We start from the raw sequence: 115,343 nt of genomic DNA on the forward strand, positions 1-115,343 counted from the left end.
CCACCATGTAGAAGTAACTTGTCTCGTCCAGCACCTTGCCGAACATCTCGGGCTTGGACAGGGTGATGCCCATCGCGCCGTTGGTCAGGTCCGTCATCTCGTTGATGAGGATCTGGATGATGGTGCCAAAGGCCAGCGTCACCATGGCCAGGTAAGGGCCGGTCACGCGCAACGCAGGCAGGGCCAGGACCACGCCGAACAGCGCGGTGCCGCCGATGCTGGCCGGGACGGCGAGGTACCACGCCAGGTTGTACTTCATGATCAGCACGCCCGTGATGTACGAGCCCACGCCGAACAGGCCGGCATGGCCAAGCGACACCTGGCCGGTGTAGCCGACCACGATGTCCAGACCGAACAGCAGGATCGCGTAGATCAGGATGGTCTCGACCAGGTGGACGTAGTACGGGTTGGTGACGAACTGCGGGAAGGCCGCGAGCGCGGCGACGGCCGCCAGGCCGATGAAAAATGTCTTCTTCATGCTCACACCTTCTTGATCGCGGCCTTGCCGAACAGGCCAGAGGGCTTCACGGCCAGCACCAGCAGCAGGAGCACCAGGCCCGGCACGTCCTTGTAGCCGGTCGAAATGTAGAAACCCGCCGCGGTCTCGGCGATGCCGAGGATGATGCCGCCGACGATCGCGCCCATGCCCGAGGTCAGGCCGCCGATGATCGCCACCGCGAACGCTTTCAGCCCGAGCGATGCGCCCATGTTCGCGCTGGTGAGCGTGAGCGGCGCAACCAGCACGCCGGCAAACGCCGCCGTGGCCGAGGACAGCGCGTACGAAAACGTGATGACCAGGCGCGTGTTGATGCCCATGAGGCCCGCCGCGTCACGGTCATTGGAGGTGGCGACCACGGCCTTGCCGTAGATCGACTTGCGGTTGAAGATCTCGACGGCCGCCATGATGGCAAGCGCCCCGACGATGACCAACAGCTGCATCGGCTGCACGTTCGCGCCCATCACGTGAATCGGCTCGGACGAGAGCGGCGAAGGGAAGGGCAGCACGTCCTTGCCCCAGATGTTTTCGGCCACGTTCTTGAAGATGATCGCCAGCGCGATGGTGGACATGATCCAGCCGAATTCGGACTTGATGCGGATCGCGGGCCGCACGCCGATCCATTCGACGAACACGCCCTGCAGGGCGCCGAACAGCACCACTAGCGGGATCATCAGCCAGTAGCTCATGTAAGGGCCGCCGTGGATCGTGCCAACCACGGACAGGCCGACCAGCGCGCCGAGCATCAGCGCCTCGCCCTGGCCGAAGTTAAGAGTGCCGGAAGTAGCGAAAGTGAGTTGGTAACCGAACGCGATGACGGCGTAAATCATGCCGAGCGCGATCCCCGAAAAGACCAGCTGCAAAAGGATATCCATCGTTTTCCACCAAAGGGAAGGGCGCGCGTGCGCCTTCCGTCAACAGAAAAATGGCCAGCCTTGGAATCAAGACCGGCCACTGCACAGCATTGCTACGGATGCTTTACTTGGCCAGCACGACGCGGCCGCCGCGCACTTCGCCGAACTTGGTGTTCTCGAAGTTGATGGCCTCGTGGTCGGTGTGGCTGTATGGCTTGTTGTAGGTGGTGACGACGCCTTCCAGCTTGTCGTGCAGGTTCTCGAGCGCGGCGGCGATCTTCGGGCCTTCGGTGGAGCCGGCCTGCTTGATGGCCGCGGCCAGCAGGTAGACCGAGTCGTAGCCCTGGGCTGCCGACACGGCCGACGGCATGCGCCCGCCCTGCGGGTTGTAGGTCTTAAGGTAAGTGTCGATGAAGGCCTTGCGCTTGGGCGTGTCGCCGTCCTGGATGAAGGTCTGCGGCATGCGGGTGCCTTCGCCGTTTTTGCCGGCGTTGTCGATGAAGTTGGCCATCGCCAGCGTCCAGCTGCCGATGATGGGCACGTGCCAGCCGATCTTCTCCATGCCGTTGGCGATCTGCGCCAGCTCGGGCCCGATGCCGTAGGTGAGCACGACCTCGGCGCCGGCCTGCTTGGCCTTGAGCAGCTGCGCGGTCATGTCCACGTCGCCGATGTTGTACTTCTCTTCGGTGACCGGCTTGATGCCGCGCTTGTCGAGCGCCTTCTCCAGGTCCTGGCGGCCGAGCTGGCCGTAGTTCGTGGAGTCCGCGAGGATCGCGACCTTCTTGAACTTGCGGTTGTCCACGGCTTCGCGCGCGATCATCTCGGACTGGATGCTGTCGTTGGCCGAGTTGCGGAAGACGAAGTTCTGCGGCTCTTTCTCGAACTGCTTGGTGACGATCGAACCGGTGGCCACGTTGTTCATGACCGGGATCTTGGCCTGCTGATAGAAGCGCTGCGAGGCCAGCGCCACGCCGGTGTTGATGTAGCCGACGGTGGCGACCACGTGCTCCTTGTTGATCAGCTCCTGCGCGATCTGCACGCCGCGCTCGTTCTTGGCTTCGTCGTCGCGTTCAATCAGTTCGATCTTGCGGCCCAACACGCCGCCCTTGGCATTGATTTCAGCGACCGCGAGGCGCACACCGTCGCGCATCGACGTACCCATTGGCGCCGAGCCGCCCGTGAACGGACCGGAGACCCCGATCCTGATGGCCTCGGCGGCCATGCCCGACATCGAAAAACCCAGTGCTACACCTGCAACCAATGCTTTCAACTTGAAATTCATTTGCTGTCTCCGTAGTGTGTTTTTTGTTGTGCCGCGACGTTGGACCCGGGGCGAGCCGGAGCGCCAATCGTTCGGTCCATTGTAGGATCGCAATTAGGCAACAGCAATTGTTAGTTTCGTTGCAACGCACCATGTGGCGCGCATGTCACCAGCTGTAAGATGCGTGTAAGCAATGTGAGGTAAACATGGGAAACTTTGCACCATTATGGTGCAAATTTGCTGAGCGACGGCCAAAACAAAGCCGGCTTGCGCCGGCCTTGCTTTGCTGCTGAGGAACGGTTTTAGCGATGATGCCAGCCGCCACCACCGCGGCCGCCACCGTGCCAGCCCCCACCGTGGCCGCCACCGCTCCAGTGGCTCCACGAGAAGCCCAGGCCGATCGAGATCGGCGGCCACCAGTAGTAGGGACTCGGGGCCGCGTACACGGGGGCCGGGGCGTACACCGGCGGGGCGACGTACACGGGCTGCTGGACGATGGTCGTCGGCGGCGCGACGTAAGCGGGCACGTTCGTGACGGCCGGCGCCATCTCGGTGACGGTCACGTTCGATTCGCCCGACGCGGCCATGCGCGCGCCAGTGCCGGGCGGAACTGGCGTCACGGACACGGTCTGCCAGCCATTCGGATCGGCATAGCGCGGATTGTATGCATACTGCGGCTGGGTTGCGCAACCTGCAAGGCTCGCCAGCGCAACGGCAATAAGTAGGGCTTTCATATGAACGGTCCTCCTGATGTTCCCACTATAAGAACTTCGCGGAACTTTTGCTGGAGAATTACAGCTTGTTACAGGTGCGAGCCTAACCGAAACTTTTGAACAGGGCTTGATCGCACGCGACTCCATCGGGGTTTCGTAGGGTGGGCGGGTCCCCCGCCCACGCGTTCAGGCGACGCAAGCTTTTCTTGGACGCGTAGGCAGGAGAACCTGCCCACCCTACGGATCCTTGCGCGGCTTACGCCAGCACGTTGAGCAAGCCGTCCAGTCCGCAGAAATTGAGCGCCACGTCGGCCTGCGCCCGCACCACTGGCTTGGCGCGGAACGCCACCGACAGCCCGGCCACGCCCATCATTTTCAGGTCGTTGGCGCCGTCGCCCATCACGATCGCGCGGCTGGTCGGCACGCCCAGTTCGGCGCAGATGCGCTGCACCGTGCGCATCTTTTCGTCCGCGTCCACGATGCCGCCCACCACGCGGCCCGTCAGGCAGCCGCCTTCCGCTTCCAGCACGTTGGCGTGTGTGTAGTCCAGGCCCAGCCGCGCCTTCAGCCGCTCGGTAAAGAAGGTAAAGCCACCCGATACCAGCAGCGTCCTGATGCCCGCGGCCTTCACCGCCTCGAGCATCGCTTCGCCGCCCATCGACACGCGCAGCCGCTCGTCGTACACGCGCTGCAGCGCGCCCACGTCCAGCCCCTTGAGCAGCCCCACGCGGCGCGTCAGGCTGGCCGAGAAATCGAGCTCGCCGCGCATGGCCGCTTCCGTGATTTCGGCCACCTGCGGCTTCAGGCCCTGCATGTCCGCGATCTCGTCGATGCACTCGATCGTGATGAGCGTGGAGTCCATGTCCATCGCCAGCAGCGAGAAGTCGGCCAGCGTGCGGCCGGCCCGGATGAAGGTTGCGTCCACCTGCGCCGCGAATGCGGCTTCCTGCACCGCCTCGCGGATCTCGTGTGCGTGCTCGACATCCTCGCAGCGGATCGCTCGGGGGCCAAGGACGGTGATGTGTGCCGGCCGGGCGATGGCCGCGATTTGTTCGAGCCGCGCCTGGTCGGCCTGCGGTCCCTGCAGGACCAGATTCATCTTCATGTGTTTACGTCAGTAGTTGTTTGATGGTTTGCTTGACCTGGTTCACGCGCGCGCCCAGGTCCGGCATGTTGGCCGTGATGCGCAGCTTGTCCTGGCCCGCCAGCTTGATGTGGCGGTTCTTCTGGACCAGCGTGATGATCTTGATCGGGTCGACCGGCGGCTTTTCGATGAAGTGCAGGCTCGCTGCCTCGCCGTGCGCGTCGATCTTGTTGATGCCGACGGATTTGGCGAGAATGCGCAGCCGGTGCGTTTCGATCAATGCTTTCACCGCGTCCGGCAGCTTGCCGAAGCGGTCGATGAGCTCTTCCTGCATGTCGTCGATCTTGTCCTGGCTTTCGCAGTTGGCCAGCCGCTTGTAGATCGACAGCCGCTCGTGCACGTCGCCGCAGAAATCCGACGGCAGCAGGGCCGGCACGTGCAGGTTGATCTCGGTGGTGGACGACAGCGGGGCGCTCATGTCCGGCTCGCGGCCCGCCTTGAGCGCGCGCACGGCCTCGTTGAGCATGTCCGAATACAGCTGGAAGCCCACTTCCAGCATCTCGCCCGACTGGTTCTCGCCCAGCACTTCGCCGGCGCCGCGAATCTCCAGGTCGTGCATGGCCAGGTAGAAGCCGCTGCCCAGTTCTTCCATCTGCTGGATCGCGTCCAGCCGGCGCTGCGCCTGCTTGGTCAGGCCGTTGACGTCGTTCACGAGCAGGTAGGCATACGCCTGGTGGTGCGAGCGGCCCACGCGCCCGCGCAGCTGGTGCAGCTGGGCCAGGCCGAACTTGTCGGCGCGGTGCATGATGATGGTGTTCGCGGTCGGCACGTCGATGCCGGTCTCGATGATGGTCGTGCACAGCAAAATGTTGAAGCGCTGCGCCACGAAGTCGCGCATCACCTTTTCCAGGTCGCGCTCGTGCATCTGGCCGTGGGCCACGCCGATGCGCGCCTCGGGCAGCAGCTCCTGCAGCATGGCGCGGCGGTTCTCGATGGTTTCCACCTCGTTGTGCAGGAAGTAGATCTGGCCGCCACGCTTGAGTTCACGCAGGCAGGCCTCGCGGATGACGGAGCCGTCCTCGGTGCGCACAAACGTCTTGATCGCCAGGCGCTTTTGCGGCGCGGTGGCGATAATCGAAAAGTCGCGCAGGCCTTCCAGGGCCATGCCCAGCGTGCGCGGGATCGGGGTTGCGGTGAGCGTGAGCACGTCCACCTCGGCGCGCAGGGCCTTGAGCGCCTCTTTCTGGCGTACGCCGAAGCGGTGCTCCTCGTCGATGATGACCAGGCCCAGGCGGTCGAACTTCACGTCCGGCGAGAGCAGCTTGTGGGTGCCGATCACGATGTCGAGCGTGCCGTCGGCCATGCCCTTGATCGCGTTGTTCACTTCCTTGCCGGTCCTGAAGCGCGACAGCTCGGCGATGCGTACCGGCCAGTCGGCAAAGCGGTCGGCAAAGGTCTGCGCGTGCTGCTCGGCCAGCAGCGTGGTCGGCGCCAGGATGGCGACCTGCTTGCCGCCCATGACCGCAATGAACGCCGCGCGCAGCGCCACCTCGGTCTTGCCGAAGCCAACGTCGCCGCACACCAGCCGGTCCATCGGGTGCCCCGAGGTCATGTCCTTGATGACGTTGTTGATCGCTTCCGCCTGGTCGGGCGTCTCGTCAAAGCCGAAACTCTGCGCGAAGTTTTCATAGTCCACGGACGAGTACTGGAAGGCGTGGCCCTGGCGCGCGGCGCGGCGCGCGTACAGGTTGAGCAGCTCGGCCGCGGTGTCGCGCACCTGTTCGGCGGCCTTGCGCTTGGCCTTGTCCCACTGGCCGGAGCCCAGCGCATGCAAAGGCGCGTCTTCTGGCGAGGCGCCGGAATAGCGCGAGATCACGTGCAGCTGCGAGACCGGCACGTAGAGCTTGGCGTCCTTGGCGTACTCCAGGTGCAGGAACTCGGTCTCGCCTTCGCCCAGGTCCATGCTGACCAGGCCCAGGTAGCGGCCGATGCCGTGGTTGATATGCACCACCGGGTCGCCGATCTTGAGCTCCGACAGGTCGCGCACCATCGACTCGACCTGGCTGGCGGCCTCCTGCTTCTTGCGGCCGGCGCGGCGGCCGGCGCCGGCGTACAGCTCGGTCTCGGTGATGAAGACGAGCTCCCCGCTCGACGCCTCGGACAGCTCGAAGCCGGCCTGCAGGGGCGCCACGCCCAGCGCCACCTTGGCGCTTGAAGTGCGGAAGTCCTCGTAGTTCTCGACCGAGCCGAGGTCGAGCTTGTATTCGTTGAAGTACTGCTGCAGCGTTTCGCGCCGGCCGTTCGATTCGGCGCAGATCATCACCCGCGTCTGGGTGCGCATCAGGTACGAGCGCAGGTTCGCGAGCGGATCTTCCAGTCGGCGGTTGACGGCGATGTCGGGGATCGGCGCGGACAGCTCGGATGCCTGGCCACCCGCGTCGCGCGTGATGGCCCAGCGGCCGTGCGGCTTGGCGCGGGTGAAGAACTGCTCGGCCGAGAGGAAGATCTCTTCCGGCGGCAGGATCGGGCGTTCGCGGTCGGCCTTCAGGAAGCGGTAGCGCGATTCGGTGTCGAGCCAGAAGCGCTGGATGGCGGCATCGATGTCGCCCACGAACGCCAGTGGCGCCTCCTGCGGCAGGTAGTCGAACAAGGTCGCGGTCTCGTCGAAGAACAGCGGCAGGTAGTACTCGATGCCGGCGGGAGCGATGCCGTTGCCGATGTCGCGGTAGATCGGTGAGCGGGTCGGGTCGCCCTCGAAGCGCTCGCGCCAGCGGCCGCGAAACGCCGTGCGCGACTGCTCGTCCATCGGGAACTCGCGGCCGGGCAGCAGCCGCACTTCCTTCACCGGGTACAGCGAACGCTGCGTGTCGGCGTCGAAGGTGCGGATGGTCTCGATCTCGTCGCCGAACAGGTCGATGCGGTAGGGCAGGGGCGAGCCCATCGGGAACAGGTCGATCAGGCCGCCGCGCACCGAGTATTCGCCCGGCGACATCACCTGCGAGACGTGGGTGTAACCGGCCAGCGTGAGCTGCGCCTTCAGTTTCGCTTCGTCGAGCCGCTCGCCCTGCCGGAAGAAGAACGTGTACGCGGCCAGGAACGACGGCGGCGCAAGCCGCACCAGCGCGGTGGATGCCGGCACCACGAGCACGTCGCACTGGCCGTTGCGGATCTCGTGCAGCGTCGCCAGGCGTTCGGACACCAGGTCCTGGTGCGGCGAGAAAGCGTCGTAGGGCAGCGTCTCCCAGTCGGGCAGCAGGTGGCACGACAGCTTGTTCTCTGCGAACCACGCGATCTCGTCGAGCAGGCGCTGGCCATCGCTGGCATTGGCCACGACCACGGTCAGCATCTCCTTTTTCGCCTTGAGTTCCTGGCCCGCGACCGCGAGCGCGTAGGCGTCCGATGAGCCGTACAGGGTGGGCAGGGCGAAGCGTTGTCCGGATTTGGGGAGATGTTTTTTGAGATCGAACGGCATGCAGCAGGTGAAAACTATCAGCGGATCGGTTGTCAATTATAGACGAAGGGGATGGCGCCCGCCGCCGTGCTGCTATTCCCGGCAAGCGGATTATGGCTATACTGTCGAGCACCTTGTATTAAAACTACATATCACCGGAGACACCATGGAGCAGACGGCTCACACGCCGCCGCTGGCCCAGCCTGGCGAGGCATCGGCCACGAATACGGGACCGCTGGTCATCGTCACCATCCTGTTTTTCATGTGGGGTCTCCTGACTTCGCTGAACGACATCCTGATCCCGCACCTGAAGGGCATCTACACGCTGAGCTACATGCAGGCGATGCTGGTGCAGTTCTGCTTCTTCGGCGCCTACTTCATCGTGTCGCTGCCGGCCGGGATGCTGATCCGGCGCATCGGCTACCAGCGCGGCGCCGTTACCGGCCTGTTGATCGCCGCCTGCGGCTGCGCGCTGTTCTACCCGGCGGCGCAAAGCGGGTATGCGCTGTTCCTGTTCGCGTTCTTCGTGCTGGCAAGCGGCATCACCATCCTGCAGGTGGCGGCCAATCCCTACGTCACGGTGCTCGGGCCGGCGCGTTCGGCGTCCAGCCGCCTGACGCTCACCCAGGCCTTCAATTCGCTCGGCACCACGGTCGGACCGCAGGTGGGCGGGCTCCTGATCCTGTCGGCGGCGGGCGCCGCTGCCGGTGGCGCTGCCAGCGTGCAGGGACCGTATCTGAGCCTGGCCGCGGCACTTGCGCTGCTTGCGGTGCTGTTTGGCCTGGCGCGGCTGCCGAAGATCAGGCACGAGCATGACGCCGCGGTTTCGGGCGGCGGCTCGCTGTGGGCGCATCCCCACCTGGTGCTGGGCGCGGTCGCGATCTTCCTGTACGTGGGCGGCGAGGTGAGCATCGGCAGCTTCCTGGTCAGCTTTTTGGGCGAGCCGGATATCGCCGGGCTGTCGCACGCACAGGCCGCGCATTACGTCAGCTTTTACTGGGGCGGCGCGCTGCTGGGGCGATTCATTGGCTTTGCCGTCATGCGCTCGGTCAGCCCGGGCAAGGCGCTGGCGGTCAACGCGGCCGGCGCCATCGTGCTGGTGCTGGTGGCGGTGTTCGGGCATGGGCCGCTGGCGATGGCCGCGATCGTCGCTGTCGGGCTGTGCAACTCGATCATGTTCCCGACCATCTTCAGCATGGGGCTGCACGGCCTTGGCCGACTGACCGGCCAGGGCTCGGGCGTGCTGTGCATGGCCATCGTGGGTGGCGCGCTGGTGCCGTTTGCGCAGGGCGCGCTGGCCGACCATGTGGGCCTGCAGCCGTCGTTCATTGTGCCGGCGGCCTGCTACCTGTTCATCCTGTATTTCGGGACGCGCTTTGCGCAGCTGCACAAGAGCGCCCCGGGCACGCACTAGAACACGGCGGTGGTGTGCCGCCATGCCGGCAGGTCCTGCACGCGGCCGAACCAGGCCATGATGTGCTGGTACTGGGTGAGCGGCACGTTGGCGCGCTCCAGGTACATCATGGGCGCGGCCATTGCGTAGTCGGCCAGCGTGACCGCATCGCCGCACAGCCACTGACGGTCCGCGAGGTGGGCGTCGAGCACGGTGGCGAACCGGGCCAGGTCGCGCTGGCCACGCGCCAGCTCCACCGGGTCGGTGTCGATGCCGTGCACAACCTTCTTCCACACGTTTTCCCACACGATGACGCCGATCGCCGGGGCGAAGTGCTGGGTGGCCCAGAACATCCAGCGGTTCACGTCGGCCCGTGCAATCGGGTCGTCGGGGTAGACGGTCTGGCCAGGCGTGCAGTCGGCCAGGTATTGCATGATCGCGCACGACTCCGTGAGCACGAAGTCCTCGTCCAGCAGCACCGGGATTTTGCTGTTCGGGTTGACCTCTTCCAGCCGGCGCCGGTCGGCCGCGCTGGCCAGGTTGATCTCGACCAGGTCGAGCTTGATGCCCAGGTGATGGGCAGCCATGGTCACGCGGCGGGCATTCGACGACACGGGGTGGTAGTACAGGTGCATCGCAGTCTCCTTGCTGGGTTGTTGATGCAGCAATGCTACGCGCAGGGTGTGACAGTTTTTGTCAGTAGTCTTGTTCGATTCCGAGCTCGGCTCGCCACTGGCGCAACAATTCGTGGCGAGGGCGCGGATAGCGTTCCGAAGTCAGCTGCGCGTGCCCGATCCGGTCGACGCGGAAGTGGCGCAGTGCTTCGCGCAACTCGCACCATGCAGCAAGAATACGGCTCTCCTCGAAGTACGCCAGGGCGAACGGCCACACCGTGCGCTGCGACGTTGTTCCGTTCACGTCGCTGTAGTCGATGCGTAGTTTGAACTGCCGCCGAATCGCTTCGCGCGCCGGGCCGACGAAGCGATCGGAAGGCGCGGCCTGCTGGCGCACCGGCACCCACAGGCTCATTTCGGCCATGTGGTCGCGCAGGTCGCTTGGCGTGGCAGTGGCGATCTTGGCGAGCGCGCGCTTGGCCGCCGCCGCGAGCGCCTCGTCGCCCTGGCGCTTGACCCAGCGCGCGCCCAGCACCAGCGCCTCGAGTTCGTCGGCGTCGAACATCAGGGGCGGCAGGAAGAAGCCGCTGCGCAGCAGGTAGCCGACGCCTGCCGAGCCGTCCACCGGGGCGCCGAGCTGCGCCAGGGTCTGGATGTCGCGGTAGATCGTGCGCTCGGACACGCCGAGTTGCGCGGCCAGCGCCGCCGCCGTCACCGGGCGGCGATTGCCGCGCAGGGCGTCCATCAGCTGGAACAGGCGGCCGGTGCGGCTCATGGGTCAGGCCGCGGGACGGCGGTTGGCGATCCCGAACGGCACGTGCACCATCGGGATGGTGCCGCCGGGTGCGGACTTCAGGTGGGTGAGCTGGTCGTCGAAGAAGATATGCGGCCTGAATACCGACAGCACGCGCGCCTTGTCCATCCCGCCCAGGAAGAAGGTCTCGTCGGCGGACACGCCCCAGCTCTTGAGCGTGGTGACCACGCGCTCGTGCGCGGGCGCGCTGCGGGCGGTGATGATCGCGATGCGCACGATCTTCTTGTACGCCGGGTCGCGCCGCTGTTCGCGTTCCTGCATACGCTGCATCAGCGCCAGCTTCTGGAACATGTCGGCCAGCGGACCCGGTTGGTGCGGGCGCGCCATGTGCAGGGTTTCGTGCGCGTGGAATTCGTCGATGCCGTCGCGCTTGAACACCAGCTCGGACTCGTCGTCCGCGATCACGCCGTCAAAGTCGAACGCCACGCGCAGTTCCTCGTCCGCCTCGTCATCGACGATCTGCGAGGGCAGCACCAGCCCGGCCGGGTAGTCGGCGGCGATGGCGTTCTTGACGTCTTCCTCGTTCGCCGACAGGAACAGCGACACGTTAAACGCAGGCAGGTAGGCGTAGGGCGACTTCCCGCTCATGAAGCTGGCGCGCGTGATGTCCAGGCCGTAGTGCGCGATCGAGCGCATCACGCGCAGCCCGGTCTCTGGCGAATTGCGCGAAAAGAGCACCACTTCCACCGGCGCCTGGCGCGGGAAGTGGCGGTTGATGTTCAGGAAGCGCCGGATGAACGGGAAGGCCACGCCGCGCGGCAGGATCTCGTCGATGTGCGCTTCCTGGTACTTGCGGTACTCCTCGGGGCCGCTGTCCAGATACACCTGGTGCGAGGCGGAGAGATCGAACAGCGCGCTCGACGCCACGCCGATGACCAGCTTGTGCTCAATCTGGAACGCCATTCGAGGTCCTCTGTTTCAGGGTGTGCCGGATGGGGGAGGCAGAGGCCGTACCGGCGCAGCCGGCGCGGGCGGTACCGCCAGCGGGTGCGAAGGGCCCCCCGGCGCGGGCAAGGTTGCGACCGGCGCGGCGCCAGCCTGCGGCGCTGCAGGCGCGGCGGCGTCGCCCGGTTGCGGCAAGGTGCCTTGCTCGATGTCGATGCCCTTCAGTTCCGGCGTCTCTGCAAACTCGCTGTACACCCAGTCGTCGTTCTCGCGGACCACGCCGTCCGGCACCGCGCGCTGTTCCTCCGGACGCTTGTTCAGGGCCACATGCATGTAGTCGATCCAGATCGGCAGCGCCACCGTGGCGCCAAACTCCTTGCCGCCCAGCGAGCGCGGCTCGTCGTAACCCATCCACGCCACCGCCACCACGCCGCCGCCGTAGCCCGAGAACCAGCCGTCCATCGCGTCGCTGGTGGTGCCGGTCTTGCCGGCGATGTCGTTGCGGCCCAGGCGCTTGGTCGCCTCGGCGCCGGTGCCGTACTTGGCCACGTCGTGCAGCATGCTGTCCATGACGAACACGTTGCGCGGGTCGAGCACGCGGTTGTCTTCGACGCGCGCTTCCGGCGTCTTGACCTCCGCCAGCACTTTGCCGTCGCCGTCCTGGATCTTCGAGATCAGGTAGGGCTGCACCTTGTAGCCGCCGTTGGCGAAGATCGCATACGCGCCCACCATCTGCTGCGGCGTGACCGCGCCGGTGCCAAGCGCCAGCGTGTAGTTCTTCGGCTGGCGTGCCTCGTCAAAGCCGAACTTGCCCAGGTATTCGTGCGCATACGGTACCGAAATCGCGCGCAGCAGCCGCACCGAGGCCACGTTCTTCGAGTGGGCCAGCGCGTTGCGCATGGTGATCGGGCCATCCCACTTGCCGTCGTCGTTCTGCGGCGTCCAGTTCTTCCCGGCGTCCTCGCCCGGCATCTCGAGCGGCTCATCCAGGATCATGGTGCCGGGCGAATAGCCCTTGTCGAGCGAGGCGGAATAGATGAACGGCTTCATGCCAGAACCCGGCTGGCGCCACGCCTGGGTGACGTGGTTGAACTTCTGCAGGCCGAAGTCGAAACCGCCGACCATCGCGCGGTAGGCGCCGGTATCGGCGTCCATCGCCACGAATGCGGCCGCCACCTGCGGCACCTGGCTGATCGCCCACGGGGCCTTGGCGTTCTCGCGGTAGATGCGGATCACCGCGCCCGGCGTCAGCCTGACCGCGTCCTTGGCCTTGTCCGACAGCGCGTTGGTGGCCAGTTTCAGGCCGGCGCCGGTGATGTCGATGACGTCGCCGTCCACGTTCTCCACCTGCACCTTCGACGGCGAGGCCGACAGCACCACCACCGGGATCAGCCCGTCGCTCTGCGCTCGCTTCTGGATCGCCTCGACGATCGCATCCTCGCGCTCCTCGCGGTCGGCCGGCAGCTCGATGCGTGCTTCCGGCCCGCGGTAGCCGTGGCGCAGGTCATAGGCGAGCACGTTGCGGCGCAGCGATTCGTAGGCGGCCTGCTGGTCCGCCTTGACGATGGTGGTGGTAACGGAGATGCCGCGGGTGTAGGCCTCATCCTTGAACTGGGCATACACCTGCTGGCGCGCCAGCTCGGCCACGTACTCGGCATGCACGTCGTATTCCTGGCCGCGGGTGTTCACGCGCAGCGTCTCGTGCAGCGCCTTCTCGTATTGTTCGTCGGTGATGAATTTCAGGTCATGCATGCGGCCCAGCACGGCGTGCTGGCGTTCGCGCGCCCGTTTGGGGTTCACCGCCGGGTTGTGGCGGGCCGGGTTCTGCGGCAGGCCGGCCAGCATCGCCATTTCGGCCACCGACAGCTGGTCCAGCGTCTTGCCAAAGTAGGTACGCGCCGCGCTGGAGAAGCCGAACGAGCGCTGTCCAAGGTAGATCTGGTTCATGTAGAGCTCGAGGATCTGATCCTTGGTGAGCGCTTTCTCGATTTTGTAGGCGAGCAGCACTTCGGTGAGCTTGCGCGATGCGACCTTTTCGCGCGACAGGAAGAAGTTGCGGGCCACCTGCATGGTGATGGTCGAGCCGCCGCTTGCGCCAAATCCGTGCACCACGTTCGAGCGCAGCACCCCGAACGCGCGGAACCAGTCGATGCCGCTGTGTTCGTAGAAGCGCGAGTCCTCGATCGCCAGCACTGCCTGCTTCATCATGTCCGGGATCTTTTCGATCGGGACGAAATCGCGGTGCTCCTCGCCGAATTCGCCGATCAGCACGTGGTCGGCCGTATAGATGCGCAGCGGGATCTTGGGTTTGTAATCGGTGACGGCGTCAATGTCGGGAACGTTTGGCGCTATCGCGAACATGATGTAGCCGACGGCGCCGCCGACGAACAGCAGCAGCGCGGCCAGTGCCAGCAGGAGGAAGCCGCGCACGCGGCGGGGAGGCTGAAGCAGCTTGGAGGATTTTGTCAAAACTGAACTCTCAAGGTTTGGCCTGCTCGGTATTCAGGCCATTGGCGCCAAATTATAATCCGCTTTCATTCCTCTACGGCATGTGCCATAGTCACGCCTTTGCAGGATCATGGCGCGGCACTTTCGGGCCCGCCAGTCAATACTTTTCGAGGATAGCGCATGCCTTACGATCCCAGCCCAGCCTCCGTCAAGCCATACATACCCGCCTCCGCCCAGCTCCCCGAAATGACCTTCCGCGCACTCATCGTGGGCGTGATCCTGGGGATGGTGTTTGGCGCCTCGTCGCTGTACCTGGTGCTCAAGGTGGGCCTGACGGTGAGCGCGTCGATTCCCGTGGCGGTGATCGCGATTACGCTGTTTGGCCTGGCGAAGAAGTTCGGGGCGCGCGAGCTGTCGATCCTTGAAAACAGTATTACCCAAACCGCCGGTTCGGCTGGCGAATCACTGGCATTCGGCCTGGGCGCCACCATGCCGGCCATTATGATCCTCGGCTTCGACCTCGAGATCACGCGTGTGATGCTGGTGGCGGTGCTGGGCGGCCTGCTGGGCATCCTGATGATGATCCCGATGCGCCGCACCATGATCGTGGACCAGCATTTCGAGCTCAAGTACCCGGAAGGCACCGCCTGCGCCGAGGTGCTCAAGGCCGGCGCCACGCCGGGTTCGCGCGCCGCCGCGGGCGAGGCGCTGGACGAGAATTCGAACGAAGCGAAGGACGCGCGCCGCCGCGCCTTCATCATCTTCGGCGGCTTTGGCCTTGGCCTGCTGTACAAGGTGGTGAGCATCTCGCTCAAGGGCTGGAAGGATACCGTCAATTTCATCTTCGGCGCGCCGCTCAAGGCCGGCTCGATCGGCGCCGAGATCTCGCCTGAGCTCTTGGGCGTGGGCTATATCATCGGCCCGCGCATTGCCATGATCATGGCCGGCGGCGGTGTGCTGTCCTACCTGCTCCTGATCCCGATGATCAAATTCTTCGGCGACCAGCTTGCCGTGCCGGTGGCACCGGGCACCATGCTCATCAAGGACATGACGCCGGACGACATCCGCAGTGCATACGTGCTGTACATCGGCGCGGGCGCGGTGGCTACCGGCGGCCTGATCAGCCTGGTGCGCTCGCTGCCGACCATCTGGCACGGGCTCAAGGCCGGTCTGTCGGGCTTGGGCAAGGCCAGCAGCGCCGACAAGTCGCTGCGCACCGAGCAGGACATGTCGTTCAAGTCGGTCGTCATCGGCTGCCTGGCAATCATCGCCGTGATCACCTTTGCAACGCCGCTGCACATGAACGTGCTGGGCGCGCTCCTGATCCTGATGTTCGGCTTTCTGTTCTCGACCGTCTCGTCGCGACTGACGGGCGAGGTGGGCTCGTCGTCGAATCCGATCTCGGGCATGGCGGTGGCCACGCTGCTGTTCACCTGCCTGATCTTCCTGGTCATGGGCTGGACCGGCGGCCAGTATTACGTGACCGCGCTGTCGGTCGGTGCCATCGTCTGCATCGCCGCCAGCAATGCCGGCACCACCTCGCAGGACCTGAAGACCGGCTTTTTGGTGGGCGCCACGCCGCGCCTGCAGCAGTACGCGATCCTGGCCGGCGCACTTGCGTCGGCGCTGATCCTGGGGCCGATCCTGCTCAAGCTGAACGATGCCGGCACCGTCTACGTACCGGCTGCAAAGGTCGCGCCGGGCATCACGGTGGACGCAGCGAAACTGACCGCCACCGCGCAGTTGCAGGGGCCGCAGGCCGCGACCGACCACAATACTTACAAGGTCTGGCAAAAGACTGACGCCAACGGCGGCCCGGCCGGCAAGTACCTGGTCACGGACGACGGCAAGCTGGCGTACCTTGTGGACCCGGGCATCAATGGCCAGTATCACCAGCGCCCGGACGGATCGGAAGTGAAGAAGTTCGACGCGCCCAAGGCGGTGCTCATGTCCTACATCATCAAGGGCATCCTCGACCAGCAGCTGCCGTGGACGCTGGTGCTGTTTGGCGTGATGATTTCGATCGTGCTCGAGATGGCGGGCGTATCGTCGCTGGCGTTCACGGTGGGCGTGTACCTGCCGCTCGTGTCGACGCTGCCGATCGCCATCGGTGGCCTGATCCGCTGGGCGGTGGACCGCCGCAACAACAAGCTGCCGCAGTACGAGAAGCTCTCCGACCACGAATGCCAGGCCGCGGGCGATCGCAGCCCGGGCACGCTGCTTGCATCGGGCTACATCGCCGGCGGCGCGCTGGCGGGCATCGTCATCGCGATCACGGCAGGGTTGATGACTGACTTCGACAACAACATGAACAAGTGGGCGGAGGCGGCCAACCCGTTCTTCGCCGGGGCCAGCGCGGACGCGTTGTCGATCATTCCGTACGCGGTGATTTGCGTGCTGCTGTATTGGGTCGGGCGCGAGAAAGCGCAGTCGTAACGCGAACGCGTGGGCGATTTTCCCGCGCGCGCGTTCAGGCGACAGCGGCCCGCTTCACGCCGTCACACGTACGACAGGTCGTGCTGCAGGATCGCGTCGTCCAGCCACTCGTCCACGTGGCCGAAACGGTATCCCAGCGCCGTGGCACGCGCGGTATCGAGCGCCAGCGGGGCAGGGTAATCGAAGGGCGACAGTTCGCCCGCAGTTCTTGATGCGGCCCTCACCACCCGGGGCGCCGCGTCCAGCATCTGCGCCACCTTGTGGTACAGGTCGTGCGCGGAAAGCGCGCCGTCGCAGGCCGCGTTCACCGCTCCCTCGAACCGCTGCGCGCCGGCCCACACCAAAAAATCGGCCGCGTCCTGCGGCGACAAAAGGGAAGTCGTTGCGCGTTCGTCGGTGTAGCGCAGCGGCGCGCCGCTGCGGATCAGGTCCACGTAATGCGCCAGCCGCCCGGTGAAATCGCCCGAGCCACCCAGTACGTGGGCAAGGCGCGCCGTCACCAGCGGCAGCGAGCCGTCGCGGTACAGGTAGGCCTCGGCCTGCAGCTTGCCGCTCACGTAGCTCTGCGTGGCCAGGTTCGGGTCGTGCCAGGGGTAGCTGGTGTCGATCGGTTGCGCGAGCACGTTCAGGTCCGCTTCCCTGGCCGGCTTGTCCAGCTTGCCCAGCAGGGGGCGGTAGACGTCGATGGTCGAGGTCATGACGTAGCGGCCCACCTTGCCGGCGAAGGTACGGACCGCAATGGCCGCATCCAGCGGGCTGTAGCACATCTGGTCGTACACCACGTCGTAGTGCGCGTTGCGGAAGGCCGCGCGCATGGCCAGCTCGTTGCGCCGGTCCACCCGGATCCGCTCGATGCGCGCGCCAAACGGGTCGGGCGCATAGCCGCGGGTGGCGATGGTGACCCGGTGGCCGGCCATCACCAGCCGCTGCACCAGCAGTTTGCCGAAAAATCGCGTACCACCGATCACCAAAATATTCTTGTTCATGTCTCTTCCTCAACCGATCAGGTATATTTTGTGCTCAGTAGTTGCTATGATCAAACGAGAAAAAGTTGGGGCTATGCGTAAGAAAAACTTAATCATGGTGCGCCGGTGAAGGCGCTGCGCAGCCTGTCGGGCCTGATCGATTTCGACTGCGCGGCGCGCTGGGGCAGTTTCAAGCTGGCGGCGCAGGAGTTGCACAAGACGCCGGCGGCGGTAAGCCAGCAGATCAAGCACCTGGAGGAGACCGTCGGCTTTGCCCTGTTCGTGCGCCACCCGCGCCAGATCACGCTCACCGACAAGGGCCAGGAGCTGGCGGTGGCGGTGGCGCGCATGCTGCAGGACCTGCGCGACAAGGTCGGCGCGCTGCAGCAGGGCGACGAGGAGGCGGTGCTGCGCATCTCCACTACGCACTCGTTCGCGATCAAGTGGCTGGTGCCACGCATGCACCGTTTTACCAAACTGCATCCGTCGCTGGACATCCGCATCGATTCGAACGACGCGCCGGTGGACCTGCAGTCCAACTCCACCGATGTGGCGATCCGCTACGGTCCGGTGCTGGATGGCGACCCGGCCATGCTGTTCCGCGAGCGGCTAGTGCCCGTCTATAGCCCGGACCTGCTGGCGCCGGGACAGGGCGCGCTGACGCTGGCCGACCTGGAGGGCCACCCGCTACTGTGCGAGAAATCCAACGAGAAGTGGCTGCAACTGCTGAACGAGAACAAGGCGCTCAAGGGCCGGTACGACTTCTCGCGCGGGTACAGCCACTGGGGCGTGCTGGTGCAGGCGGCAGTGGCGGGGCAGGGCGTGGCGCTGGTGCCGTACGGGATCGCGTACGGCGACCTGGCGGCCGGGGCGCTGCGCCAGATCGTGTGCCGCAGCGCCCCGTTCGGGCATGGCTATCGTTTCCTGGTCAACCCGCACAAGGAAGGCATGAGCAAGATCCAGCGCTTTCGCGCCTGGGTGGTGGCGGAGATGGACGCGATGCGGCGCGCAATGGAGGCTTGATAAGAAAAACGGCGGCCACGCGGGCCGCCGTTTTATGTCGAAGCGTTGTACTTACTTCACGCCGTGCATCAGCTTCTGGATCAGCGGGGCGATCAGGAACAGCAGCACGCCGGCGCCGAGCAGCGCCCAGAAACCGAAGGTGTAGCCGCCCAGGGCCGACTGTACCGACATGCCTTTTTCGCCCGAGACGAAGCTGGCGAAAATGCCGGACAGGTTGTTGCCGATGCCGGTGGACAGGAACCAGCCGCCCATGCCCAGGCCAACCAGGCGGGTCGGTGCCAGCTTGGTCACCATCGACAGGCCGATCGGCGACAGGCACAGCTCGCCCACGGACTGGATCACGTAGACCATGAACAGGGTCCAGAACGGGATCTTGCCGACCGGGTCAACCAGGAACGACAGCGCGTACCACAACAGGCCAAAGGCCAGGCCGTTGAACACCAGGCCCAGGCCGAACTTGCGCGGGATCGACGGGTTGGCGCGGCCCAGCATGACCCACACGTAGGCCACGATCGGCGCCAGGGTGATGATGGCGATCGAGTTCACGCTCTGGAACCACGCGGTCGGGAACACCCAGCCGTTGAAGTCGCGGTTGACGATGTTATCGGCCAGGAAGGTGAACGAGCTGCCGGCCTGTTCGAAGAAGCACCAGAACATCACGTTGAAGAAGAAGATGATCATCATCGCAATGGTCTTGTCGCGCGCCACCTTGCCCTCGCGGACGCCCTCCACGATCAGCATGATCGCCAGGATGATGAACAGGACCGACAGCACCATCTGCAGGCTCTCGGCGCCAGCCTTGAGCAGGGCGTAGATGACCGGGATGACGCACAGGCCGCCGATGACCACGTACACCATGCGCATCGGGTTGGCCAGGTTGCCGGTGGCCGCGCCAATGCCCTTGAGCTGGCGGCGGCCGAAGTAGAACCAGACCAGCGAGAACAGCATGCCGATACCGGAGGCGAAGAACACGATCTTGTAGGCCGGGGTGTCGCCGGTGTTGAAGACGTGCTGTGCCAGCACCTGGGTCAGGATCGGCGCGATGAAGGCGCCGGTGTTGATGCCCATGTAGAAGATGGTGAAGCCCGAGTCGCGGCGCTGGTCGGTCACGCCATACAGCTGGCCTACCATGGCCGAGATGTTCGGCTTGAACATGCCGTTACCGACGATGATCGTGGCCAGGCCCATCTTGAAGATGTCCTGGTTCGGGATGGTGATCATGAACAGGCCGGTGGCCATGAAGGCCGCGCCGATCAGGATCGAGCGTTGGTAGCCGATGACGCGGTCGGCGATGTAGCCGCCGAACACGGCGCCCGCATACACGATCGCGAGGTAGGAACCGTAGGTGAGGTTGGCCGTCGCCTGGCCGGACGGGTCGCCGCCGAAGAACTGGGCGACGATGTAGAGCACCAGGGCCCAACGGATGCCATAGAAAGCGAAGCGTTCCCAGAATTCGGTCATGAACAGCATCCATAGCGGTGCTGGGTGGCCCATGATCTGTTTGAACTCCGGAATGGCTGCTTTGGCCGATGAAGTTGCAGTAGCTGCACCGCTCATGCGGTTCCTCCCGAAATAGTTTTATAAGAATATGCTTTATTAGTTTGGAAAGCCCGGGAAGGCGTTTTCCAATAGGGTCGCATTTTAGTGTAAATCGTTGAGTTCAAGCGAATTTTTTGGAGATGTGGTAATGGGCGCGCGCGACCCTTGCGCCAACGAGGACGCAAGATGACGCGACTTGTCGTATATTGGCAAGAAGGCCGGATTGTTTCGGTATCAGCAAAGGAAAAAGAACAGATGAATCACGACGTTGTCGACACCCTGATTTCGCCGGAAGGCCGGCTCGAGATCCTGTCGAAGGCCGAAGTGGCCAAGCTGCTCGACACGAGCCAGGGAGGCCTGTACCAGATCTTCCGCAATTGCGCGCTGGCAGTGCTGAACTGCGGTAGCTCGATCGATGACGGCAAGGAGTTATTGGAGCGTTATAGTTCGTTCGACATCAAGATCATCCAGCGCGAGCGCGGCATCAAGCTCGATATTCGCGGTGCGCCGGCGATTGCGTTTGTCGATGGGAAGATGATCAAGGGGATCCACGAGCACCTGTTCGCGGTCCTGCGCGACATCGTGTATGTCAATTTCGAGGTCGTCGATAATCCCAAGTTCGACCTGGCCCGGCCCGAGGGCATCACCGACGCGGTATTCCACATCCTGCGCAACGCCAACGTGCTGCAGCCACAGCGCAACCCCAACCTGGTGGTGTGCTGGGGCGGCCACTCGATCAGCCGCGGCGAATACAACTACTCCAAGGAAGTGGGCTACCAGCTGGGCCTGCGCGAACTGGATATCTGCACCGGCTGCGGTCCCGGCGCCATGAAGGGGCCGATGAAAGGCGCCACCATCGGCCACGCCAAGCAGCGCCTGGGCGGCGGTCGCTATTTGGGCATCTCGGAGCCGGGCATCATCGCGGCCGAGTCGCCAAACCCGATCGTCAACGACCTGGTCATCATGCCGGACATCGAAAAACGCCTGGAGGCGTTCGTGCGCACGGGGCACGGCATCGTCGTGTTCCCGGGCGGCGCGGGGACGGCGGAAGAAATCCTGTACATTCTCGGCATCCTGCTGCATCCGGAGAATGCTGAGATGCCGTTCCCGCTCGTGTTCACCGGCCCGGCGTCGGCGCGTGCGTACTTCGAGCAGATCGATGGCTTCATTGGCGCCACGCTGGGCGAAGAAGCGCAACGCCGCTACAAGATCATCATCGACGACCCCGAAGAGGTGGCGCGCGAGATGCAGGCCGGGATCCGCCAGGTGCGCGAGTACCGCAAGTCGCGCAGCGACGCGTATTACTACAACTGGCTGCTCAAGATCGACCACGAGTTCCAGCGCCCGTTCCGGCCGACGCACGAGAACATGCGCAACCTGTCGCTGCACAAGAACCAGGAAAAGCACCTGCTGGCCGCAAACCTGCGCCGCGCATTCTCTGGTGTGGTGGCGGGGAACGTGAAGGAAGAGGGGATCCGCGCGATCGAGAAGTACGGCCAGTTCGAGATCGATGGCGAACCGGAGATCATGGCGCCGATGGATGCGCTGCTGGCGTCCTTCGTCGAGCAGAGCCGCATGAAGCTGCCGGGCAAGGCGTACGTGCCGTGCTACCGGATCGTCAGCTGATTGCCTGTATCGTCGTTCCGGCGGAAGCCGGAACCCATGCTGCGCTTGCGAACCAGTAGCGTCAAGCCGCAGGCCACGCCAAGTGAGCATGGGTCCCGGCGTGCGCCGGGACGACGGCAATACTGGCCCTGTTGGCTCAGGCACCGTCGTTCCCGCGCAGGCGGGAACCCATGCTGAGCCTCCCGTCACGCGGCCTGTGGGTTCCCGCCTGCGCGGGAACGACGTGCTTGATTTGGTGGATAAAAAAAGGGTTCCGGCTTGCGCGGGAACCCCTTGTTCATCCAGCTGCGATCAAGCGCCGATCAATCCTCGCGGCGCAGGTGCGGGAACAGGATCACGTCGCGGATGTTCGGCGAATCGGTGATCAGCATCATCAGGCGGTCGATGCCGATACCGCAGCCGCCGGCCGGCGGCATGCCGTATTCCAGCGCGCGGATGTAGTCGGCGTCAAAGTACATCGCCTCCTCGTCGCCCGCGTTCTTCGCTTCCACCTGCGCCATGAAGCGCGCTGCCTGGTCTTCCGGATCGTTCAGCTCTGAGAAGCCGTTGGCGATTTCGCGGCCCACGATGAACAGCTCGAAGCGCTCGGTGATGCCTTCGCGCGTATCGGACGCGCGCGCCAGCGGCGACACCTCGACCGGGTAGTCGATGATGAAGGTCGGCTCCCACAGCTGCGCCTCCGCGGTTTCTTCGAACAGCGCCAGCTGCAGCGCGCCCAGGCCCGAGGTCGAGAACGGGGTCACGCCGAACTTCTTCAACTCGGTCTTCAGGAAGTCCATGTCGTTCAGCTGCTCGGCGGTGTAGCCCGGCGCGTACTTGTTGATGGCCTCGACGATGGTCAGGCGGTGGAAGGGCTTGGACAGGTCCAGCTCGCGCCCGCCGTAGGTCAGCACTGCGGTCCCGTGCGCGTCGACCGCGGCCTGGCGGATCACGGCCTCGGTGAAGTCCATCATCCAGCGGTAGTCCACGTAGGCGGCGTAGAACTCCATCATGGTGAACTCGGGGTTGTGGCGGGTCGAGACACCCTCGTTGCGGAAGTTGCGGTTGATCTCGAACACGCGTTCGAAACCACCCACCACCAGGCGCTTGAGGTACAGCTCGGGCGCGATGCGCATGAACATCTGCATGTCCAGCGCATTGTGGTGGGTGATGAAGGGCTTGGCCGCGGCGCCGCCCGGGATCGGGTGCAGCATCGGCGTTTCCACTTCCATGAACCCGTTTTCTTCCATGAAGCGGCGGATCGACGACATCGCGGCGGTACGCGCCTTGAACGTGCGGCGGGTCTCTTCGCTGGTGATCAGGTCCACGTAGCGCTGGCGGTACTTGGTCTCCTGGTCGGCCAGGCCGTGGAACTTGTCCGGCAGCGGGCGCAGCGACTTGGTGATCAGCTTGAGCTGGGTGACCTTGATGGTCAGCTCGCCGACCTTGGTCTTGAACAGCGTACCTTCCACGCCCAGGATGTCGCCCAGGTCGTAGTGGCGGAAGGCTTCCATCGCCGCTTCACCAGTGTCGTCCAGCGTCACGTAGATCTGGATGCGGCCGTTGGCGTACTGGCCCGACGAGTCCTGCAGCGTGGCGAATGCGGCCTTCTTGCCGGCTTCGCGCTTGAGCATCATGCGGCCAGCCAGCTTGACGTGCACCGGCTTGGCTTCGAGCTCTTCGCGCGACTGCGAGCCGTACTGGCCCTGCAGGTCGGCCGCGTTGTGGCTCGGGCGGAAATCGTTGGGGAAGGCGACGCCCTTCTGGCGCAGTGCGGCCAGCTTGGCGCGGCGCTCGGCCATGATCTTGTTCTCGTCGGTCGCCGCCAGCGGCGTTTGGTCTTGGTTTTCCGTAGTCATGATGGAGTTCAGGTTTTATTGTTCAATCAGGCGGCGAGCAGGTCGTCGACCGACAGCTCGGTGAAGTCGGATGCGATGCGGATCACGTTGTCGTATGCGGCAAACGCGGCGGCGTCGAGCGTGGTTGACAGCACCACCGCCGGCATGCCCGCATTCTTCGCCGCTTCCACGCCCAGCGGCGCATCTTCGAACACGATGCAGTCGGCAGGCTGCACGCCCACCTTGTCCGCGGCGGCCAGAAACACGTCCGGATGCGGCTTGCCGCGCTTGACGTCGGCCGCGCCGACCACCGCGTCGAAATGGCGGCGCAGATTAAGGCCGTCGAGCACGAAGGCGATGTTCCCCGGCGGCCCGGAGGTGGCCACGGCCAGCATCACGCCGCGCTCCCTGGCGTGGGCCAGGAAGGCGGAAAAGCCCTCGACCTCCTTGCGGTGCGGCTCGTACATCTCGCGGTAGATCTCTTCCTTTTCGTGGTTCATCGCCGCCACCTTGTCGTCGGACAGGTGCTCGCCCAGGTAGGCGCGCAGGATCTCCTTGCCCTGGCGGCCCGCGGTGGTGCGGAAGAACTCGTCCGGGTCGATCTGCACGTCCAGGCGGCGGAACAGCTCGACCCACGATCGGGTGTGGAAGTCCATGTTATCGACGATCGTGCCGTCCATGTCGAACACAAAGGCGCGTTTTGCCTGCGTCATCAGATGCCCTGCTTGAGCGAGGCCGAGATGAACTCGTCCAGGTCGCCGTCCAGCACGGCCTTGGTGTTGCCGGTCTCGACGTTGGTACGCAGGTCCTTGATGCGCGACTGGTCCAGCACGTAGGAGCGGATCTGGTGGCCCCAGCCGACGTCGGTCTTGGAGTCTTCCAGTTTCTGCTGCTCGGCCATGCGCTTGCGCAGCTCCAGTTCGAACAGCTTCGCGCGCAGCATGTCGAAGGCCTCGGCCTTGTTGCGGTGCTGCGAGCGGTCGTTCTGGCACTGCACCACAATGCCCGACGGGGCGTGCGTCAGGCGCACCGCGGAGTCGGTCTTGTTGATGTGCTGGCCGCCGGCGCCGGATGCGCGGTAGGTGTCGATGCGCACGTCCGCCGGGTTGATCTCGATGTCGAACGACTCGTCCACTTCGGGGTACACGAAGAGCGACGAGAACGAGGTGTGGCGGCCGTTGGCCGAGTCGAACGGCGACTTGCGCACCAGGCGGTGCACGCCGGTTTCGGTGCGCAGGTGGCCGTAGGCGTACTCGCCCTCGACCTTGATGGTGGCGGTCTTGATGCCCGCGACCTCGCCCTCGGAGACCTCGAGCAGTTCAGCCTTGAAGCCCTTGCGTTCGCAGTAGCGCAGGTACTGGCGCAGCAGCATGGACGCCCAATCCTGAGCCTCGGTGCCGCCGGCGCCGGCCTGGATGTCGATGAAGCAGTTGGCGTGGTCCATCGGATTGCTGAACATCCGGCGGAACTCCATCGCCTCGATGACTTTCTTGATGCCTTCGGCGTCCGCCTCGACCGCTTCGATCGTGGCGTCGTCGCCTTCTTCGCGCGCCATGGCGAACAGGTCGGCCGCGTCCTTCAGGTCGGCGTCCGCTTTTTGCAGGGTCAGGACGACGCCTTCCAGCTCTTTCTTCTTCTTGCCGAGGTCCTGGGCGCGCTTCTGGTCGTTCCAGACCGTGGGGTCTTCCAGCTCCTGGTTGACCTGTTCTAGATCATCCGACTTCTTATCGAAGTCAAAGATACCTCCGAAGTTCGGCTTCGCGACTGGTCAGGTCGGAAAGCAGGGAGGAGAGGGCGTTGATGCGTTCAGCTTCCATGATCTTGGCGTTCTTTTCCGTAGGTTGAATCGAACCTTCGATTATACCCCACCGCGCGCCGGTTATTCCTGCCGGGAGCGCCTTTGCTTGATGCTTGCCCGCGCCGTACCGTATCATCGGGCAGTCTTGTCATCCGGATCACTCATGCGCGCCTGCCTGCGTTACCAAATTTGCATCGGTCTTGTTCCCATTCTCGTCTCCGGCGGCGCCTTGGCAGCCCCGCGCGCGCCTGCCGGGGCCACGGCGACGCTGGCGGTGCTTGAAACGACGGACATCCATGCGAACGTGGTCGGTTATGACTATTACAAGTTGGCCGCCGACTCATCGCTGGGACTGGACCGTACCGCAACGCTGATCGCACAGGCGAGGCGCGAGTTCGCCAACACGCTCCTGCTGGACAATGGCGACACCATCCAGGGCAATGCGCTGGGCGACTACCAGGCGCTGGCCCACCCGCTGCGCTGCGATGAGCGGCTGGCGATCTACAAGGCCATGAACCGGCTCGGGTTCGAGGGCGGGGGCGTGGGCAACCATGACTTCAACTACGGCTTGCCCTACCTCGCGCAGGTGACCGGGAGCCGGTTCGACGTCGACGGCGTGGACAAGACCAAGCGCTGCGCCGGCCCGGCGTTCCCTATCGTGCTGGCCAACGTAGTCAGCGCCAGGACGGACAAGCCGCTGTTCCAGCCGTACCGCATCATCGACAAACGCATTGCGGCGGTGGACGCACACGGCAAGCAGGTCACGGCGACCGTCAAGGTGGGCATCATTGGCCTCACCACGCCCGGCATCCTTGCGTGGGACAAGCGCTGGCTGGAAGGGAAGGTGTACACGGAAGGCGTGCGCGAGGCGGCGGCAAAGTACATTCCCGAGATGCGTGCGAAGGGCGCGGAGCTGGTGGTGGCCATCTCGCACGGCGGCATCGACGGCGCTGCTTATTCTCCGAACATGGAAAACGCCGGCTACTACCTGGCCCAGGTGCCGGGTATCGATGCGATGCTGCTCGGGCACGCGCACGCTGTTTTTCCGGACGCGGCCAGCCGCGCGCCGCAGTTCAACCTGCCCGGCATCGACAAAGCCAAAGGCACGGTGTTCGGCGTACCGACAGTGATGGCCAGCCTGTGGGGCAAGCACCTTGGCGTGATTGGCCTGCACCTGCGCCACGACGGCAAGCGCTGGGTGGTGGACAAGGAGCACACCACGGTCGAAGTCCGCGCCACGCAGAAGGCGGACAAATCATACGTCGCGCCGGACCCGTCGATCATGGAGCTGGTGGCGCGCGAACATGCCGGCACCATCGACTACGTGAAGACGCCGATCGGCGAGACCGACTTCAGAATGTCCACGTACTTCGCGGACGTGGGCGACGTGTCCGCGATCCAGGTGGTGAACGATGCGCAGGCCGACTACGTGAGAAAGTACATTGCGGCGAACCTGCCGCAGTACGCTAACCTGCCCGTGCTGTCGATGGCCGCGCCGTTCAAGGCCGGGGCGGCGGGGCCGGCGGACTACACCGACGTCCAGCCGGGCAAGCTGGCCCTGAACAATGCGGCCGACCTTTACCTGTACCCGAATACGCTGGCGGCAGTGAAGATCAGTGGCGCCCAGCTCAAGGCGTGGCTGGAAAAGTCGGCCAACCGGTTCAATACCATCGACCCCACGCGCAGCCAGGCGCAGGAGCTGGTCAACCCGGGCTTTGCCAGCTACAACTTCGATATGGTCACGTCCAAGGATCTCAGCTACGAGATCGACGTCACGCGCCAGCCGGGCAGCCGAATTCGCAGCCTGTCCTGGCAAGGCGAACCGGTTGGGGACGCACAGGAATTCATCGTCGCCACCAACAGCTACCGCGCCAGCGGCGGCGGCGGTTTCGCGGGCCTTGACGGCAGCGCGACCGTTCTCGCCGCACCGGACACGAATCGCGACGTGCTGATCGCCTACATCCGCAAGACCGGAGAGCTCAAGCGCGCCACGCAGGCGTCCCAGCGCAGCTGGCATTTCACGCCGGTGCAAACGGCAGGGCCGGTGGTGATCCGGGCGGCGCCTGGCCTGCTCCGGCTGGCGCAGGATGCAGGCTTGTCCAATCTCCGCTCGCTGGACGCGGACGGAAAGGGCTTTGAGCTCTACAGCGTGGACCTGTCGAAGTAAGCCTACAGGCAGACCGCGTCCAGCCCCTTCATGTCGATGGCGTTGGCAGCGGTGACCAGCTGGTCCTGCTTGATGCCGCTGCCGTCGATCGTGATTACGCATTTGCCGGCCACGGCGGTCAGCTTGCCGCTGCCGTTTTCCTTGCTGTAGACGACCAGGGCCTTGCGGTCCTTGAGCGGCTGCAGCGAGGCGAAGCCGCCGCCTTCGGGTAGTTCGCCGAGCTGGGCCTGCTCGAGCCTGGGCACGCTCATCGCACGATTGCCGGGACGGATCCGAACGATGTCGAGCGTGAGCCCGCTCTCGCTCTTGCCGGTGTAGGTCTGGGTCACGCCCGAGGTGTGGTCGGACATGTGCTCGGCATCGAACGGCGCGTCGGTCTTCCAGCCTGCCAGCTTCATGGGGATGAATTTGTCGAGCGCGGGGCCGGAGGGCTGCTGGCTGGCCGCGTTGGCGATCGACGCGGCCAGCGCCGCGGCCAGGCCGGCCGTGAGAAGTGCTTGCTGAGATTTGCGCATGTCTGCTTCCTGTATCAGATAACAGTCATGCAAGTTATCGCAAGGATGGGGCCGCGGCCAGCCCCACCAGGGGGGTGAGTCGGTCGCGCGTCAGTGCAGGCTCTTTTTGTCGGGCTGCACCAGCACGAACGGGTGCACGACCGAGGCCCATAGCGTCGAATCGGCGACCGCCCACACCTGCGCCTGCTCGTCCTTCACCTTGTGGAGCTTGCCCTCGGCCATCCAGCGCTGCACGTTGTCCTTGTCGTCGTGCGAGATACGTACCGCCACGTCCACCAGGTCCAGGTCCTCGCTCACGTACACCACGGCGCCGGCCGCGAAGTGCTTTTCGAGCTCGCTCCATTTGATGCGGGCGGTTTCGTGGTTGACCTTGTCGTACAGCTCTTTGTCGTTCTCTGGCTTGGTTTTCATGGTGCGGCTCACAATGGTTCAGATAATCTCGATCACCGGTTCCGGCGACCCCGCCCATGTTAACCGATAGGCATCGCCCTTGCGAACATTGCCAACCAGTGCAGGCCGAAAGCAGGCGAGGTTGGTGCCGCCAGGGCGCCGCACGCTGGGGTAGATTACGCCCATCGAGCCGGTCTCGAGCAGCTCGAGCGCCAGCGCCTGCGAGGTTTCGTAGCTGTTGGGGTCCAGGCACTTGGGGCAGGCGTTGGCGCCGCGCAGGTCGTGGAAGGTGGCGGTGAAGTCGGCCAGCATGCACTGGTAGCTGACGCAGTCCTCGAAGCGTTTGATTTCCTGGTACTCGACCGTCTTGTGGAAGCACACCTCGGCCAGTGCGGTTTCGGTGTCGAACGCGCAGTACCAGGCGCCCCGATCGCCGTCGTTGAAGCGGCTGCCTTCGGGGCGTGGGTAACAGAACGCGGCGTTGATGATGCGAAAGTGCGGCACGCCGAACACCAGTTCGTCCACGCCGATGCCGGGCAGGCCGCCATACTCGCCGCGCAGGCGCTCGTTGGTGGCGTTGTCCAGGTCGAACAGGTCGCGCAAGACGTCGTCGCTCTCCGCCAGCGGCACCAGCACCGAGTCCTCGATATCGGCAAAGCGCGACGGGATCAGGCGGCAGGTGTCAAACTGGCGCAGGTTGGTCAGTTTGCGGACGGCGCCCACTCACAGGCCCCCGCGCCGGGCGTCCAGCAGCTTGCGCACGGTCTGCATGCCGAGCAGGCCACCGCCCAGCATGGTGGACAGCGGTGTGCGCCCGTTGAAGATGGGGTTGGTGTTGGGCAGGTGGACCCATTCGTCGGCGAGCTTGTCGCCGTAGAGGACGTGCAGGGCCTTGTAGATGCCCAGCAGGTAGGAGATGCGGGTGATCCGGTCAACTTCGAGCACGCGGTCCGGGTTCTTTTTCCATTCGTAGAAGGCCGAGGACGACAGGCCGCCGAGCAGTTCGCGCGCCTCTTCGTCGCGCAGCTTCCAGGCGGCGGCAAGGCGGAAAAAGCCTTTCAGGGCAGACTGGGACAGCCGCTCGCGCTCGGCCTTGGAGTTCAGGTCGACCAGCACGGCGGGTTCGAAGCGGCTTTTGGGGTAGGCGTAGGCGAGGCTCATGGGTTCCTCCGTATATGGACTCTTTATACTCCAAATCCGGAGAATGTGCAATTGATGGTTGTCAGCCGTGTGTGACCATGACAAAATCGCAACCCTTGTCCAAATGAAAGGGTGTGTCCCATGCGTTTGAGATGGTTTTCCCTGGTTTGCGTGGCCCTGTTGACCCTCGCCGCCGCGGCGAGCGCCCAGCGCCTGTCCAACGATGAACTGAAAAAGCAGGTGGCCGACACCGAACGCGCGTTCGCGGCAACCATGAAGGCGCGCGACCACAAGGCGTTCACGACCTTCCTCTCCGACGAGGCGGTGTTCTTTGGCGGTAACCCGAACGAGGTCCTGCGCGGCAAGGAAGCGGTGGCCAAGGGCTGGAAGGGTCTGTACATCAAGCCCGAGGCGCCGTTCTCATGGGAGCCGGACCAGGTCGAGGTGGTCGAGTCGGGCACGCTGGCCCTCTCCACCGGGCCGGTGTATGACGCCAACGGCAAGCTGATCTCGCGCTTCAGCTCGATCTGGCGGCTGGAGGCGCCGGGTACGTGGAAGATCGTGTTCGATCGCGGCACGCCGGTTTGCGATTGCAAGAAGGCTGACGGAAAGTAAATGCCACGTCGTCCCGGCGAACGCGGGACCCATGGGCAGTTCGCGTCAACCAAAAGCTCTTGTGGCCACGGACGCACAGCATGGGCCCCGGCTTTCGCCGGGGCGACGTGCGTTGTAGTTCAAGCCGGTTCGGCGTGTTCGACCAGCAGCTGGACCTTGGTGACCCCGTTGTATTCGTTGGCGTCCAGCCGAAACGCCACGAGCGCGCGGTCGCCCAGCCCGGCCGTCTGGCCGAACCAGATCGCGTCGTAGCGCTTGCCGTTGCGTTCCAATAGCAGCTTCAGATGGCGCTCCTTCAGGATGCGCTGGCTCAGTACCGTGAACTCGTCGCAGAACACGGGCGGGGCAAAACCCTGGCCCCACACCTGCCCATCCATCAGCTCGATGAAGTTCGTGCTGTAGTACGCGTCTTCCAGCGGACCATCGGTCTCGATCACGCGCTCGAGCTGCGCTTGCGTCAGCCACGCGCGGCCGACCGCCTCGAACGCCTGCCTGAAGCTGTCCAGCGCATCGGACCGTATCGTCAGGCCTGCCGCCATGGAGTGGCCGCCAAATTTGTCGATCAGGCCCGGCACGCGCTTTGACACCAGGTCCAGCGCGTCGCGTAAATGGAAGCCCGGGATCGAGCGGCCCGAGCCCTTGACCAGCCCGTCGCCGGCCGGCGCGAAGGTGATCGTCGGCCGGTAGAACTTCTCTTTCAGGCGCGAAGCGACGATGCCGATCACGCCCTGGTGCCAGCCCTCGTCGTACACGCAGATCGTGCTGCTGTCGGCGGGTTCGAACTCGTCCAGGTGCAGCAGGGCCGTGTCCTGCATCTCGGCCTCGATCTCGCGGCGCTTGAGGTTGATCTCGTTGAGCTGCTGCGCGATCGCCCAGGCGCGACCCTCGTCGTCGGTGAGCAGGCATTCGATCCCGAGCGACATGTCGTCCAGTCGCCCGGCAGCGTTCAGGCGCGGGCCGACGGCAAAGCCAAGGTCGAACGGCGAGGCGCTGCGCGCTTCGCGGCCGGCCACGCGGAACAGCGCCGCCACGCCCGGCTGCATGCGGCCGGCGCGCATGCGCTTGATGCCTTGCGCAACCAGGATGCGGTTGTTCGTGTCGAGCTTGACCACGTCCGCCACCGTGCCCAGCGCCACCAGGTCGAGCAGGCAGTCCAGCTTGGGCTGGGTCTGCTGGTCATATACGCCGCGCCGGCGCAGTTCGGCGCGCAGCGCGAGCAGCACGTAGAACACGACGCCCACGCCGGCCAGGTGCTTGCTGGGGAAGCCGCATTCGGGCTGGTTCGGGTTCACGATTACGCGCGCATCCGGCAGCGTGTCGCCCGGCAGGTGGTGGTCGGTCACCACGACCTCGATGCCGCGCCGCTTTGCCTCGAGCACGCCGTCGATGCTGGCGATGCCGTTGTCCACGGTGATGATGATGTCCGGCTGCTTCTCGCGCGCGGTCAGCTCGACGATCTCCGGCGTGAGGCCATAACCATATTCGAAGCGGTTGGGGACGATGTAGTCCACGCGTGCGCCCATCATCGCCAGGCCACGCAGGGCAGTGGCGCAGGCGGTGGCGCCGTCGCAGTCGTAGTCGGCGACGATGGTCATCTTTTTGCCGGCCGCGATGGCGTCGGCCAGGAACGCGGCGGCGGCGTCGATGTGTTTCAGGCTGGCAGGCGGCGCCAGCGCTTGCAGTTCGCTCGACAGCTCGCGCGGATCGGACAGGCCGCGCGCCGCGTACACGCGGGCCAGCACGGGGTGGACCCCGCCCTGGCGCAGCATCTCGGAAGTGCGCAGCGGGCAGGGGCGGATGGTGATGCGGGTGTTCAAATCAGTCGTTCCAAAGTCGGCCGGCGCCAGAATTTGCGCTGCGCCATGGCGGTGGTGGTGAATTCGGCGTGTGCGTCGCGGTGGCTCATGACCAGCTTGAGCTGCTTGATGCGGCCGGCCGTCAGGGCGGCGAGCAGGGGCGCGAACAGCTCGGATTCAAGGCGCTGCATTTCGTACAGCCAGCCGGACCAGTCGGCGGCGATGGCGGGGGCGGCCACGTTGCCGGCGATGAGCAGGGTGTCCGCTTGCGTGGCGCCGACCTGGTCCAGCGCCGTCAGACGTTCAGTGGCCAATGCGGATAGCCAGCCGGGGGTTTCGAAACTTGCCACGGTTGTTCCGTTGACGGGCTTCGGGAGCTCAGCATGGGGTGAATAAGGCCGGGGGCCTTGTTCACCCTGCGCGGGGAAGACGGTGTTTGCGGTGGTGGTGGTGGTCGCGCTGGCGGCGCCCCAGAGCCAGAAGGCATTCACCGGCGCCTGGCGGCGCGATTCGCGGGCGGCGTTGGCCGGGTGGGTGTACCACAACATCTGGATCTCATTTTGCAGCTTGCGGTAGGCCAGCGCACGCGGGCCGGTCGGCATGCAGTCGGTCAGGTTCATGCCCACCGCCGCGTCGGGCGTCGAGGTGTCCATGCCGGCCCAGTCGTCGGCGCGCATGAACCAGGTCTGCGCGTCGCCGTACTCCAGCGTGTGGCCCGCCTCCTCGATATACGGGCGGGCTGCGTCGAACAGGGCGCGGCTGTCGGCATCGTGCAGGTCCAGCTGCCGCAGGTCCGGCATCATCAGGTGACTGCGCGCGATCTCGATATGTGATGGGTTGATAATGAACCAGGTGCCATCCTGCGGGTCGAGGCCAAACCCGCGCATCGCCGCCACCGCAAAGCCGGGCTGGCCGTGCTGTTCAAGGCCGAGCGCGCGCGCCAGCCAGACCTCGTGCGGCAGCGCGCGGGCGCGCTGGTCGTATGGCTGGCGATGATGCGCCGCGGTGCGCGACACCAGCGCGGCAAGGGCGGGCGCCTGGAGCGAACGCACCAGGTCGGGCGCAAATTCGGGAGCGGGCAGGGCAAACGGCAGGACGAGGGTAAGCTGAACCATGCCGTGATTGTAGGGCAAATGCCGTGTCAGCGAGTAATTCGCGTGACACGGCTGCGACAGCGGCAATCTCAGGGCGTGGCGGCCGGCCCGGACTGGTCGGGCTCGATCTCGACATCCCCGTAGGTCAGGCCAATGGCCTCTTCGTACCAGGTCTGCACCAGCGCCAGGTGCTCGCGCTCCTCGTTCAGGGCGATGGTGAAATCGTTGACCATGTCGGTGAGCTCGTGCTCGTCCGCGAGCGCGACCAGCGTCTCCCAGCCGGCCTTGTCGGCCAGTTCGGCGGTGACGATGGCGTGCAGCGACTGGGCCAGGCTGGTGCGGGGATCGTTCAGCACCTGCACCAGGCCCATCGACTCCACGCCGACCAGGTCCGCGCTGGGCGTCTGCGAGGTCGGGTCGCCGCCCAGCGACTCGATGGCGTCACTGAGCAGCAGGAAGTGCCGCGCCTCGTCCGAGCGGATCGCCTGCAGGTCCTCGATCGACATGCTGATCTCGCCATCGAGCATGACCTCGCATTTGGTGATGAGGGCGTCGTACAGGCGCGCGCCGGTGCGCTCGAAGGCGAGCCGCTCGCCCAGCTTGTCGAGCAGGATCTGCGGGCTGTCGCCCTTGAGCATCTGCACGCCCATGCTGACCGCGCCGGTGATCGTGCCCGGCAGCGGGACCGAGCCCAGGCCTTCGGCGTCGGCAATGTACGAGCTGCGCACGTCGGCCAGCGCCGATTCGTCGCCTTCCTCGCCGCGCGCGCTGCCGTCGTCCTTGAGCATGGCCTTGGTATCCAGTGGCGACATCTGGATGCCGGTCCGGTTCATGCCAACGTGTTCCGAATGCTGTGCCATGGTGTTCTCCTGGTTGTCGGTTGGCTCACGGCGAGATGGGGCCGGGCGCGGTGCTCATCACGCCGCTGGCGGTTCCCTTGCGCGTCATCTCGGTGCCGGGCGACCAGATGTAGCCGGCCGAGACGGCCTCGCTCGGCGAGCCGTCCGAGTTGATGTAGGTGCGGTAGTGCAGCGAGGCTGCGCTTTCCCGCGCGCGCGGCACGAAGGCGGCGCCGTCGGTGCGCAAGTCCACTTCGTTGTGCAGCACGCGGCGCACGAAGTCGCGCTGGCTGCGAAATTGGAGCGGCGCCGCGAAGTCGTTGGTGATGATCTCGGCCGGGTCGCGCTTTTCGACCGCCTTGATGGCCTCGGCCGCCATGTGGAAGTGCCCCAGCTCGTAGTCCAGGAAGCGCTCCCAGATCGCCTTGACGTGGTGATTGGTCTCCTGCTCGACGCAGCTGTAGTAGTTGTAGCACTCGGCCGCCTCGTGCAGCAGCCACTGTTCGAGCACCGTCTCGGTCGGGTCGAGCATCGACTCGTACTGGGTCACGTGCTGCTCCTCGACCGATGCGATCTCCGCGTACAGCTGGCGCGCCAGCGGATCGGAAAAGGTGGGGCCGATGTTCATGTAGTAGTTGTGGGTCTGCGCCTCGCCGGCCACGATGGTGAGCGCGTGCAGCTTGGTCAGCATCGCGGCGCGCGTACGGTCGTAGTGGTTGCGCAGGTCGTCCTGCGGGGCGCGGTGGTGCTCGATGGTCGGGCGGCCGGGCAGGATGTCGGTGTAGCTTTGCAGGATATTGTTGGCGTCCTTGCCCTCCAGCCGGTCGAGCAAGGCCGCGTAGCGGTACATGTGGTCGAAGTCTTCCAGCAGGCCAAAGCGGTACACCTGGGCCAGGTAGGGATCGGGCTCGACCTGGGCGATGGCGGCGGTGACTTCGATCGCGACCTGCTCGTAGCCGATGGTGGTTTCGAGCGGCGAATGGTCGGCGGCGAGCAGCCAGTTGACCATCGTGCACTGGTGCTGCTCGGTGCGCCGCACCTGCGCCAGCGGCAGGCGCAGGTCGGCGTTGCAGCGCGCCGCCATGTGGCCGAAGCGCAGCGCCTCCTGCTCCAGGCCGTTCATCAGGATCACGCGCACGCGGGTGAAGGCGTCGTCGTCGAGCTTGCTGATCGGCTTTTGCACCATGTCGCGCCAGGTGAAGCGCTGGTCCTCGACTCGGACCCCTTTGGAATCGAAGAGACTGAATGCCATGTTGGTTCTCCGGGTGGCAAAAGAAGCGGCAGGGCCGCGCCAGCGGTCCGCGTCGTCGTTCGATGCCTTGCATGGCTGGCTAGTTCAATCAATATGGGTTGGGGCTGGGTGGTTACTGGCGTCGCTGCGTTGACCGATAGCCATCCCCGTCAAAACCGTCGTCCCGGCGCAGGCCGGGACCCATGCTGACTAACCGAAGTAGCCAGCGGTCTATGGATCCCGGCCTTCGCCGGGATGACGGCTCAACTGCTGACGGCGTATCCGATTCAATTGTGTCAATCCCTGTCATGGTTGAGCTTTGTATGGCAAACTGCGGGGTCTGACGTTTTTGTGCCCGGACCCATGAGTCTCATCCAGAACCTGCCGTATGAGTGGCTGGTCGGCCTGCGCTACACGCGGGCCGGCAAGCGCAGCGGCCGCAACAGCTTCATTTCCTTCATCTCGCTCATCTCGGTGTCCGGGATCGCGCTCGGCGTGGCCGCGCTCATCGTCGTGCTGTCCGTGATGAACGGGTTCCAGAAGGAAGTTACCGACCGCATGCTGTCGGTGCTGGCCCACATCGAAATCTTCGACGCCAGCGGCGGCATGCCAAACTGGCGCCAGGCCGAGCAGGAAGCGTTCCGCAACCCGGCCGTCAAGGGCGCCGCCCCGTTTGTCGAGACGCGCGGCATGCTGCTGCGCGACGGCGAAATGCGCCCCACTGTGATTCGCGGCGTGCTGCCCAGCGAAGAGCGCAAGGTGTCCGAGGTCGCCAACCAGATCAAGCAGGGCAGCTTCGACGCGCTCACGCCCGGCTCGTTCAACATCGTGCTGGGCTCGGCGCTGGCGCGCTCACTGAACGTCACGGTCGGCGACAAGGTGACCATGGCGCTGGCCCAGACCCAGCCCACGCCGGCCGGCGTGCTGCCGCGGCTGAAGTCGTTCAACGTGGTCGGCATCTTCGAGGCCGGCCACTATGAGTTCGATTCGGCGCTCTCGTTCGTGAGCCTGGAGGACGCCGAAAAGATGGAGCGCCTCGATGCGCCCTCCGGCCTGCGCCTGCGCATCGCCGACATGCACAAGGCGCCGCAGGTGGCCGAGGAGCTCAAGGGCAGCATGTCCGGCGACCTGATCATGCGCGACTGGTCCAAGCTCAACGCCAACTGGTTCGCCGCCGTGCAGACGGAAAAACGCATGATGTTCATCATTCTGACCCTGATCATCGCGGTGGCCGCGTTCAACCTGGTGTCCACGCTGGTGATGACGGTGACCGACAAGCAGGCCGACATTGCCATCCTGCGCACGCTGGGCTCGTCGCCGCGCTCGATCATGAAAATCTTCATGGTGCAGGGCGCGCTGGTGGGAATCATGGGCACGCTGGTTGGCGTCACGCTCGGCGTGATCGTGGCCCTGAACATCGACGTGATCGTGCCGTTCATCGAACACCTGCTGGGCGTGCAGTTCCTGTCCAAGGATATTTACCTGATCAGCGAAATGCCATCCGACCTGCGCTGGCCGGACGTCTTCAAGATCGGCGGCCTGTCGGTGCTGCTGGCCTTCGTCGCAACTATTTACCCGAGCTGGTCCGCTTCGCGCGTCAAGCCGGCGGAGGCGCTGCGCTATGAATAACGATGTGAGCATGATGCCGGTGCTGTCCTGCCGCGGCCTGTCCAAGACCTTCAAGGAAGGCAACTACCAGGTGCGGGTGCTGGAAGGGATCGACTTTTCGGTGGAGCGCGGCGAGCGGGTGGCCATCGTCGGCGCCTCCGGTTCCGGCAAATCGACCCTGCTGCACCTGCTGGGCGGACTCGACACGCCGACCTCGGGCTCGGTCACGCTGATGGGCGAGGATTTCGCTTCGCTGTCCGAGACCCGGCGCGGCGAGCTGCGCAACTCGTCGCTGGGTTTCGTGTACCAGTTCCACCACCTGCTGCCGGAGTTCTCCGCGCTCGACAACGTGGCAATGCCGCTCCTGATCCGGCGCGTCAAGCGCGCCGCGGCCAACGAGCGTGCGCAGGCCATCCTTGCGCGCGTGGGCCTGGCCAATCGGGTCATCCACCGGCCGGGCGAGCTGTCGGGCGGCGAGCGCCAGCGGGTGGCGCTGGCGCGCGCGCTCGTCACCGAGCCTGCCTGCGTGCTGGCCGACGAGCCGACCGGGAACCTTGATCGCAGCACCGCCGAGTCCATCTTCGACCTGATGCTCGAACTGTCGCGCACGCTCGGCACTTCGTTCGTGATCGTCACCCACGACCCCGAACTGGCACGCCGCTGCGACCGCGTGCTGCGCCTGACCGAGCACGGGCTGCAGGCGGTCGAGGCCTAGGCGGATGTGGATCGATACCCACTGCCACCTGGACGCGGCAGAATTCGGCGCGCAGGCGCTGGATGTGGCGCACAGGGCAGGGCAGGCGGGGGTGTCGATGATCGTGATCCCGGCGGTCGAACGCGGTAACTTCGACACGGTGGCCCGGCTTGCCGCCTGTGCGCCGAACGCCTGCTATGCATTGGGCATACATCCGATCTTTGTCCCGCAGGCGCGGGACGAGGACCTGGAGGCCCTGCGCGCGGCCGTGGAAAGCGCGCTGGCCGACCCCAAATTCGTCGCCGTCGGCGAGATCGGGCTGGACTTCTTCATCCCCATGCTGTGCGAACCGGCCATGCGCGACAAGCAGGAGCGCTTCTTGCGCGAGCAGCTGCGGATCGCGCGCGACTTCGACCTGCCGGTGCTTCTGCACATACGCCGCTCGCAGGACCAGGTGCTCAGGCACCTGCGCCAGATCGGACCAAAGTGCGGCATCGCCCACGCCTTCAATGGCAGCTTCCAGCAAGCGCAACACTACATCGACCTGGGCTTTCATCTCGGCTTTGGCGGCGCCATGACCTTTACCCGCGCCCTCCAGATCAGGCGCCTGGCGGCCGGCCTGCCGCTGGACGCGATCGTGCTCGAGACCGACGCGCCCGACATCTCGCCGGCCTGGGTGCACCCGGCCCGCAACAGCCCGGAACAGCTACCCGCCATCGGCGCGGCGCTGGCCGAACTGCGCGGTGTGGACGAGGCCACCATCCGCAGCGCGGCGCACCGCAACGCGCTGGCCGCCATCCCTCGGCTGGCGCGCCTGCTTCCCGCCTGACCGCGTCCTGCGGGCGCGTCACTGTCCATCCATACAGTGGCGACCACATCCTTGCCATTTGGTTCAGGTCGGCAATGCTGACGGACCGCAACTGAGCTCTGCGGTATACGTGTCACCATGGTTGCTTCGAAATACACTTGAAGACAACATCAGGAGCGAGCTTTGGAGAGCACGGCCGAGTTCCTGCGGGTGCTGCAACACGAGCAATCCCTGAGCACCGCACACCGCCAGCTTCGACTGCGCCTTGCGCACTCGGACCAGCTGTCCGACGACGTGCTGCTGCCGCAGCGCGTGGAGGGTGGCGAGTCGATCTGCGGCGGCATCGAGTACCGGGTGTCGTGCGTTGCCAGCAGCCCGGCGCTGCCGCTCAAGGAGCTGATCGCGCTGCCGGCCGAAATCCAGATCGTGACCGACCGTGGGCAGCTGCGCAGCGTGTGCGGCATCGTTACCGAGGCCAGGGCCGGCGACTTCGATGGCGGGCTGGCCACCTACCAGCTGGTGCTGCGTGACGCGCTGTCGATCATGGAAAAGCGCACCAACAGCCGTGTCTTCCGCTACCAGAACGAACTCGAGATCGTCCAGGTGCTGTTCGACGAGTGGCGTCATTCCAATTCGGTGCTGGCGGGCGCCTTCGAGTACGAGCTCGACCCGCCGTTCGACATGCGCCAGTTCCCGCCGCGCGAGCAGGTGATGCAGCACAACGAGTCGGACGCGGCGTTCGTACGGCGCCTGCTCAAGCGGCGCGGCGTGGCGTGGGTGTTCCGGGCGGGCCGCAGCCGCAATACCGCGGTCGATCCGGCGCACGACCTGGTTCCCGCGCATACGCTGGTCCTGTTCAACGACGCCACCAGCCTGCCGCAGAACGCGGCCGGCGCCGTGCGCTACCACCGCGACGGCGCCACCGAAAAGCGCGACACCATCACCACCTGGAGCGCGGCGCGCCAGCTGCAGCCGGGCAGCACCACGCGCCACAGCTGGGACTACAAGAACCCGTCTGGCGGCCACTTCATGCTGGCGACCGCGCGCGGCATGGCCGACCAGGGCGCCAGCGGCAACCAGCTGGCGGCCACGCTGGACGACTACCTCGTCGAAATGCCGCACGCCGGCAACGACATCGAGGATCACTGGCGGCTTGGCCAGCTGCGCATGAACCGGCACGAATTCCAGACCAAGTGCTTCCACGGCGAGGGCAGCGTGCGCGATTTCTGCGCGGGCGAATATTTTTCGCTGACGGGGCATCCGGAAATCGACACCCATCCGGCGGCCGAGCGCGACTTCGTGCTGACCGAGGTGCGGCTGTCGGCGCAGAACAACCTGCCCAGGGACTTGTCCGAGCGCGTGGATGCGCTGTTAAGGCGCAACCACTGGATCGACGGCGCCGGCGGCGCCACGGTGGCGGACGACGGCCAGATGCGGGTGCGCGTCAGCTTCACCGCAGTGCGGCGCGGCGTGCCGGTGGTGCCGGCGTTCGACCCGCGCAGCGACCTGCCGCACCCGCAGCTGCAAAGCGCGCTGGTGGTCGGGCCGCCCAACGAAGAGGTGCATTGCGATCCGCTGGGCCGGGTCAAGATCCGCTTTCCTGGCATGCGCGAAGAGGACCACAAGCACGCGCACGGCGCCGGCGCCTCGAACTCGCCGGCCGATTCGGCGTGGGTGCGGGTGGCGTCCAACTGGGCCGGCAACGGGCCGGGCAGCCAGCAGCAGTGCGGCACGCTCGGCCTGCCGCGTATTGGCACCGAGGTGCTGGTGGCGTTCCTGGGCGGCGACCCGGACAAGCCGGTCATCATTTCGCAGCTGTTCAACCAGCGTGCCGTGCCGCCGGCACTGTCGAAAGCCGGCGACTTGCCGGGCAACCGCTACCTGTCCGGCGCGCGCAGCCGCGAGGTGGGCGGCGCGCGCGGCAACCAGCTGCGTTTCGACGACACCCGCGGCCAGATCAGCGCCCAGGTGGCGAGCGACCACGCCGCGTCCGAGCTGAACCTGGGCTGGCTGACCGAGCCCAAGGCCAACGGCCACGGCGAGCCGCGTGGCGAGGGGGCCGAACTGCGCAGCGACGAGGCGGTGGCCGTGCGCGGCGGGAAGGGCGTGCTGCTCAGCGCGCACCCGGCGCGCCACGCCATGTCGGACCAGCTGGAACGCGGCCACCTGACCGGCCTTGCTGAACTCATGCAGGGCATGCTCGACGAGCTTTCGCGCCTGGCGGTCGCGCACACGGAAGACGAGGAAAGCCAGCCACGGCTGGCCGAACTGGTCGACAAGCTCAGGCGCTGGCATGAGGGAACCAACCTGTCACCGGACGGTGCGCCGGTTGGCGAGGCGCGCCAGCCGATTCTCGCGGGAGCCGCGCCCGGCGGCATCATCCTGGGCAGCAACGACAATCTGGCGCTCGGCGCGCAAACCAAGATCGACGTGGTGTCGGTCGGCGACACCGAGCTGTCCACGGGCCGCAACCTGTTCCTCAGGGCCGCGCGCAGCCTGTCGCTGTTCGTGCACGAGCTGGGCATGCGGTTCGTGGCCGCAAAGGGCGACGTGGTGTTTCAGACGCATAAGGGAAAGGTCGAAGTCAAATCCGCGGACGAGATCAGCCTGATCGCCACCAAGGGCATTTCGATCCAGGCGCCCTTCGTCCGGATCGTTGGCGACGGCGCCCAGACCACGTGGACGGCGGGAACCATCCTGCAGAAGAGTTCGCACGAACAACGGCTGGAGGCCGCCCACTTTCAAATGATCACGGGAACAGCCGGCAGTCCGGAGGTGGCGGCGGCGCCCGAGACCAGCCTGGAAACCGACGAGCGCATCATCGCCGTGGACTGGCAAACCGGCTTGCCGGCGCGGGGCCGGCGCTACATTGCCAAACACGAGGATGGCACCACCATCGAGGGCGTGACGGACGAGGAGGGCAGGACCAGTATCCTCCAATCCTACGCGATCGGGGACATCGAGTTTCGTCTGCTGCCAAGGGACGACAAAGGCTCTTCAAGCGAGGGGTGACATGACGGAACCGACCAGGCCGTTGCCACCGCCAACCATCGACACCAGGGATGGCAGCCTTGTCGCGCACTCGGTCGCCACACCCAGGGCATTCAAGGTACGCGGCCTGTTGCGGGTTCCTCCCGAGAAGGTAATCCCCGTCATCTTCGTTCCCGGAATCATGGGTAGCAACCTCAAGGTGCGCCCCAATGCCGTGGTGACGAACCAGTTCGACCTCAAGCCGGGCGAAGCCGCATGGCGCCCGCCCAACGGCCTGGTGCAGGGAATTACCGAAGTGCGCCGGTGGCTGCGGCGCGATCCGATCCAGCGGCAAAAAATCCTGAGCCCGGCGCTGCTCGACGTGGACCGCAGCGGCGACCTGCCGGAATCGTCCTTGAAGGAAGCGCAAATGCGGCAGCAGGGCTGGGGCGAAGTACACGTTGGCTCTTACGGCGCCTTGCTGGCGCGCCTGCAGGAGGAGCTGAACACCACCTTCGAGCAGTCCGGCCAGCAAAGGAAGATCTTGCCGCACTGGCGCAAGGTCATCGGCTGCGCGCCCTCGCGCTGGGGCGTGCGCAATATCGCGCCATTGACAGAGGATGAGCTGATGGTGCATGCCGCCCACTACTTTCCCGTGTATGCCGTGGGGTACAACTGGCTGCAGTCGTGCGCCGTTTCGGCCGACCGGCTGCGGGAGCGGGTCCTTGCCATCATCAAGGAATGGAATGTCGGGAACTGGACCTGCAAGCACGTGATCCTCGTGAGCCATTCGATGGGCGGCCTGGTGGCGCGCGCCTGCGCCAAACAGATTCCGGCGCAGGTGCTGGGCGTGATCCACGGGGTGATGCCGGCCTATGGCGCGCCGGTGGCATACCGGCGCATCGCCTGCGGCACGGAAGGCGGCCGCTTCAATCGTGATCTTGGGGACAATGTTCCCGACGAACTATTCGCCGTGATCGCGGGGCGCACGGCGGAGGAGACCACGCCGGTCATGGCCGTGTCGCCCGGCGTGCTGGAACTGTTGCCCAACCAGTATTATCCGGCGCCCTGGTTGAGCGTGAAGACGGTGCGGACGGTGAACAAGACGGAGCAATACCGTGAGGTGCTCAATCTGCCGCAGGGCAACCCGTACGACTTTTACCGCGACACGCAAAGCTGGTACAGGATGATCGATCCCTCGTTGGCCGACCCGGCCAAGGATTACGCGCGCTTGCCCGGCGGGGTGTCGGCGATGATCAGCAAGGCGATCGGCACTGCGGAGCAATTTCACCGATCCGTGTTGGCGGACGGGCCAGCCGCCGGTAGCAGCGAGGGCGCGGCGCAACCGGCACCGGCCGCCGCGACGTCCGGCGCGAAACCGAAGCCTTATTACCATCCCCGGACCTATGCCTATTATGGCGCGGACGAGGAACATCGGTCGTTCGGCCAGATCCGCTGGGTGGCCGCGGAGCCAAGCGGGCAGAACCTCGTCATCACGGACAACAACCTCAAGCAGGCCCGGCTGAGCCACTGCTTTCCGGATGGGACCAGGGAGGTCCAGGTGGAAGGACGCTTTCCGTTGCGCTTTCGTCCATGGCTGCAGGACGCAGCCGGCGACGACACCGTCCCGTACCAGTCCGGCGCGGGCGCAGCCGCGGGCGTGCTGCAGGCATTCCGGATGCAGGGCTACAGTCATCAGGGCAGCTTCCAGCACGAGGACGTGATCCTGCTCACGCAATACCTGATTGCGAAGATCGTACAGAGCCTGAAATGAAGCGTCGCTCCGGCTTTTTGCTTCCACTACAGGTTCTGCTGGGGGTGGCGTTCTTCCTGATGGCCGACGTGCTGGCCATGCAAGGCATCCATGATCGCTATAGGGTGGCGAAGATGACTGAGAAGATGAAAACGTTTTGTCTTGGCCGATTCCTGATCGATCTTCCCGCCAATGCCACCGTCAGCTACGGGCCGGCCTTCATTGACGGCTTCCACCTCTGGACACGGCTGGAAGACGACGGCGAGTTCACGCGGCGGGTGGCTGCACGCGAAACCGAAATCGCGGGCCAGATGAACAAGCTCGGCAAGAAGAATCTCGAGCTGGTCAAGACTTACCGCAGCGGGGCGTTCAACGGCAAGATGTTTGTGTTTGGCAGATGGCGCGCCGACTGGACCGAGAACGCGAAGGAACGTCACGTCGAGGCGGTGGCGGTGGAAGGATTCCTGCACGGCGATGGCGTGAGCTTCCACTTCAGTACAGAGAATTACGATCCGGCCCTTGCCGGCGCCATGCTCAAATTGTTCGAAAAAATCGCCGTGCGCGGTGACGACGAGCTGCCGGCGCGGCCGGGATTTTGCGTCGGCCACGCCATCGTCCAGGATCCGCATCACGACCCGACCGAGCGCGCGACCCTGTTTGCCGGACTGCCGGGGCATCCCGACCTGGCGATCGTGTTCGATTCCACCGCCGGCGTAAAACCCTCCCGGCCACTCCTGGCGCGCAACGCCGCCGCGAACGAGTCGCTCCCGCTGTTGATGCGGCTGCCGGTGCGCACCCTGCGCGAAGGCGGGCGCGTCATCAATGGCTTGCGTGGCGAGGAGCTGGTCGAAAAGGCGACCGAGCTCAATTTCGCCACCACCTTCAGCTTTGAATGGGAGATGTTTGGCAAGGAAGACGACGTGCACGCGCCCTTGCTTAACCTGGAGCTGCAGACCGGCCTGAATCCCCATGCCGGCGGAAAGCCGGTGCAATCGAGCCTGACCGAATCGGCGCTGGTGCAACTGTGGGACAAGATTTCCGCCAGCGTCCGGTTGCGGCCCACCACGCCGATACCGGTTGCGCCCACCCCCGCCCCGGGTGCGCAACTTGGAACGAACGCCCGCGCCGGGGAAACCTGCCCGCAGAGCGGCTGGTGGCAGTGCAGCGAAGGGGGCAATGGCGTACGGGTACTGGGTGGCCAGCGCCAATACCTGAAGAAGGGGCAGCGCATGCCGCAGGCGCTGTTGTTGCCCCCCCCAACGGTCTGGGAGAAAGTGCGCGGCATCCAGCCAAGTTTCGAGGCAAGCACGCCAACTATCTGGAAGCTGGCCGACCGGCGAACGGCGTCGCGCGCGCAGGCATCGCCACATCTGGAACAGGCGGAAGTGCCGCGCGCGGACGCGCTGCAGACCGGCGGCGTGCCGCCGGCGGGCGCTGGCGCGAATACGCCGCCCGGCACCTACGTGAAGACGGGCGAGCCGTGCCCGGCAAGCGGTTGGTGGCGCTGCGAGGAATCGGCGGCGCTGGACGGAACGCGCTGGTTCGCCAGTGGCACGCTGCTCCCGGCAGCCACCTTCCAGCTGCCGACGGGCGTGTTTGCGAAGCAGGCAGCCAGTCCGCCCATCATCCGGCGCCGCAGCAACTGGCAGCTCCTGCGGCACGCCGACGCGCCGGGCGACGTGCCTGGGGCCGGTCCGGGAGAACCTGGTGGCCCGGGGTCGAAAACCTGATGATCTGCTTGCCTGGAGGTGTGCGTGATTGCCGTGAAGCCAATGATGAAGGTGTTGGGTTCGCTGATCTTGCTTGGCTTGCTGCTCGGCGCCGTCTTCGCCTTGCCCGGGCCATCCGGCGGGCATCGGGAAGCGCTACTTGCCGGCAAAACGAAGACGATTTGCGTCGGCCGCTTCCTGATCGACCTGCCGGAGGACGTGCGGCTGTCGCGCAGCCAAACCTTCATCGATGGCTTTCACGTCAACGCATTTCCCGAGACAAGCGACGCATTCCGGACCCGCGTCGCGGCGCGCCAGGCCGAGATCGAGGCCAAGCCGAACGAGCTGCGGCGCAAGAACCTCGAATCGGCGACGCGGATCCACGTCAACGGTTTCGACGGCAAGATGTTCGTCTTCGGCCGCAACGCAAGCTACACCATGGACTTTGGCAAGCGCCAGGTGCTGGAAGGCGTCGCGCTCGAAGCGCACCTGCATGCCGATGGCTTGAGCTTTGACCTGATCGCGGACGATTACAACCCGCAACTGATCGGAAACCTGCCAAAGCTGATCGGCCAGCTGCGGCGCGTTGCCCCCGGCGCCATCCCCGCCGAACCAGGCTTCTGCTTTGGCGAGGGAATGTTTGTCGATCCGCTGGTGGCCGACCAAGGGGAAAGCACAAGTATCTTCGTGGACATTCCTGGCCATCCCGATGTGGTCATCGCCTTTTCGACCATGGCGGGCACCAAGCCGCGCCACGGACTATTGGAGCGCAGTGCGCGGGCGGCGGCACGGGAACCGCTGTGGATGCGTGCGGCCTTCAAGACCCTGCGGGAAGGAAAGCGATCGATCAATGGACTGTCCGGGGAGGAGGTGGCGGTCAAGGTGACCGAGCTGAACTTGAGTACGGGATTCGGCCTGGACTGGGAGATGGCGGGAAACGAGACGGATGTCCACGCCCCATTCCTGCACCTGGAAATGGAGACCGGACGCAATCCACGCGCTGGCGGAAAGCCCGTGCAATCGAGCCTTGCACAAGACAGCGTGCTGGCGCTATGGGACGCGATTTCGTCGAGCATTCGCCTGCGACAGTCGGGGCCCGCCAGCAGGCTGCCGGCGGACGCCCTCGCTTCCCGTCAGCCTTGAACCGGGGCCTGCTGCGCGGCGCTCGTACCAGAACGGAGGACTGATGCGCTGTGCGATCCTCGGTTTTGTCGCCGGCGCGTGGCTGCTGCAGACCTGCGCCGACCTGCCGGGCCATGCCGTGCTGATGGCTTGTATGGCGCTGGCGCTTGTGCTGGCTGTCGCCCTGCGCGGTCCGCTGCGTGCAGCATTGGCTGGCGCGCTTCTGGGCTTTTGCTGGGCGGCGCTGGTTGCCGGACTGGCGCTGGGCAGCGGGCTCGCGCACGAGGATGAGGGCCGTGACTTCACGGTCGTTGGCACCGTCGACAGCCTGCCGAACCGATTCGAGCAGGGCGCACGCTTCAACTTCAGGGTCGAGCGCACCGAGGGCAGCGGCCGGCGGGTGCCGCCGCTCGTGGCGCTGTCGTGGTATGACGGACTGCGCGGCGGGAGCGCGGCCGAGGTGCTGCCCGGCGAGCGCTGGCGGCTCACCGTGCGCCTGCAGCGCCCCCACGGGAACGCCAATCCGTACGGCTTCGACTACGAGGCCTGGTTGCTGGAACAGTGCGTGCGCGCCACCGGTTATGTGCGGCCGGCGGGCGAGGCCAACCGGCGGCTCGATGCCTTCGTTGCCACGCCAGGCAACGCGGTCGAGCGTGCCCGCTTTGGCCTGCGCGAACGCATCCTGCGCGCACTGCCGGGCAAGGAATACGCTGGCGTGATCGTGGCGCTCGTGATTGGCGACCAGCGCGGCATCGACCAGTCCGACTGGGTTGTCTTCAACCGTACCGGCATCAGTCACCTGATTTCCATTTCGGGCTTGCATATCACGATGGTCGCGGGCCTGTTTGCGCTCGGTGTCGCGACATTGTGGCGCAGGTCGTTCTTCACGCGCGCGCAGCTGCCGCTGCTGCTGCCGGCGCAGAAGGTGGCGGCGGTGGCTGGCGCCGGTGTCGCACTGCTGTACGTGCTGCTCGCCGGCTTCGGTGTGCCTGCGCAGCGCACGCTCTACATGCTGGCCGTGGTGGCGCTCGCGCTGTGGTTCGGCCGCATCGCGAGCGTGTCGCACGTGCTGTGCGCGGCCCTTGGCGTGGTCGTGCTGCTCGATCCGTGGGCGATGCTGTGGCCGGGGTTCTGGCTGTCGTTCGGCGCTGTGGCGGTGATCCTGTATGCCAGCGTGGGCCGCATCGGCGAACCGGAGTCGGGCTGGCGCGGCGCGCTGCGCGCTGCCTTGCGTACGCAGTTTGCGGTGACGCTTGGCCTGGTGCCGCTGACGATGCTGCTGTTCGGCCAGGTGTCGCTGGTCAGCCCCTTGGCCAACGCGGTGGCGATTCCGCTGGTGAGCTTCGTGGTGACGCCGCTGTCGCTCGCCGGCGCGCTGCTGCCCGAGCCGCTGTGCGGGTGGCTACTGGCCGTCGCGCACAGCGCCATCGAGCTGCTCGCACGCCTGCTTTCCTGGCTTGGCGCGCAGCCGCTTGCGGTGTGGACGGCGCCGCAGCCGCCGGCCTGGCTGTTTGGCCTTGCGCTCGCCGGTACGCTGTGGATGCTGGCGCCCCGCGGCTGGCCGCACCGCTGGGCCGGCGCGTGCGCCTGGCTGCCGCTGCTCGCGCAGGCGCCGACGCATCCCGGCGCCGGCGAGTTCAGCGTGACCACCTTCGACGTGGGGCAGGGGATGGCCTTGCTGGTCGAGACGCAGCATCACCGGCTGCTCTACGATACCGGTCCGGCGTACGCGCTCGATGCGAATGGCGGCAACCGTGTGATCGCTCCCTACCTGCGCGCGCGCGGGATCGGCGCGATCGACGCGATGGTGATCTCGCACAGCGACACCGACCATTCGGGCGGAGCACTGGCCTTGCTGCAGGCAGTGCGCGTCAAATGGGTCGCATCGTCGCTCTCGCCGGGCAGCGCCATCGCCCGGGCCGCGCCGCAGCACGTGCACTGCGCGGCGGGCCAGCGTTGGAACTGGGACGGCATCGAGTTCCAGATGCTCCAGCCCAGCGCAGCAAGCTATGCCGACTTCGGTCTGAAAGCGAACGCGCGCAGTTGCACGTTGCGCGTTGCAGGGCCGCGCCGCAGCCTGCTCATGGCCGGCGACATCGAAGCGGCGCAGGAGGCCGCGCTGGTGTCGCATGCGGCGGGGATGCTCGCAGCGGACGTGCTGCTCGCGCCGCATCACGGCAGCGGCACCTCGTCGACGGCGCCGTTCCTGGAGTCGGTGCACCCTTCAATAGGCCTGTTCCAGGTGGGCTATCGCAATCGCTACCATCACCCGAAGCAGCAGGTGTTCGAGCGCTACGGCGCGATGGGCATCCGGCGCCTGCGCACCGACGAATCCGGCGCGGTCATGCTCGCCTTTGGCGATCAGGTGACGGTGCGCGAATACCGGCGCGAGCACCGCCGCTACTGGTACGACAGCCCGTAGTGGCTTCCCTCTAATCGCACGCCGCTTCTCGCATTAGAATGGCCACTTGTGTTTTTGGCACCAGCATCCATGACCAAGCCGCTGCTCCATTTCAGCCACGCCAACAGCTACCCGGCCGGCACCTATCGACAACTGTTCGACGCGCTCGACGGGCAGTTCGACGTGCGCGCGTTCGACATGCATGGGCATGACCCGGAATACCCGGTTGACGACGGCTGGCGCGCGCTGACCGCGGAACTGGTTGCGCAGCTCGAACAGCACGGCCAACCGGCGATCCTCGTCGGGCATTCGCTGGGCGGCATCCTGAGCCTGCTGGCCGCAGCCCAGCGTCCGGACCTGGCACGCTGCGTGGTCATGCTCGATTCCCCGGTGGTGGCCGGCTGGCGCGCCGTGTTGTGGCGCCTGGCCAAGCAGCGCGGCTGGGCCAACAAGCTCTCGCCCGCGCGCTTCTCGGAGCGCCGCCGCACGGTCTGGCCGGACGCCGCGGCCGCGTACCAGCACTTCGCCTCCAAGCAGGTGTTCGCCGCGTGGGCGCCCGGTGTGCTGGCGGATTACCTGGACAACGGGTTGATCCCGCATCCGGAGGGCGTGCAGCTGCGCTTCAATCGGGAAGTCGAAACCGGCATTTACAACACGCTCCCGCACGACATGGGCGCGCTGCTGAAGAAGCCGTTCCCGGTGCCAGTGGGCTTTATCGGCGGCACGCGCTCGGAGGAGATGCGGCAGGCGGGCTTTGGCTCCACGCGCAAGCTGGTTGGCCAGAACATCGCGATGATCGAAGGCGGACACCTGTATCCGATGGAGTCGCCCCTGGTCACGGCGCGTGAGACCGAGCGGATGGCCGCCCGGCTGCTCGGCCGATCGTAGAGACTTTTACGCCGCAGGCTGCTTTTTCGCGTAAAATCGCGGGGATTTACCGCTCTCCCAGGACGCCCCGATGACTATTAAAAGCGACAAATGGATCCGCCGCATGGCACTCGAACACGGCATGATCGCGCCGTTTTCGCCGGGCCAGGTGCGCGAGACCGACGGCCGCCGCATCATTTCCTACGGCACCTCCTCGTACGGCTACGATATCCGCTGTGCCGACGAATTCAAGGTTTTCACGAACATCAACAGCACCATCGTCGATCCGAAGAACTTCGACTCGAACTCGTTCGTCGATGTGAAGAGCGACGTGTGCATCATCCCGCCGAACTCGTTCGCGCTGGCGCGCACCATCGAGTACTTCCGCATTCCACGTAATGTGCTGACGGTCTGCCTGGGCAAATCGACGTACGCGCGCTGCGGCATCATCGTGAACGTGACGCCGTTCGAGCCCGAGTGGGAAGGCTACGTGACGCTGGAATTTTCGAACACCACGCCGCTGCCGGCCAAGATCTATGCGGGCGAAGGCTGCGCGCAGGTGCTGTTCTTCGAAAGCGACGAGGTCTGCGAAACCTCGTACAAGGACCGTGGCGGCAAGTACCAGGGCCAGCATGGGGTGACGCTGCCGAAAGCCTGACGGCTGGCGGCATATGAAAAAAAGGGAGCCGCTGGCTCCCTTTTTGTTTGCATCGGCAGCTGGCTGTAGGGCGGGCAGGTTTCCTGCCCACGCGTTCAACCGGCTCCGGCACATGGTCAGGCCAATCCCGGCAAGTTCGAACGCGTGGGCGGGAAACCCGCCCACCCTACGTCATTGTTTGACGCAGTCGACGAAGTAGCCCAGCTTGCCGTCCACCACGCGCTTGACCAGGCCGTGCACGTCGGTCTCGAAGCCCGGGAAGCGCTCGTTGAAGTCGCGTGCGAAGCGCAGGTAGTCCACGATCGTCTTGTTGAAGCGCTCGCCCGGGATCAACAGCGGAATGCCCGGCGGGTAGGGCGTGAGCAGGATCGCGGTGATGCGGCCTTCCAGCTCGTCGATCGCCACGCGCTCGATCTCGCGGTGCGCCATCTTGGCAAAGGCGTCCGACGGCTTCATCGCCGGCACCATGTCCGACAAATACATCTCGGTGGTCAGGCGCGCCACGTCATACTGCTTGTAGAAGTCGTGGATCGCCTGGCACAGGTCGCGCAGGCCCCAGGCCTCGTAGCGCGGGAACGCGGCCGCGAACTCGGGCATCACACGCCACATCGGGGTGTTCTTGTCGTAATCGTCCTTGAACTGCTGCAGCGCAGTCACCAGCGTGTTCCAGCGGCCCTTGGTGATCCCGATGGTGAACATGATGAAGAACGAGTACAGCCCGCACTTCTCGATGATCACGCCGTGTTCGGCCAGGTACTTGGTCACGATCGAGGCCGGGATGCCGGTCTCTGCAAAGCTGCCGTCCAGCGCCAGGCCCGGGTTCACCACGGTCGCCTTGATCGGGTCGAGCATGTTGAAGTTCGGCGCCAGCTTGCCGAAGCCGTGCCAGTCGTCCTCGGCGCGGATCATCCAGTCTTCCTGGGTGCCGATGCCTTCTTCGCTGAAGGTGTCCGGGCCCCAGACCTTGAACCACCAGTCCTGGCCCCATTCCTCGTCCACCTTCTTCATGGCGCGGCGGAAGTCGAGCGCTTCCAGGATCGATTCCTCGACCAGCGCGGTGCCGCCCGGCGCTTCCATCATTGCAGCGGCCACGTCGCACGAGGCGATGATCGAGTACTGCGGCGAGGTCGAGGTGTGCATCAGGTAGGCCTCGTTGAAGGCGTCCTGGTCGAGCTTCACGCTCTCGGACTCGCGCACCAGCACCTGCGAGGCCTGCGACAGGCCGGCCAGCAGCTTGTGGGTGGACTGGGTCGAGAAGATCATCGACTGTTTCGGGCGCGGGCGGTCGTTGCCGATCGCGTGCATGTTCTTGTAGAAGTCGTGGAAGGTCGCGTGCGGCAGCCAGGCTTCGTCGAAGTGCAGGGTGTCGATCTCGCCGTCCAGCAGCTCGCGCAGCACCTCCACGTTGTACACCACGCCGTCATAGGTCGATTGGGTGATGGTGAGGATGCGCGGCTTCTTGTTCTTCGCTTCGCGCGCGAACGGATTGGCCTCGATCTTGCGGCGGATCGATTCAGGGCTGAATTCTTCCAGCGGGATCGGGCCGATGATGCCCAGGTGGTTCCTGGTCGGCATCAGGAACACGGGGATCGCGCCGCACATGATGATCGAGTGCAGGATCGACTTGTGGCAGTTGCGGTCCACCACCACGATGTCGCCCGGCGCCACGGTCGAGTGCCAGACCATCTTGTTCGAGGTCGAGGTGCCGTTGGTGACGAAGTAGCAGTGGTCGGCGTTGTAGATGCGGGCGGCATTACGCTCCGAGCGCGCCACCGGGCCGGTGTGGTCGAGCAGCTGGCCCAGTTCCTCGACCGCGTTGCAGACGTCGGCGCGCAGCATGTTCTCGCCAAAGAACTGGTGGAACATCTGGCCGATCGGCGACTTCAGGAATGCCACACCGCCCGAGTGGCCCGGGCAGTGCCACGAGTACGAGCCGTCGTTGGCGTAGTTGACCAGTGCGCGGAAGAACGGCGGCGCCAGGCTGTCCAGGTAGGCTTTCGCTTCGCGGATGATGTGGCGCGCCTGGAACTCCGGCGTGTCCTCGAACATGTGGATGAAGCCGTGCAGCTCCTTCAGGATGTCGTTGGGCAGGTGGCGGCTGGTGCGGGTCTCGCCGTAGATGTAGATCGGAATGTCAGAGTTCTTGTAGCGGATCTCCTCGACGAACGCGCGCAGGGCCGCGAGGGCGAAATTGGTCTCCTCGAGCGAGCCTTCGCCGAATTCCTCGTCGTCGATCGACAGCACGAAGGCCGCGGCGCGCGACTGCTGCTGGGCGAACTGCGACAGGTCGCCGTAGCTGGTCAGGCCCAGCACTTCCATGCCTTCCTTCTCCATCGCGGCGGCCAGCGCGCGGATGCCCAGGCCGGACGTGTTCTCGGAACGGAAATCCTCGTCAATGATGACGATCGGGAAACGAAATTTCATGGACAGCTCCAATGCGAAGCGCCGTGGGAGCGGCCAACCCCGTCAAGGAGCGGCCACCACGCACGGCACCGAAAAATAAGAAGCGGATTTTCGCAGAAAATCAGCAGTTCGGTGGAAATTTTTTTGTTAGGTTAGCTAGACAGGCATTGGAATGGCGCACCGTTGTCCTTCACGAAACATCGCTACCCTTAAAACGTCGTCCCGGCGGAAGCCGGGACCCATGCTGAGTTTGCATTTAACCGGTCCTGTGCGCCGTCGGACACTCAGTATGGATCCCGGCCTTCGCCGGGATGACGTGTCGAGGGTGAGGGTGCAAGCATGGTGTTAGTGGTGCGCCGCCCCTCCCGCAAACAGCGCCCCCAGCGGATCGACATGCAGGGCCGCGAACGCCCCCAGCGCAAAGCCGATGATCGCCACCACATAGGTCGCGTTCAGCAGCCAGCGGCGGCGCGTGAGCAGGGTGATGGCCGCCAGCGAAATCGCGATCTGCTCGGCGGTGGTCGCCAGCGCCCACTGGTGGTGGCGGTGCATCGCCTCCTCGGACTTCTTGTTCCACTCATCCGACGAGGCTTCCCACTTTTCCGCGTCCTTCTTGATGTCGCCTTTCTCGGACTGGTAGCGCGCCACGTCGGCCTTGTACCTGGCCTGGTCCACGCCCGGCAGGCTGGATGCCAGCTCGGCCAGATTCTGCTTGTTCGACTTGGCCTGGTAGTAGTTCCAGGCGTTGGCCGCGGTGGTCTTGTCGATTGCCGCGTTGTTCTTGAAAAGCGCCGCGTCGTTCTGCGTGGCGCCGCCCAGGTAGCCGAACAGCGCGCCCACCGTGGCCAGCACCGCGGTCATTACCGCGATCTTGTTGGAGAAGTTGTCGCTGCCGTGGGCGACGTGTTCGACCGCGTGGTCATGCGGTCCATGTACGTGAAAACCGTGTCCGGACATTCCTGTTTACTTTCTCTTCTCGTAGGTGACAAACGAATAGTCGAAGCCATTGGCTTCGGAATGGTGGCGCTCGCGTGCGGTCTCGACCCATTGGGCGGGATCGATCGCCGGGAAAAACGTATCGCAGCGGAAGACGTGGTCGATCTCGGTGACGATCATGCGGTTTGCGAGCGCCAGCGATTCGATAAAAATCTGTGCGCCGCCGATGATGCTGGCCGGTTCTTCGCCCGCCATTGCCACCGCCTGCGCCAGCGAGTGCGCGACCTCGACGCCTTCGTGGCTCCAGCCTGCATTGCGGGTCACGACGATATTGCGGCGCTTGGGCAGCGGGCGGCCGATCGAATCGAAGGTCTTGCGGCCCATGATGATCGGGTGGCCGAGCGTGACGCGCTTGAAGTGCGCCAGGTCTTCGGGCAGGTGCCAGGGCAGTTTGTTGTCGATGCCAATGCCGCGCTGGGCATCCATCGCCACGACGAGAGTGATCTGTGCCATCACACTGCCACCGGTGCCTTGATCCCGGGATGCGGCTCGTAGCCCGTCACCTCGAAATCCTCGAATTTGTAGTCGAACAGCGAGTCCGGCTTGCGCTTGATAAGCAGCTGCGGCAGCGGCAGCGGCGCGCGCGACAGCTGCAGGTCCACCTGCTCCATGTGGTTGGCGTACAGGTGGCAGTCGCCGCCAGTCCAGACGAAGTCGCCAACGTCCAGGCCCGCCTGCTGCGCCATCATGTGGGTAAGCAGGGCGTAGGACGCGATGTTGAACGGCACGCCAAGGAAGATGTCGGCGCTGCGCTGGTACAGCTGGCACGAGAGCTTGCCGTCGGCGACGTAAAACTGGAACATCGCGTGGCAGGGCGGCAGCTTCATCTTGGGCACGTCCGCCACGTTCCAGGCCGAGACGATCATGCGGCGCGAATCTGGGTTGTTCCTGATTTGGTCCATCACCTGCGCGATCTGGTCGATATGCTCGCCGTTGGGGGCAGGCCAGCTGCGCCACTGGTAACCGTAGATCGGGCCGAGTTCACCGTTCGCGTCGGCCCACTCGTCCCAGATGGAGACGCCGTTTTCCTTCAGGTAGGCGATGTTGGTGGAGCCGGCCAGGAACCACAAGAGCTCGTGGATCACCGACTTCAGGTGCACCTTCTTGGTGGTCACCAGCGGGAAGCCTTCGGCGAGATTGAAGCGCATCTGGTAGCCGAACACCGAGCGCGTGCCGGTGCCGGTGCGGTCGGTCTTGACCGCGCCATGCTCTTTCACATGGCGCATGAAGTCGAGGTATTGGCGCATCGTGTTGGACTATGTAAGGACAAATTGCGATTTTAACCCAGCCGCTCAAGCGGCGAGGGCCTGCGCAAACAGCGCCAGGCCGTCACGCACCTGCTGGTTCGACAGGCCGAGCATGTTGTCGCCGATGTAGAGCTCCACGTAGCTGGTGTCCGGCAGCACCCCATGCGCGGCGCGGTTGAACATCCAGATGCCGTTTTCTTCGGCGAGCTGGTTGCGGATCGCCAGCGCGCGCTCGCGGCTGACCGGCAGGTGCAGGTGCAGCATGTTGGCCTGCGGCTCGGCCGGGTTGACGCGGATCTCGGGATGCGCGCGCAGCGCCTCGTACAGGAATTTGGTGCGCTCGAAGTAAGCCGGCATGGCGGCCAGGCGCTCGTCGAACTGCATCGCCGCGGCCACCACGTACGGCGAACGGTGTATCACATTGCCGCCCTGGCGCTTCATCCACTCCGAGGCACGGGCGACGAATTCGCGGCTGCCGGCCAGCATGGCGCCGCCAAGGCCGCCGATGCCCTTGTACAGCGACACGTACACCGAATCGAAGCCGGCCGCGATCTGCGCCGCAGTCTTGCCGTAGCCGGCCTGCGCTTCCCACAGGCGCGCGCCGTCCATGTGCAGGTGCGTGCCCCGCTCGCGGCAGTAGGCCTTGATCGCCTCTAGCTCGTACCACGGTGTGATCTGGCCGCCGATCTCGCGCATCGGGATCTCGAGCGCCACCGCGCCAAGGCGGTCGGGAACCGACTGCAGGTCGCACACCGTCCACGGGCGATTGCGGTCACCCACCTGCAGCGCGTTGAAGTGGCCGAGAAGCTGGTAGTTCGAGCGCTCGTGCACAATGATGTGGGAGGTCGGGTGCAGCGCGACCAGCGGGCGGCCACGGTCCTGGCAGGCCAGCCGCAGCGCGGTAACCTGGGTCATGGTGCCGCTCACGCAGAACACCGCCGCCTCGAAGCCCAGCAGCGCGGCCACCTTGCGCTCGAACGACTCGATCAGCTCACCCGCGCCATACACATCATGCTCGACTCCGTTGGCCTCGCACCACTCTCCCATGGCGGCAAACATTTCGGCCGGACGGCGGGCGCGGTGGCTGGTAAAGACGGTGTGGCAGCGTGCCAGCAGTTCTTGGTCGGTCAAAACGCTCTCCTTGGCAAACGGGCCAGCGCGGCCCGCCGCCACTGTACACCGAAGCGGCGGACGGCGAAAGGCGGCTAGGCTTGGGTCTCGCTGGGCGCGGCCTGCAGGTGGTGGAACTGTAGTGCGGCCAGGTTGGCGTACACGCCGCCCAGCGCAACCAGCGAGGCGTGGGTGCCGGTTTCGACGATGCGGCCGTCCTCCATGACGATGATGCGGTCGGCCCGCTGCACGGTGGCCAGGCGGTGCGCGATGATGAGGGTGGTGCGTCCGACCATCGCCGCTTCCAGCGCGGCCTGCACCAGCCGCTCGGACTCGGCGTCCAGCGCGCTGGTCGCTTCGTCCAGCAACAGCAGCGGCGGGTTCTTGAGCAGGGCGCGCGCAATCGCGATGCGCTGCCGCTGGCCGCCGGACAGGCGCACGCCGCGCTCGCCCAGGAACGAGCGGTAGCCCTGCGGCAGGCGTTCGATGAACTCGTGCGCAGCCGCCATCTTCGCCGCGGCGATCACTTCGTCGTCGCTCGCCTCCGGGCGGCCATAGCGGATGTTCTCCATCGCATCGGCCGAGAAGATGACGGTATCTTGCGGCACGATGCCGATTGCGCCGCGCAGCGTGTGCAGGTCGAGGTCGCGGATGTCCACGCCGTCCAGCGCAATGGCGCCCGCCTGCGGATCGTAAAAGCGCAGCAGCAGCTGGAACAGCGTGCTCTTGCCGGCGCCCGAGGGGCCGACCACAGCCACCGTTTCGCCGGGGCGGATCGACAGGTTCAGGTGCGCCAGCGCGGCGGTGTCCGGGCGCGACGGGTACGAAAAGCTCACGTCCGCCAGCGCCACCGCTGCGCCGCCTGCGGTGCGCTGCGGCAGCGGCCTGGCATGCGCCGGGTTCTGGATCTCGGAGCGCGCGGCCAGCAGTTCGAGCAGGCGCTCGGTGGCGCCGGCGGCGCGCTGCGCTTCGCCCATCACCTCGGACAGCGCGCCGATCGAGCCGGCCACGATGGACGCGTACAGGATGAACTGGCCAAGGTCGCCGCCGGTCATGTCGCCCGAGAGCACGGCGTGCGCGCCCAGCCACAGTACGAACACGATGGTGCCGAACACCAGCACGATGGCCAGCATGGTCAGGAAAGCACGCGCACGGATGCGGCGCATCGCGGTGTGGAATGCGCCCTCGACCGAGCGGCCGAAGCGGTCGGCCTCGATGCGCTCGTGAGTGAAAGCTTGTACGGTGGGCACGGCGTTGAGCATCTCGCCGGCCAGTGCCGAGGCGTCGGCGATGCGGTCCTGCGAATCGCGCGAGAGCTTGCGCACCCGGCGGCCGAAGAACACGATCGGCACCACCACCAGCACCAACAGGCCCAGAATGATGGACGAGAGCTTCACGCTGGTCACGAACAGCATTGCAAGGCCGCCGAGGAACAGCAGGGCGTTGCGCAGGGCCACCGAGATGCTGCTGCCGACCACGCTCTGGATCAGGGTGGTGTCGGTCGTCAGGCGTGACAGCACCTCGCCGGTCTGCGTGGTCTCGAAGAACTCGGGGCTTTGCTGGACCACGTGGCGGTACACCGCTTCGCGCAGGTCGGCGGTGACGCGTTCTCCCAGCCAGGACACCGTGAAGTAGCGCGCAGCGGTCGCCAGCGCGAGCACGGTCGCGACCGCGAACAGCGCCAGGAAGGTGGCGTCCACGTGCTTGATGCTCCTGGCCCCGGCGGAGGCGCCGAAGCCCAGGTCGATCATTTGCTTGAATGCGTAGGGGATCGCCAGCGTGGCAGCGGCTGCGACCACCAGCGCGATGCCGGCCATGATGAACTGGCGCCGGTACGGGCGAAGGAACGGGAACAGGCCGCGGAAAGCGGCAAGGCTGCCTTTACGGGATGGCTCGGTGCTGGTGGAGCTGTCGGTCATGTGTTTACGCGTTGTTCTGTTGTTCGTTTCAAAGCTTGAGCGGCGCGACGTAGCCGGTCATTTCGAGATAGCCGTGGCCGGCGGGCACGCCGTCCTTCAGCACGTTGACCGCGCCTTCCCAGTACACGGCGCCAGTCGAGCGGCGGGAGTCGAGTTCCTGGTCCTGCTGCAGGGGGCGCAGCTGCCAGGTGGTGCCGCCCAGCGCCAGGTCGGTGGCGACCGGGTACACGGCGCCGGTGCGCGGGGATGTCCAGCGCGCTTGCGGGGTGAAGCGAACCTGGTCCGCCGCGTATTGTGCCACCGCGCCCGCGGCGTTGCGCACGGTTGCGTGCGCCCACAGTGTACCACCCCGTTTCGCGCGGATCTGGAACGCCATCAGGGCGCTGCCGTCGTCGAGGTTGGCGCCCAGCCAGTCCCACCCGGCAGCGTCTTCTTGCAACGCTTCGCTCGACCATTCGTGGTCCAGCCAGGCGGTGCCGGTCACCGCAACGGCGGCACCGGAGCGGCGTGATGCCGACCCGCTCACCTTGAGCTGCGGCTGGCTGTAGTAATAGCTGGCGTTGCGCGGCGCCCGGCCCTTTTGCGAGAAGCCGCGTTCGCCCTGCAGCAGCACCGGCTGGCCTGGCTCGAGACGCAAATCGAACGCCAGCTCGCGCGCATGCACCGACACGCGGTAGCTGCCATCGGCCGCGCGCACCATCGTCCAGTCGTCGAGCCTGACGTCGGTGGTGCCGGTGCGCGCCCACGCAAGGCCAAAGCCCTCGCGCGCGCTGCGCTCGTCGTGCAGCAGGTGGCCGAGCGCCGGATCGGACAGCGCCGCGTGGCCGATGATGAGCTGTTTGGCCGCGAACGCGCTCGGGTTGGCTTGGTCGTTGCCGGTGCGGCTGCGGAAAAACGTGACCTGGAAGCCGAGCGGCTTGCCGTCCGGCGTACGCAGCCAGCCGGTCACATACCACCACTCGGTGCGAAATTCAGGGTGCGCGCCAAAGTCGGCCGGGAAGACGAGGGTACGGCCCGGCGTGACGGGCGTGAACGTGGGCGGCGCGGCCTGGCAGCACGCGGCGGCCAGCAGCAGCCACAGAAGCAGCAACCTTGTCACCAGTCCTCCCTCACGGCCCGCACCGGGCCGCCGGACAGCGCGTAGCGGCCGGACGCCAACGCGGTCAGGATGGACGCCACCACCAGCACGGCGGCCACGGTGCCGATCAGCGGCCAGGGCAGGTGCAGCTGCATGGTCCAGTGGAAGGACTGCGGGTTGACGACGAACACGAGGATCAGGCTGATGAACAGGCCCAGCGCAAAGCCGCACAGTACGCCCAGCGAGGTGAGGAAGCCGCCCTCGAACGCGAGGATGCGCAGCACCTGGGCGCGGGTGACGCCGACGTGGCGCAGCATGCCGAATTCCCGCGCACGCGCGAGCGTCTGGGCCGAGAAGGTGGCGGCCACGCCGGACAGGCCGATGGCGATCGCGATCGCCTCCAGCAGGTAGGTGACGGCAAAGCTGCGGTCGAAGATTTTCAGGCTGATCGCGCGGATCTCGCCGGGCTGTGCCAGCGTGAGCGCGGGGCCGAAGGGCAGGGCGCGGATCGACTGCGCCAGCTGCTCGGCACTGGTGCCTGGCTGGGCCCACATGGCCGCGTCGGTCACTTCGCGGTCGCCGGTCAGCGCGCGATAGTCGGCCAGGCGTATGACGACCGAGCCGGACTGGTTGGCGTAGTCGCGCCACACGCCGGCCACGAAGAACTGGCGCGGCGCGCCGCCAAGCGGTATCGAGATGCGGCTGCCCGGGTGTACCTTGTACAGGTCTTGCATGGCCTCGGACACCCAGGCCGGACGGTCCCCCGTCGGCACGCCGGCCTCGGGGCCGATCAGCGCCAGCAGCTTGCCCGGCTCGCGCGGGTCGAGGTCGCGCGCGACCAGGGTCACGTCGGGCCGGTCGGCCTGCAGCGAGACCGGGCGCGTGCGCAGGAACTGAATCTGCTGGACGCCCGGCAGTTGCGCAAGCGCCTGCTGCTGGGCGGCGGACAGCCCGCTGGTGTTGCCGCCTTGCGCGCTGCGCAGGTACAGGTCGGCGGGCAGGATGTGCACCATCCAGTCGTCCACGGACACGCGGAAACTGGCGACCATGATGCCCATTGCGACCATGAGGCTGAAGCTGGCCAGCACGCCGCCCAGGGCGATCGAGGCCTGGCCCGGGGCATTGGCCAGCCGCGCCAGGGCAAGCGTCAGGATCGGCACGCGCGCTGGATTCTTTTGCACCTGGCGGTCCAGCAGATGGAACGCGGTGGCAGCCAGGCGCGGCATCAGGCCGATGCCGCCCACCAGCAGCAGCGCAATGGCAAAGTAGCCGAACAGCGGCAGCTCGAACACCGGCGGGGCGAACGTGAACGCGGCGGCGCAGGCCAGGCAGACGAGCGCGGGCCAGACGCGCGACAGGCGCGCCAGCGGCGCCTCGTCATTTCCTGCCTTGAGCGCCACCGCGGGCCGGGCGCGCGCCGCTTCCAGTGCCGGGGCAAGGCAGCCGAGCAGCGCCACGCCCAGGCCCAGCGCGAAGAACACGGCCGCCGCCACCGGAGAGAACGTCACCTGCGGCTGCACGCCCGGGAAGTAGCCGGCGCCCAGGTCGCCGCCAAAAAAGCGCAGCGCAGCCGCCGCCAGCGCATAGCCCGCGCCGATGCCGCACAGGGAACCGATCACGCCCAGGGTGGCGCCTTCGACCAGCACCTGGCGCAGCAGGCGCCGGCGTTCGAGCCCGAGCACGCGCAGCAGCGCGAACTGACTGCGCCGGCGCAGCACCGACAGGGCCTGCGTCGAGAACACCAGGAACGCGCCGGTGAACAGGGCCACGAGCGCAAGCACCGTCAGGTTGACCCGATACGCCCGGCTCATGTTGTTGGTGCGGCTCTGCTGTTGTTCGTCGTTAGGTTGGCCGACACGAAAGCGCCCCGGATACGCCTGCTCCAGCTCCGCCGCCAATGCGCGTTCAAACGCCGCCCGGTTCACGCCGGCGCGCAGCTTCAGGTCGATGCGCGACAGTTGTCCGACGCGGTTGAAGCGCCATTGCGCGGCGCCGATATCCATCACGCCCAGGCGCTGCCCGGCACGCGCCTGCACCGTGCCGGCGACGCGCAGGCGCACCGGCTGCGTGCCCGCGCGCGGGGCGACGGTGGCGCCGGGACGCGCGCCCAGCCATGCCTGCGCGGCGGGCGAAAGGAAGATCGCGTCGTCCGCGATCACGTCCGTTTGCTGCCCGCTGGCCGGGTTGCCGATCAGGCCAGGCTCGACGAAGCCGGCACGGAACGGGTCCACGCCAACCACCTTGAGCGTGCCCTTGGCCTCGGGGACCGGGGCCGCCACTTCCAGCACGGGCGAGGCCATGGCGACCCCCTGGTGCGTGGCCAGCCGCGGATAGACCGATTCGTCGAACAGCGCTTCGCGCCCGGACACCTGCAGGTCGGCCTGCCCGGCCAGGCTCTTGACCGCGGCCGAGAACTCGTTGAACGCGGCAGCGTTGATCAGGTGGATGGCAAAGCCCATGGCAACGCCGACCGCGATCGCGGCAATGGCCAGCAGTGCGCGCACCGGATGCGCGCGCCACTCGCCCAGCAGCAGCCAGCGCGACAGGAGGCTCAGGCCGGACATTGCGCCGGGACGCGTGGGAATCGGAACATGGTCATCCCCTGGTCAAAGAATTTTGCCAGGGTTCATAATGCCGAGCGGATCGAGTGCGGTTTTGATGGCACGCATCATGTTCAATTCGACGGCTGACTTGTAGCGCGTCAGGTCGCTCCGCTTGAGTGCGCCAATCCCGTGTTCGGCGGATATTGACCCGCCGAAAACATGCACGCTGTCATGGACGATCCGGCTGACCGCCGCCTGGTGAGCGAGGAAGTCGTCGTGCGACTGTCCCTCGGCCGGGGCCACGTTGTAGTGCAGGTTGCCGTCGCCCAGGTGGCCGAAGCACACCAGCTGGCAGCCGGGGAAGGCCTGCTGCAGCTGGGCCGCGGTCTGGTCGATGAAGTCGGCAATGCGCGAGATCGGCAGCGACACGTCGTGCTTGAGGTTCTTGCCGTCGGCCGCCTGCGCCAGCGGAATGTGCTCGCGAATATTCCACAGCGCGCGCGACTGCGCCAGCGAGGTGGCGACCACGGCGTCGTCGATGATCCCTTGTTCGAGCGCGTCGCCGATCGCCCCCTCGAGCAAGCCGATGGCGTGTTCCTCGGATTCGTTGCTGGACACTTCGAGCAGCGCGTACTGCGCGTGCTCCTGGGCGAACGGGCGCGGCAGGTGCGGGAAATGGCGAGCCACCAGCCGTAGGCACACGTCGGACATCAATTCGTACGCGGTCAGGCTGGCGCCACAGTAGTCCTGCGCCAGCGACAGCAATTCGAGGGCGCGTCGCGGCGAGCCCAGCGCCACCAGCGCGGTGATGGTCGCCTTCGGCTGCGGATACAGCTTGAGGACGGCGGCGGTGATGACCCCGAGCGTGCCTTCTGCGCCAATGAACAGGTCGCGCAGGTCGTAACCGGTATTGTCCTTGCGCAGGCCGCGCAGCCCGTCCCACACCTCGCCCTGGGCGGTGACCACTTCCAGGCCCAGGCACAGCTCGCGCGTGTTCCCGTAGCGCAGCACCGCCGTGCCGCCGGCATTGGTGGACAGGTTGCCGCCGATCGTGCAGCTGCCCTCGGCGGCCAGCGACAGCGGGAACAGCAGGCCCGCTTCCTCGGCCGCCTCCTGGATCTGCTGCAGGATGCAGCCGGCCTGCACCAGCATGGTCCGGTTGGCGGTGTCGATGTGGACGATGCGGTTCAGGCGGGTGAGCGAGAGCACCACTTCGAGCCCGCTGTCGTCCGGCACGCTGCCAAGCACCAGGCCCGTCTTGCCGCCTTGCGGCACCAACGGCACCCGGAATTCGCCGCAGGCCTGCACCAGTTGCGCCACCTCGGCGGCGCTGGCCGGGCGCAGGACGGCGCGCGCGCGGCCGGTGAAGCGGCCGCGCCAGTCGGTCAGGTAGGACGCCATGTCGGCATGCGAGGTCAGGACATGGGACGCGCCGATCAGTTGGCGGCAGCGCTCGAGGAAGGCATCAGTCATGCGGTACTTTCACTTTATCCAGCAACTCCTTGGCCAGTTTCTTGGCCGCTTTTTTGTACGGCCGCAGGTACAGCAGGGCGCACGCGAAATACGCGACCGACAGGACAATCTCGCCCCAGGCCATGAAGCGGGACATCTCGGCCACGTCGGCCCAGGCGCGCACGGCGCCTTCGGCAAAATACAGCAGGATCACCATCGACGACCACTGCAGCGTGTACAGCTCGCGCTTGAGCACGCCGCGCAGCGGGATCAGCAGTGGCAATACCTTCAGGGCGAGCAGCGAACCGCCCGCGTGGATAGGCGCGACGACCATTTCCCAGGCCACGAGCCAGAATATCAGTGCGACCAGGCTGGCAATCGCACCGGCGTGAAAGAACTTCTGGTTTTCCATCACTGTGTTCCGCGCAATTTCACCGCAGCCATCGCCAGACGGCGACCAAGCGCGATGGCCAATGTCTTCTCATCTTCCGTGACCGGCTTGTCACCGTCAATACCGGCCCAATGGGTTGCGCCGTAGGGGCTGCCGCCGCTGCCGGTGTTCATCAACTCGGGATGGGTGTAGGGCAGGCCCATCACCAGCATGCCGTGGTGGAGCAGCGGGATCATCATCGACAACAGTGTTGCTTCCTGGCCGCCGTGCAGGCTGCCAGTGGACGTGAACACGGCGGCCGGCTTGCCGGCCAGCGTGCCCGAGACCCATTCGGTGGCGGTGCCGTCAAGGAAGTACTTGAGCGCGGCGGCCATGTTGCCGAAGCGCGTGGGCGAACCAAGCGCAAGCGCCGCGCAATCGGCCAGGTCCTGCAATTCCACGTAGGGGCTGCCGCTGCGCGGGATGTCGGGCTCGGTTGCTTCGGTCACCGTGGACACGGCCGGCACGGTGCGCAGGCGCGCCTGGGTTCCCGGCACGCTCTCGATCCCTTGGGCGATGTACTCGGCCAGCTTGCGGGTGGCGCCATGGCGCGAGTAATAAAGAACGAGAATTGTCAGATTGGATGGGTTCATCGTTGGTATTATAGGGCGCTTTACAGAGTGACATGCCCGATACGCGGCACAATTTTAGCGACTACATGCTTTCCAAGACCGTCTCATCGATTTCGCGCTCCACCACGGAAATGATCAACGTCAGCGTGGACATGGTGCGCGGGCTGACCTGGCGCGAAACCCGCGACCTGGTGCGCTTTGCGCGCCGCCGCCTGAACGAAGAAAAGCTGCCGCAGGTGGCAGGCAGCCTCACGTTCACGACCACGCTCGCGCTGGTACCGCTGCTGACGATCGTGCTGGCGATCTTTACCACCTTCCCCATCTTCGGCCAGCTGCGCGCGGCGCTGGACACCTACTTCGTGCAGACGGTGATGCCCAAGGCGATCGCCAACACCGTCACCTCCAACCTGACCCAGTTCGCGAGCAAGGCGACCCGGCTGTCGGCGGTGGGCGCGGTGGCGCTGCTGGTCACGACCACGGCCATGATCGCCACCATCGAGCGCGCCTTCAACCAGATCTGGCGCGTGCGCCGGCCGCGGCCGCTGGTGCAGCGCATCGTCATCTACTGGGCCTTGCTCACGCTGGGGCCGCTGCTGTTCGGGCTGTCGCTGACGGTGACTTCGCAGCTGTTCACGGCCACCAGCGCGCTGGTCAAGGCAGTGCCGTTCATCGGCGCGCTGTTCTATTCGAGCGTGTCGGTGGCCATCACCACCGGCGGCTACACGCTGCTTTACATGACGGTGCCGAACCGCCCGGTGGACTGGCGCGACGCCGCCTGGGGCGGTCTGGCGGCGGCGCTTGCGTTCGAGGTCGCCAAGCGCGTGTTCGCGCTCTTCATCGGCCAGTTTCCGACCTATGCGCTGATCTACGGCGCGCTGGCCGCGCTGCCGCTGTTCCTGCTGTGGATGTACCTGTCGTGGATGATCACGCTGGTGGGGGCGCTGCTGGTGGCGGCGCTGCCGGTGGTGAAGTACGAACGCTGGTGGTACGAGCCGGTGCCGGGCGGGCAGTTCGTGGACGCAATGGCGATCCTCAAGGTGCTGTACCGCGGCGCGCAGATCACCGGCACCACGCTGGTGTCGAGCCCGGCGATCCGGGCGCACACGCGCATCGGCTACGACGAGATGCGCACGCTGCTCGACCAGATGGTCACGGCCGGCTGGGTCGGCCGGGTGCAGACCGACATCTCGGCCCGGGCGCGCTGGGGCAAGGGCGTGCGCGAGAACACCGACAACTGGGTGCTGCTGCTCGACCCGAGCACGCTCAGGCTGTCCGACGTGTACCGGCTGTTCATTTTTGGGGCAGCCGGGGTGGAGGCGCTGGCGACCACGGGGCCGGAGTTGCAGGCTTCCTCGCCCGTGACGCTGGATACCGCGGCGCTGGCGCGGCAGGTGGAAGAGGCGGTCGAGCGCGGGCTGGACCAGACGCTGGCCGAGCATTTTGGCGACCGGCGCAAGGCGGAATAGTTGGCCCATGAACCGTCGTTCCCGCGGAGGCGGGAACCCATAGACCGCGTGGATGGATACTCAGCATGGGTCCCCGCCAAGGCGGACGGCGAGTCCGGGGACGACGGCATTCAGGTTGGCGGTACTACCAGCTGAGCTTACCGGTCAGCATCTGCCAGTACATCACCCAATCGGCCCGGAACGAATACAGCGGCTGGTCAAAGGTGGCCGGCCGGTTCTTTTCAAACATGAAGTGCCCGATCCAGGCGCCGCCGTAACCGGTCACGAGCGCCACCAGCAGCCACCAGGGGTTCTGGCTATCGATGAACTGCACGATCGCGGCGATGGCCGACGAGGTGCCAAGGAAATGGGCGCGCCGGCAGCGGCGGTCCGCATGCTGGGTCAGGTAGTACGGGTAGAAATCCGCAAAGCTGGAGTAGCGCGCCGTCATGCTGCCTCCTCGTTAGAGCTTGCTGGCGAAACCGTACAGCGCGTCGAGCACCGCGTCCGGTTGCTCGCTCATCATCTGGTGGCCCGCGTCCACGCTGGCGATTCTGCCATGGCCGATTGCGCCCGTCAGCAGTTTGGCCGAACGTGGCGGCGTCATCACGTCCTTGGTGCCGAGCACGAACAGCGTGGGGCAGCGCACCGCGTCGGCTGCCGCCTGGCCGTTGGCGTAGGCGTTACAGGCCGCAAAGTCGGTGTAGAACAGCTGCTCGGGGTTTATTTGCGACATCCGCTGCATCAGCCGGCGCGCGCCGCCCATCACCCAGAACCCCGGTCCCGGGCACGATGGCTTGTGCGCGATGGTGGAGTGCGACCAGATATTGACCATGTCGATCGCGCGCGCTTCGTCGCTCCGCGCCGTGTCCAGCAGCGCGTCGGACACCTTCATCGGCCAGGTCGTGCCCAGCAGCGCCAGGCCGCGCACGCGTTGCGGTGCGCGGTGGCTCGCTTCCAGCGCTATCAGGGAGCCCATGCTGTGCCCCGCGAGCACGGCTTGTTCGACGCCGGCGGCAGTCAGCAGCGCCAGCACCCAGTCGGCCATCGCCTCGACGCTGGTGAGGGCGGGGCCGCTGCTGCGGCCGTGGCCGGGCAGATCCAGCGCCAGCACGGCAAAGCCGTGGTGGGCGAAATAGCGGCTTTGCAGCGCCCACACCGAATGGTCGTTCTGTGCGCCGTGAATGAACACGATGGCCGGCAGCGACGCATCGAACGTGCGTCCGCCGGTGTAGCAGTAAGCCTGTTTGCCTTGCACCTCGAGGATCACGTCATGCTCCTTTCTGCGACAGCTTGAGCGCGCGCGCCAGGTCTTCGATTAGGTCGGCCGGGTCTTCCAGGCCCACGGACAGGCGCATCGTGCCTTCCTGGACGCCGCTGGCGGCCAGCTGGTCGGCCGGCACGCGCAGGTGCGTGGTCGAAGCAGGGTGGATCACGAGCGACCTGGCGTCGCCCACGTTGGCCAGGTGCGAGAACACTTTCAGGCCATCGACGAAACGGCGCCCCGCGGCGCGGTCGCCCTTGAGATTGAACGTGAACACGGCCCCCGCACCTTTGGGCAGCAGGGTCTTGGCGAGCTGGTAGTCTGGATGGGAGTCGAGCTCCGGGTACGACACCGATTCGACCGCCGGGTGGCTGGCCAGGAACCCGACCAGCTTGCGGGTGTTGGCGACGTGGCGTTCCATCCGCAGGCCCAGCGTTTCGATCCCCTGCAGGATCGCGAACGCGTTGTGCGGGCTCATGACCGCGCCGAAGTCGCGCAGGCCCTCGCGGCGCGCACGCAGCGCGAACGCGGCCACCGTGGATTCTTCGGTAAACGCCATGCCGTGAAAGCCCTCGTACGGCTCGCATAGTTCGGCAAAGCGCCCGGTGCGTTCGTACGCACGTTGCCAGTCGAAGGTGCCGCCGTCCACCAGCAGTCCACCCATCGCGGTGCCATGCCCGCACAGGAACTTGGTCGCGGAATGGAACACGAGGTCGGCGCCGTGTTCGAACGGCTGCAGCAGGTAGGGCGTGGTGAAGGTGGAATCGACCATCAGCGGCAGGTCGTGCGCGTGCGCAAGCTCGGCCAGGCGCGGCACGTCCAGCACGTCCAGGCCCGGGTTGCCGAGGGTCTCGCCGAACAGCACGCGGGTTTCGGGCCGGATGGCGTCGCGCCAGGCGTCGATGTCGCGCGGATCGACGAACGTGGTCTCGATGCCGAAGCGCTTGAGCGTGTAGGCCAGAAGATTGTGCGAGCCGCCGTACAGCGCGCGCGAGGCGACCACGTGCGAGCCGGCGCCGGCGATGGTGGCAAGGCCCAGGTGCATGGCCGCCTGGCCGCTGGCGGTGGCAATGCCGGCCACGCCGCCTTCCAGCGCCGCGATGCGCTCTTCCAGCACCGCGTTGGTCGGGTTGGAGATGCGCGAATAGACGTGCCCGGAGCGCTCCATGTTGAACAGCGCCGCGGCGTGGTCGGAATCGGGCAGGGCAAACGAGGAGGTGAAATAGATCGGCGTGGCGCGCGCGCCGGTGGCCGGATCGGGCGCACTGCCGGCGTGCAGCGCCAGGGTGTCGAAGCCGGGATATTGGGGACCGCTCATGGCTGGCTCATCAATCAAGGACGGAAATGGGCCGCATCGTAGCATTTATTCATCATCCTGCGAGCGACGACTTGCACTGATTTGGCGCAACGCTGGATTTTTTACGGGGCATAGGCTAAATTGGTGTTGTATGAGATACAAAGAATTCAACGAAAGCAACCTCTTGCGGGCAGGGTGGACATCATGAAAGTGTCAGAGATTCTTCAGGTGAAGGGCAACATCCTGTACACCGTTACGCCCGAAACGCTGCTCGCGGACGCGGTCAGCACGATGTCGGAAAAGGACATCGGCTCGCTGGTGGTCATGGAATACGGCGACCTGGTCGGCATGCTGACCTTCCGCGAGGTGATCAAGGTGCTGGCCGCCAACGGCGGCTCGGTCGGCAACGGCACAGTGCGCCGCTACATGGACGACAGCCCGATCACCGTCACCCCGGATACCGAGGTCAACGAGGTGCGCCGCATGATGCTCGAAAAGCACGCGCGCTACCTGCCCGTGATGGACGCGCGCACGCTGCTTGGCGTGATCTCGTTCTACGACGTGGCACGCGCGGTGCTGGAAGCGCAAAGCTTCGAGAACCGCATGCTCAAGGCTTACATTCGCGACTGGCCGGCGGAGCAGGCGGCGGACGACTGACGCTTCCGGTGCAATACGCACTGGTTGAACGCGTGGGCAGGGAGACCTGCCCATCCTACAACGGCGGCCGCTTCACGTAGGGTGGGCAGGTTTCCTGCCCACGCGTCCAGCCGGCGCAAAGCCACCACATTCTTATGCATTGTCCGGCTCAGGGCACCGCCAGCCAGGATACCAGTTCATCCGGCGCCAGCGGGCGCGAGAACAGGAAGCCCTGCGCCTTGCGGCAACCGAGCGCGCGTAGTATCTGCGCCTGGCGTTCGTCCTCCACGCCCTCGGCGATGATCGACAGGCCCAGGTTGCGGCCCAGCTGGATCACCATTTCGGCGATGCTGCTGCCGCGCGCCGAGCCGGTGATCTCGCTGACGAACGCGCGGTCGATCTTGAGCCGGTCCACTTGCAGCCGCTGCAGGTGAGACAGCGACGAAAAGCCCGTGCCGAAGTCGTCGATCGCGATCGACACGCCAGTGCGCTTGACCTGCGCCAGCATCTCGGCCAGCAGGTCGGGCTCTTCCATCGCCATCGACTCGGTGATTTCCAGCTCCACGTATTCGGCCGGCGCGCCGGTGTCCTGCAGCGCGCGGCGCAGCATGTCGAGGAAGTGCGGGTGGCGGAACTGCACCTGCGATACGTTCACCGACATCGTGAAGTCGACGTGCCCCGCCTCGCGCAGGCGCACCAGCTCGGCGCAGGCCTCGCGCAGCACCCATTCGCCGATCTCGGTGATCAGGCCGGAGTACTCGGCGATCGGGATGAAGCGATCGGGCGGCACGTTGCGGCCGTCTTCCAGCCGCCAGCGCAGCAGCGCCTCGGCGCCGAATGCGCGCCCGGTCGCCAGGTCCACCTGCGGCTGGTACGCAAGGTACAACTGGCCGCGCGCAAAGCCGCTGCGCAGCGCGTGCATCATCCGCACACGCTCGCGGATCTCCACGCCCAGGCCGCGCGTGAAATAGAAGTGGTTGGTGCCGTGCTGGCTCTTGGCGCGCTTGAGTGCGATGTCGGCGTCCTTGAGCGCGTCGGCGCCGTTGCCGTCATGCTCCGCAAGCCGCACCAGTCCCAGCGTGGCGGCCACCTGCACGTCCTGCCCGTCGATCGAGAACGGGGCCTCGAACAGGGCCGCGATGCGCGACGGGACCACGGCGCTCGCGCTGCCCAGCACGCAGAACACGTCGCTGCCGATGCGCGCCACGGTCTCGCCGCTGGACAGGGCCGACTTGAGGCGCTCGGCTACCGCGGTCAGCAGGGCGTCGCCGAACTGGTGGCCCAGCGCGTCATTGGTCTCGGCAAAGTGGTCGATGTCCACCAGCGCGACGATGGCCTCGGAGCGGAACGGTCCGTCCAGCGTGGCGTCGAGCAGCTCGACCAGCCGGGTGCGGTTGGGCAGGCCGGTGAGCGTGTCGTAGAAGGCCGACATGTGCAGATGGCTGACCAGCTCGACGTTGTCCAGCCCCACCGCGATCACGCTGCAAAAGACTTCCAGCAGCTTGCGCTGGATCTCGCACATGGGCGCCGCCAGGCGCAGGCCGACCGAAAAATCGCGCCCCGATTTGCCGGGGAAATACAGCGCCAGGCGGCCTTCGGAAAACAGGTTGGTACGCTCGTCGAGCGCGCGCACGATCGCGTCGCCCAGGCCGGGGTCGCGCCGCATGGCCGGCTCAAGTTCCAGGACGTGGGCCCACGCGCCCGAACCGGCGATCACCTGCGGCAGCCCGGCGCCGGACTTGTCGCGTGCGCACAGCAGGCCATCGGCATCCTGCCCGAGCAGGGCGGCAAGCTGGGCCAGCACGCCGCGCCCGAAGTCGCGCAGGCCATGCAGCGCGGTCAGGTCGGCGCTGGCGCGCACGATGCGCTCCATGCCGGCGCGGCTGGCCTGCAGCGCGCGGATCTGCTCGTATGAGCGCACCGCCGCCGCCACCGCGGTGAACAGCTTGGTGCGGGTGAGCTCGGCCTTGGAGCGGTAGTCGTTGATGTCGTAGCCGCGAATCGCCTCCATCTCCGGCGCATAGCCCGGCTGGCCGGTGCGCAGGATGATGCGCACGTCGGCGCGGCCAAGCGTTTCGCGTACGTGGCGCACCAGGTGCAGGCCGGCATCGGCCTGCTCCATCACCACGTCCAGCAGGATCACGGCGATGTCCGCTTCGCGCTCGAGCAGGGCGCGCGCTTCGGCGGCGGAATGGGCGTGCAGGAATTCGAGCCGGCGCCCCTGCATCTCCAGGTTGGCAAGCGCAAAGGCGGTGGTGGTGTGGACGTCGGCGTCGTCGTCCACGACCAAAATGCGCCAAGCCGGACCACCGCCGGCGTCGCTGGCCTCGGGCGTCTCGGCCAGGAACTCGAGGTCGTCGCTGTCATCGATCGCGCTGGCGCGCGTTGTCGGTGCTGGCATCCTCGTGGTCTCCCTGGTTGGCTCGGCGTGGTGTTCCGGTTCAGTATAGCCAAATTGTATGCAAGCAAGTGAAGATCGTGGTCGAATTGTCAAAATATGTCCACAGAGCAACATATTTCTTGACGTAGGGGCAAAAAAAGCGCTAACCGGCCGACGGCCGCGGGCTGGTAGAATGTACGTTCCCTTTACGCATTTCTACATCATGTCCGGCAATACTCTTGGCAAGCTGTTTTCCGTTACTACCTTTGGCGAATCGCACGGGCCTGCGATCGGCTGCGTGATCGATGGCTGCCCGCCGGGGATGGCGCTGTCCGAAGCCGACATCCAGCCGGAGCTCGACCGGCGCAAGCCCGGCACCTCGCGCCACGTGACGCAGCGCCAGGAGGCGGACCGGGTCGAGATCCTGTCCGGCGTGTACGAAGGCGTCACCACCGGCACGCCGATCGCGCTCCTGATCCGCAACGAAGACCAGCGCAGCAAGGACTACGGCAACATCGCCGACACCTTCCGTCCCGGGCACGCGGACTACACCTATTGGCACAAATATGGCGTGCGCGACCCGCGCGGCGGCGGCCGCTCGTCGGCGCGGCTGACCGCGCCCGTGGTGGGCGCCGGCGCGGTGGCCAAGAAATGGCTGCGCGAGCACTATGGCACCGAGGTCCTGGCCTACATGAGCCAGCTCGGGGACATCGAGGTGCCGTTCGAGGGTTGGGAGCACGTGCATGCCAATCCGTTCTTCGCGGCCACCGGCGACGCCGCCCTGGTCGCCCGGATGGAAGAGGCGATGGACCAGCTGCGCCGCGCCGGCGACTCGATTGGCGCGCGCATCAACGTGGTGGCCAGCCGCGTGCCGGTCGGGCTGGGTCAGCCGATCTACGACAAGCTGGACGCGGACATTGCCTACGCCATGATGGGCATTAATGCGGTCAAGGGCGTGGAGATCGGCGCCGGCTTTGCCTCGGTGCGCCAGAAGGGCTCGGAGCACGGCGACGAGCTGACGCCGCAGGGCTTCGTCGGCAACAACGCCGGCGGGGTGCTGGGCGGGATCTCGACCGGGCAGGACATCACGGTTTCGATCGCGATCAAGCCCACCTCGTCGATCCGCGTGCCGCGCCGCTCGATCGACAAAGAGGGCAACCCGGTGATGGTCGAGACCTTCGGCCGCCATGATCCCTGCGTGGGCATCCGCGCCACGCCGATCGCCGAGGCGATGCTCGCGCTGGTGCTGGCCGACCACGCGCTGATGCAGCGCGCCCAATGCGGCGACGTGCGGGTGACGACCCCGAAGATCTGATCCGGCTTCAGGCCCGGCTGGCGGCCACGTCGCGCTGCTCGCGCGGGTCGAGCGAACGTGCCAGCAGCGTGCGCAGGTCGTTGAGCAGCCCGAACTCGACCGGTCCGGGCGTGACTGCGTGCGCCGTGCCGCGCCAGTCGCCGTACAGGAAGCCGGCAGGGTCGCCGCGCACGCACAGCGGCAGGATCACGAACGCGCGCGCATCAGGCAGCGTGGCCTTCCACCACTGCGGCAGTTTGTTCGCAAAGCCGGGTGCGTGCGCATCCTCGATGAAGATCACGCGGTCGCTCTTGAGGGCGGCGTGGAACACCGTCGGCTCGTAGCCGTCGCCAAAGCGCAGCCCCGGGGCGAGCGCATTGATGTCCTCGCCCAGGCCCATGCGCGCCAGGTACAGCGCCTCGCGCCGGTTGCGCAGGAAGGCAAAACTGCGCGAAAAATCCAGGCCGCGGTGCATCGCCTCGAGCGCCAGTTCCACCATGCGCGTGCCGCCGCCCTGGGCCAGCGTCTCGCGCAGCTCGGCCGCGCCGGCCATCATGACGCGGTTGCCGGCGGCGCGCCGGCGCGCGCTGTACGCCTGGCGCTCGCGCTTTTCCAGCGGGCGGGCCAAAGGCGCCACGGTCAGGTCGGCCGCAGCTTCCACCCGGGCCTGTTCGACCGCCTCCAGGATGCGGCGCGGCTCGATCCCCAGCATCGGACCGTAGGCGCCTGCCAGCCGCCGCACCTCGTCGGCGCCGGCCTCGTCGTCGTTCCAGAGCGACTCCGCGCAGCGCGAGGACATGGTGCCGATCGCGGCCAGCCAGTCTTCGTGACCGGCGCTGATCTGGCGCGCGGCCGGCGCCAGGCGGCGCATGCCGGCGACCAGGTTGCGCGGCAGTCCCCAGTGTTCGGCTGCCGCGCGTCCGATGGCTTCCAGCGACAGGCCCAGCAGATCCTGGGCGGCCGCGTCCTCGTGGCCGGCGCTGCGTTCCTGCAGCGCGCTCCAGCGCTCGGGCAAATAGAAGGTGACCATCATGCGGCCCAGCGAGTGCAGGATGGCGCACACCACGGCCGCCTCGGGGTCGCGCAGCGCGTGGCTGCCGGCCACCTGCTGCGCCACCATCCCGGCCAGTACCGCTTTTTCCATCTCGGCGTGGGCCTGGGCCGAATCGGGCCGGGTGCGCGACAGCTCCTCGACCAGTTTGAGCCCCAGCGCCAGGTGGCCGATGGTCTCGGTGCCGAGCACCATCACGGCCCTGGAGACGGTGTCGATGCGTTGGCCGAAGGCGGCGTACATGCCGCTGTTGGCAAGGCGCAGCACACGCTGGGTCAGCACCGGGTCGGACAGGACTGTCTGCGTCATCGAAAAATCGCGCTCGGCTTCGCCGCGCAGCGAGGCCAGCACCGCGCCCACCGCGCGCGTGAACCCGGGCATGTCGCCCTGGCGCCGCACGCGTTCCCACAGCAGGGCCAGGGTCGAGGCGGCGAGCGGCGAGCGGTCGGCGGGCTGGGTCATGGCGGTTACAGGCGCGATTCCGAGGGCATCAGCGCCTCGTACATGTCATCGTTCAGCGCCGCGATGGCCACGTGCGGCGGCATCGGCTTGCCGGTCAGGTAGCCCTGTACGTAGTGGCAGCCGCGCTCGGCCAGGCATCCCAGCTGGTCCTCGGTCTCGACGCCCTCGGCCACCACGGACAGGTCGAGGTGGCGCGCCAGGTCGAGTACGGCGTTGCAGATGGCGGCATCCTTGGACGAGCCGGGCAGGTCCTTGATGAAGGCGCGGTCCACCTTGAGCACCGAGATCGGGAAGCGCTTCAGGTAGGCCAGCGACGAGTAGCCGGTGCCGAAGTCGTCGATGGCGATGCGCGCCTCGCGCCCGGCCATGCGTTCGAGGATGGTCTCGGCGTGGGCCGGATCGACCATCAGCGTGCCCTCGGTGATTTCGAGCACCAGCTGGCGGCCCGGCATGCCGGAGATGGCCAGCGCCTCGTCCAGCACGTCGAGGAACTTGTCGCTCCTGAACTGTCGCGGGCTGATGTTGACCGAGATGTACAGCTCGCGCCGGGCGGCCTGCTCGAACTGGCGCAGCTGCACGCAGGCGGCCTTGAGCGCCCACGCGCCCAGCAGGTTGATCAGGCCATTGGTTTCGGCGATCGGAATGAAGCGCGCCGGCGGCACCATACCGAGCGTCGGGTGCTTCCAGCGCATCAGCGTTTCGAAGCCTTCGATCTTGCGCGTGCGCGCGCTCACGATCGGCTGGTAGTACAGCAGGAACTCGCCTTCGCGCACCGCCGAGAACATCGCCGCCTCCAGCGAGATGTCGTGCGCGGGCGGGCCGTTGTCGCGCGCGCTGTACACCACGCAGCGCGACTTGCCGGTGGCCTTGGCGCGCGACATGGCGCAATCGGCCAGCGCCACCAGCCGCACCTCGTCCTCGGCATGGTCGGGGTAGAGCGACACGCCGACCGAGGCGCCGATGTAAATCGTGTGTTCGTCGATCTCGAACGGCGACTGCAGCGCGGCCAGCAGGCGGCCGGTGACGAGCCTGACCTGCGCCTCGCTGTGGGTGCCCGGCAGGACGGCCACGAATTCGTCGCCGCTGGCGCGCGCCAGCGTGTCGCTGTCGCGCAGGGCGCGGCGCAAGCGGCCGGCGGCCATGCGCAGCACCTCGTCGCCCACCGCGTGGCCGAGCGCGTCGTTCACTTTCTTGAAGCCGTCCAGCCCGACGGTGGCAACGGCAAAGTTCTGGCCCGAGCGGCGCGCGTTGGCGATGATCACGCGGATGCGGTCCGACAGCAGCAGGCGGTTGGGCAGTTCGGTCAGCGCGTCGTGGGTGGCCATGTGGCGCAGCCGCTCTTCGGTGGCGTGCTGCGCGGTCATGTCGCGGCCGATGACGAGCAGGGTGCTGTCGTCGGCCAGTCCCGGGCAGTTCGTGATGCGCAGCTCGAACCAGGTCTCGCGCTCGTGCGAGCGCAGGCGCACCTCGACCAGCACCGGCTGCGGCCCGGCGAGCGCGTCGGCGATGGCGTTGCGCAGGGCAGGGCGATCGGGTTCGGACACGAGGGCCGACAGCGCCGCCCCGCGCAGCCCGTGCGGCAGGCCGGCCAGCCGAATCGCGCCCGGGCTGGCAAAGCAGATCTCGCCGGTGGCGGCCAGCCGGAACGCAACGTCGCCGGCGGCTTGCAGCAAGCCGTCCAGCCCGGGTCGCAGACCCTGCGTCGGCACAACCGATGAACTCGAGCGCATCGTTGGGATCCCCCATGGCCGCGGCGACCATCGGCTGCACGCGGCATTCGGTAACGGCCAACCAGAACGAGTGTCCAATGTAGCACTCGAAGATTCCCTTAGGCATCAAAAAATCACAAGCCCCCGCGTGGTTTTCGCGCCGTTTTGATGTGGAGCAGCAACACCTTGCGCCCCCGCAGCGCTGGTCCGGGCAAGCCTTGCCTTGCTACCAACTTTCAGCTAGCCTGCTCCGACAAGCCCGCCGCGACGCGGCACGCCAACCAGGAGACGGCATGGACATGTTCGACACCCACGAGGTTTTCAACCAGGCCGCGCCGTTCGCGGACGTGAACCTGTTCACCTGCGACCCGGCGCTGCAGGAAGCGCTCGCGCGCGAAGGCGGCGGCTGGGCCGCCGGCGCGCTGGCGGCGCTGGGCGACAAGCTGGGACGCGCCGAAACGCTCGACCTGGCGCGCCTGGCCAATGCCAACCCGCCGCGCCTGGTGCAGTACGACCGCAGCGGCCGCCGCGTGGACGAGGTCGAGTTTCACCCCGCCTGGCACGCGCTGATGGCGCTGATGGTCGGCGCGGGCGCGCATGCGGCGCCGTGGGCCGAGCCCAGGGCCGGGGCCCAGGTGGCGCGCGCGGCCCAGTACCTGCTGTTCGGCCAGCTCGAAAACGGCGCCCAGTGCCCGGTGACCATGACCTACGCCTCGGTGCCCGCATTGCGGCGCGAGGCGCGGCTGGCCGCCACCTGGCTGCCCAGGATCCTGTCGCGCGACTACGATCCGCGCGCGCTGCCGGTGGCGCAAAAGCGCGGCGCGCTGATCGGCATGGGCATGACCGAAAAGCAGGGCGGCACCGACGTGCGCGCCAACACCACGCGCGCCGAACCGCTCGAGCCTGCCGCCGCGCGAGCGCGCTTTGGCGAGGATGGCGAAGGGGCCTGGCGCATCGTCGGCCACAAGTGGTTCTTCTCGGCCCCGCAGGCCGATGCCCACCTGGTGCTGGCGCAGACCGACGACGCCGGCAGCGCCGGGCTGTCCTGCTTCCTGCTGCCGCGCATTCTGCCCGATGGCACGCGCAACGCGATCCGCGTGCAGCGCCTCAAGGACAAGCTGGGCAATCGCTCGAACGCCTCGTCCGAGGTCGAGTTCCATGGCGCGATCGGCTGGCTGGTGGGCAAAGTCGGGCGCGGCATCCCGACCATCCTCGAAATGGGCAGCCACACGCGCCTGGACTGCGTGATCGGCACCGCCGGCATCATGCGCGCCGCGCTGTGCCATGCGCTGCACCACGCGCGCGGGCGCGCCGTGTTCGGCCGCATGCTGGCCGAGCAGCCGCTGATGCAGAACGTGCTGGCCGACCTGGCGCTCGAATCCGAGGCCGCCACCGCATTCGCGCTGCGGCTGGCGCGCTGCTTCGATCAGGCGGACGACCCGGCTCAGGCGCTGCTGGGCAGGCTGCTCACGCCGGCAGGCAAATACTGGATCTGCCGGCGTGGCCCGGGCTTTGGCGCCGAGGCGATGGAAGTCGTCGGCGGCAATGGCTATGTCGAGGACGGCCCGCTGGCGCGCCTGTACCGCGAGTTCCCGGTCAACTCGATCTGGGAAGGCTCGGGCAACGTGATGTGCCTGGACGTGCTGCGCGCGCTCGGCAAGGCGCCACTGGAAACCCATGCCGCGCTGGCGGCCGAGCTGGAACCGGCGGCCGGCCTGGACGCGCGCTTTGACGCATTCGCCGGCAGCCTGCTGGACGACCTGGCCGCCATGCGCGTGGACGAATTCGGCGCGCGCGTGCTGGCCGAGCGCATCGTGCTGGCGGTGCAGGCGGGGCTGCTGCTGCGCTTTGCTCCGGCCTGCGTGGCGCAGGCGTTCGCGGGCTCGCGCCTGCTGGCCGGGGCCGGCGGCGCCTACGGCCAGCTGCCCGAGGGGACCGATTGCGCGGCGATCCTGGCGCGCGCGCTGCCGGCTTGAGGCGCAAAATTCTTCGCCAAACTACAGGACAAACGGGCGCGCGGCTGGGATAATGCTGCAGATAAGCCACAACAACATCCCAGATGCCGATCATGAAACAAGACCCGCGCTTTCCCAACCTGTTCATCCTGAACCACCCGCTGATCCAGCACAAGCTGTCGCACATGCGCGAGCACGACACGTCCACGCGCACTTTCCGCGAGCTGCTGCGCGAGATTACGCTGCTGATGGGCTATGAGATTACGCGCGACCTGCCGCTGACCACCCGCAAGGTGCAAACGCCGCTCGAGACGATCGACGCGCCCGTCATCGCCGGCAAGAAGTTGGCCGTGGTGCCGATCCTGCGCGCCGGCGTGGGCATGAGCGACGGCCTGCTGGAACTGGTGCCGTCGGCCCGCGTGGGCCACATCGGCGTGTTCCGCGACCCGGAAACCCACGAGCCGGTGGAATACCTGGTGCGCCTGCCGGACACGACCGATCGTACCTTCATCCTGTGCGACCCGATGGTCGCCACCGGCAACTCGGCGGTGCACGCGGTGGACGTGCTGAAGAAGCGCGGCGTGGCCGACGAGCAGATCATCTTCCTGGCGCTGGTGGCCGCGCCGGAAGGCGTGGCGGTGTTCCAGAAGGCGCACCCGAACGTGAAGCTGTACGTGGCTTCGCTCGACTCGCACCTGAACGACCATGCCTACATCGTGCCGGGCCTGGGCGACGCGGGCGACCGTATCTTCGGCACCAAATAACCACAGCGTCGTTTTGCCGCCACTGCTGCCGGACGATGCGGGCGGCTTTTGCTGACCGCCCCGTCCGGCCCGCGCCGCGCCTTCCGTCCCGCCTGCAGCCCGTGTTCCCTCGTGCGCATCCAGTCGTGCGCCGTGTTTCTATCTTAATAGGCTAGAGTCTGTTTTGCCGTACCGCATAGAAACATGCGTATGATCGTTTGATCCATCGCAAATTTGACAAGTATCGATGGCCTATATTCTTCATACCGCCGACGCAAATGCAGCTCCGCGAGTTGGGTGTGAGAATTACGGAGTTTGTATTAAATTTGCGAAAACCATGTACACGTGGTTTTTATCGGTATAATGAGGGATCGTTGGGTTCGAGGTAGTAGTGCAGTCTGTCTGTCATTTCTTTCTTGCTTCTTCAAACGATCTGAAAACGGACGAAAGTCCAACTTAACTGAAATAGGAAATTGTAATGGCAACTGGCATCGTAAAATGGTTCAATGACTCGAAGGGCTTCGGCTTCATCACCCCGGACGAGGGCGGCGAAGATCTGTTCGCTCACTTCTCGGCGATCCAATCGCAGGGCTTCAAGTCGCTGCAGGAGAACCAGCGCGTCTCGTTCGACGTGACCTCCGGCCCGAAAGGCAAGCAAGCTTCGAACATCCAGCCGCTGTAATGCTCGAATCTGCTTAGGCAAAGAAATCCTCGGAACTTCCGGGGATTTTTTTTTTGCCTGTTCCATTTCTATTTCCCTTCAGAAGTTCTCCAGTAATCCGGCCGGGCGTAGGCGCGGCGCAGGAAATCGACGAAGGCGCGGATGCGCAGCGGCAGGTGCCGGCGCTGGGGAAACACCGCGTAGATGTCGTTGCCCGGCGCCGCATATTGGTCCAGCACCGTGACCAGGCGCCCGGCCTCGATCTGCGCCGCCACCTCCCACATCGAGCGCCAGGCCAGTCCCTTGCCGGCGACCGCCCAGTCGTGCAGCACGGCGCCGTCGTTGCAGACCATGCTGCCGGCCACCTTCAGGGTCACGATCTTGCCCTTGTCGAGGAAGGTCCAGCCGCGCTGGCTGCCCTCGCTGCTGATGGCCAGGCACTGGTGGCGCGCCAGGTCGGCCAAAGTGCGCGGGGCGGCGTGGCGCTTCAGGTAGGCGGGCGAGGCGACCACCACCCGGTGGTTGTCGGCTAGTTTTACGCTCACCAGGTTCGAGTCCACCGGGCTGGCGATGCGGATCGCCACGTCCACCCCTTCGCCGATCAGGTCCACGATGCGGTCGGACAGGTTCAGGTTGACGGTCAGGTCGCGGTGCTCGGCCAGGAAAGAGGGGATCAGCGGCGCCACGTGCTGGCGCCCGAAGCCCGCCGGCGCCGAGATCAACAGGTTGCCCGTGGCATGCACGCTGCGTTCCGAGACCGCCGCTTCCGCCTCTTCCAGTTCGCCCAGGATGCGCTGGCAATCCTCCAGAAAGGCAGCCCCTTCGTCGGTCAGCGCGAGGCGGCGCGTGGTGCGCTGCAGCAGCTTGACGCCCAGCCGCGCCTCCAGCGCATCCAGGCGCCGCCCGATCATGGCCGGCGCGATGCCCTCGGCCCGCGCCGCGGCCGACAGGCTGCCCTTGGAGACGACCTCGACAAAGGTAGAAATCTGGCGAAATTTGCCCATTTGGATTTGATACAAAAAGTGAGAGATGAAGTGATCAATTGTATCGTTTAGGTACTGCGGAGTGAATATACTTGAGTGATGATAAGCGCGCTGCTGGCATATACTGCTTCGCAGTGCAGCACGACAGATTTCCTCAACTTTCGAAAACAGGAGCATTGCACATGGCCATCGTCACCCCAGCCGGAATGGAAATCCGGGCCGAGATCCAGCCCGGCTACGAACAGATCCTGACGCCGGAGGCACTGGAACTGGTCGCCAAACTGTCGCGCGAGTTCGAGCCGCGCCGCCAGCAGCTGCTGGCCGCCCGTACCGAGCGTGCGCGGCGCCTGGATGCCGGCGAGCGCCCGGACTTCCTGCCGGAGACCGCGCACATCCGCGCCGGCGACTGGAAGATCGCGCCGATCCCCAAGGCGCTCGAATGCCGCCGCGTGGAGATCACCGGCCCGGTCGAGCGCAAGATGGTGATCAACGCCCTCAACTCGGGCGCGGACAGCTACATGACCGACTTCGAGGATTCGAACACGCCGAACTGGGACAACCAGATCACCGGCCAGCTGAACATGCGCGACGCCGTGCGCGGCACGATCTCGCTGGAGCAGGGCGGCAAATCGTACAAGCTGAACGACAAGGTGGCGACCCTGGTCGTGCGCCCGCGCGGCTGGCACCTGGACGAGAAGCACGTGCTGGTGGACGGCAAGCGCATCTCCGGCGGCATCTTCGACTTCGCGCTGTTCATGTTCCATAACGCCAAGGAGCAGCTGGCGCGCGGCGCCGGCCCGTACTTCTATCTGCCGAAGATGGAATCGCACCTCGAGGCGCGCCTGTGGAACGACATCTTCATCATGACCCAGCGCGAGCTTGGCCTGCCGCAGGGCACGATCAAGGCCACCGTGCTGATCGAAACCATCCTGGCCGCGTTCGAGATGGACGAGATCCTGTTCGAACTGCGCGAGCACAGCGCCGGCCTGAACGCGGGCCGCTGGGACTACATCTTCTCGTGCATCAAGAAGTTCAAGCTCGACAAGAACTTCTGCCTGGCCGACCGTCCGAAGGTGACGATGACGTCGCCGTTCATGCGCGCTTACGCACTGCTGCTGCTCAAGACCTGCCACAAGCGCGGCGCGCCGGCCATCGGCGGCATGTCGGCGCTCATCCCGATCAAGAACGACCCGGCCAGGAACGAGGTCGCGATGGGAGGCGTGCGCGCCGACAAGTCGCGCGATGCGACCGATGGCTACGACGGTGGCTGGGTGGCGCACCCGGGCCTGGTCGAGCTGGCGATGACCGAATTTACGAAGGTGCTGGGCGAGCGTCCGAACCAGATCGACAAACAGCGCGACGACGTGCAGGTGACGGCCGCCGACCTGCTGGACTTCCGTCCGGAAGCGCCGATCACCGAGGACGGTCTGCGTTACAACATCAACGTCGGCATCCACTACCTCGGTGCATGGCTGGCCGGTAACGGCTGCGTGCCGATCCACAACCTGATGGAAGATGCCGCGACCGCCGAGATCAGCCGCTCGCAGGTGTGGCAGTGGATCCGTTCGCCCAAAGGTGTGCTGGAGGACGGCCGCAAGGTCACCGCCGAGATGGTGCGCGCGATGATCCCGCAGGAACTGGCCAAGGTGAAGGCGGTGGCGCCGAACGGCGATAATCCGAGCTACGTGCGCGCCGCCGAGATTTTCGAACAGATGTCGACGTCGGAGGACTTTGCCGAGTTCCTGACGCTGCCGCTGTACGAAGAAATCTAAGCCTCGCAATACCAGTAACGTCGTCCCGGCGAACGCCGGGACCCATGCTGAGCTTGCCAAGCAGTCGGCACATGACGGCTGCGCACACGACGCATGGGTTCCGGCTTTCGCCGGAACGACGTTCTCATGTGGTCAGAACACGTTCTTCCATTCGCGCAGGGCCGCAAACGCCTGCACTGGCGTGGCGCCCGGCGCGAGCCTGCCTGCCTTGACCAAACTGGCGGTGATCGCCGGCTCGGCATAGCGCAGGAAGGGATTGGTCGCCTTCTCGCTGCCGATGCTGGAAGGCACGGTCGGCAGGTCCATCGCGCGCTTGGCGCTCTCGTCGGCGATGCGGCGTATCAACGCTTCATTGCCGGGCTCGACGGCTTCGGCAAAGCGCAGGTTCGACAAGGTGTATTCGTGCGCGCAATACACCAGCGTGTCATCCGGCAACGCGGCCAGCTTGGACAGCGAGCCCGCCATCTGCTGCGGCGTGCCTTCGAACAGCCGCCCGCAGCCGCCCGCAAACAGGGTATCGCCGCAAAACACCGCGCGCACGCCGCGCCGCTTGACGTAGGCGATGTGGCCCAGCGTGTGGCCCGGCACGTCCAGCACCTCCAGCTCCAGGTCCAGCCCCGGCACGGCCAGATGGTCGCCTTCGCCGACCGGATTTGTCACAGCGGCAATCCCGTCGTGGCGCGGCCCGAATACCGGTACCGCATGGCGCGACAGCAAGTGCGGCACGCCGCCGATATGGTCAGCATGGTGATGGGTGAGTAGAATGGCAGTCAGCGCGAGCTTGTGGCGCTCCAGCGCTGCCATGACGGGCGCGGCGTCGCCGGGGTCCACCACGGCGGCATGGTTCCCGTCATGGATCAGCCACAGGTAGTTGTCCTTGAACGCCGGCACGGCGAGAACGGCAAGGCTACTTTGCGGCAGGCTCATTATCGTGTTCGATTCGACAAAGGGTAGGCATGGATAGTGCTGCATCCGAAAAATCCATTATAGCGCTCGACCACTGGCTGCAATCGCCGGCCGGCGCCTACGTGCGCGCGTGGGAACAGAGCTGCCTCGATGAGTTGACGGCCGACATCTTCGGCTTCAATGCCATCCAGATCGGCTTGCCGCAAATCGACGCGCTGGCGGCCAACCGGATGCCCAACAAGTGGCAGGCGGCAACGCGCACCTCGACGGTGGACGAGCTGGCGATCACCCATGGCAAGCAGGTCGCGGTGGCGCTCGACTTTGCCGACTTGCCGTTCGCCTCGCAGAGCCTGGACCTGGTGGTGCTGCCGCACGTGCTCGAGTTTGCGGCCGAGCCGCACCAGGTGCTGCGCGAGGTCGAGCGCGTGCTGATCCCGGAAGGGCAAGTCATCATTTGCGGCTTCAATCCGGCCAGCATGTGGGGCGTGCGCCAGGGCGTGGGCAAGATCACGCGCAGCGATTACCTGCCGGCGGCCGGCGAGTTCATCTCTTTGCCGCGCCTGAAAGACTGGTTAAAATTGTTGAATCTGGGCGAGAGCCGCAGCCATTTCGGCTGCTACGCGCCGCCTTTTCGCACTGAGCAATGGCTTGACCGTTTTTCCGTGATGGAATCGGCCGGCCAGAAGTGGTGGCCTTACCTCGGCGCGGTGTACATCGTGCATGCGATCAAGCGGGTCAAGGGCATGCGCCTGATCGGCCCGGCCTGGAACAAGAAACCCACCAAGGCCGCGCAGACCGTGCCGGCCGCAAACAGGAATGAACGAGTCAAATAAGGGCGGCATGACGACGAAAGTAGAGATTTACACCGATGGCGCCTGCAAGGGAAACCCCGGTGCGGGCGGTTGGGGCGCGCTCCTGGTGTCCAACGGCCACGAGAAGGAAATCTTCGGCGGCGAACTGAACACCACCAACAACCGCATGGAACTGAAGGCCGTGATCGAGGCCCTCGGTGCGCTCACGCGCCCGTGCCAGGTGGTGCTGCACACCGACAGCCAGTATGTACAGAAGGGCATCTCGGAGTGGATTCACGGCTGGAAGGCGCGCGGCTGGAAGACCTCGACCAAGGAGCCGGTGAAGAACGAGGATTTGTGGCGCGCGCTCGACGCGGCACAGCAGCAGCACGAAGTCGAATGGCGCTGGGTGCGCGGCCACAACGGCCATCCCGGCAACGAGCGCGCCGACGTGCTGGCCAACCGGGGTGTGGCGTCGGTGCGTCGATGAGCGGGCCGCGGGTTTGCTATACTCGCGACGTTCCAACTCATCCGTAACACGTCATGCGCCAGATCGTCCTCGATACCGAAACCACCGGCTTGAACCCCCGCACTGGCGACCGCATCATTGAAATCGGCTGCGTTGAAATCTTCAACCGCAAGCTCACCGGCAACAACTTCCACCGCTACATCAACCCGGAGCGCGACTCGGACGAGGCCGCGCTCGCGGTGCACGGCCTGACCACCGAGTTCTTGAGCGACAAGCCCAGGTTCCACGAGATCGTCGAGGAGCTGCGCGAATATGTGCGCGGGGCCGAGATCATCATACACAACGCGCCGTTCGACCTGGGCTTTTTGAACCACGAGTTCGCGCGCCTGGGCCTGCCCGAGTTCATCGAGCACTGCACCGGCGTGATCGATACCCTGGTGCACGCCAAGGAACTGCACCCCGGCAAGCGCAACTCGCTCGACGCGCTGTGCGACCGCTACGGCATCTCCAACGCGCATCGCAAGCTGCACGGCGCATTGCTCGACTCGGAGCTGCTGGCCGATGTGTACCTGGCGATGACGCGCGGCCAGAACACGCTGTCGATGGAGGTGGAGGTCGAGGCAGCGATCGGGGGCGACCTGCTGGAAGCGGTGCCGCTGGGCGAGATCATCGTGCTCAAGGCAAACGCGGAAGAGGAAGCGCTCCACGAAAGCGTGCTGGGCGGGCTGGACAAGGCGGCGAAAGGCAGCTGTGTTTGGAGAAATTATTCTCAACAGGGGTGACAAACAGAAAGAGACCTGTCATAATACGCCTCGTTGAACGGGAAGCACTCCCGGATCAAACGGGAGGTTAGCTCAGGGGTAGAGCACTGCATTCACACTGCAGGGGTCGCAAGTTCGAAACTTGCACTTCCCACCAAGAATTCCTGAACGCTGCACGCGCAAGCCTGCAGCGTTTTTTGTTTTGGCGGACCGGTTCATGCTGGGAGGGCTCAAGAGCGCACCCTGCGCTTCTTCAAGCAGTCACTCGAGCGCGATCTCGCCGTCAAAGCGCACCTTCAGCTGCAGGCCCGCCACCTCGAGCGTCATTGTTGCCGGCAACACCGCGTCGGCGGCAATCTGGCGCGCAGCCAGCGCGCGCGCGACGGCCTGTTCGATCTCGTGCTGGGATTTGACGCCCACCATCTTCAGGAATTTGCGCACGCTGAGATTCAGGGTTTCCTCGTTCATCGATTCGTCCTCCAGGTTGTGCCGGGTTAGACATCAAAAACTTATCGCAAGTTAGCTTCTTGCCCTATGATGGGCGAACCTAAAAGAATAATGAGGAGAAAACCCTTGCGACGCAAGATCCTGACGGTTCACGCCGTGCTGCTCGCCGCGCTGGCGGCGGCAAACGTGGTCCACGCCGCGCCCTCGGTCGGCCAGACCTTTTTTGAAAACAATTGTGCCGAGTGCCATACGGTCGATCCGAAGATGGGTTCGCGCTCCGGCCCAAGCCTGTATGGGCTGCTGGGGCGCAAGCTTGGTTCGGCGCCCGGCTACAACTATAGCGAAGCGATGGTCAAGGCCGGCGCGAGCGGCCGCACCTGGACCCGCGCCGAGCTCGACGTGTTTCTTGTCGATCCCGACCAGGCGGTGCCGGGCACGACGATGCCGGTGATGGTGCCGGACAAGGCCGAGCGCGAGCCGCTGATCGACTACCTGGCCAGCCTGAGCGGGCCGGCGCAGGGGCCGGCAGCGGCGGCGGGCACGGCGGGCACGGCGGCACGTGCGGACGCGGCGGCATGGGGCGAGAACAAGCCCGGCAAACGGCACCGCATTACGGCAGCCGAACTCGTTGCGCCGTTTGCCAGCAGCAGCGCGGGCAACGGTTCCAAGCTCGCGCCGCGTCCGGAAGGTGCGCTACCGGCCGTGCCGCCCGGCTTCAAGGTGAGCATCTTCGCCACCGACCCCGAGAAGGGCCGCCTGCCGGTGCGCGCCCCCAATGGCGACATCTTCCTGGCCGAGCCGGCCAAGGGCCAGATCAAGGTGCTGCGCTCGTCCAATGGCGAGAGCGCCGAGAGCGCGAGCGTGTTCGCAAGCGGCCTCACGCGTCCCTACGGCATGGCGTTCTACCCGTCCGGCGCGCACCCCAAATATCTGTACGTGGCCAACGTGAACTCGGTGGTGCGTTTCCCGTATTCGAACGGCGACCTGGCCGCGCGCGGCGAGCCCGAAGTGGTGGTGGCGCAGCTGGCGGGCACGTCCGGCGGCCACGTCACGCGCACGCTCGCCTTCTCGCAGGACGGCAAGACGATGTTCGTGTCGGTCGGCTCGGCCACCAACTACGCGTCTGACATTGGCGCCCAGCCGCCCGAGCCGCTGGCGCAGTGGGAAGCCAGGCACGGCCTTGGCGGCGCGTGGGGCGTGGAGACCGACCGTGCCGCCGTGCTCGCCTTCGATCCGGACGGCGGCAACCGCCGCACCTATGCGACGGGCTTGCGCAACTGCGTCGGCATGCTGGTCTATCCCGGCACCGGCGAGCTGATGTGCAGCGTGAACGAGCGCGACGAGCTCGGCGACAACCTGCCGCCGGATTACGTGACGCGTGTGAAGAAGGGCGGTTTTTACGGCTGGCCTTGGTACTACATTGGTGACCACGAAGAGCCGCGCCTGAAGGGCGTGCGCCCGGACCTGAAGGGCAAGGCGATCGTGCCGGATACGCTGCTGCAGGCCCACTCGGCGCCGCTGGGCATGGTGGTGTACCACGCCCCGGCCGGCGCGAAGCACGCGTTCCCCAGGGAGTTCGAGGGCGACATCTTCCTTGCGCTGCACGGCTCGTGGAACCGGGGCACGCGCACCGGCTACAAGCTGGTACGCGTGTTCATGAAGAAGGGCGTGCCGACCGGCGAATACGAGGACTTCATGACCGGCATGGTGCTGTCGGACCGCGACGTCTGGGGCCGCCCGGCGGCGGTGACGGTGGCGGCCGATGGCGCGCTGCTGGTGGCCGACGATGGCGGCGGCGTGATCTGGCGCATCGCGCCGGCGCGCTGAGCTCCCGTCACGCGTCCAGGCGGAGCACGCCTGACCTGAACGCGTGGGCAGGAAACCTGCCCACCCTACGGACCGACATGTGTTAGCCTCCGCCCATGAAGCCGGAGTGGAAAGAAGCGTTGCGTCAGGTCGGCCCCGGTTTCATCACGGGCGTTGCCGATGACGACCCGAGCGGCATCGCGACCTACTCGCAGGCCGGCGCCCGGTTCGGCACGGCCATGCTGTGGGTGTCGCTGTTCACCTTCCCCCTGATGGCGGCGGTGCAGGAGATCAGCGCGCGCATCGGCCGCGTGTCCGGCCACGGCCTGGCGGGCAACATCCGGCGGCATTATCCGCCGGGCCTGATGTACATGGTCGTGGTGCTGATCGCGATCTCGAACATCATCAACATCGGCGCCGACATTGGCGGCATGGCCGCATCGATGGAACTGGTGCTGGGACGCGACCGCCTGCACCTGTACCCGGTTGCGATCAGCGTGGTGTCGGTCGTCGCGCTGACCGTGCTGTCGTATTCGGCCTACTCGTCGCTGCTCAAGTGGTTGGGCCTGTGCGTGTTCGCCTACGTCGGGATCGTGTTCTTCGTGCAGATACCGTGGCCTGAGGTGGCGCGCGACACCTTGGTGCCGCGCCTGCAGTTCTCGCATGGCTACCTGTCCATGCTCACCGCGGTGCTGGGCACCACGATCAGCCCCTACCTGTTCGTCTGGCAGTCCTCGCTCGAAGTGGAGGAGCAGCGCAACACGCCGCACGAGGCGCCGGTGCGCATTGCACCGAGCCAGGCGCGCCAGCAGTTCATGAAGATACGGGTGGATACCTACCTGGGCATGGCGGTGTCCAATGCCGTGATGTTCTTCATCATCCTGACCGCCGCCGTGACGCTGAACGCGCACGGCATCACCCAGGTGGAATCGGCTGAACAGGCCGCCCGCGCGCTCGAGCCGGTGGCGGGGCGCCATGCATTCCTGCTGTTTGCGATCGGTGTCATCGGCACCGGCATGCTGGCGGTGCCCACCCTGGCCGGTTCGCTCGGCTACGCGATGGGCGAGGCGTTCCGCTGGCGCACCGGCCTCGATTACAAGCCCTACCAGGCGCGCCGGTTCTACGCGGTGATCGCGGTGGCCACGCTGCTGGGCATGGCGATGAACTTCATCGGCATCGACCCGATCCGTGCGCTGATCGCCAGCGCCGTCATCAACGGCATCCTGAGCGTGCCGCTGCTGTTCCTGCTGCTGTCGATCGCGCGCAACCCCAAGGTCATGGGCCGCTTCGTGATCCCGCGCCGGCTGGCGGTGCCCGGCTGGATCACGGCCGTGCTGATGGCCTGCTCGGCCGGGTTGACGCTGGTGGACCTTGGGCTGTCGCTGGCCTGAGGCGTGGCCGGCCGCGGTCGCTTTTCGCCTTGACGGAGCAGCCACTGCCCACTTACACTCGCGCTGTTTTCATTTTTCGGGTCCACTCATGGGCACTTGTTCAAGCGACAGTTGTAGCCAGCACGAGGCTGGCGCTTCCTTGGCAAGATAACGCAGGCGTTCCCCGTCCCCTGCCGTCATCCTGCCACGGATGATGGCGTCTTTGTGTGCCGGTCCAGGCCGGCGCATTCGTATTGTCAGCAACACACGCAAACCCGGCATGGTGCGCGGCGGCGTTTGCCTGCGCGCGTGCCGGCGCACCATCGATGCCGCAAGCGCGGCCAAACGACGGGTCAACCACAGGCGCCAGAAGCGCGCCTGGGCGCCCGCGCGCGTGCGGGCAGGGATGTGTTGATGTTCGAGTTCTTCAATGTGCGGCAGGCCGGCCAGGGCCGGGCCGCGCGCGGGCCCAATCGTTGGGACTGGGTGCTGCTGCCGCTGGTGCTGGCGGTGCTGGCCGCGGCCGCCTACGGGGCCATGCAGATGGCGCGCCCGTTCGTGCTGGGCCAGGCCACGCCGGTTTCGCTGGATGTGGCGGTGCTGCCGTACTACCTGCTGCGCACCATCCTGCGCATGTTCATGGCGCTTGGCTGCTCGCTCTTGTTCTCGTTCGTGTTCGCGGCGGTCGCCGCCAAGTACCGGGCGGCCGAAAAGGTGCTCATTCCACTGCTCGACATCCTGCAGTCGGTGCCGATCCTGGGCTTCCAGGCGATCGCGATCGCACCCTTCATTGCGCTGTTCCCGGGCAGCCTGCTGGGCGTGGAGTGCGCGGCGGTGTTTGCGATCTTTACCTCACAGGCGTGGAACATGGCGTTCAGCCTGTATCAGTCGATGCGGACCGTGCCGGCCGAGCTGTCCGAGGCGGCGCGGGTGTTCTGCCTGTCGGGCTGGCAGCGCTTCTGGCGCCTGGAACTGCCGTACGCGATGCCGGCGCTGCTATGGAACATGATGATGTCGATGTCCGGCGGCTGGTTCTTCCTGGTGGCTGCCGAGGCGATCTCGGTAGCCGGCCAGGACATCAAGCTGCCCGGCATCGGCGCCTACATCGCGGTGGCGATCGAGCAGGAGAACGGCCGCGCCGTCGCCGCGGCGATCGTGGCGATGCTGGCCGGGATCGTGCTGTACGACCAGCTGTTCTTCCGGCCGCTGCTGGCCTGGGCCGACAAGTTCCGCTTCGAGGAATCGCAGGGCGAGACCGCGCAACGCTCGTGGCTGCTGGACTGGGGCCGGCGCAGCCGCTGGATGCGCCGGCTGGCGGACCGATTCTGGGCACGCATGCGCGGCGCGCTGGGATGGTTCGGCGGCGTGCCGGCAGTGCGGGCCAGCGCACAGGCGACGGCCGCCTGGCAGCGCGCGCTGCCACGGCTGTGGGATGGCTTCCTCGCGCTCGCTGCCTGCTACGCCAGCCTGCGGCTGATCGTGTACGTGCATGCGCAAGTGGGCTGGGCCGAGGTCGGTCACGTGGTGCTGCTTGGCCTGGCCACGCTGCTGCGCGTGATGCTGCTCATCGCGCTCGCCTCGCTGGTATGGGTGCCGGTCGCGGTATGGATCGGCCTGCGTCCGCGCTACGCGCAGCGCGTGCAGGCGGTGGCGCAGTTTCTGGCTGCGTTCCCGGTCAACCTGATGTTCCCGGTGGTCGTGTTCGTGCTGGTCACGTTCCGGCTCAATCCGGACATCTGGCTCAGCCCCCTGATGGTGTTCGGCACCCAGTGGTACATCCTGTTCAACGTGGTGGCCGGCGCATCGACCGTGCCCACCGAGCTGCGGCTGGCCGCCGACAACCTGGGCCTGAAAGGCTGGCTCAAATGGAAGCGGGTGTACCTGCCGGCCGTGTTCCCGGCCTACCTGACCGGCGCCATCACCGCCAGCGGCGGTTCGTGGAACGCGAGTATCGTGGCCGAATACGTCACCTGGGGCAAAACCACGCTGGCCGCCCAGGGCCTTGGCAGCTACATCAAGCAGATGACCGATGCGGGCGACTTCCACCGCATCGCGCTCGGGATCGGCGTGATGTGCATTTTCGTGATGCTGTTGAACCGGTTCTTCTGGCGCAAGCTGTACCTGCTCGCCGGCGACCGCAGCCTGTAAGGAGGCATGATGACCGAACAAATCCTGATCGCGCTCGAAGGCGTCGGCAAGACCTTCACCAGTGCCGAAGGCGCGCCGCGCCGCATCCTCGACAAGGTGGACTTCGCCCTGCAAAAGGGCGAGATCGTGGCCTTGCTGGGCAAGTCCGGCTCGGGCAAATCGACGCTGCTGCGGATCATGGCCGGGCTGGTCCCGGCCGACGGCGGGCGCGCCAGCTATCGCGCGCGGCCGATCGACGGTCCGGCGCCCGGCGTGGCGATGGTGTTCCAGTCGTTTGCGCTGTTCCCCTGGTTGACCGTGCAGCAGAACGTGGAGCTGGGCCTGGAGGCGCAAGGCGTGCCGCCGGCCGAGCGTGAGCAGCGCGCCGATGCGGTGCTCGAGATGATCGGCCTGGCCGGCTTTGGCGGCGCCTTGCCGCGCGAGCTCTCCGGCGGCATGCGCCAGCGCGTCGGCATCGCACGGGCGCTGGTGACCAATCCGGACGTGCTGCTGATGGACGAGGCGTTTTCCGCGCTCGACGTGCTGACCGGCGAGACGCTGCGCAACGACATCCTCGACCTGTGGGACAGCAACCAGATCCCCACGCGCGGCATCGTCGTGGTGTCGCACAACATCGAGGAGGCGGTGATGATGGCCGACCGCATCATCATCCTGTCCAGCGATCCGGGGCGCATCGTGAGCGAGGTGGCGATCAACCTGCCGCGCCCGCGCGACGTGGACTCGCCGCGGGTGCGCGCGCTGGTGGACCAGGTGTACGGCCTGATGACCATGCGCCCGGCGCCGCTGGTGGCCGCCGGCGCCGTGCCCGCCCCCGTGCAACCGGACTATCGGCTGCCCGATACCGACATCGACCGCATCGAGGCCGTGCTCGACCTGGTCGCGCAGCCACCGTTCGACGGCCGTGCCGACCTGCCCAAGCTGGCCGAGGAAGCCGAGCTGCCCGACGAGGAGCTGTTCCCGACCTACGAGGCGATGGGCATGCTGGGCCTGTCGCAGGTGGAGTCGGGCGACATCATGCTCACGCCGCTGGGCATGCGCTATGCCGGCGCCGACCAGCAGGAGCGGCAGGAGATCTTCGGGCGCCAGTTGCTGGCCAACGTGCCGCTGGCCGCCCTGGTGCGCGAGCGCCTGACTGCGGACGAAAGCGGCACCGTGTCGGAGCAGCCATTCCTGGAACTGCTGGAGGAGCACATGGAGTCGGACGAGGCCAAGCGCACGCTGGAGATTGCGGTGGAATGGGGGCGTTATGGCGAGGTGTACGAGTACGACTACCACCTCGGGCGCCTGAAGCTGCCCGGGCTGGAACCGAAGTGAGCGTCAGCGCAGCGACAGCCCGGTAAAGGTCAGGCCGAACGCCAGGTAGCGCTCCTTGCCGCGCAGGTTGATGCGGTCGCCCAGCGCCGCATCCAGGATGACCTGGCCCGAAAGCGCGGCGTAGCGCAACCCCGCCTGGGCATAGGTGCTGCCCTGTCCATAGGTCTCCAGCGTCAGGCTCCAGCGCGGGCTGGCGGTCCATTCGCCGCCTACGCCCCAGCTCGGGCCGGAGCGCGCCTCGTGCACGCGCAGCCAGCCGGCGTTCACGTGCACGCGCACCGCGTCATCCATCAACGAGAAGGTAAGGAGCCCGTTCAGGGTTGCGTTCGAGAGCAGCCCGCTGCCGCGGCCGAACTGGTTGGCGAGCGTCATTCCGGCGCTCCAGCCGTTGGGGTCCAGCGGGCGGAACACGGTCTTCGCCAGCAGCAGGCCCGAGGTGGAAGCGTGCGCCGGGGTAGGGCGCAGTTCGCCCGCGCCCGCGGCCAGTTCCCAGTCGCCGCCAGGGTTACAGTGCGGGACCGCCCAGTACTGGATATCGCCCGGATGGCGGTCGGTCCATGCTTCGACCTGGCACTCGCGCGGCGCCACGATGGAAGCGTCGTCCGTGACCATCGGCCGGGCCGCGTGGGCAAACTGGCAGGCCAGCAGGGCTGCGGCGAGGGTGGCGGGGCGAGCGAGTAAATACATGGTCGCGGATCATAACGCGGGGCGTGCTCAGCGTACAATATCCGGTGCCGCGCTCCGCGCACGTGTCGGGGCGGCACCACCATCACCGGAGAACATGAAACGATCTTTGCTCGCAATTGCACTGTTGGCGGCGGCCACTGCCGCCTTTGCCGATGAGCGCCAGGCCTGCGAGGCGGCGCGCGGCTCGTATGTGTCGGGGACCGTGGTCAAGGGCCCGAAGTTCACGCACGGGCAGTTCCGCAAGGGCGTGGAGCTGTCGCACACGCACCTGAAGCTGCGCGCCGACCAGGACGGTCAGGTGTATGACGTGGCGATCGACAACGTGTTCGCAAGCGGCTACCAGCCGGACCGGCCCGAAGTGCCGGCGCCGATCGACGCCATCCGGGTGGGCGACAAGCTCGCGCTGTGCGGCGAGCTGTACGACCGCGGCGTGGGCATCCATTTCGTGCACACCAATTGCGGCGAAACGCCGTCGCCGGCGCATCCGGACGGCTGGATCCGCGTGGTCGATGGCAGCGGCAGGGCAGGACCCAACCTGGAGTCGAGCACCAACTACTGCCCGCTGTTCGGCCGCGGCGGCCGTGGCTACCGGCAGCGCGCTCGCTAGCCGCGGAAGATGTCGAAGGCTTCGATGCGCAGGATCTTGCGGATGCCGATGTAGCTCGACATGGCCGCGATCAGCACCACCATGCCGAGCGCGAGCCCAAGGTTCCCGTAGGTGATCTGCGAGGCGTAGTTCGGCAGGCGCAGCTTGGCCAGCGAGATGAGCAGCGTGCACAGGCCCACGCCCAGGCCATACCCGGTCAGCGAGGTGAACGTGGCCTGGAACAGAATCATGACCACCAGCTCGCGGCTCTTGGCGCCAATGGCCTTGAGCGCGCCGAACTTGTCCAGGTTTTCGAGGATGAAGGTATAGAAGGTCTGGCCCGAGATCGACAGTCCGACGATGAAGCTGATCACGGTCATCAAGAGGATATTGGTGCCCACGCCGGTCTGGTACTTGTAGAAGTCGCTGATGCGCGCGATGAACTCGTCGCGGGTCAGGGCCAGGTAGCCCAGGCGCGTGACCTCGCGCTTGATCTGCCCGATGGCGGCCGGCGATTTCACCTCGACCAGGATGTACGAAATCGTGAAGCGCGTGGACGGGATGTACTGGATCGCGCGGTTGTAGGTGGTGTACAGCGTGGGCACGCCAAACAGGCCGCCGGCCGCCACCCGGGCGATCCCGACGATCACGCCGCGGTGGTCATTGAGCTCGAATTCGGTGCCGATGCCGGGATTTTCCAGCTTGCGGTATTCGGCGTCGCGCACCACAATGAAACCGTTCTCGCCGTAGATGTCCTGGATGTTGCCCGCTTCGAGCGGCGGGCGGCCAAACAGCGTGCTGTCGTCCAGGCCGATCACGCTGACGGACTGGAAGTGGCCGCTGCGCAGCTTGACCAGCGCGCCGCCGGTGTACATCGGCACCGCATAGCGCACGCCGGGAATGCTGCGCACCGCGTCCAGCAGGTAGTCGGGCACGGGAATCGTGTTGGCCACCGTGTTGACTGCCGGGTCCATGATCCAGACCGTGGCGCCGATGTTGGTCACGGTGGCCGATGAGCGCTTGAGCACCCCCGCGAAGATCGACGTCATCATCACCATCAGGAACACCGCGAAGGTAATCCCGACCAGCAGGGCGAAGAATTTGCCGCGGTCGTTGGTCAAGAGCTTGTAGGCGAGGCGCCAGTGGCCAGGCAGCTTCATGGCGCTGGTCCCTGCAGGCTTTGCGCGGGCAGGCCCCACCAGCCGCCGCCCAGCGCCAGGTACAACGCGGCGCTGTCCTGCAGTTGCTGGGCGCGGGCCTGGATAAAATCGATTCGGGCGCGCTGCAGCTGGGCGTCGGCGGCCAGCACGTCGAGGTAGCTCACCAGTCCCGCCCGGTAGTTCGCTTCCAGCAGTGCGAGCGCCTGGCGGGCTGCGTTCAGCGCCTGCTGCTGGGCCGCCACGGCGTCGCTGTCGTGGCCCAGCGCGCTCAAGGCGTCGGCCACCTGCGCGAATGCGGCAAGCACGGTCTGACGGTAGTTCGCCAGCGCGCCGCGCCAGGCCTCGACGGAGGCGTTGCGCTGGTGCGCCAGCGTCCCGCCGTGGAACAGCGGCAGGTCCACGACGGCGCCGGTCTGCCAGAACCTGCCGCGCGGGCCGGTCATGTGCTCGATCTCGCGGCCTTCGGTACTGTAGCTGGCGGCCAGGCTCACTTTCGGGAACAGCGCCGCGGTCGCCACGCCGATGTCGGCGCTGGCCACGTGCAGGCGCGCCTCGGCCGAGAGGATGTCGGGGCGCCGTCGCACCAGTTCGGACGGCAGCGTGAGCGGCAGGTCGCGCGGCACGGTGAGCTGGTCGAGCGCGACCGGCGGCGCGCTCCATTGCGAGGGCGAGCGGCCGACCAGCGTGGCCAACAGGTGCGTGGCCTGGTCGTAGCGCTGCTGGAGCGCCGGCAGCGACGCGCGGCTGCTGGCAAGCTGGCTTTCTATACTGAGCACACTGGAGAAGGGCGCGATGCCGGCGGCAGCCTGCGTACGCGCGATGTCGCGCTGCTCGGCCTGGCGCCGCACCAGCTCGCGCGTGGCTGCAATCTGTGCCGCATAGGCGGCGCGCGCAATGCTGGTGGTGGCGATGTTCCCCGACAGCGACAGCCACGTCGCGAGCATCTCGCTGCGCTGGAAGTCGGCCTGCGCGCCCAGCGCCTCCACCGTGCGGCGGTTGGCGCCGGCCACGTCCAGCAGATAGCTGATCGTGCCGCCCAGCGTGAACACATTGAACACGCCGCGCAGCGCCGTCAGGCCCGAGGTGAGCGGTGCGGCCTTTTGCCGCTGCGCCGAGAACGCCAGGTCCAGCTGCGCCCAGAACACGCCGCGGCCGGCGCGCAGCTCTTCCTGGCTCTGGCGCAGCGCGGCCTGGGCGGCCTGCAGCGTGGCGTTGTTGGCCAGCGCGGCGCGCATCATGCGGTCCAGTTCGGGCGAGCCGAACAAGCGCCACCAGTCGGGGGCGACTGCGGCGCCCGGGTGGAAGACCTGCACGCCGCCGGCTGGCTGGCCTGCCGGCAGGTAGCCGCTGTCCGGCGGCGGCGCGGGGCGCACGAAATCGGGGCCGGCGGCACAGCCGGTCAGCAGGCAGGCGGCGGCAGTGGCGGTGCAGGCGCGGCGCATGGCATGCCGCTAGTTGCGCCGGCCGACGTACACGTCCACCAGCTGGCCCGGGTACACGCGCACGTCGCGCGGCCGTGTAAAACGGAAGATCACCGGCAGCACACGCACGTCCACGCGCTCCTGGCGCTGGTTCGACAGCGCGATCTTGGGCGACACATACGGCTGCACCCGCACGTACTGGAGCGGCAGCTTGACATTGGTGCCGCGGATCGCCATCTGCGCCACGATGCGCTCCGGCGCCGGCAACCGGCTGATGAGGATCTCGTCGATGTAGCAGCGCACGTCGTACTGCCCGGTGTCCGCGCCCATCACCAGCGCCGGCAGCGCGCCCTGGGTGTAGCTGTCGTACACGCCCTGCGGCGAAGCGTAGCTGCCCAGCGCAGCGTTCACCGACAGCACGACTCCATCGACGGGCGCGCGCAGCGTGTAGCGGTCGAGCAGGGCGGCCGCGGCCTGGTAGGCGCGATCGGCCGCGCTGGCCAGGCGTTCCTGGTTGCGGATGTCGTAGCTCCATGCGCCCGCGCGCGTGAGCTCGTACTGGCGCTGCGCGACGGCGTGCGCGGCCTGCGCGGTTTCCAGCTTGTTGCGGGCGGTGTCGAGCGCGTCCAGGCTCACCGAACGCGGTTCGATCTGGTACGAACGCTGCTGCTTGTCGTACTGGTTTCGTGCGGTCTCCAGGTCGGCGCGCGCCTGCCTTTCCTGCGCCTGCGATACGGCCAGCGTCTCCTTGCGCGGCTGGGCGCGCAGCGCCTGCAGGGTGGTGGCGGCGGCCTCCATCTGTGCGCGCAGCTGGGCAACCGTGGCGCGCTGAATGCTGTCGTCGATCTGCAGCAGCGGGGCGCCCGCGCGTACGGCGTCGCCTTCGCTCACCAGAATCCTGCGGATCGTGCCCGAAACCTCGGGGTAGATGTTCACGTTCTGGCCGTGCGACTGCGCGCTCTCGATGATGCCGTTGGCGTAGATGCCCTGTGCGTACGGGTTCTGTGCCGGGTTGAATACCGGCGGCTGGGCCACCGTCGGCCTTCCAGTCAGCCAGGCGGTGGCAAAGGCGGCAAGCACGCCCACGACCGACAGCAGGAAGATGAAACGGTTGTTCATTCCGTTCCCGTGACGGTCCCGGTGATGCGGCCGTCCTCCATGCGCAGGATGCGGTCGGCATACTCGAAGATGCGGGCATCGTGAGTGACGATCAGGATGCAGCGCTGGTCGTTGAGGATGTGGTCGTGCACGAAGCTCAGGATGCGCCGCCCGGTGTCGCCGTCCAGCGACGCGGTCGGTTCGTCGAGCACCAGGATCTGGGGCTGGCTCACGATGGCGCGGGCGATGGCCACGCGCTGCTGCTCGCCGCCGCTGAGCTTGAACGGCGGCAGGCCGATGCGCTCGTGCAGGCCGACCACCTCCAGGTATTTCTCTGCCTCGCCCAGCGCCTTGTCCCAGTCCACGTTTTGCAGGATCAGGGGAATGGCGACGTTCTCGGCCGTGGTCAGGCGCGGGAACAGGTGGTAGTCCTGGAACACGAAGCCGACGGTGCGCAGGCGAAATTCGGCCAGCGCGTCCTTGGACAGGCGCCAGATGTCGGTGTCCTTGACCGTGACCGTGCCTTCGTCGGGGCGCAGGATGCCGGAGATGATGGACAGCAGGGTGGTCTTGCCGCTGCCGGAGGGGCCGACGATGAACAGCATTTCGCCAAACCGCGCCTCCAGCGCGGCATGGTCGACCGCCAGCGTGCGGGCCCGGCCCTCGCCGAACCATTTGACCAGTTGGGATGCCCGAATTGCGACAGCAGCCATGGTGCCCCCGCGGCAAAATCAAGCACGAGCATAGGCCCGGGTGTCCGGCGCCGTTTGAGTTGAGTCAAGGTCGCCCGGCACCAGCACGTGCGCTGCGTAAAACCGTTGTGGCCTTATCATCGGTTCGCCGGCTGCCCGCCGGAACAATCGCTGGGGAGAATCCGTGTTCGGTATCGACGTTCGCACCGCCCGGGTCGTCTGGACCGCGGCCCTGGTCCTGCTTGGCCTGTATTGCATCTACACGATGCGCACGACCCTGCTGGTCATGCTGTTCGGTGTGTTCTTCAGCTACCTGGTCTATCCTTTGTTTACGCTGGCGCAACGCGCCTGCGGCCTGCGCGTGCCGCGCACCCTGGTGCTGCTGGTGGTGTTCGCGGCCGTCGCCAGCATCATCGGGCTGGTGGGGCTGCTGTTCGGCAACCAGATCGTGGCGGAGGCGACCAACCTGGGCCAGCAATTGCCCAAGCTGTTGCAGCCGGGCGAGCTGGAGCGGCGGCTGCCCCTGCCGGCGCCGCTCGAGCCGCTGCGCGTGCGGCTGGGCATCCTGCTGCAGCACCTGCTGGAGGGCGGGACGGCGCAGGCGCTGCCGGTGGTGCGCGGCCTGGGCACCAGCCTGTTCCACGCGGCGGGCAACCTGATCTACGTGGTGGTGGTGCCGATCTTCAGTTTCCTGATGATCCTCGAGGCGCCCTGGATCGAGTCTTTTCTCGCGTCGCTGGCCCAGCGCCCGGATGGCAGGCTATGGTCGAACGTCGCGCGTGGCCTGAACGACGTGCTGTCGCAGTACGTGAGGGCGCTCGCCCTGCTGGTGCTGGCCACCCTGGTCTCGTACAGCGTGACGCTGGGCCTGCTGGGCGTGCCGTTCACGCTGCTGCTGGCGGGGCTGGCGGCGGTGCTGGAGATCATTCCCGTGTTCGGCCCGCTTATCGCGGCGCTCACGATCATCGCGGTGGCCGTTTTCAGCGGCTACGGCCACGTCTGGTGGCTGGTGCTGTTCTTTGCCGCCTACCGCATCTTCCAGGACTACATCCTCAACCCCTGGCTGATGAGCGAGGGCGTGAACGTGCCGGCCATCCTGGTCGTGTTCGGCCTGCTGGCGGGCGACGAGCTGGCCGGCGTGCCCGGGATTTTCCTGTCCGTGCCGGTGATTGCGGCGCTCCGCATGTTCGCGGTGCAGGTGCGCCTGCACCGGGCGGCCAGGCTCAATGCCGGCGGCGCCGCCCAAGGGTGATGTATGTATGCCTGTATGGACAGCGGTTTTGTTGTTGCGCGAAAACTCATGCAGTGGTTCAATGCGGCATTTCGCCGCGCGTGGACCATGTGAACCTGGTTTGCGCGTGCTGCGTGCCCGGCAGCGGCCAAACGGCCTCGCGGGGTGTGTGGAGAATGCGATAATGTATGGCCTGCAAGGTGGAGCTGTCGTCACTGCAGTAGAAAAACTTGGGTTTGCGACAACAACAAGAACGTAAGCCGCCTATTAAATTGGAGAGACTAGTGAGTTTATTCAGAACTAAAAATCTTGATCACATGGTTGCCGCGAGCCGCAGCTCCCACAGCGGGCTCAAGAAGGTGCTCGGCCCCATGGACCTGATCATGATGGGTATCGGCGCGATCATCGGCACGGGCATTTTCGTGCTGACCGGCGCCGGCGCGGTCACTGCAGGGCCGTCGCTGACCCTGTCGTTCATCGTCGGCGCCTTCGCTTGCGGCTTCGCGGCCCTGTGCTATGCCGAATTCGCCTCCACCGTGCCGGTTGCCGGCTCGATCTATACCTACAGCTATGCCACCCTGGGCGAACTGGTTGCCTGGATCATCGGCTGGGACCTGCTGCTCGAATACGGCCTGGCCACCTCGGCCGTGTCGGCGGGCTGGTCCGGCTACTTCCAGTCGCTGATCGGCGGCCTGGGCTACCATTTGCCGGACGCGCTGTCAGCGGCGCCGGGCGCCAAGGCGGGCGTGACCACGTATTTCAACCTGCCGGCGTTCTGCATTATGATGATCCTGACCTTCATGCTGTCGCTGGGCGTGCGCGAATCGGCCCGCATCAACAACGTCATGGTCGCCATCAAGGTGGGCGTGGTGCTGCTGTTCATCGTGGTCGGCGCCAAGCACGTGCGTCCGGAAAACTGGCAGCCGTTCATGCCGTTTGGCGCAAGCGGCATGATGAGCGCGGCGGCACTGGTGTTCTTCTCGTTCATCGGCTTTGACGCGGTCACCTCCGCCGCGGAAGAGGTCAAGCGCCCCGAGCGCGACCTGCCGATCGGCATCATCGGTTCGCTGGCGCTGTGCACCGTGCTGTACGTGGTGGTCTCGGCCATCATGACCGGCATCGTGCCGTTCGCCGAATTCAAGAACAATATCGACCACCCGGTCTCGCTGGCACTCGAAGTGGCCAAGGAAAACTGGTTCGCCGGCTTCGTCAGCCTGGGCGCCATTCTGGGCATGACCACCGTGATCCTGGTGATGGCATACGGCCAGACCCGCATCATCTTCGCCATGTCGCGCGACGGCCTGCTGCCGGCCCGCCTGTCGAAGGTGCATCCCAAGTACGGCACCCCGTTCTTCGCAACCTGGATGGTCGGCATCATCTTTGCGCTGCTGGGCGCGCTGGTGCCGCTGGACGTGCTGGGCGAGCTGGTCAACATGGGCACCCTGGCCGCGTTCTGCCTGGTGTCGGTGGCCGTGATCGTGCTGCGCAAGAAGCGCCCGGACCTGCACCGCGCGTTCCGCTGCCCGGGCGTCCCGGTGATCCCGGCGCTGGCCGTGATTTTCTGCGCAACGCTGATGTCGTTCCTGAGCAAAACCACCTGGATTGCCTTCCTGGTCTGGCTGGTGATCGGCCTGGTCGTGTACTTCGGCTATGCGCGCCATCGTTCGGCGCTGAACAACGCGGCCAAAGAGGCCCCCGCTGTAGCGTCCTGAACCTCGCTTCCTGAAGCCCGGGCCCGGCAGTGTCGCACTGCCGGGCTTTTTTTGTTTTTGGCCACGCCGTCCCGAACTGCCTGGCGCCGCACGAATCAAAACTGCTTCACATCCGATTGCCAGGCACACCGGCTGGTGTGGAAGGAGAAGCGATGAAAGCTGTTGTATTTCACGACGTCGGCGACATCCGGCTCGAGGACGTGCCCGAGCCGACGCTGCAGCAACCGACCGATGCGATCGTGCGCATCACCGTGAGCGCCATCTGCGGGACCGACCTGCATTTCGTGCGCGGCACCTTCAGTGGCATGCAAGACGGCACCATCCTCGGTCACGAGGCTGTCGGCGTGGTGGAGCAGGTGGGCAAGTCGGTGCGCAACCTGGCCCCCGGCGACCGCGTGGTGATCCCGTCCACCATTGCCTGCGGCTACTGCTCGTATTGCCGCGCGGGCTATTACGCCCAGTGCGACATCGCCAACCCGAACGGGCCGTCGGCTGGCACTGCGTTCTACGGCGGGCCGCCGCTGTCCGGCGCATTCAATGGCCTGCAGGCAGAAAAGGCGCGGATCCCGTTTGCCAGCATTAACCTGGTCAAGCTGCCGGACGACATCAGCGACGACCAGGCGATCCTGCTGTCCGATATTTTCCCGACCGGCTATTTCGGCGCCGACCTTGCCCACATCAAGCCCGGACACACGGTCGTGGTGTTCGGCTGCGGGCCGGTCGGGCAGTTCGCCATTGCCTCGGCCAGGCTGATGGACGCAGGGCGGGTGCTGGCAGTGGACAACCTGCCGGACCGGCTGGAGATGGCGCGACGGCAGGGCGCGGAGGTGATCAACTTTGACGAGGAGGATCCGGTGCAGGCCGTGCGCGACCTGACCGGCGGCATCGGCGCCGACTGCGCCATCGATGCGGTGGGCGTGGACGCCGAATGCGCGCACCACGGCCCAGCCGCGGCGAAGGCGCAGCAGCAGGCAGAAGCGTTCCGGCAGGAGGTGGCGAGCGTGGCGCCGGTGCAGCACCCGTCCGGGCAGAACTGGAAGCCGGGCGAAGCGCCGTCACAGGCCCAGCAATGGGCGATCGAGGCGCTGGCCAAGGCGGGCACGCTGGCGATCATCGGCGTGTATCCTCCCAACGATTCCTCTTTCCCGATCGGCAAGGCCATGCTCAAGAACATCACGATCAAGATGGGAAACTGCAACCACCGGCGCTACATCCCGCACCTGATCGAGCTGGTCAGGAGCGGCGGCTTCGACCCGGCCAGCGTCATCACCCAGCACGAGGCGATGACGTCGGCGATCGATGCCTACAAGGCGTTCGACGAGCGCCGCCCCGGATGGATGAAGGTCGAACTGGTCAACACGCGGCAGGGCCAGCAGTCCGCCCCGTAGCCAAGGCACGGCCAACCCCGTGTTCAAAAGCTTCTTCCAGGCCGGCTTCGAGTGCGCGACCGGCTACAACCGCGACGGCGAGTGGATCGACCTGATCGAGGACACCTGGCACCACCGCCACGTCGATGAAGACTACCGGCGCCTGCGCGCGGTGGGCATCGCGACCGTGCGCGACGCGATCCGCTGGCCGCTGGTCGATCGCGGCGGCGGCCGCTTCGACTTTTCCACTGTGCGCACGCCGGTGGCGGCGGCGCTGCGCCACGGGATCGAAGTGGTCTGGGACCTGTTCCACTACGGCTATCCGGAAGGGACCGACCCGCTGGCCGACGACTTCGCCGAGCGCTTTGCCGCCTACTGCGGCGCGTGCGCGCGCTATCTGCGCCGCCGCCTGCCCGGCACGCTCTGGTTCACCCCGGTCAACGAGCCGTCCTACATGGCCTGGGCGGCGGGTGACGCGGCGCACTTCGCACCTCACCTGTGCGGGCGCGCCGGCGAACTCAAGGTGGCGCTGGTGGCGGCCGCGATCCGCGGCATCGACGCCATTCGCGCCGAGGTGCCGGACGCGCGCTTCGTGCACGCCGACCCGATGTGCCGGGTGGTGCCGTGCGACGCCAGCGCGGCCGCCGCGGCGGCGGCGCGCCACTTCAACGAACGCGGCGTGTTCGAGGCACGCGACATGCTGGCCGGGCGCCTGCGCCCCGAGTTGGGCGGCAGCCCGGCGCACCTGGACGTGGTCGGCATCAACTACTACTGGAACTGCCAGTGGGTGCTGGGCGAGCAGGGCAGCTGGCTGGCGCCGGACGACGCGCGCCGGCGCCCGTTCCGCGAACTGGCGCTCGCCGCCTGGGAGCGCTATGGCCACGAGATCGTCATTTCGGAAACCTCGCACTGGGGCGAGCACCGCGCCGGCTGGCTCGACGAGCTGGCGGGCGAGGTGGAGTGGCTGCTGGCGCGCGGGGTGCCGCTGCGCGGGGTGTGCCTGTACCCGATCCTGGGCATGCGCGACTGGCACGCGCCGCGCGACTGGATGCCGATGGGCTTGTGGGACATCGACCATGCCGGCGGCATGGGGCGCGTGCTGCACCAGCCGATGTTCAAGGCGCTGCTGCGGGCGCAGCGGCGGCTGCGGCGCCACCTGCCGGCCAGCCGCCGCGCCTGAGGCAGGCGCGGAACTGTCGCTCACCGGGCCTGCCTAATGAAACAGCGGACAGGCCGGGTCTCCTTTCCCGGCCGCGCTGATGTTGGCAGGCGGTCGATATGAACAGTTTTTATGTGCGTTCCTGGTGGGTGGCGGCGCTGCGCGGCGTGCTCGGCATCCTGTTTGGCGTGCTGGCCCTGATGTGGCCGGGCCTGACCCTGCTGACGCTGGTGGCCTTGTTTGCGGCCTACGCCATGCTCGGCGGGACCGCGTCGGTGATCGGCGCCATCAGCCACCGCAAGGTGGATGACGACTGGTGGATCCCGCTGCTGCTCGGCTTGGTGAGCATCGGCGCGGCGGTGGTGGCGGTGGTCAATCCCGTGCTCACCACGCTGGTACTGGTGATGGTGATCGCGGCCAACGCGCTGGTCTCCGGCGTGCTGGACATCGTGGCCGCCGCCCGGCTGCGGCGCGAGCTGCACGGCGAATGGATGCTGGCCCTGTCGGGCATCGCCTCGGTCGTGTTCGGCGCGCTGGTGTTCCTGTATCCGCTTGCCGGCGCCATCGCCATGGTCTGGCTGATCAGCATCTACGCGATCATCAACGGCGCCTTGCTGCTGTCGCTGGCCATCCGCGCCCGCACCGTTACCGCCCGCGCGCAAGCGCGCCCCGCGGTCGAGCGGCGCGTGCTGCCCGACCGGCGCATGGCCGGAGCACACTGAAGCGGGGCCGGCCATGGGCGCAGCGAGTGAGTTCATCCGCTGGTTTGCCGACCTTGGCGCTCAGGACGTGCCGCTGGTGGGCGGCAAGAACGCGTCGCTGGGCGAGATGTACCGCGAGCTCTCCGCGCGCGGCGTGCGCGTGCCCAACGGGTTTGCCATCACGGCGGCGGCCTACCGCGCCGCGATGGAACAGGCGGGCGCGTGGCAGCCGCTGCACGCGGCGCTGGACGGGCTGGATGCGGCCAACGTGGACGACCTGGCGCGGCGCGCGCGCGCCGCGCGCGACATCGTGTACGGCGCCGCGCTGCCCGCGCAACTGGCCGAGCAGATCGTCCAGGCCTACCGGCGCCTGCGCGACGAGTACGGGCCCGAGCTCACTGTGGCCGTGCGCAGCTCCGCCACGGCCGAGGATTTGCCCACCGCAAGCTTCGCCGGCCAGCACGAGACCTACCTGAACATCGGCGGGGAAGGCGAGGTGCTCGACAGCGTGCGGCGCTGCTTCGCCAGCTTGTTCCAGGACCGGGCGATCGTGTACCGGATCGAGAACGGCTTCGACCACTTCAAGGTCTACCTGTCGGTGGGGATCATGAAGATGGTGCGCTCGGACCTTGCCTCGGCCGGCGTGATCTTCACGCTCGATACCGAGACCGGCTTTCGCGACGTGGTGTTCGTCACCGGCGCTTACGGGCTGGGCGAGAACGTGGTGCAGGGCACGGTCGATCCGGACGAGTTCTACGTGTTCAAACCGGCCTACCGCAAAGGCAAGCAGGCGGTGCTGCGGCGCAGCCTGGGCGGCAAGGAGGTGCGCATGGTGTATGCGCAGGGCGGGCGCACCACCACGCGTAACGTGCCCACTCCGCCGGCCGAGCGCGAGCGCTTCTGCCTGCCGGACGAAGACGTGCTGGAACTGGCCGGCGCCGCGCTGCGCATCGAGGACCACTACAGCGCCCGGGCCGGGCACCCGGTCCCGATGGACATCGAGTGGGCCAAGGATGGGGTGGACGGCAAGCTGTACATCGTGCAGGCGCGGCCCGAGACGGTCGCGTCGCGCAAGAGCGGCGCCGTGCTGGACGAGTACACGCTGGACGGGCACGCTGCGGTGCTGGCCAGCGGGCGCGCGGTGGGCGCCAAGGTGGCCTCGGGCCGTGCGCGCGTGATCCACAATATCGGCGAGCTGGGCACATTCAGGCCGGGCGAAATCCTGGTGGCGGACACCACCATGCCCGACTGGGGCACGGTGATGAAGACGGCGGCGGCCGTGGTCACCAACCGCGGCGGGCGCACCTGCCACGCGGCCATCGTCGCGCGCGAGATCGGGGTGCCGGCGGTGGTCGGCTGCGGCAACGCCACCGAGTGCGTGCGCACCGGCGCCGAGATCACGGTCTCGTGCGCGGAGGGCGACCTTGGCCACGTGTACGCGGGCATCCTGCCGTTCCATAAAACCAGCACCGACCTGTCGACCTTGCAGCTGCCGGCCACCCACATCATGGTCAACATCGGCAATCCGGACACCGCGTTCCAGACCCGCTTCCTGCCCAACGACGGCGTGGGCCTGGCGCGTATGGAATTCATCGTGGCCGAGCACATCAAGGTGCACCCGATGGCGCTGGCGCATCCGGAGCGGGTGGGCGACGCGCAGGTGCGCGCGCAGATCGCGCAGCTCACGCGCGCCTGGCCGTCACCGCCTGAATACTTCGTGCGCCAGCTGGCCGAGGGCGTGGGCACGATCGCCGCCGCGTTCCATCCCAAGCCGGTTATCGTGCGCATGTCCGACTTCAAGACCAACGAGTATGCGAGCCTGCTGGGCGGCCAGTGCTTCGAGCCGCACGAGGAAAACCCGATGCTGGGCTTTCGCGGCGCCGCGCGCTACACCCATCCGGCGTATGCGGAAGGGTTCGCGCTCGAGTGCGAGGCGATGCGGCGGGTGCGCGGGGAGATGGGGCTCTCCAACGTGCGCCTGATGATCCCATTCTGCCGCCGGGTGCAGGAAGCCGAGGCGGTGATCGCGGCGCTGGGCGCACATGGCCTGGTGCGCGGGCAGGACGGTCTCGAGGTCTACGTGATGTGCGAGATCCCGAACAACGTGCTCCAGCTGGACGCCTTCGCCCGGCTGTTCGACGGCTTTTCGATCGGCTCCAACGACCTGACCCAGTTGACCCTGGGCGTGGACCGCGACTCGGACATCGTCGCCTTCGACTTCGACGAGCGCGACCCCGGCGTGCTCGGGCTGATCCGCATGACGATCGAGGGCGCGCGGCGCTGCGGGCGGCATGTCGGCATCTGCGGCCAGGCGCCGTCGGATTACCCGGAGGTGGCGCGCTACCTGGTCGAGCAGCGCATCGATTCGATCAGCCTGAATCCGGACTCGGTGCTGCGCACGCTGCGTGAAGTGGCCGAGGTCGAGCGACGCCTCGGCATCGCAGCGCGCGCCGCGCAATCCTGAGCCGGCCTTCGCGCCGCCGGGCGTGGCCGCGCACCATGGTATAGTCAGCCCGATCATGAACATCAACGGGCGGCGCCGGCGCGCGCGGCCAAAGCACAGGGAGCGGATGACGAGATGCGGATTGCGATCAGCACGGGCGGCGGCGATGCGCCGGGACTGAACGCCGTGATACGGGCGGTGGTACTGGCGGCCGAGCGCCAGGGGTGGGAATGCTGGGGCATCCGCGACGGCTACAACGGCCTGCTGGAGCCGGCGCAATGCCTGGGCGAGCCGGTCATGCGCCTGACGCCCGAGACGGTCTATGGCATCGGCGCGCTGGGCGGCACCATCCTGGGCAGCACCAACCGCGGCAACCCCTTGCGCTACCCGGTGCGCCATGCTGACGGCAGCATGGCCGAGGTTGACCGCGCGGATGAACTGATCGGGCTGTTCCGCGCGCGCGGCTTCGACGCGCTGGTCTCGGTTGGCGGCGACGGCTCGATGGCCATTGCCGAGAGCCTGTGCCGCAAGGGCCTGACGGTGGTGGGCGTGCCCAAAACGATCGACAACGACCTTGACCACACCTACACCACCTTCGGCTTCGACACCGCGGTCGGCTTTGCCACCGAGTGCATCGACCGCTTGCACACCACGGCCTATAGCCAGCACCGGGTGATGGTGGTCGAGGTGATGGGCCGCTACGCCGGCTGGATCGCGCTGCACGCGGGGATGGCGGGCGGCGCCCACGCGATCCTGATCCCCGAGATTCCGTTCGATCTTGCCGTTGTGGCCGAGTCGATCGCGGCGCGCGATGCCGCCGGCCACCACCATTCGCTGGTCGTGGTGGCGGAAGGCGCGCAGGCGCTGGGCGGGCAGCGCGAACTGCTGGCGGCCGCCGGCGCCGGGCATGCGGAGCGGCTGGGCGGCATCGGCGCGCGCCTCGAGCATGAGCTGGCGGCGTTGACGGGCAAGGAATGCCGTGCCGTGGTGCTTGGCCACCTGCTGCGCGGCGGCAGCCCGTCGGCGTTCGACCGGGTGGTGGCATCGCGCTTCGGCGCCGCGGCGGTGCGCGCGCTGGCGCAGGGCCAGTCCGGGGTGATGGTGGCGCTGGGCGGCAGCGAGATCGGCACCGTGCCGCTCTCCGAGGTGGCGGGACGCACCAGGCGCGTGCCGGTGGACAGCGATACCGTGGCCACCGCGCGTGAGCTCGGCATCTGCCTGGGCGACCGGGCTGCCTGAGAGCGATCTTTCCGAGGGTTAACTTTTTTGTAATCCAGTTCTTACAACGCGGCAGCGCGCGTACCGATTTCCGCCCATGGATGGCCTCCGGATAATTGTTGCAATTGTCTGAGAGGATTTTCGAAAATCGAAACGCACGCCATGAGTTCGCCCGCCGTTCTGGATGCATGCACCGCCGCGCCGCCGCCGCGCTGCGCGGGGTCCCCGCGTGCACGTCATCTGTACTTCAAGCTGATGTCCGACCCCGGCGCGGCGGCGGTCGCGGCGCAGGACTTCCTGCGCGAGCAGATCGACGCCGTGCGCGATATCCCGGCCGACCTGCCCGATAATCCGGCCGCGCTGGCGGCCTGGATGCGGGACCGCGTGGGCGCCGTGGGCCTGCAATACCGCGACTACCTTGCCGGCCGCAAGAACGGCGCAGCGCGCCGCTATTTCGGCAGCCGCGCGCACGCGCTGTACTTCCTGAAGGGCGTGGCGCCCACCAAGCTGGTGGACGGCGCCTGGCTGTACGGCCTGCTGCGCCAATGGGCCAATCCCGATGTCCGCCCGCTGATCCGGACCTATCTGGAGGAGCTGGGCGACGGGGTGCCGGGAAAGAACCACGTCACGCTGTACCGCCAGCTGCTGGCTACGCACGGCTGCGAGGGTTGGGAGCAACTGCCCGCGCATCATTTCGTGCAGGGCGCGATTCAGCTCGCGCTGGCGCACAACGCCGAGCAGTTCCTGCCCGAGATCGTCGGCTACAACCTGGGCTACGAGCAGCTACCGTTGCACCTGCTGGTCAGCGCCTATGAGCTCAATGAACTGGGCATCGACCCGTATTACTTCACGCTGCACGTCACGGTGGACAACGCGGCCAGCGGACATGCGCACAAGGCTGTGCAGGCGCTTGAACGGCTGCTGCCGCAGGTGGGCGACCGTGCCGCGTTCTGGCGCCGCGTGCTGGACGGCTACCGGCTCAACGAGCCCGGCGCCAGCACCACCTCGGTCATCGCGGAATTCGACCTGACGGACGAGCTGGTGCGCATCCTGGCGGCGAAGAGCACCGTGGGCCGCAACCTGCACTCGGACTACTGCCGCGTGGCCGGCCGCCCGGTCAACGACTGGCTGTCCGACCCGGCCCGGATTCCGGCCTTCCTGGCGGCGCTGCAGTCGGCAGGCTGGATCAGCCGTGGCGAGGATCCGGGCAACAGCCGGTTCTGGCGGCTGGTGAGCGGCGAGCGGGCCGAGATGTTCGGCGTCTTCACTGCCTACGAGCTGGAGGTGCTGCACGACTGGATCGCGGACGGCCAGGGCCAGGCTTCGCGCCGGGTGTTGAGCCACCGGGCGCGCCAGCGCACGCTCGACAACCTGGGCCAGCAGGAGACGCGTGGCCGGCAGCCCGAGCGCGGCCTGATCCGCCGCCACGCGCACGCGGACGAAGGCACGGACAACGAATTGCGCGTGCTCGAACAGCGCATCGCGGAGGCGGCGAACAAGCAGGAAGCGATGGAGGCGCTGCGTGAACTGATGGGGCCAGCGCTGCACCACACCGCGCCGGGCCTGATGGCCACCCGCATGTTCGCGCGCCTGCTCGACGCTTGAGAACGCCCCAGATAAGGAATACCCACGTGTACATCCTGGAACAGCGCTTCCTGCGCGGACCGAACATCCACGCCGACAGCCCGTGCCTGCTCAGCGTGCTCGACCTGGACGACCTGTACGGCGTCTCGAGCAAGGACATCCCCGGCTTTAACCACGCACTGCTCGGGCTGCTGCCTTCGCTGCACGGCCAGCTGGTGCCGACCGGGCAGCGCGGCGGGTTTGCCCAGCGCCTGCGCGAGGGGACCTATCTCGGGCGCGTGGTCGAGCAGCTGACCCTGGAACTGCAGACGCTGGCCGGAACACACGTCAGCTACGGCCGCACCAAGCCGGCCGCGCGCAGGCCCGGGCAGGTGCGCATCGTCTGCGCCTATGAAGTGGAGAGCTTGGCGCAACCGGCGTTCCGGCTGGCGGTGCAGATCGCCGATGCGCTCGGCCACGGCCAGCCGTTCGACCTCGCCCCGCGCCTGGCCGAGCTGCGCGAGATCGTGGACCGGCACGCCATCGACCCTGGCACGGCGGCGGTGCTGGCCGCGGCGCACGAGCGCGGCGTTCCGGTGCAGCGGCTGACCGAAGACGCCAGCCTGTTTCAGCTTGGCTGGGGCGTCAGGCAGCGGCGCCTGCAGGCAGGCGCCACCAGCGAAACCAGCTTTATCGCCACGAAGATCGCCAGCGACAAGCAGCTCGCCAGGTCCTTGCTGCAGGAGGCGGGCGTGCCGGTGCCGCAGGGCGACATCGTGCGCTCGCTGGACGAGGCGCTCGAGGTGGCGCGCTGGGTCGGCGGCCCGGTCACGGTCAAGCCGCAGGGCGCCAGCGACGGCGTGACCGTCAACTGCAGCACCCGCGACGAGATCGAGCGTGCTTATGCATTGGCGCACAACTACGCGCGCCGTATTGTCGTCGAGCGCCACATCGAGGGCAGCGCATACCGCGTGCTGGTCGCAGGCGGCCGTGTTGCTGCAGCCCGCCAGCGTGGCGGGGCCAGCGCTGCTGGCGAGGACGTGACCGCGCTGCTGCCCGAGCCGACGCGGCGGCTGTGCGTGCGCGCCGCGGCGACGGTCGGGCTGGACGTGGCCGGCATCGACATCGTGTGCCGCGACATTGCGCAGCCGCTGGCGGCGCAGGGCGGGGCGGTAATCGAGGTGCACGCCGGATCCGACATCGCCCTGCAACAACATCCGGACGCCGGCACGGCGGTGCTCGACAGCCTGATGGGGGATTCGAACGGGCGTATCCCGCTGGTCGCGGTGACCGGCACCAATGGCAAGACCACCACCGCGCTGATGATCGCGCATGCCGCGCGCATGGCCGGCCGGGTAACGGGCGTGACCACCACCCATGGCGTGCACATCAACGGCAAGACGGTGGCGGTGGGCGATTGCACCGGCTACTGGTCGGCGCGCACCGTGCTGGCCGCGCCGGACGTCGAGTTCGCGGTCCTGGAGACGGCGCGCGGCGGCATCCTCAAGCGCGGCCTGGCGTTCGACCGCTGCGACGTGGGCGTGGTGCTGAACGTGTCGCCGGACCATCTGGGGCTCGATGGCGTCGAGACCATCGAGGACCTGGCACAGGTGAAGGCTGTGGTGGCGGCATCGGCCTCGCGCGCGGCGGTGCTCAACGCGCAGGATGCGCTGTGCGTGGCGATGGTGCGGCGGCTGAAGCCGAACACGGAGGTGGTGTTCTTTTCGATGGAGCCGGAAAACCCGGTGCTGCTCAAGCACCTGGGCGACGGCGGGCGCGGCGCCTACCTGCAGGACAACGCCATCGTGCTTGCCGACGGCAAGCGCCAGGTCGAGCTGCTGCGGGTGGAGAGCATGCCTGCCGCATTTGGCGGCCTGGCGCGCTTCAACATCGCCAACGCGCTGGCGGCTGCCGCGGCGCTCATGGCCTGCGGGTTCCTGCACATGCAGATCGCCAGGGGCCTGTCGACCTTTGTCTCGGACGGCAAGACCAATCCGCTGCGCACCAACGTGTTCGACGTGCGCGGCGTGACCGTCATCGTCGACTATGCCCACAATCCGGCCGCGTACGTGGCGATGGCGGAGATGGCGCGCGCGATGCTGCCGCGCCAGCTGGTCGGGATCGTGACCGCGCCGGGTGACCGCCGCGACGACGATTTGCTGGAGATCGGTGAAGTGTGCGGCGAGCGCTTTGACGAGCTGGTGGTGTACGACTCGTCGCTGCGCGGCCGCGCGCCGGGCGAGACGGTGGACCTGATCCTCGAGGGGGCGCAGGAAGTGGTGGGCCCATCGGACACGCTGCATCGCGAGCTCGACGTCGGCAATGCGATCCGGCTCGGCCTGTCGCTGTGCGCGCCGGGCGACGTGCTGGTGTTTTCGTGCGGCTCGTCGCTGCGCGTGTTCATCGAGGCGCTGCGCGTCACCGATCCGGAGAGCGCCGATCTGATTGCCGCGCAAACGGCGTGAACCGCAGGCCGGGCAGTTGTGCTGCCCGGACGCTCAGGAATCCATCGCCGCGCCTGTCGAGACGCCGTGCGCATCGGACGCGTTCGAGCACGGCGCGGCGGCCATGCTGTCCCACGTGAAGCTGCGCAGCGCATCCCTGATTTCAAGGTCGCCAAAGCCCGACGCGGCCAGCGCGCAGGTGGCGGCCAGCGCGCTGGCGAGCAGGTGCCGCGCGACGCCGCCGGCGGAAATCCGCATCTGGTGCGCGTCGATCAGCGCCTTGTGCCGCATGCCGTCGGCGATGACCAAGGTGTGGTCCAGCAGGTAGGCGCCGCGTCCACCGCCTTCCAGGTGACGCAGCAGCACCGGGTTTTCGGCGTCGAGCGAGACGTAAAGCACTTCGATGCGTTCCTTCAGGTCCGCAGCCATTGCGACGCAGCGGTCGTCCTCGGCATTGAGCACGACTGCGCGCGAGGCGCCACGCGCCACCACTGCCTGGAGCCGGGCCTCGCCGTCGTCCGCCACGTTCAGCACCACTGCCACGTCGCAGCGGTCGAAGGCCAGGCCATGCTGCAGTACGCCGTCGTGCCCGGTCTCGAGCACCGCGATGTCCACTTCGGGCGAGGCGAGGACGCTGCGCGCGCAGCGGTAGCCGGTGCAGTCGCCTTGCATGGTCCGGTTGCCGCTGATGTAGACGCCATCGGCGGTAGTCATGCCGGTTCGCATCCCAGCCATGCGTGCGGCGTGGCCGATCAACAGCGTGGTCGTGGTTGCGCCCGTGCTGCCGGAGACCCCGATCACCGGAATGCGCCCGTCGTCCTCCCCGAACATCTGCTCGACGATGGCGGCGCCGGCGTTGCGGGGCTTGCCGTGGCTGGGGTACTGGTGCATGCGGATTCCCGGCGCGGCGTTCACCTCGATGATGCCGCCGTGCTGTTCGCGCAGCGGCCGGGCGATGTCCTCGCAGACGATGTCGATGCCGGCCACGTCCAGGCCGATCGTGCGTGCCGCGCGCACGCAAAGCTCGCGCGTCTCGTCCGGCAGCAGATCGGTGACGTCCTCGGCGGTGCCGCCTGTGGAAAGGTTGGCATTGCCGCGCAACTGGACGTCGACGCCGGCAGCAGGCACGCAATCGGCGCTGTACCCTTGCGCGGCCAGGGTATGCACCGCCAGCTCGTCCAGAGCGATCCTGGTGAGGACCTTGGTGTGGCCGTCGCCGCGCGCCGGGTTGCGGTTCTCGCATTCGACCAGCTCGCGCACGGAGTGGCGCCCATCGCCGGTCACGAATGGCGGCCGGCGCCACGAGGCGGCAGCTACCCTGGTTCCGGTCACCAGCACGCGATAGTCGCGGCCCGCCAGGTATTCTTCGACGATGACGCGCGGACCGTAGCCACGCGCGTGTTCCCATGCGCGTTCGACTTGATCGGGCGTGCCGCACGTCGTGGTGACGCCCTTGCCCTGGTTGGCGTCCAGCGGCTTGACGGTGACGATGCCGCCAAGCTGCCGTGCCACGCGCAAGGCGTCCTCGAGGCTGTCGACGGTGGCGCCGGCCGGCACCGGTACGCCGGCCTGTTCCAGCAGGGTCTTGGTGAGCTGCTTGTTACGGGCGATGCCAACCGCGATGGCATTGGTGGCACCGGTGATGGTTGCCTGCAGGCGCTTCTGGCGGCTGCCCCAGCCGAGCTGGAACAGGTTGGCCTGGTCGAGCAGGCGCATGCTCGGAATGCCGCGCCGTTGTGCCGCCGCCAGCACGGCTGCCGTACTGGTGCCGATTGCGTGGCGCGCGGCGGCCGCGCGCAGACGCTCCAGCGCCTCGGCCATCGGATACTGCTCGCCGCGCACCAGCGCATTGAGCAGCTCCACCGTGGTGGCCAGCGCCAGCGCCGCCACCTGCTCGCACTCGTAGCCGCACGCGATGTGGTACTGCCCGCCCTGGCTGGCCACCGTGTGGCTGAACCCGGCCGGGGCGCCTGCCTCGGTTTGCAGGTGCATGGCAACCGGCTCGATGGCTTGGTCGATGCTGGCGCCGCTGGCCAGGCCCTTGGCCGCGCCAGTCGGCAGCGCGGGCAGCAGGGCCAGCAGGCGCTCGTGCAGGTCAGGCAGCATGCCCGGGCCGCCAGCTGCATCGATCTCCGCCAACAGGCAAGGGGTCTCGGCGTACAGGTTCGGTCCGCGCAGGACGCGCTGTTCCTTGATTCTCATGAGATGGGGTTCCGCTTGGTGACGTTCTCCAGAAACTCCAGCAGCGGCGGCGGCAGCGCGCGCTCCGGCGTGTGCGCATCGTCCGGCAGACGATATTTGCTACCTGACGGCAGCAGGTGCAGGCGCACGTCGATCAGTTCGGGCGTCATGTGGTCGTTGATTTCAGCGATGTTGGTGGCCATGTGACGGCCGTCGACGATGGTGACCGCGCCTTCGCCCAGCACCTCGATGCCGACGCCGCGCTCGACCACGAGTGCGGTGTCTTCGTCGATGCCGATGCCTTGCAGGTAAGGGTTGGCGGCCACCACGGACAGCAGCCGGGCCAGCCGCTGGCGCTCGGAGAAATGCTGGTCGATCACCACCTTGTGCAGGAAGCCCAGGCCGGCGCCCAGGCTCACCGCGCCTTTCTCGGGCTGGAGCTCGGCGCGTCCTTGCGCCAGCATGTGGCCCGACATGGCCGAAGCGCCGGCGCTGGTGCCGCCGATGCAGGCTCCGCGCAGTTTGAGCGCGGTGTGCATTTCGGCGTCGAGCGCCGTGCCGCCGATGAGCGCGAGCAGCCGCTTCTGGTCGCCGCCGGTCATGAAGATGCCGTCGGCTTCGGTGATGGCGGCGATGTGCTGTTCGTCGTTGGCGTCCTGCCGGCTCTGCAGGTGCAGGTGCTGGCACTGCCGCACGCCGATGTCGGCGAACGCCTTGTCATAGACCTGCCACATCTCGTCCGCTTTGGCGCTGGCGGCAGTGATGACGACGATGCGCGCATGCGCGCCACCGGACAGTTCGACGAAGCGCGACAGGATCGCCTTGTCGTGCTGGCGGTCCTCGCAGCCGCCGATGATCACCAGGTGGCCATGCGCAGCGGTGTTGTGCGGTTCGGTCTTCATCCTGCAATGATCCGCGCGTGCGGCATGTCCTCGCTCTGGTTGGTGGCGTGGCCGGCCTCCTGCCGGCTCACCGCGATCAGGCCGACCTCGTAGCGCTTGTCGATCAGGTCCACGCCGCGTTGCAGCGCCTGCTGCAGCGGCATGCCGTCGGCGATCCACTGGTACACGGTGCGCGCCAGCAGGTGGCGCATGATCTGCTCGCCGATGCCGGTGGCCGCCACCGCGCCCTCGGGACCGGCGTAGAAGCCCGCGCCAACGACCGGGGTATCGCCCACGCGGCCGAGCAGGCTGGGGGCGGATCCGCCGGTGGAGGCGGCTACTGCAAAGCTGCCGTCAGCGTCACGCACCACCGCGCCCACCGTGTCGCACTTGGCGCGCTTGGGCAGTTGCAGCGGCACGTTGTAATTCCAGAAGTGCACGAACTGGCCGTTGTCCACGCCGGGCATCGCCGGCATCGACCCGGCCAGCTCCTGCAGCATCTTGCGGTGTTCCTCGCGCTGCCTGTCGCCGGCGCCGGGGTGGGCCGACAGGCCGAGGGCGCGGGCGAGCCGGTCGGCGCCTTCGCCGGCCAGCAGGCAGTGCGGCGTTTCGGCGACCGAGCGCGCCAGCAGCACCGGGTTCTTCACGTCGCGCACGCAGGCCACGGCGCCGAGGCGCCCGCGGGTATCCATGACCGAGGCGTCCATCTCGATGGTGGCGCCGTCCAGTCCCAGCGCAGCGCCGGTGCCGGCATTGAAGCGGCCATCGTCCTCCAGCACCACGATGGCCGACACGGCCGCGTCCAGCGCCTCACCGCCCTCGCGCAGGCGCTCGAGCGCGCGCTCGGCGGCGCGTTCGCAGCCGTCCTGGCAGTCCATCGGCTCGCCCACGCCGCCGTGGACGACGATGGCCCAGCCTGCTTGCTTGTTGCTCATTCTCTTGTTTCTCCATTCTGGCGCATGCCCACACCAGCCGGTGCATGCCGAAAACACGATTATGCAAAAGGAGAATGTTCGGCAACATCGGTTGCCCAGCCGTGTGCGTGTAAGAGCATGCTGACAGGAACGAGCTGGCGATGGCGCAGGCGCTCTCAGGCGAGAAACGAGGCGCCGCGCAGTTCGCGCCGCAGTTCGGAAGCGACTTGCTGGCGCGTGGCGTCATCGACGAACGCGCCAATGGCGACCCGGGTGCCGCGCGACTCGATCTCGATCAGCGCGCGGTGGCGGTCGGGCAGGGCGATGCGGGTCCAGTACGGGTCCAGCCGCACTTGCTCGGTGCGCGCGCCCAGCACGCGCTCGATCAGCAGGCAGCGCTCGGACAGCGCAATGTGTTCCCGGTCCAGCGCATGGCGCGCGTAATGCAGCAAGGCCGCGCCGACCGCGGCCATTTCCACCAGCGCAAACGCGAACACGATCCAGATGCCTTGCAGCGCGAACACGAAGGCAATGCCGAAGCTGCCGCCGCACAGCAGCAGGTAGGCGGTGGCGAGCTGGCGTGGCGTCAGCGAGCAGTTGCGCTTGAGCAGCCACTCCCGCTTCATGGCGCGCTTGCTACTTGACCGCCGGCGGCGTCTCGAAGGTATGGAACGGCGCCGGGCTGGGCACCGTCCATTCCAGACCCTCCGCCCCCTCCCACGGCTTGGCCGGGGCCGGCGCGCCGCCGCGGATGTTCGGAATCACGACGAAGAACAGCCAGTACACCTGGGTCAGGCCGAACAGCCAGGCCGCCACCGAGGTCAGCATGTTGAAGTCGGTGAACTGGGCCGCGTAATCGGCATAGCGGCGCGGCATG

General features: G+C 66.7%; 93 protein-coding genes and 1 tRNA gene (2 of these 94 only partly in view). 41 read left to right on the plus strand and 53 right to left on the minus strand.

Annotation, left to right across the window (positions count from 1 at the left end; translation table 11 throughout):
• The 6 genes from NX773_RS16040 to mfd all read right to left on the minus strand — a co-directional run.
• Nucleotides 1-478, minus strand: the start of a protein-coding gene (locus tag NX773_RS16040; RefSeq protein ID WP_258857324.1) for a branched-chain amino acid ABC transporter ATP-binding protein/permease. Its footprint begins 1,463 nt before the window's first position; the window shows 478 of its 1,941 coding nt (coding positions 1-478); its start codon is at nucleotides 476-478; its stop codon lies off the left edge, out of view.
• A 2-nt stretch (nucleotides 479-480) separates the two neighbouring features.
• Complete coding sequence (locus tag NX773_RS16045) at nucleotides 481-1,371, minus strand: branched-chain amino acid ABC transporter permease (protein ID WP_258821628.1); 891 nt, start codon at nucleotides 1,369-1,371, stop codon at nucleotides 481-483.
• Nucleotides 1,372-1,474: 103 nt separating this feature from the next.
• Complete coding sequence (locus tag NX773_RS16050; RefSeq protein WP_258857325.1) at nucleotides 1,475-2,632, minus strand: ABC transporter substrate-binding protein; 1,158 nt, start codon at nucleotides 2,630-2,632, stop codon at nucleotides 1,475-1,477.
• 281 nt (nucleotides 2,633-2,913) lie between these two features.
• Nucleotides 2,914-3,345 (minus strand): YajG family lipoprotein, encoded by a 432-nt coding sequence (locus tag NX773_RS16055; protein ID WP_258857326.1) that lies wholly within the window; start codon nucleotides 3,343-3,345, stop codon nucleotides 2,914-2,916.
• Nucleotides 3,346-3,580: 235 nt separating this feature from the next.
• Nucleotides 3,581-4,423, minus strand: coding sequence for a phosphoserine phosphatase SerB (gene serB, locus NX773_RS16060; RefSeq protein ID WP_258857445.1), 843 nt, complete (start codon nucleotides 4,421-4,423; stop codon nucleotides 3,581-3,583).
• 10 nt (nucleotides 4,424-4,433) lie between these two features.
• Nucleotides 4,434-7,880, minus strand: coding sequence for a transcription-repair coupling factor (mfd, locus tag NX773_RS16065; RefSeq protein WP_258857327.1), 3,447 nt, complete (start codon nucleotides 7,878-7,880; stop codon nucleotides 4,434-4,436).
• A gap of 145 nt (nucleotides 7,881-8,025) precedes the next feature.
• On the opposite strand from mfd, the gene NX773_RS16070 reads away from it, so the two are divergent.
• The gene (locus NX773_RS16070) at nucleotides 8,026-9,273 is read left to right on the plus strand and encodes a sugar MFS transporter (RefSeq protein ID WP_258857328.1); all 1,248 of its coding nucleotides are present in this window, start codon (nucleotides 8,026-8,028) and stop codon (nucleotides 9,271-9,273) included.
• Here NX773_RS16070 and NX773_RS16075 read toward each other — a convergent pair.
• The 4 genes from NX773_RS16075 to NX773_RS16090 all read right to left on the minus strand — a co-directional run bounded on the left by NX773_RS16075 (nucleotide 9,270) and on the right by NX773_RS16090 (nucleotide 13,995).
• Nucleotides 9,270-9,887 carry a glutathione S-transferase family protein gene (locus NX773_RS16075; protein ID WP_258857329.1) on the minus strand — a complete coding sequence of 206 codons (618 nt, stop codon included), beginning with the start codon at nucleotides 9,885-9,887 and terminating at the stop codon, nucleotides 9,270-9,272. The two genes, NX773_RS16070 and NX773_RS16075, sit on opposite strands and share 4 nt — an antisense overlap.
• Before the next feature lie 61 nt (nucleotides 9,888-9,948).
• A complete protein-coding gene (locus NX773_RS16080; RefSeq protein ID WP_258857330.1) occupies nucleotides 9,949-10,641 on the minus strand; it encodes a helix-turn-helix transcriptional regulator in 693 nt (230 codons plus the stop codon).
• A 3-nt stretch (nucleotides 10,642-10,644) separates the two neighbouring features.
• Entirely contained in the window at nucleotides 10,645-11,583 is a 939-nt protein-coding gene (locus tag NX773_RS16085) for a 5'-nucleotidase (protein ID WP_258857331.1), read from the minus strand.
• Nucleotides 11,584-11,598: 15 nt separating this feature from the next.
• The gene (locus NX773_RS16090; protein ID WP_258857332.1) at nucleotides 11,599-13,995 is read right to left on the minus strand and encodes a penicillin-binding protein 1A; all 2,397 of its coding nucleotides are present in this window, start codon (nucleotides 13,993-13,995) and stop codon (nucleotides 11,599-11,601) included.
• Nucleotides 13,996-14,193: 198 nt separating this feature from the next.
• Here NX773_RS16090 and NX773_RS16095 point away from each other — a divergent pair, with 198 nt between their 5' ends.
• The gene (locus NX773_RS16095) at nucleotides 14,194-16,449 is read left to right on the plus strand and encodes an OPT family oligopeptide transporter (protein WP_258857333.1); all 2,256 of its coding nucleotides are present in this window, start codon (nucleotides 14,194-14,196) and stop codon (nucleotides 16,447-16,449) included.
• A 62-nt stretch (nucleotides 16,450-16,511) separates the two neighbouring features.
• Here NX773_RS16095 and NX773_RS16100 read toward each other — a convergent pair whose 3' ends face one another.
• On the minus strand, nucleotides 16,512-17,435 hold the full coding sequence (locus tag NX773_RS16100) for an NAD-dependent epimerase/dehydratase family protein (RefSeq protein WP_258857334.1): 924 nt from the start codon (nucleotides 17,433-17,435) through the stop codon (nucleotides 16,512-16,514).
• A gap of 105 nt (nucleotides 17,436-17,540) precedes the next feature.
• Here NX773_RS16100 and NX773_RS16105 point away from each other — a divergent pair, with 105 nt between their 5' ends.
• The gene (locus NX773_RS16105; protein ID WP_258857335.1) at nucleotides 17,541-18,437 is read left to right on the plus strand and encodes a LysR substrate-binding domain-containing protein; all 897 of its coding nucleotides are present in this window, start codon (nucleotides 17,541-17,543) and stop codon (nucleotides 18,435-18,437) included.
• Nucleotides 18,438-18,488: 51 nt separating this feature from the next.
• Here NX773_RS16105 and NX773_RS16110 read toward each other — a convergent pair whose 3' ends face one another.
• A complete protein-coding gene (locus NX773_RS16110; protein ID WP_258857336.1) occupies nucleotides 18,489-19,994 on the minus strand; it encodes a peptide MFS transporter in 1,506 nt (501 codons plus the stop codon).
• Nucleotides 19,995-20,231: 237 nt separating this feature from the next.
• On the opposite strand from NX773_RS16110, the gene ppnN reads away from it, so the two are divergent.
• Complete coding sequence (gene ppnN / locus NX773_RS16115) at nucleotides 20,232-21,602, plus strand: nucleotide 5'-monophosphate nucleosidase PpnN (protein ID WP_258857337.1); 1,371 nt, start codon at nucleotides 20,232-20,234, stop codon at nucleotides 21,600-21,602.
• A 302-nt stretch (nucleotides 21,603-21,904) separates the two neighbouring features.
• Here the strand turns inward: ppnN and lysS are convergent, their stop codons facing one another.
• The 3 genes from lysS to prfB all read right to left on the minus strand — a co-directional run bounded on the left by lysS (nucleotide 21,905) and on the right by prfB (nucleotide 25,236).
• Entirely contained in the window at nucleotides 21,905-23,440 is a 1,536-nt protein-coding gene (gene lysS / locus NX773_RS16120) for a lysine--tRNA ligase (protein WP_258857338.1), read from the minus strand.
• Nucleotides 23,441-23,466: 26 nt separating this feature from the next.
• A complete protein-coding gene (locus NX773_RS16125) occupies nucleotides 23,467-24,132 on the minus strand; it encodes an HAD family hydrolase (RefSeq protein WP_258857339.1) in 666 nt (221 codons plus the stop codon).
• Nucleotides 24,132-25,236, minus strand: a protein-coding gene (gene prfB, locus NX773_RS16130; RefSeq protein WP_258821612.1) for a peptide chain release factor 2 whose coding sequence is annotated in 2 segments (ribosomal slippage) — nucleotides 24,132-25,154 and nucleotides 25,156-25,236 — 1,104 coding nt in all. Because the reading frame shifts where the segments join, the coding sequence is not laid out codon by codon here. Before prfB ends, NX773_RS16125 begins: the two co-directional genes overlap by 1 nt.
• Nucleotides 25,237-25,380: 144 nt before the next feature.
• On the opposite strand from prfB, the gene NX773_RS16135 reads away from it, so the two are divergent.
• Nucleotides 25,381-27,384: a bifunctional 2',3'-cyclic-nucleotide 2'-phosphodiesterase/3'-nucleotidase gene (locus tag NX773_RS16135; RefSeq protein WP_258857340.1), complete on the plus strand. Its 2,004-nt coding sequence runs from the start codon at nucleotides 25,381-25,383 to the stop codon at nucleotides 27,382-27,384.
• A 2-nt stretch (nucleotides 27,385-27,386) separates the two neighbouring features.
• Here the strand turns inward: NX773_RS16135 and NX773_RS16140 are convergent, their stop codons facing one another.
• The 4 genes from NX773_RS16140 to NX773_RS16155 all read right to left on the minus strand — a co-directional run bounded on the left by NX773_RS16140 (nucleotide 27,387) and on the right by NX773_RS16155 (nucleotide 29,450).
• The gene (locus NX773_RS16140; protein ID WP_258857341.1) at nucleotides 27,387-27,899 is read right to left on the minus strand and encodes a hypothetical protein; all 513 of its coding nucleotides are present in this window, start codon (nucleotides 27,897-27,899) and stop codon (nucleotides 27,387-27,389) included.
• Between the two features lie 90 nt (nucleotides 27,900-27,989).
• Nucleotides 27,990-28,310, minus strand: coding sequence for a DUF2288 domain-containing protein (locus NX773_RS16145; protein WP_258857342.1), 321 nt, complete (start codon nucleotides 28,308-28,310; stop codon nucleotides 27,990-27,992).
• Between the two features lie 18 nt (nucleotides 28,311-28,328).
• Entirely contained in the window at nucleotides 28,329-29,012 is a 684-nt protein-coding gene (locus NX773_RS16150) for an RES family NAD+ phosphorylase (protein ID WP_258857343.1), read from the minus strand.
• Complete coding sequence (locus NX773_RS16155; RefSeq protein ID WP_258857344.1) at nucleotides 29,013-29,450, minus strand: MbcA/ParS/Xre antitoxin family protein; 438 nt, start codon at nucleotides 29,448-29,450, stop codon at nucleotides 29,013-29,015.
• 150 nt (nucleotides 29,451-29,600) lie between these two features.
• Here NX773_RS16155 and NX773_RS16160 point away from each other — a divergent pair, with 150 nt between their 5' ends.
• Complete coding sequence (locus NX773_RS16160; RefSeq protein ID WP_258857345.1) at nucleotides 29,601-30,044, plus strand: YybH family protein; 444 nt, start codon at nucleotides 29,601-29,603, stop codon at nucleotides 30,042-30,044.
• A 119-nt stretch (nucleotides 30,045-30,163) separates the two neighbouring features.
• On the opposite strand, the gene recJ is transcribed toward NX773_RS16160, so the two are convergent.
• From recJ to NX773_RS16180, 4 genes are all read right to left on the minus strand, one after another.
• Nucleotides 30,164-31,813 carry a single-stranded-DNA-specific exonuclease RecJ gene (gene recJ, locus NX773_RS16165; protein ID WP_258857446.1) on the minus strand — a complete coding sequence of 550 codons (1,650 nt, stop codon included), beginning with the start codon at nucleotides 31,811-31,813 and terminating at the stop codon, nucleotides 30,164-30,166.
• 44 nt (nucleotides 31,814-31,857) lie between these two features.
• Nucleotides 31,858-32,955 carry a hypothetical protein gene (locus NX773_RS16170; RefSeq protein WP_258857346.1) on the minus strand — a complete coding sequence of 366 codons (1,098 nt, stop codon included), beginning with the start codon at nucleotides 32,953-32,955 and terminating at the stop codon, nucleotides 31,858-31,860.
• Between the two features lie 68 nt (nucleotides 32,956-33,023).
• On the minus strand, nucleotides 33,024-33,794 hold the full coding sequence (locus NX773_RS16175) for a ferritin-like domain-containing protein (RefSeq protein ID WP_258857347.1): 771 nt from the start codon (nucleotides 33,792-33,794) through the stop codon (nucleotides 33,024-33,026).
• Nucleotides 33,795-33,819: 25 nt separating this feature from the next.
• Nucleotides 33,820-35,025, minus strand: coding sequence for a hypothetical protein (locus NX773_RS16180; protein ID WP_258857348.1), 1,206 nt, complete (start codon nucleotides 35,023-35,025; stop codon nucleotides 33,820-33,822).
• 342 nt (nucleotides 35,026-35,367) lie between these two features.
• Between NX773_RS16180 and NX773_RS16185 the strand changes: the two genes are divergently transcribed.
• The 10 genes from NX773_RS16185 (at nucleotide 35,368) to dcd (ending at nucleotide 49,594) form a co-directional block, all read left to right on the plus strand.
• Nucleotides 35,368-36,633 carry a lipoprotein-releasing ABC transporter permease subunit gene (locus tag NX773_RS16185; protein WP_258857349.1) on the plus strand — a complete coding sequence of 422 codons (1,266 nt, stop codon included), beginning with the start codon at nucleotides 35,368-35,370 and terminating at the stop codon, nucleotides 36,631-36,633.
• Nucleotides 36,626-37,327: a lipoprotein-releasing ABC transporter ATP-binding protein LolD gene (gene lolD, locus NX773_RS16190; RefSeq protein ID WP_258857350.1), complete on the plus strand. Its 702-nt coding sequence runs from the start codon at nucleotides 36,626-36,628 to the stop codon at nucleotides 37,325-37,327. The genes NX773_RS16185 and lolD overlap by 8 nt, the downstream gene beginning before the upstream one ends.
• Nucleotides 37,328-37,331: 4 nt before the next feature.
• Nucleotides 37,332-38,135 (plus strand): TatD family hydrolase, encoded by an 804-nt coding sequence (locus NX773_RS16195; protein ID WP_258857351.1) that lies wholly within the window; start codon nucleotides 37,332-37,334, stop codon nucleotides 38,133-38,135.
• 162 nt (nucleotides 38,136-38,297) lie between these two features.
• Nucleotides 38,298-41,126, plus strand: coding sequence for a type VI secretion system Vgr family protein (locus NX773_RS16200; RefSeq protein WP_258857352.1), 2,829 nt, complete (start codon nucleotides 38,298-38,300; stop codon nucleotides 41,124-41,126).
• Nucleotide 41,127: 1 nt separating this feature from the next.
• Nucleotides 41,128-42,858 carry an esterase/lipase family protein gene (locus NX773_RS16205; protein ID WP_258857353.1) on the plus strand — a complete coding sequence of 577 codons (1,731 nt, stop codon included), beginning with the start codon at nucleotides 41,128-41,130 and terminating at the stop codon, nucleotides 42,856-42,858.
• Nucleotides 42,855-44,567 (plus strand): T6SS immunity protein Tli4 family protein, encoded by a 1,713-nt coding sequence (locus NX773_RS16210; RefSeq protein WP_258857354.1) that lies wholly within the window; start codon nucleotides 42,855-42,857, stop codon nucleotides 44,565-44,567. The genes NX773_RS16205 and NX773_RS16210 overlap by 4 nt, the downstream gene beginning before the upstream one ends.
• Before the next feature lie 24 nt (nucleotides 44,568-44,591).
• The gene (locus tag NX773_RS16215; RefSeq protein ID WP_258857355.1) at nucleotides 44,592-45,689 is read left to right on the plus strand and encodes a T6SS immunity protein Tli4 family protein; all 1,098 of its coding nucleotides are present in this window, start codon (nucleotides 44,592-44,594) and stop codon (nucleotides 45,687-45,689) included.
• A 43-nt stretch (nucleotides 45,690-45,732) separates the two neighbouring features.
• Nucleotides 45,733-48,090: a DNA internalization-related competence protein ComEC/Rec2 gene (locus NX773_RS16220; RefSeq protein WP_258857356.1), complete on the plus strand. Its 2,358-nt coding sequence runs from the start codon at nucleotides 45,733-45,735 to the stop codon at nucleotides 48,088-48,090.
• Between the two features lie 69 nt (nucleotides 48,091-48,159).
• Nucleotides 48,160-48,957, plus strand: coding sequence for an alpha/beta hydrolase (locus tag NX773_RS16225; protein ID WP_258857357.1), 798 nt, complete (start codon nucleotides 48,160-48,162; stop codon nucleotides 48,955-48,957).
• Between the two features lie 70 nt (nucleotides 48,958-49,027).
• Nucleotides 49,028-49,594, plus strand: a complete 567-nt coding sequence (gene dcd / locus NX773_RS16230; RefSeq protein ID WP_258857358.1) for a dCTP deaminase — start codon at nucleotides 49,028-49,030, stop codon at nucleotides 49,592-49,594.
• Nucleotides 49,595-49,765: 171 nt separating this feature from the next.
• Here the strand turns inward: dcd and NX773_RS16235 are convergent, their stop codons facing one another.
• The 11 genes from NX773_RS16235 to wrbA form a co-directional block, all read right to left on the minus strand.
• Nucleotides 49,766-52,018, minus strand: a complete 2,253-nt coding sequence (locus tag NX773_RS16235) for an arginine/lysine/ornithine decarboxylase (RefSeq protein WP_258857359.1) — start codon at nucleotides 52,016-52,018, stop codon at nucleotides 49,766-49,768.
• 324 nt (nucleotides 52,019-52,342) lie between these two features.
• Nucleotides 52,343-52,954 carry a DUF4337 domain-containing protein gene (locus tag NX773_RS16240; protein ID WP_258857360.1) on the minus strand — a complete coding sequence of 204 codons (612 nt, stop codon included), beginning with the start codon at nucleotides 52,952-52,954 and terminating at the stop codon, nucleotides 52,343-52,345.
• A gap of 6 nt (nucleotides 52,955-52,960) precedes the next feature.
• Nucleotides 52,961-53,446: a dihydrofolate reductase gene (locus NX773_RS16245; protein ID WP_258857361.1), complete on the minus strand. Its 486-nt coding sequence runs from the start codon at nucleotides 53,444-53,446 to the stop codon at nucleotides 52,961-52,963.
• Complete coding sequence (locus tag NX773_RS16250) at nucleotides 53,446-54,240, minus strand: thymidylate synthase (protein ID WP_258857362.1); 795 nt, start codon at nucleotides 54,238-54,240, stop codon at nucleotides 53,446-53,448. Before NX773_RS16250 ends, NX773_RS16245 begins: the two co-directional genes overlap by 1 nt.
• A gap of 45 nt (nucleotides 54,241-54,285) precedes the next feature.
• Entirely contained in the window at nucleotides 54,286-55,371 is a 1,086-nt protein-coding gene (locus NX773_RS16255; protein WP_258857363.1) for a threonine aldolase family protein, read from the minus strand.
• Nucleotides 55,372-55,445: 74 nt separating this feature from the next.
• Nucleotides 55,446-57,269, minus strand: a complete 1,824-nt coding sequence (locus NX773_RS16260) for an ABC transporter transmembrane domain-containing protein (RefSeq protein ID WP_258857364.1) — start codon at nucleotides 57,267-57,269, stop codon at nucleotides 55,446-55,448.
• Nucleotides 57,270-57,297: 28 nt separating this feature from the next.
• Nucleotides 57,298-58,368, minus strand: a complete 1,071-nt coding sequence (locus NX773_RS16265; protein WP_258857365.1) for a lipocalin-like domain-containing protein — start codon at nucleotides 58,366-58,368, stop codon at nucleotides 57,298-57,300.
• A complete protein-coding gene (locus NX773_RS16270) occupies nucleotides 58,365-60,911 on the minus strand; it encodes an ABC transporter permease (protein ID WP_258857366.1) in 2,547 nt (848 codons plus the stop codon). The genes NX773_RS16265 and NX773_RS16270 overlap by 4 nt, the downstream gene beginning before the upstream one ends.
• A 42-nt stretch (nucleotides 60,912-60,953) precedes the next feature.
• Nucleotides 60,954-62,363, minus strand: a complete 1,410-nt coding sequence (locus NX773_RS16275) for an FAD-binding oxidoreductase (RefSeq protein WP_258857367.1) — start codon at nucleotides 62,361-62,363, stop codon at nucleotides 60,954-60,956.
• Entirely contained in the window at nucleotides 62,356-62,754 is a 399-nt protein-coding gene (locus NX773_RS16280) for a DUF2069 domain-containing protein (protein ID WP_258857368.1), read from the minus strand. The genes NX773_RS16275 and NX773_RS16280 overlap by 8 nt, the downstream gene beginning before the upstream one ends.
• Nucleotides 62,754-63,365 (minus strand): NAD(P)H:quinone oxidoreductase, encoded by a 612-nt coding sequence (gene wrbA, locus NX773_RS16285; RefSeq protein ID WP_258857369.1) that lies wholly within the window; start codon nucleotides 63,363-63,365, stop codon nucleotides 62,754-62,756. The genes NX773_RS16280 and wrbA overlap by 1 nt, the downstream gene beginning before the upstream one ends.
• A gap of 65 nt (nucleotides 63,366-63,430) precedes the next feature.
• Between wrbA and NX773_RS16290 the strand changes: the two genes are divergently transcribed.
• Nucleotides 63,431-64,810 (plus strand): YihY family inner membrane protein, encoded by a 1,380-nt coding sequence (locus tag NX773_RS16290; protein ID WP_258857370.1) that lies wholly within the window; start codon nucleotides 63,431-63,433, stop codon nucleotides 64,808-64,810.
• A gap of 124 nt (nucleotides 64,811-64,934) precedes the next feature.
• Here NX773_RS16290 and NX773_RS16295 read toward each other — a convergent pair whose 3' ends face one another.
• Genes NX773_RS16295 through NX773_RS16305 form a run of 3 tightly spaced genes read right to left on the minus strand, consistent with a single transcriptional unit; the run spans nucleotide 64,935 to nucleotide 67,371 of the window.
• On the minus strand, nucleotides 64,935-65,240 hold the full coding sequence (locus NX773_RS16295; RefSeq protein WP_258857371.1) for an Mpo1-like protein: 306 nt from the start codon (nucleotides 65,238-65,240) through the stop codon (nucleotides 64,935-64,937).
• A 12-nt stretch (nucleotides 65,241-65,252) separates the two neighbouring features.
• A complete protein-coding gene (locus tag NX773_RS16300; protein ID WP_258857372.1) occupies nucleotides 65,253-66,059 on the minus strand; it encodes an alpha/beta fold hydrolase in 807 nt (268 codons plus the stop codon).
• A gap of 1 nt (nucleotide 66,060) precedes the next feature.
• Nucleotides 66,061-67,371: an O-acetylhomoserine aminocarboxypropyltransferase gene (locus tag NX773_RS16305; protein WP_258857373.1), complete on the minus strand. Its 1,311-nt coding sequence runs from the start codon at nucleotides 67,369-67,371 to the stop codon at nucleotides 66,061-66,063.
• Nucleotides 67,372-67,554: 183 nt separating this feature from the next.
• Between NX773_RS16305 and NX773_RS16310 the strand changes: the two genes are divergently transcribed.
• Nucleotides 67,555-68,007, plus strand: coding sequence for a CBS domain-containing protein (locus NX773_RS16310; protein WP_258857374.1), 453 nt, complete (start codon nucleotides 67,555-67,557; stop codon nucleotides 68,005-68,007).
• A 148-nt stretch (nucleotides 68,008-68,155) separates the two neighbouring features.
• Here NX773_RS16310 and NX773_RS16315 read toward each other — a convergent pair whose 3' ends face one another.
• Nucleotides 68,156-70,387, minus strand: coding sequence for a putative bifunctional diguanylate cyclase/phosphodiesterase (locus NX773_RS16315; RefSeq protein WP_258857375.1), 2,232 nt, complete (start codon nucleotides 70,385-70,387; stop codon nucleotides 68,156-68,158).
• A 202-nt stretch (nucleotides 70,388-70,589) separates the two neighbouring features.
• On the opposite strand from NX773_RS16315, the gene aroC reads away from it, so the two are divergent.
• On the plus strand, nucleotides 70,590-71,681 hold the full coding sequence (gene aroC, locus NX773_RS16320) for a chorismate synthase (protein ID WP_258857376.1): 1,092 nt from the start codon (nucleotides 70,590-70,592) through the stop codon (nucleotides 71,679-71,681).
• Nucleotides 71,682-71,688: 7 nt separating this feature from the next.
• On the opposite strand, the gene NX773_RS16325 is transcribed toward aroC, so the two are convergent.
• Both NX773_RS16325 and NX773_RS16330 read right to left on the minus strand, forming a co-directional pair.
• Nucleotides 71,689-73,173: an HDOD domain-containing protein gene (locus NX773_RS16325; protein ID WP_258857377.1), complete on the minus strand. Its 1,485-nt coding sequence runs from the start codon at nucleotides 73,171-73,173 to the stop codon at nucleotides 71,689-71,691.
• A gap of 5 nt (nucleotides 73,174-73,178) precedes the next feature.
• Nucleotides 73,179-74,903: a putative bifunctional diguanylate cyclase/phosphodiesterase gene (locus NX773_RS16330; protein WP_258857378.1), complete on the minus strand. Its 1,725-nt coding sequence runs from the start codon at nucleotides 74,901-74,903 to the stop codon at nucleotides 73,179-73,181.
• A 272-nt stretch (nucleotides 74,904-75,175) separates the two neighbouring features.
• On the opposite strand from NX773_RS16330, the gene NX773_RS16335 reads away from it, so the two are divergent.
• The 3 genes from NX773_RS16335 (at nucleotide 75,176) to NX773_RS16345 (ending at nucleotide 78,262) form a co-directional block, all read left to right on the plus strand.
• On the plus strand, nucleotides 75,176-76,858 hold the full coding sequence (locus tag NX773_RS16335) for an isovaleryl-CoA dehydrogenase (RefSeq protein WP_258857379.1): 1,683 nt from the start codon (nucleotides 75,176-75,178) through the stop codon (nucleotides 76,856-76,858).
• 92 nt (nucleotides 76,859-76,950) lie between these two features.
• Nucleotides 76,951-77,601: a uracil phosphoribosyltransferase gene (upp, locus tag NX773_RS16340; RefSeq protein WP_258821570.1), complete on the plus strand. Its 651-nt coding sequence runs from the start codon at nucleotides 76,951-76,953 to the stop codon at nucleotides 77,599-77,601.
• A gap of 457 nt (nucleotides 77,602-78,058) precedes the next feature.
• Entirely contained in the window at nucleotides 78,059-78,262 is a 204-nt protein-coding gene (locus NX773_RS16345) for a cold-shock protein (protein WP_036166698.1), read from the plus strand.
• 68 nt (nucleotides 78,263-78,330) lie between these two features.
• On the opposite strand, the gene NX773_RS16350 is transcribed toward NX773_RS16345, so the two are convergent.
• Entirely contained in the window at nucleotides 78,331-79,245 is a 915-nt protein-coding gene (locus NX773_RS16350; protein ID WP_258857380.1) for a LysR family transcriptional regulator, read from the minus strand.
• A gap of 161 nt (nucleotides 79,246-79,406) precedes the next feature.
• Between NX773_RS16350 and aceB the strand changes: the two genes are divergently transcribed.
• Nucleotides 79,407-80,996 carry a malate synthase A gene (aceB, locus tag NX773_RS16355; RefSeq protein WP_258857381.1) on the plus strand — a complete coding sequence of 530 codons (1,590 nt, stop codon included), beginning with the start codon at nucleotides 79,407-79,409 and terminating at the stop codon, nucleotides 80,994-80,996.
• Nucleotides 80,997-81,128: 132 nt separating this feature from the next.
• On the opposite strand, the gene gloB is transcribed toward aceB, so the two are convergent.
• On the minus strand, nucleotides 81,129-81,923 hold the full coding sequence (gene gloB, locus NX773_RS16360; protein WP_258857382.1) for a hydroxyacylglutathione hydrolase: 795 nt from the start codon (nucleotides 81,921-81,923) through the stop codon (nucleotides 81,129-81,131).
• A 29-nt stretch (nucleotides 81,924-81,952) separates the two neighbouring features.
• On the opposite strand from gloB, the gene NX773_RS16365 reads away from it, so the two are divergent.
• The 4 genes from NX773_RS16365 (at nucleotide 81,953) to NX773_RS16380 (ending at nucleotide 84,080) form a co-directional block, all read left to right on the plus strand.
• Nucleotides 81,953-82,735 carry a class I SAM-dependent methyltransferase gene (locus NX773_RS16365; protein WP_258821567.1) on the plus strand — a complete coding sequence of 261 codons (783 nt, stop codon included), beginning with the start codon at nucleotides 81,953-81,955 and terminating at the stop codon, nucleotides 82,733-82,735.
• Nucleotides 82,736-82,742: 7 nt separating this feature from the next.
• On the plus strand, nucleotides 82,743-83,183 hold the full coding sequence (rnhA, locus tag NX773_RS16370) for a ribonuclease HI (protein ID WP_258857383.1): 441 nt from the start codon (nucleotides 82,743-82,745) through the stop codon (nucleotides 83,181-83,183).
• Between the two features lie 53 nt (nucleotides 83,184-83,236).
• The gene (dnaQ, locus tag NX773_RS16375; protein ID WP_258857384.1) at nucleotides 83,237-83,944 is read left to right on the plus strand and encodes a DNA polymerase III subunit epsilon; all 708 of its coding nucleotides are present in this window, start codon (nucleotides 83,237-83,239) and stop codon (nucleotides 83,942-83,944) included.
• 61 nt (nucleotides 83,945-84,005) lie between these two features.
• Nucleotides 84,006-84,080, plus strand: a tRNA-Val gene (locus NX773_RS16380).
• A gap of 104 nt (nucleotides 84,081-84,184) precedes the next feature.
• Here NX773_RS16380 and NX773_RS16385 read toward each other — a convergent pair.
• The gene (locus NX773_RS16385; protein ID WP_258857385.1) at nucleotides 84,185-84,391 is read right to left on the minus strand and encodes a DUF6494 family protein; all 207 of its coding nucleotides are present in this window, start codon (nucleotides 84,389-84,391) and stop codon (nucleotides 84,185-84,187) included.
• 105 nt (nucleotides 84,392-84,496) lie between these two features.
• On the opposite strand from NX773_RS16385, the gene NX773_RS16390 reads away from it, so the two are divergent.
• The 4 genes from NX773_RS16390 to NX773_RS16405 all read left to right on the plus strand — a co-directional run bounded on the left by NX773_RS16390 (nucleotide 84,497) and on the right by NX773_RS16405 (nucleotide 91,008).
• Entirely contained in the window at nucleotides 84,497-86,197 is a 1,701-nt protein-coding gene (locus NX773_RS16390) for a PQQ-dependent sugar dehydrogenase (protein WP_258857386.1), read from the plus strand.
• A gap of 95 nt (nucleotides 86,198-86,292) precedes the next feature.
• Nucleotides 86,293-87,567, plus strand: coding sequence for an Nramp family divalent metal transporter (locus NX773_RS16395; protein WP_258857387.1), 1,275 nt, complete (start codon nucleotides 86,293-86,295; stop codon nucleotides 87,565-87,567).
• Between the two features lie 393 nt (nucleotides 87,568-87,960).
• On the plus strand, nucleotides 87,961-89,694 hold the full coding sequence (locus tag NX773_RS16400) for an ABC transporter permease (RefSeq protein WP_258857388.1): 1,734 nt from the start codon (nucleotides 87,961-87,963) through the stop codon (nucleotides 89,692-89,694).
• A gap of 9 nt (nucleotides 89,695-89,703) precedes the next feature.
• Nucleotides 89,704-91,008 (plus strand): ABC transporter ATP-binding protein, encoded by a 1,305-nt coding sequence (locus NX773_RS16405; protein ID WP_258857389.1) that lies wholly within the window; start codon nucleotides 89,704-89,706, stop codon nucleotides 91,006-91,008.
• 3 nt (nucleotides 91,009-91,011) lie between these two features.
• Here the strand turns inward: NX773_RS16405 and NX773_RS16410 are convergent, their stop codons facing one another.
• Entirely contained in the window at nucleotides 91,012-91,695 is a 684-nt protein-coding gene (locus tag NX773_RS16410) for a PA4824 family protein (protein WP_258857390.1), read from the minus strand.
• A 94-nt stretch (nucleotides 91,696-91,789) separates the two neighbouring features.
• On the opposite strand from NX773_RS16410, the gene NX773_RS16415 reads away from it, so the two are divergent.
• Nucleotides 91,790-92,302 (plus strand): hypothetical protein, encoded by a 513-nt coding sequence (locus NX773_RS16415; RefSeq protein ID WP_258857391.1) that lies wholly within the window; start codon nucleotides 91,790-91,792, stop codon nucleotides 92,300-92,302.
• Here the strand turns inward: NX773_RS16415 and NX773_RS16420 are convergent.
• The 4 genes from NX773_RS16420 to NX773_RS16435 are packed head-to-tail and all read right to left on the minus strand — an operon-like array spanning nucleotide 92,299 to nucleotide 96,673.
• Complete coding sequence (locus NX773_RS16420; RefSeq protein WP_258857447.1) at nucleotides 92,299-93,435, minus strand: ABC transporter permease; 1,137 nt, start codon at nucleotides 93,433-93,435, stop codon at nucleotides 92,299-92,301. The genes NX773_RS16415 and NX773_RS16420 overlap by 4 nt on opposite strands.
• Before the next feature lie 2 nt (nucleotides 93,436-93,437).
• Nucleotides 93,438-94,883, minus strand: coding sequence for an efflux transporter outer membrane subunit (locus NX773_RS16425; protein WP_258857392.1), 1,446 nt, complete (start codon nucleotides 94,881-94,883; stop codon nucleotides 93,438-93,440).
• Between the two features lie 9 nt (nucleotides 94,884-94,892).
• Nucleotides 94,893-95,981 (minus strand): HlyD family secretion protein, encoded by a 1,089-nt coding sequence (locus tag NX773_RS16430; protein WP_258857393.1) that lies wholly within the window; start codon nucleotides 95,979-95,981, stop codon nucleotides 94,893-94,895.
• Nucleotides 95,978-96,673: an ABC transporter ATP-binding protein gene (locus tag NX773_RS16435; RefSeq protein WP_258857394.1), complete on the minus strand. Its 696-nt coding sequence runs from the start codon at nucleotides 96,671-96,673 to the stop codon at nucleotides 95,978-95,980. The genes NX773_RS16430 and NX773_RS16435 overlap by 4 nt, the downstream gene beginning before the upstream one ends.
• A gap of 163 nt (nucleotides 96,674-96,836) precedes the next feature.
• Between NX773_RS16435 and NX773_RS16440 the strand changes: the two genes are divergently transcribed.
• From NX773_RS16440 to NX773_RS16480, 9 genes are all read left to right on the plus strand, one after another.
• Entirely contained in the window at nucleotides 96,837-97,904 is a 1,068-nt protein-coding gene (locus tag NX773_RS16440; RefSeq protein WP_258857395.1) for an AI-2E family transporter, read from the plus strand.
• Nucleotides 97,905-98,167: 263 nt separating this feature from the next.
• The gene (gene bcaP, locus NX773_RS16445) at nucleotides 98,168-99,595 is read left to right on the plus strand and encodes a branched-chain amino acid transporter BcaP (protein ID WP_370662260.1); all 1,428 of its coding nucleotides are present in this window, start codon (nucleotides 98,168-98,170) and stop codon (nucleotides 99,593-99,595) included.
• Between the two features lie 152 nt (nucleotides 99,596-99,747).
• Entirely contained in the window at nucleotides 99,748-100,983 is a 1,236-nt protein-coding gene (locus tag NX773_RS16450) for a zinc-dependent alcohol dehydrogenase (protein ID WP_258857397.1), read from the plus strand.
• Nucleotides 100,984-101,002: 19 nt separating this feature from the next.
• Nucleotides 101,003-102,142 carry a glycoside hydrolase family 1 protein gene (locus NX773_RS16455; protein WP_258857398.1) on the plus strand — a complete coding sequence of 380 codons (1,140 nt, stop codon included), beginning with the start codon at nucleotides 101,003-101,005 and terminating at the stop codon, nucleotides 102,140-102,142.
• 98 nt (nucleotides 102,143-102,240) lie between these two features.
• Nucleotides 102,241-102,843 (plus strand): HdeD family acid-resistance protein, encoded by a 603-nt coding sequence (locus tag NX773_RS16460; protein ID WP_258857399.1) that lies wholly within the window; start codon nucleotides 102,241-102,243, stop codon nucleotides 102,841-102,843.
• 13 nt (nucleotides 102,844-102,856) lie between these two features.
• A complete protein-coding gene (gene ppsA / locus NX773_RS16465) occupies nucleotides 102,857-105,286 on the plus strand; it encodes a phosphoenolpyruvate synthase (RefSeq protein ID WP_258857400.1) in 2,430 nt (809 codons plus the stop codon).
• Nucleotides 105,287-105,400: 114 nt separating this feature from the next.
• Nucleotides 105,401-106,504 (plus strand): 6-phosphofructokinase, encoded by a 1,104-nt coding sequence (locus NX773_RS16470; RefSeq protein ID WP_258857401.1) that lies wholly within the window; start codon nucleotides 105,401-105,403, stop codon nucleotides 106,502-106,504.
• Between the two features lie 141 nt (nucleotides 106,505-106,645).
• On the plus strand, nucleotides 106,646-108,088 hold the full coding sequence (locus NX773_RS16475) for an iron-containing redox enzyme family protein (protein WP_258857402.1): 1,443 nt from the start codon (nucleotides 106,646-106,648) through the stop codon (nucleotides 108,086-108,088).
• A 26-nt stretch (nucleotides 108,089-108,114) separates the two neighbouring features.
• A complete protein-coding gene (locus tag NX773_RS16480; RefSeq protein WP_258857403.1) occupies nucleotides 108,115-110,511 on the plus strand; it encodes a cyanophycin synthetase family protein in 2,397 nt (798 codons plus the stop codon).
• A gap of 33 nt (nucleotides 110,512-110,544) precedes the next feature.
• Here NX773_RS16480 and NX773_RS16485 read toward each other — a convergent pair whose 3' ends face one another.
• The 5 genes from NX773_RS16485 to ctaD all read right to left on the minus strand — a co-directional run.
• Complete coding sequence (locus NX773_RS16485) at nucleotides 110,545-112,692, minus strand: cyanophycin synthetase family protein (protein ID WP_258857404.1); 2,148 nt, start codon at nucleotides 112,690-112,692, stop codon at nucleotides 110,545-110,547.
• The gene (locus NX773_RS16490) at nucleotides 112,689-113,573 is read right to left on the minus strand and encodes a cyanophycinase (RefSeq protein WP_258857405.1); all 885 of its coding nucleotides are present in this window, start codon (nucleotides 113,571-113,573) and stop codon (nucleotides 112,689-112,691) included. Before NX773_RS16490 ends, NX773_RS16485 begins: the two co-directional genes overlap by 4 nt.
• Nucleotides 113,570-114,487: an isoaspartyl peptidase/L-asparaginase gene (locus NX773_RS16495; protein ID WP_258857406.1), complete on the minus strand. Its 918-nt coding sequence runs from the start codon at nucleotides 114,485-114,487 to the stop codon at nucleotides 113,570-113,572. Before NX773_RS16495 ends, NX773_RS16490 begins: the two co-directional genes overlap by 4 nt.
• 155 nt (nucleotides 114,488-114,642) lie before the next feature.
• A complete protein-coding gene (locus NX773_RS16500; RefSeq protein WP_258857407.1) occupies nucleotides 114,643-115,092 on the minus strand; it encodes a DUF2244 domain-containing protein in 450 nt (149 codons plus the stop codon).
• Nucleotides 115,093-115,102: 10 nt separating this feature from the next.
• Nucleotides 115,103-115,343, minus strand: the end of a protein-coding gene (gene ctaD, locus NX773_RS16505) for a cytochrome c oxidase subunit I (protein ID WP_258857408.1). It continues 1,355 nt past the right edge of the window; only the last 241 of its 1,596 coding nucleotides appear in the window; its start codon lies beyond the right edge, outside the window — the gene reads right to left on this strand; it ends in the stop codon at nucleotides 115,103-115,105.

The organism is Massilia solisilvae (assembly GCF_024753215.1).
Classification (GTDB): Bacteria; Pseudomonadota; Gammaproteobacteria; order Burkholderiales; family Burkholderiaceae_D; genus Telluria; species Telluria solisilvae.

What these genes read in the sequence shown, in the direction of transcription:
- NX773_RS16395 (WP_258857387.1), top strand. Translation starts at nt 86,293, where the DNA reads ATGAAGCCGGAGTGGAAAGAAGCGTTGCGTCAGGTCGGCCCCGGTTTC.
- NX773_RS16100 (WP_258857334.1), bottom strand. Translation starts at nt 17,435, where the DNA reads ATGAACAAGAATATTTTGGTGATCGGTGGTACGCGATTTTTCGGCAAA.
- NX773_RS16075 (WP_258857329.1), bottom strand. Translation starts at nt 9,887, where the DNA reads ATGCACCTGTACTACCACCCCGTGTCGTCGAATGCCCGCCGCGTGACC.
- NX773_RS16050 (WP_258857325.1), bottom strand. Translation starts at nt 2,632, where the DNA reads ATGAATTTCAAGTTGAAAGCATTGGTTGCAGGTGTAGCACTGGGTTTT.
- NX773_RS16175 (WP_258857347.1), bottom strand. Translation starts at nt 33,794, where the DNA reads ATGGCACAGCATTCGGAACACGTTGGCATGAACCGGACCGGCATCCAG.
- NX773_RS16235 (WP_258857359.1), bottom strand. Translation starts at nt 52,018, where the DNA reads ATGAAATTTCGTTTCCCGATCGTCATCATTGACGAGGATTTCCGTTCC.
- lolD (WP_258857350.1), top strand. Translation starts at nt 36,626, where the DNA reads ATGAATAACGATGTGAGCATGATGCCGGTGCTGTCCTGCCGCGGCCTG.
- NX773_RS16460 (WP_258857399.1), top strand. Translation starts at nt 102,241, where the DNA reads ATGAACAGTTTTTATGTGCGTTCCTGGTGGGTGGCGGCGCTGCGCGGC.
- NX773_RS16085 (WP_258857331.1), bottom strand. Translation starts at nt 11,583, where the DNA reads ATGGCGTTCCAGATTGAGCACAAGCTGGTCATCGGCGTGGCGTCGAGC.
- NX773_RS16500 (WP_258857407.1), bottom strand. Translation starts at nt 115,092, where the DNA reads ATGAAGCGGGAGTGGCTGCTCAAGCGCAACTGCTCGCTGACGCCACGC.
- NX773_RS16155 (WP_258857344.1), bottom strand. Translation starts at nt 29,450, where the DNA reads ATGAGCCTCGCCTACGCCTACCCCAAAAGCCGCTTCGAACCCGCCGTG.
- NX773_RS16180 (WP_258857348.1), bottom strand. Translation starts at nt 35,025, where the DNA reads ATGGCATTCAGTCTCTTCGATTCCAAAGGGGTCCGAGTCGAGGACCAG.
- NX773_RS16220 (WP_258857356.1), top strand. Translation starts at nt 45,733, where the DNA reads ATGCGCTGTGCGATCCTCGGTTTTGTCGCCGGCGCGTGGCTGCTGCAG.
- NX773_RS16245 (WP_258857361.1), bottom strand. Translation starts at nt 53,446, where the DNA reads ATGGCACAGATCACTCTCGTCGTGGCGATGGATGCCCAGCGCGGCATT.
- NX773_RS16435 (WP_258857394.1), bottom strand. Translation starts at nt 96,673, where the DNA reads ATGGCTGCTGTCGCAATTCGGGCATCCCAACTGGTCAAATGGTTCGGC.
- NX773_RS16490 (WP_258857405.1), bottom strand. Translation starts at nt 113,573, where the DNA reads ATGAAGACCGAACCGCACAACACCGCTGCGCATGGCCACCTGGTGATC.
- NX773_RS16335 (WP_258857379.1), top strand. Translation starts at nt 75,176, where the DNA reads ATGGACATGTTCGACACCCACGAGGTTTTCAACCAGGCCGCGCCGTTC.
- NX773_RS16270 (WP_258857366.1), bottom strand. Translation starts at nt 60,911, where the DNA reads ATGTCCGGCCTGAGCCTCCTGTCGCGCTGGCTGCTGCTGGGCGAGTGG.
- NX773_RS16365 (WP_258821567.1), top strand. Translation starts at nt 81,953, where the DNA reads ATGGATAGTGCTGCATCCGAAAAATCCATTATAGCGCTCGACCACTGG.
- NX773_RS16485 (WP_258857404.1), bottom strand. Translation starts at nt 112,692, where the DNA reads ATGAGAATCAAGGAACAGCGCGTCCTGCGCGGACCGAACCTGTACGCC.
- upp (WP_258821570.1), top strand. Translation starts at nt 76,951, where the DNA reads ATGAAACAAGACCCGCGCTTTCCCAACCTGTTCATCCTGAACCACCCG.
- NX773_RS16295 (WP_258857371.1), bottom strand. Translation starts at nt 65,240, where the DNA reads ATGACGGCGCGCTACTCCAGCTTTGCGGATTTCTACCCGTACTACCTG.
- NX773_RS16205 (WP_258857353.1), top strand. Translation starts at nt 41,128, where the DNA reads ATGACGGAACCGACCAGGCCGTTGCCACCGCCAACCATCGACACCAGG.
- NX773_RS16305 (WP_258857373.1), bottom strand. Translation starts at nt 67,371, where the DNA reads ATGAGCGGTCCCCAATATCCCGGCTTCGACACCCTGGCGCTGCACGCC.
- aroC (WP_258857376.1), top strand. Translation starts at nt 70,590, where the DNA reads ATGTCCGGCAATACTCTTGGCAAGCTGTTTTCCGTTACTACCTTTGGC.
- NX773_RS16070 (WP_258857328.1), top strand. Translation starts at nt 8,026, where the DNA reads ATGGAGCAGACGGCTCACACGCCGCCGCTGGCCCAGCCTGGCGAGGCA.
- NX773_RS16195 (WP_258857351.1), top strand. Translation starts at nt 37,332, where the DNA reads ATGTGGATCGATACCCACTGCCACCTGGACGCGGCAGAATTCGGCGCG.
- NX773_RS16280 (WP_258857368.1), bottom strand. Translation starts at nt 62,754, where the DNA reads ATGGAAAACCAGAAGTTCTTTCACGCCGGTGCGATTGCCAGCCTGGTC.
- NX773_RS16405 (WP_258857389.1), top strand. Translation starts at nt 89,704, where the DNA reads ATGACCGAACAAATCCTGATCGCGCTCGAAGGCGTCGGCAAGACCTTC.
- NX773_RS16325 (WP_258857377.1), bottom strand. Translation starts at nt 73,173, where the DNA reads ATGACCCAGCCCGCCGACCGCTCGCCGCTCGCCGCCTCGACCCTGGCC.
- NX773_RS16310 (WP_258857374.1), top strand. Translation starts at nt 67,555, where the DNA reads ATGAAAGTGTCAGAGATTCTTCAGGTGAAGGGCAACATCCTGTACACC.
- NX773_RS16080 (WP_258857330.1), bottom strand. Translation starts at nt 10,641, where the DNA reads ATGAGCCGCACCGGCCGCCTGTTCCAGCTGATGGACGCCCTGCGCGGC.
- gloB (WP_258857382.1), bottom strand. Translation starts at nt 81,923, where the DNA reads ATGAGCCTGCCGCAAAGTAGCCTTGCCGTTCTCGCCGTGCCGGCGTTC.
- ppnN (WP_258857337.1), top strand. Translation starts at nt 20,232, where the DNA reads ATGAATCACGACGTTGTCGACACCCTGATTTCGCCGGAAGGCCGGCTC.
- NX773_RS16275 (WP_258857367.1), bottom strand. Translation starts at nt 62,363, where the DNA reads ATGACTGATGCCTTCCTCGAGCGCTGCCGCCAACTGATCGGCGCGTCC.
- NX773_RS16345 (WP_036166698.1), top strand. Translation starts at nt 78,059, where the DNA reads ATGGCAACTGGCATCGTAAAATGGTTCAATGACTCGAAGGGCTTCGGC.
- NX773_RS16290 (WP_258857370.1), top strand. Translation starts at nt 63,431, where the DNA reads ATGCTTTCCAAGACCGTCTCATCGATTTCGCGCTCCACCACGGAAATG.
- NX773_RS16240 (WP_258857360.1), bottom strand. Translation starts at nt 52,954, where the DNA reads ATGTCCGGACACGGTTTTCACGTACATGGACCGCATGACCACGCGGTC.
- NX773_RS16450 (WP_258857397.1), top strand. Translation starts at nt 99,748, where the DNA reads ATGAAAGCTGTTGTATTTCACGACGTCGGCGACATCCGGCTCGAGGAC.
- dnaQ (WP_258857384.1), top strand. Translation starts at nt 83,237, where the DNA reads ATGCGCCAGATCGTCCTCGATACCGAAACCACCGGCTTGAACCCCCGC.
- NX773_RS16045 (WP_258821628.1), bottom strand. Translation starts at nt 1,371, where the DNA reads ATGGATATCCTTTTGCAGCTGGTCTTTTCGGGGATCGCGCTCGGCATG.
- NX773_RS16350 (WP_258857380.1), bottom strand. Translation starts at nt 79,245, where the DNA reads ATGGGCAAATTTCGCCAGATTTCTACCTTTGTCGAGGTCGTCTCCAAG.
- NX773_RS16470 (WP_258857401.1), top strand. Translation starts at nt 105,401, where the DNA reads ATGCGGATTGCGATCAGCACGGGCGGCGGCGATGCGCCGGGACTGAAC.
- NX773_RS16410 (WP_258857390.1), bottom strand. Translation starts at nt 91,695, where the DNA reads ATGTATTTACTCGCTCGCCCCGCCACCCTCGCCGCAGCCCTGCTGGCC.
- dcd (WP_258857358.1), top strand. Translation starts at nt 49,028, where the DNA reads ATGACTATTAAAAGCGACAAATGGATCCGCCGCATGGCACTCGAACAC.
- NX773_RS16260 (WP_258857364.1), bottom strand. Translation starts at nt 57,269, where the DNA reads ATGACCGACAGCTCCACCAGCACCGAGCCATCCCGTAAAGGCAGCCTT.
- mfd (WP_258857327.1), bottom strand. Translation starts at nt 7,880, where the DNA reads ATGCCGTTCGATCTCAAAAAACATCTCCCCAAATCCGGACAACGCTTC.
- NX773_RS16400 (WP_258857388.1), top strand. Translation starts at nt 87,961, where the DNA reads ATGTTCGAGTTCTTCAATGTGCGGCAGGCCGGCCAGGGCCGGGCCGCG.
- NX773_RS16415 (WP_258857391.1), top strand. Translation starts at nt 91,790, where the DNA reads ATGAAACGATCTTTGCTCGCAATTGCACTGTTGGCGGCGGCCACTGCC.
- NX773_RS16250 (WP_258857362.1), bottom strand. Translation starts at nt 54,240, where the DNA reads ATGCGCCAATACCTCGACTTCATGCGCCATGTGAAAGAGCATGGCGCG.
- rnhA (WP_258857383.1), top strand. Translation starts at nt 82,743, where the DNA reads ATGACGACGAAAGTAGAGATTTACACCGATGGCGCCTGCAAGGGAAAC.
- NX773_RS16210 (WP_258857354.1), top strand. Translation starts at nt 42,855, where the DNA reads ATGAAGCGTCGCTCCGGCTTTTTGCTTCCACTACAGGTTCTGCTGGGG.
- NX773_RS16425 (WP_258857392.1), bottom strand. Translation starts at nt 94,883, where the DNA reads ATGCGCCGCGCCTGCACCGCCACTGCCGCCGCCTGCCTGCTGACCGGC.
- NX773_RS16110 (WP_258857336.1), bottom strand. Translation starts at nt 19,994, where the DNA reads ATGAGCGGTGCAGCTACTGCAACTTCATCGGCCAAAGCAGCCATTCCG.
- ppsA (WP_258857400.1), top strand. Translation starts at nt 102,857, where the DNA reads ATGGGCGCAGCGAGTGAGTTCATCCGCTGGTTTGCCGACCTTGGCGCT.
- NX773_RS16495 (WP_258857406.1), bottom strand. Translation starts at nt 114,487, where the DNA reads ATGAGCAACAAGCAAGCAGGCTGGGCCATCGTCGTCCACGGCGGCGTG.
- wrbA (WP_258857369.1), bottom strand. Translation starts at nt 63,365, where the DNA reads ATGAACCCATCCAATCTGACAATTCTCGTTCTTTATTACTCGCGCCAT.
- NX773_RS16315 (WP_258857375.1), bottom strand. Translation starts at nt 70,387, where the DNA reads ATGCCAGCACCGACAACGCGCGCCAGCGCGATCGATGACAGCGACGAC.
- serB (WP_258857445.1), bottom strand. Translation starts at nt 4,423, where the DNA reads ATGAATCTGGTCCTGCAGGGACCGCAGGCCGACCAGGCGCGGCTCGAA.
- NX773_RS16430 (WP_258857393.1), bottom strand. Translation starts at nt 95,981, where the DNA reads ATGAACAACCGTTTCATCTTCCTGCTGTCGGTCGTGGGCGTGCTTGCC.
- NX773_RS16185 (WP_258857349.1), top strand. Translation starts at nt 35,368, where the DNA reads ATGAGTCTCATCCAGAACCTGCCGTATGAGTGGCTGGTCGGCCTGCGC.
- NX773_RS16140 (WP_258857341.1), bottom strand. Translation starts at nt 27,899, where the DNA reads ATGCGCAAATCTCAGCAAGCACTTCTCACGGCCGGCCTGGCCGCGGCG.
- NX773_RS16475 (WP_258857402.1), top strand. Translation starts at nt 106,646, where the DNA reads ATGAGTTCGCCCGCCGTTCTGGATGCATGCACCGCCGCGCCGCCGCCG.
- aceB (WP_258857381.1), top strand. Translation starts at nt 79,407, where the DNA reads ATGGCCATCGTCACCCCAGCCGGAATGGAAATCCGGGCCGAGATCCAG.
- NX773_RS16385 (WP_258857385.1), bottom strand. Translation starts at nt 84,391, where the DNA reads ATGAACGAGGAAACCCTGAATCTCAGCGTGCGCAAATTCCTGAAGATG.
- NX773_RS16145 (WP_258857342.1), bottom strand. Translation starts at nt 28,310, where the DNA reads ATGAAAACCAAGCCAGAGAACGACAAAGAGCTGTACGACAAGGTCAAC.
- recJ (WP_258857446.1), bottom strand. Translation starts at nt 31,813, where the DNA reads ATGCTGCGCCAGGGCGGGGTCCACCCCGTGCTGGCCCGCGTGTACGCG.
- NX773_RS16125 (WP_258857339.1), bottom strand. Translation starts at nt 24,132, where the DNA reads ATGACGCAGGCAAAACGCGCCTTTGTGTTCGACATGGACGGCACGATC.
- NX773_RS16330 (WP_258857378.1), bottom strand. Translation starts at nt 74,903, where the DNA reads ATGCGCTCGAGTTCATCGGTTGTGCCGACGCAGGGTCTGCGACCCGGG.
- NX773_RS16170 (WP_258857346.1), bottom strand. Translation starts at nt 32,955, where the DNA reads ATGGTTCAGCTTACCCTCGTCCTGCCGTTTGCCCTGCCCGCTCCCGAA.
- lysS (WP_258857338.1), bottom strand. Translation starts at nt 23,440, where the DNA reads ATGACTACGGAAAACCAAGACCAAACGCCGCTGGCGGCGACCGACGAG.
- NX773_RS16225 (WP_258857357.1), top strand. Translation starts at nt 48,160, where the DNA reads ATGACCAAGCCGCTGCTCCATTTCAGCCACGCCAACAGCTACCCGGCC.
- NX773_RS16135 (WP_258857340.1), top strand. Translation starts at nt 25,381, where the DNA reads ATGCGCGCCTGCCTGCGTTACCAAATTTGCATCGGTCTTGTTCCCATT.
- NX773_RS16095 (WP_258857333.1), top strand. Translation starts at nt 14,194, where the DNA reads ATGCCTTACGATCCCAGCCCAGCCTCCGTCAAGCCATACATACCCGCC.
- NX773_RS16055 (WP_258857326.1), bottom strand. Translation starts at nt 3,345, where the DNA reads ATGAAAGCCCTACTTATTGCCGTTGCGCTGGCGAGCCTTGCAGGTTGC.